Below are 115343 nucleotides of genomic sequence, written 5' to 3'. Positions count from 1 at the left end.
ACGTCGCTCGCTGTCCACTGCTCTGAGGCGATCCTCTCCGAAGCAGGTCGGTACAGGTCCTTCACCTCCGCGGCGGTGAAGTCGGCGCCGGCAGCGTCGACGAGGCGTTGCTGTGAGCCGAAGAGGTCTTGGAGGAAGGACGCGGCGGTCAACGACGGCCACATGCGTTCGACGATGCCGTCGATCTGCGAGGGAGGGATGCTCACTCGAGCGCGAGCCAACCGGTTGCGCTGGTCGTTGAGTCGATCGTTGGCAGTCGCCGTGACCCAATCGCGCAGGCCCTCCCGCCCTTGGCGGTACGTCTTGGCGCGCCGCTTCACCTGAGTCAGCTGCTTGCCCAGCTCGGTCGGCTCGAAGGTGACAGCGTCGGCTCCCCGGCCAATCACCAGCGCCTCAGGTGGAACGCGGATGCGACCCATCAAGCCGCGGCCCAGCAGTCGAGCCATGCGCGCCTCGCCCTTGAGGCGAGCCAGGTGGTCCGGCTCGGCACGATCCGAGCTGGCCAGGGGTCCCAGCGAGGCCAGGTCGCCGTGAACCACGCCGTCGTTGCCGAGCGAGGGAAGAACCTTCTGGATGTAGGCGGTAAAGGTGCGGGATGGACCGATGACGAGGAAGTCAGACGGCTTGAGCGTGTCGCGCTGGTCGAACAGGAGCCACGAGACGCGGTGGAGCGCGACGGCGGACTTCCCTGTGCCGGGCCCGCCCTGGATGACGAGCAGCTGCTCGAGCGGTCGCGAGATCAGGTCGTACTGGCTGTGGTGGATCGTCTGGACGATGTCGCGCATCTCGCCGTCGCGCGACGCCTCCAGGTCACGGAGCAGGACGTCATCAACGGGTTGGTTGAATCGCTGGGTGAGGTCGTCGACGCGTTCGCGAAGCTCGTTGAAGACGGTGTCCTCGAACAAGGTGATGGCGTTCAGCTCGGTGGAGAACTTCCGAACTCGTTCCAGCCCGCACGGGTCCTTGATGTTCGCCTTGTAGAAGACGGCGGCCGCCGGGGCCTGCCAGCCAACCACGAGCATGTCCTTGTTCTCGTCGGTGATGGCGTGCCGTCCCACGTAGAGCGGGTCGTCGGCGACCGGGTCGATCCGACCGAACGCCACCGCTTCGTCGCTGTCTCCGAGCTGCTCGAGCATCCGGGCAGCGTCCTTCTTGACCGCAACGGCCACCTTTTGGTTGCCACCAGCCGCCTCGTGAGCGTGCTCAAGGTTGACGCGCGTCCGCTCGCGGGCATCCCATGCACGATCGAAGTGCTTCTGGTCGAGTGCGATTTCTTCCGTCGTGCTCACTGCTGCCCTCCGGGGTGATGCGTCGTGATGCTCGCAGCCTATGTTGGGCAGAGGGCCAAGTCTCGAGTTTCAGCAGGGAGTCCAGGCCTGGTGTTGTCTGGCGCTTGCGCAAGGCGGCCGACCGAGGGCACCTCCACTAGCTCGATGGCACGACCTGCGAGAATCTGCGGTGGGCCGTCTGGCACCTACCGATGGCACCAGACGCAGAGGTGGCCTCAGCAAGATTAAAGTGTCGCCGCCAGCTCCCTCGTACCCATCCGAACGAAGGCCTAGACGACGCCGAGCCACCAGTGGAGGGGGCGAGGCAAGGACGGCGCGATCGTCGCCCGTAGGCAAAGAGAATTTCTCGGTCCAGGATTTGCGAGGTTCCGAGCCGCGGATTCTTCGAGCGGCGGACCTACCCCTCGTGCACCGTGGGTGGTGGCGCGATCTCTGGTGGACGACAGCAGACGACTCCGAGCGGCTTGCGCGGGCTGACCGAAAGCAAGCCAAGAATCTCCCGCGCCATCACGTCAGCGCGACTGCGACTCACGTTTGACACGACTCTCGTTCCGCGCTCCACGACGTGGCGCGACGTCTTGCCGGCGTAGCGGAGCACCACGTGGTCGCCTCGGTCGGCGACCTGGAGCGGCGCCGCGAGCCTGCCGCCGAAGCGGATCCGGAACGCGTCGCTCAGCAGCGCCGGATCACTCACCCCGACGGCACGCGCCAGCGCATCACCGTGTGCATGCTCGTGCGTCGGTGCCAGTGCCGCAGCCTGGTCCATCAACGAAGCCAGGCCACGCGCCACCCGGCGGATGCCGTCGTCGTACCGCTCCCTCGGTGGGGACGTGATGAGGTCACGCCGAACTTCGACCATGACGGCCTGCACCATCGAGTTACGTCCGTAGAGGTGCAGCGGCACGTAGCAGCCGGCGAAGGGGGTGTCGACGGCGACGTCTCCGTCGACTCCCACGGCCCAGAGGGCTCGGCGTGCCTCGTCGACGAGGGCGCGGGGCGTGTGGAAGGGGTCGGTGCCGAGGCAGATCTCCGGCCGATGACCGTCCCCGTGCAGCTCGTAGGGGAGCGCCTCGGCCGGGAACGAGTGGAGGTCGATGATCGTCACCGACCCGACGGTGTGGAGCCGGTCGTCGACCAGCCGCGCGAAGGCGTGGGCGTACGGGTCGAAGTAGGTCTCGAGCAGTCCGCGGGTCTCGTACCGCAGCGTCTCGCCATCGCTGGTGCGTGTGTAGACGGCGCCCATGCCGACGGCCTCCATCTCCTCCCTGTCGTCGGGGAAGCGCTCGGGATCGACGACGAGCCTCGACAACCGGTTGACGAAGAGCCAGGGGCGCAGATCGGAGGCGTCCGCCGCGTGGTCGGCCAGCAGGTCGGTTTAGGCGTCGGTCATGGCGTCGAGCTCGCGGTCGAGCTCGTCGTCGTCCAGGATGATCTCGGCCCACACGGGGACGGGGATCTCGCGCGAGGAGTGCGGCACGTGGATGATCACGGTCGACCGGGGGTCGCCGGGCACGATCTGGAAGCTCATCGCACCGTCACCGACCCGTCGATCCACACGATGCAGAGATCGTCTGGGCTGTTGAGGTGCACGCTCTCGACGAACCGGTCCGGGACGTAGTGCGGGTGCATGTTGCGCGTACCGAGGCGGTGCGCGACGCCGGCTCCTTCCAGAACGGCCGTGAGGGTGTTCCACGACCAGCCCGGGTAGTGGCGCTCGACGTACGCCTGGGTGATGCCCCGAAGGACGGGGATCCAGTGACCGTGGTGGAACAGCCTTCGCAGGTCGTCCGGGTCGAGGTGGTGCGCGTACGCAGCGAGATCGACGTCCATGGGCCCTCCTGAGGGTTCAGGGGCACCGCGAGTGCCCGCTTGACCGCACCGGACGGTGCAGCCCAGGTCTTCTCCGGAAGGCACCGTGTCGGGCGACGCGGTTGCCGGCCACCACTGTCCGAAGGCGTGGGTGGCTCTCTTGACCTGCCTCGACCGTAGCGGCCGCGGCCGACGGAAGTCGAGGTCCGACGTCGCGTTCACGCCGCCGACCCGTTCGTGCCGTCGGCGAACGACGTCGCGGCTTCGACGAGCAGCGTGGCGGGCTGCCAGTAGTCGCCGGAGAGATCGAGCCCGTCGACGTCGCACTCGGTGAAGAGGTCGTCGTACAGGCAGTCGTTCCACTCCGAGGCTGCGTCCGTGTAGAGGTCGAGCGCCTCGTCGAGGGCCGCGACCAGGCCGTCCTGGCAGCGCTGCTCCACCGTACCCACCCGGCGAGAGGACCGTGCGGCATCGCGGACGAGGTCGCCGTAGTCCTCCTCGTTCACCCCGACGTCGAGCACGGCGTCGATGTCCTGCACGGCGGCGAGGTAGTCGGCCGTGGCTGCCACGCACTCCTCCTGCGCCTGCTGCGCCGCGGCGATCTCGGCCCGGCGCTCACGCTCGGAGGCCCGCTCCTTCGCCGCCGCCGCCTCGACGCGCGCGACCTCGGCCCGGTGCTGCACGAACAGCACCGTTCCGGTGGCCACGAGTGCCACCACCAGCGTCGTGACGAGCACGGCGATCACCTTTCGCCTCATGCGGCTCTCCTCCTGCCCCTCGGGGCCGGTCTGCTCGGCGCTCACGAGCGCCTCCGGGAACGGCGACCACCATCGGCCGTCATGTTCTTGCTGATGAACTGCCGGTCGTCCGGCGCCATCGCCAGGAACAGCTCGGGCTCGGCCATCCGCTCGGCCTCCTGGGCCTCGCGGAGCAGCTCGGCGCGGAACGCCGCCGGCACCTTCGCCGCCGCCGAGTGCGCCAGCGTCGCCAGCTTCGCGAACTCGCGAGCCGCGCGGACGTCCTCGCCGCGGGCGAGCAGGGCCAGCGCCTTGCGCCGGCGCCGCAGCACGCGCTGCACGTACCACTCGCCCAGCACCTGGCGGTCCGAGCCCGCCTCGCGCTCGTCGGGCCGGCTCACGTGCGTCCACACCGTGGTGGACGTGTGCTGGTCGCTCAGGTCGTCCGCGAGCACGTAGTCGACGCGAAGCTTCCCGATCTTCCGCCGCCCCGGCCGGGTGGCCGGGTGCGGTGCGCACTCGACCACGAGCGAGCGGGTCTCGTCGACCCGCATGCTGCCGAGGTCGACCTGGATCCCACCGGGCACCGGCACCACGGGAAGGTCGTTGACCACGTCGAGGCCGCGGATGCCGGACGCAGCCGCGATGGTGAGGCGGACCGACAGGAACCGCTGGGCGGCCAGCTCCCCGCACTCCTCGCCGATCGCTGCTGCTGCGGCGTCGGCCTCGGCGGCGAAGTGCTCGTTGCCGGCACCGGCCCGGGCGATGGTCGAGAGCAGCGTCTCGTCGTACCCGAGCCCCACGCCGAGCGTGGACGTCGTGATGCCGCGTGCCCGCATGGCCCCGACGCGCCCCCCGAGCGCCTCGGGGTCCGTGACGCCGACGTTGGCGTGGCCGTCGCTGACCAGCAGCACCCGCACACCCGCACCGACGTCGATCCGGCGTGCCTCCTCCAGCCCCCGCACCAGCCCGGCGCCGAGGTCGGTGCTGCCGCCGGCGCGCACCCCTTCGATGTGCCGGATGACAGCGGCGGGGTCGGTGACCGGTCCGGCAGGCACCACCACCTCGACCCGGTTGTCGAAGGTGACGAGCCCGAACGAGTCGTCGGGGGAGAGCCGTCCGACCACGTCGACCAGCGCGCGCTTGGCGTGCTCGAGACGTCCGCCGGACATGGAACCGCTGCGGTCGAGCACCACCACCAGGTGCGACGCGGCGCGGTCGGTGGGGCGGACGGCGTATCCCTCGGGCAGGGTGCCGGCGACGCGGACGAGCATGACGGCGTGGTCGCGACGGCGCAGGGAGTCCTGCATCCAGTCGAAGCGATCGCGGCTCAGGTGTGTCGAGAGCTTCATGATCATCTCCTCTCAGGTAGGGTGTGCAATGAGCATAATGCAGACTGCAGACAGATTATGCAAGGAGCATCGAGATGTCGACGGATTCCTCGTTCGGACGAGTGCTGGCGGAGTTCCGCAAGCGGCAAGGCATGTCGCGGTCCCAGCTGGCCGAGAGGTCGGGGTTGTCCTACCCCTACGTGTCACAGCTGGAGACGGGCCTGCGCAAGCCGTCGCGCAAGGCCGCGGCGCAGCTGGCGGAGGCGCTCGGGATCGAGCCGATGGCCTTAGAGGCTGCGCTCCCGCCGGACGACATAAGTTCCCCGTCGTTCCAGCGTTCGCTGGCTGCTCAGGCCGCCCTACTGTCGGGAGAGTCGCCAGTGGTCGCGGCCCTCGAACCGACGTCCGACCTGCCCATGGCCAGCGGTCCACCGCCACGACGAGTGCCTCCTCGTTCCGGCCGTGAGGACCTCGTGGGCCAGGCCGTCGACCTCATCGAGGAGCTGCCGCCGGAGGAGCGTCTCGACGCTCTCGGCGAGGTGCAGAAGCTCGTGCTGAAGCGCATGCTGGAGGAGCACTCGCGCGAGGCCTGACCACTCGTCTATGCTCTCTGCATCGTGATTGTGTCGCTGGTCGCACCTATCGTCGACAACGTCGGCGCGGGTCCGACGCGACGGAGGTGGTGGCGATGAGTGGCTTCGAGGAGCGGGTGGTCGACCAGTGGGTCGACGGTGCCTGGATGGACTTCCGGCTGCGGCTGGCGGAGTGGCTGACAGACGCCGAGGACGCCGTGCTCCACCTCGACCCCGGCGTGGACGACCCCGAGGCGCCCACCCTGCGCGTGAGCGTGAACCGGACGACCCTGTACCTCGAGCTGCTCGCAGCAGGTGCCGAGCCGGGCTTCGGGAGCGTCGTCCTGCCCCCGCAGTACCGACTAGATCGCCATGGCGTGCGGCAGCTCGACCACCTCGGGTTCCTGATCGACCCGACGGGGGAGCCGTGCCTCGCTGTCGGCCGTCGAGAGGTCGATCGGCTGGCCCACGCGGTCGCCTTCGTCCTCCACGACCTCTGGGGCGTCGTGTCCCCGGCCTTCCTCGACGTCGAGACCCAGGGAGAGCTCGAGGCACACCTGCTGCCCGCCTCCCAGGACGATCCGCAGCAACCCCCGTCGGCCGTGGTCCCGCGCGTCGCCCACACGGCCACGGTCGAGGAGCTGCAGCGACTGGTCGAGGCCGTCATGCAGGAGGAGGTCGAGGCGCCGCTCAAGGTGGGCTCCGACGGATCGATACGCATGCGCGGCGTCGGTGGCCCGGTCGTGGTCAGGGTGCGTGGACACCATCTCGTCGAGGTCGTCACCGTGCTCGCCACGCGCGTACGGTTCAAGAAGGCTCACCGCGAGATCGACCGGCTGAGCCGGCGCCATCGCCACGTGCGCTTCTTCCTCCAGCGGGACACTCTCTTCGCCGTCATCGGGGTCGATGCGTCGCCACTCGTGGCCGAGCACCTGCACGCCGCCGTCTCCCGCCTGCTGTTCCTGCGCACCCGCGTCGTCGACCTCGACGAGGGTCTCAAGAAGCGTCGGCTCCCTGAGACCCTGAGCGAGGCCGACCACGTCCCGGACCCGTTGCTGTCGGTGATCGCGGCCGACGCCGGCCGCATGCAGGCCGAGGCTCTTGCCGAGGTCCTGCGGGTCACTCTCACCGACGAGAAGCAGTCGGCGGCGTGGCGGGCCGAGGCGCGGCGGGCCTGCTCGAGAGCACTGGCTGCCACGAGAGCTGCCGAGGGGCCGATGCAGAGGGTCCACCTCAACGACTGGCGACGCTGGCGCAAGGTCGTGACGGCGATCGAGGTCGTCCGCGGCGAGGTTCCGGCCGCGATCGACGAGGACACGCCGTGACCCGCGTCGAGCACGACCGCGTGAACGACCTCCGACCCCGGACCATCCCGTGGATGTCTTTCGCCGCATCCGTCGCAGCCACGGTGCGTCGTCTGCCCGACGACGGGACCTTCGTGCTCCACCGTGACGAGGGTGAGCTCGACGACTTCGGCCACCCGCACACGCCGAAGTACGCCCAGTTCTGCCGGTGGAGCTCCTCGATGCTGCGGTGCGAGGTCGTCTCGAACGCCTTCCTGCCAGAGGAGCACCATTGGAGTCCCGCGGAGGAGGTACGCCTCCTCGCCATGGGGTGGAAGTGCCCCGACCCGGACGAGCCGACCGCGTCGCCCAACTGGCACCTCGACGTCGCCCTGGTGTGGGCGGAGGTCGGTGTCGACGGCGTCGTGCAGGTGCTCCGCGACCTGTGGGGTGCTCGAGTGATGAGCGACGTCGTGCTCGACGCCAAGGACCTGCGTCGGTTCCGGTGGATCGACGTGCCGGAGGATCTGGACGATGACCCAGGACGCTGAAAGGATCCGACCCATGCCGTCGACTTCCCCCATGACCTGGCCGTCCGAGCCGTCGTTCGTCAACGCTTCGGAACGGCGGGTGTGGGCCGCCCTCGTCGCGCAGCTGGGGGAGCGCGACCTCATCATCGCCAACCAGCGCTTCACGGTCCGCGGCAACGACCACGAGCTCGACTTCGCCGTCGTCCTCGACGGGCACGGCGTGGTTGTGCTGGAGGTGAAGGGCAACCGTGTCTGGCACGACGGTGAGACGTGGTGGCAGGACTGGAACCCCGCGCCGAAGAAGATCCGCCCGGTCGAGCAGGCGATGAGCAACAAATACGTCCTGCAGGACTGGGTGGAGTCGTCGTCGGCGTGGGCCGGGCGCTCCCGCGTCCGCTGGGCCCACGCCATCGTGCTCCCGTCGAGCGAGGTCGACGCCCGCTTCAGCCACCCCGAGTGCGAACGCTCGATGGTCATCGACGCCAACGACCTCGCCGACATCGGCAACCGGTTGCGAACGCTCCTCGACGTGCAGGCCTCCACCAGGCGCGCGACGAACGCGGAGGACGCCCTCGCCATCCACGCGGCGCTCAGTGGGCGCTTCCTCCCGCAGCGCGAGGGTCAGCTCTCCATCGAGGCGCGGATCGCCGAGCGCGACGACGTCGTGGAGCGGCTCAGCGCCGAGCAGGGTCGGATCCTCGACGTCACGAGCCTCATCACGCGCGTGGAGGTGCGCGGGGGAGCCGGCAGCGGCAAGACGTGGCTGGCGGTGGAGCAGGCGCGTCGTCTTGCGCGGCAGGGCAAGCGCGTCGCCCTCATCTGCTACTCCCGGGGACTGTCCCAGTGGATGCAGCGGCGCGTGGCCACCTTCGACCACCGCGAGCAGCCCGCCTACGTCGGCACCTTCCACGGCATCGGTCAGGAGTGGGGCGCGCCCGAGGGAAGCGACGACGACTCGAACTTCTGGGAGGTCGAGCTGCCGGAGATCATGCTCGACCTGGCCGGCAAGCAGGCGACGGGGGACCTCTACGACGCGATCGTGATCGATGAGGCGCAGGATTTCGCCGACCTCTGGTGGCCGGTGGTCATGGAGGCGCTGAAGTACGAGGACGACGGGCTCTACGTCTTCTCCGACGAGGGCCAGCGGGTGTTCTCCCGCTTCGGCGGTCCGCCCGCCGACCTCGTGACTCTCGTGCTCGACCAGAACCTGCGCAACACCAAGCAGATCTCGTCGACGTTCTCGTCCATGGCGCCCAACAAGATGCGCATCTCGCAGCACGACGGTCCCGAGGTGCGGTTCGTCCCGTGTGACTGGGAGCAGGCCATCGAGCACGCCGACGACGTCGTCGAGCAGCTGCTCGAGGAGGGCTGGCAGCCCTCGGATCTCGCGCTCGTCGCCACCGGCCCGCGCCACCCCGAGCAGAAGGCACGGCAGGGGGACGGCTGGCAGGCCTACTGGGACTCCTTCTGGGACAAGGACCAGGTGTTCTACGGGCACGTCATGGGCTTCAAGGGACTCGAGCGCCCCGCCGTCGTGCTCGCGCTCAACGAGCAGCCCGACCGTGAGCGCGCCATGGAGCGGCTCTACGTCGGCCTGTCCCGCGCCCGCGACCTGCTCGTCGTGTGCGGGGACCCGGAGCACATCGAGGCGGTCGGGGGACCGGCGGTGCTGAAGAAGATCAAGGGAAACCCGTGATGCCGAACGAGGGACGAGCCATGAATGAAGATCTGCGTGCCGCTTTGAAGGACCAACGGATGGTCGTCTTCGGAGACACCTTGCCCCGCAAGGCTCGCAACCTCGGTCTGGAGCTGCTTCCCATCGATCGATCGGCGCAGTACGAGATTCAGGACGGCACTGCCTTGGCGAACGTCGTCTACGTGAGCCATCCCGTCCGCAAGGACGTACTGGTCGCCTTCGCTGACTACGACGAGCAGGTGGCTCGGGACAAGTTGCAGGAAGCTCTGCGAGTCCTGAACAGCCTGGGTGCAGCGGAAGTCGTCGCGCGCGAGGAGAGGACCGAGACGTCAGTGTCGTCCTTGAACGTCCCGATCAAGAAGTTGAACTTCGGGCTACGTCGCAGCTCGACCGTTCAGCGGAAGGTTGCGTACGAGCAGCGTGGCACCGGAAGCTCGCCCGTGGATCCCCGGCCCTTGCGCTATCCGGGTGAGCCCGGCTTCGAGTCAGCATGCGACGCGGTGCTGGTCAACGGTGCACGGACCATCCGGATCGAGATCATCCGCGAGTCCCAGTTCTCGCTCGACGGCGAGATCGCACTGGCGCTCAAGAAGGCCGGACTGAATCTGGGCGCCAGCGTGCAGAAGTCTGAGCTCCGAACCTTCCTGGTCGAGGCGGCCTTCAAGGGTGCAGCGCTGGAGAAGCAGGTCGAGAAGGACAGTCCGGAGCCCAGTAAGCCGAAGAGACAAGGCGCGAAACGTCTGGGCGGTCGATGAGGCGAATGCTCGTCGATCCCTATCCAACTCCGCATCCACCGGAAGGTCTCGATGATTCCGATGAGCCGTCATCGGTGGACCGAGTGGCACGCCACGTATGTGCGTCTTGACCATCCGATCCAGCCCGTTCGGCTAGTCCTTTCGAGCCACAGGAATCGCTGAAAGCACAGGCGGATCCGCCCTACGGTGACGACTCCACATCACCGAAGACGGGGGATCGACCATGTCCGAGACTCAGCACGAGCAGCAGAACCCGAAGGCCGCAGCCAAGGCGGCGAAGGCCTACGCGAAGGCCTCGCGGCCCTGGTACAAGAAGAAGCGCTGGATCGCTGCGATCGTCGTCGGCGTGATCATCGTGGCCGCGGCGCTCGGCAGCGGCGGTGAGGAAGGAGCCACCCGCGGTGGCGGGTCCGGCGGGTCGGACGACAGCGCGAAGGTGACGCAGGCCGACCCCGTGGCCATCGGCGAGTCGGTCGAGCTCGAGGGCACGACCTACACGGTCAACAGCGCAAAGACGCAGGGCAGCGTCGGTAGCGAGTTCTTCTCCGAGGAGGCCGGCGGCACCTACGTCATCGTCGAGATCACGATCGAGAACACGAAGGACGAGACGAAGACCTTCCTCGACTCCGCGGCGGTCTTCGTGGGATCCAACGGCAAGAAGTACTCGACGGACAGCGACGGCACCATCGCGGCGAGCGGTGACGACGGCGAGACCTTGATCTTCGAGGACATGCAGCCCGACGTCCCGAAGACCGGGATCCTCGTGTTCGACGTCCCTGAGGCCGCAGTCGAGGGTGGGCAGCTCGAGGTGAGTGACCTCTTCGGTCGCGGTGAAGCGTACGTCGACCTCGGACTCTGACCGAGTCAACCGTTCCGGCCACCCTTGTCACCTCTCGGTGGCAGGGTGGCCGGAACGACCGAGGGGAGCAGCCGTGGGTGCGGTGACGTTCGTCAAGACGCGTGAGGCTGCGCAGCACCTCGCTTCCCACCTGCTCGATGCGCGTCGCACCCATCCTGTGGTGGTCGTGTCCCACGGGGTCGGACGTGGCGACCAGCCGTGGATCGATGCCGAACAGGTCGCTGCCGGCGTCGGTGACTACGCCGAGGTCCACGTCGTGCCCACGGGGGAGGTCACCTGGGCGCTGAGCTCGTCGTTGCCGCCCGAGACACAGGTCTACGGTGACGCGGCGCGGGTCTACTCCACCGATCTCACGTGGGTGTCGCGACCTCGCTCGTCACGGCTCTACCTGTGCTTCGGCCCGGACCAGGGCGCACGGATCGAGGCTCTGCTCGAGGCCGACGCCATGCAGGCTGCGCTCGAGGCCGGTCTGCTCGAACGGCGGGCCGTGCAGCGCAGAACCGTCACGGGACGTGTCGTCGGGGTGCTGGCTGGTCGAGGCATCGTCGAGGGCGACTTCGGCCGAGCAGCGCTTCGCGAGGAGCTTGCAGTCCCTGGGGTTCCGATCGAACGGGTCGTGCGACCTGGTCAGGAGGTCACGGGCGAGTGGGTCACGGCCGACGGTCTGCTCGACGTGCGCAACCAGGTGCGCCCGGCCACCGAAGCGCTCGAGCACTACGCGCCTGGAGACGCAGTGCTGGTCCGTGTCGCTGACGTGGGGCGCGACCGCGCCGTCGTCGAGCCGTACCCGGGCATGCGCGTCGAGATCGGGGTCAGCGGCATCACGGGCAACCCGCTCGATGACCCGCGCGACCTGATGACCGTCGGCGAGGTGGTGGTGGCGCACGTGGTTCGCGCCGAAAGGTGGCTCCTCTCGCTCGTCGACGTCGACGACGACGAACCGGTGCGGGAGGTTCCGTCGCTGCTTCCGGGCGGTCCTGCGTGGCTCGCGGTCGAGGATTCCGCGCCTGCAGCTCGGCCGGAACCGGACGCACCCTGGTCGCCACCGCAGGTCGACGTCGAGCCGGTCGTCGCGCTCGAACCGGCAGGCACACCGCCACGGGCCATCGCAGAGGCGGCCGACGTGCCCACACCTGCTCGACCGTCCCCTCTCGATCTCGATCCTGGGCGGCGAGGCGCCGTCGATGTCACCCGTCCGCCGTCGACGTCGCCCGACGACGAGCCGGTGGCTGCCTCGTCCGCTCGGAAGGACCTGCACCTGGAACGGGCAGCGCGTGCTCATGCCCAGCGGCAAGTGGACGCCCTGAGGCAAGAGATGGCTCAGCTCGTCTCCCGTCTTCAACGGCTCGAGCACGAGCGGGACCGGGCGGTGGGGGAGGTGGAGCGCAAGAGGACGGAGACTCGTGACCTCCGCAAGAAACTGCAGCGTTCCAGGTCCGTGGCTCGGGGCGAGGCCAGCAGCGAGGAGCGCTTCATCGATGCGGAGTCGGCGTTCCGTCACGACGTGTACCTCGCGTGGGTCGAGGCGATACCGGCTGCCGAGAAGGCGCAGCGTCCGCTGCCGGACGACTGGACGCTCGGGCCCGACTTCCTCGCCTCCCTGGCGTCGGTCGACGGGGTGGCGCGATCGAAGGTCGCTGAGGTCGTGGTCCACGTGCTCACCGGACTCGCCGACTCGATGCCCGGCCGCGACATGCATCGTCTGAGGATGGGTCCCGGCGGTGACGACCCGTGGGTGGAGCGGCATCCGGGGGAGTACTGCTGGCGAGTGGCGCTGCAGCAGCACACCCCGAGTGCGCGGCGTCTGCACTTCTGGCGACGGGGCACCCAGGTGCAGCTGTCGAGGGTGGCGCTCCACGACGAGATGCGGCCATGATCGGTTCATGACCCGCGTCCGCGTCCACAACCTGTCCATCTCCCTCGACGGGTTCGCCGCGGGGGAGCCGCAGTCGCTCGAGTCGCCGATGGGGCATGCCAGTCAGCGGCTCCACGCGTGGATGATCGCCACGCGGTTCGGGGCGGCGCTGATGGGGCGCGAGTCCGGGACCACAGGCATCGACGACGACTTCGCGCAGCAGCATGAGCACGGTTTCGGCGCGGAGATCATGGGAGCCAACAAGTTCGGGCCGCCCGGCTGGCAGGACGACGCGGACTGGCGTGGGTGGTGGGGCGACAACCCGCCCTTCCACACGCCGGTCTACGTGCTCACGCACCGGCCTCGCGCCTTGATCGAGATGGACGGTGGGACGACGTTTCACTTCGTCGACGCATCTGCGGTCCAGTCACTCGCTCTTGCGAAGGAGGCGGCCGGCAACCTCGACGTCAGGATCGGTGGCGGTGCCGACGTGGTCCAGCAGTTTCTCGCCGCGCGACTCGTCGACCACATGCACGTGGTGCAGGTGCCGATCGTGCTCGGCCGCGGCGCGCACCTGTGGAGCGGCCTCGAGGGACTCGAGGACGACTACGACGTGGAGGTCGTGGCGTCGCCGAGCGGCGTCACGCACCTGACGTTCGAGAAGAAGACGCTCTGAGCTAGTCGCAGTTGTCGCAGATGCCTGTCGCAGGCAGCGCCATGAAGCAGGTGGGGCAGATCTTCGCGGGCCGGTCCTCCGGCTTCACGGCACGCTTGACCGTGGTGGTCGATCCGGACGCGGCGCGCGTGGTGCGGACGCGGGCCGGGCGGGCAGTGCCGCCGTCGGCGGGCAGATCGGTGGCCAGCGCCTGGTAACAGAGCAGGCGGTCCTCAGCAGCGCGCTGCTCGACGTCCTTCACGACGTCGCCGGTCGCGGCCAGCACGGCGCGACCGTAGACGTCGCCCACCGTGCCGTCGCGCTGGACGGCGAGCGACGTGAGCGGCGGGTCGCCCGCGCGGGCTGCTGCGAGGGCGGTGATCTCCATGAGGTCACCGAGCCAGGTGCGGCGCGACGTCGGGCTCTCGACCCGCGTGCGCTTGAGCACCTCGTCGGCGAGGTCGGAGACGGTGATCACGGCGCCGTAGCGCGATGCGGTCTCTCGCAGGACGTCGAGTGCTACGGGGGTCCACCGGGCGAACTGGGGGAGGATCTTGGCCACGTCTGCCGACGTTAGACGATCGGTCCTGACGGGTCGTCGGCTGGTGCCGGCAGGATGACTAGCCGCGCGCCTTTCGCACCCTGATTGGCCCCTTCGCGGTCGACGGATCGACGACGTGACCACCCTGCGTGATCTCGACCCTGCCCTCATCGACGAGTCGACGCACAGCACGTCGGGCCGGTTCCATGAGGTGGCGCCAGCCGTCGGGATCGACCTGCTTCGCGGCCTCGGACGGGCAGATCGTCGAGGTGGCCGCCCGCTGGTCGAGCAGCTCGATGATCGCGTCCTGCAACGCCTGGTCGGTCTTGGTCACCCCGCGCTTGCGGCAGGCGGTGGAGCAGTAGCGCACCTGGTCCCAGTCGCGCTCCCACTTCTTGCGCCACTCGATCGTCCGTCCGCAGGAGGCGCAGGTCTTCGGTTCGGGTGGCACCGTCCTAGTCTCCGTCGGCCGGAGCGGTCTCGCGCGTTCAGCGGGCGACGAGAACGGGTGCGGCTTCCTCGACCTCGAGCGACGTGGACTCGCCGGTCGCGGTCAGGGTCTGGCCCAGGGGAGCCCAGACACCGCCGTCGACCCGGTACCGGACCGAGTAGGTGGTGTCGACGCGCGGCCGGACCTCGTCGGCCACACGGCGGTACGTGTGGGTGACGTCCTTCGCCGGATAGGGGCGGCCGGGCTTGGTGGTGGTCTTCGAGGTCCCGTCGCCCGGGTGCCAGGTGTAGCGGGTGGGGGTGGCCTCGACCTCGATGTCGAAGCCCAGCAGCGTCACGCTCTCGCGCAGGGTCCGCGGGTCGGTGTGGAAGATCGTCGGGACGTTCACGAGGGTCCGCTCGCCTGGCTGCACCTGGATCTGCAGCGACGGCATCGGGATCTCGCTGACGGCGCGGCGGATGTCGCCCTCGGTGAGTTGAGGGGCGGCGGCGGGTTGGGCGTCGGTGGCGGTGATGCCGCGGGCGCCGCAGCGGTAGGTGCGCTCGTAGCGTCGCGAGTCTGAACCTCCGGCACGAGCGCCCGAAAAGAAGCACGGTGCAAGTCGTCGAGGCTTGCCCGCGTTGACGAAGCCACCTCGGCCAGCAGGGCGACGGTTGACCTCGCTCTTGTACCTCTCGGCCGATGCCCGAACCTTATTGTCTTTCGGAGACACCGTAGGTCCATCGGCCGAAGCATTCGAAACTGGCGCGAGAAGTAGGACAAGCATCGTGGCGATGAAGAGGGAGGCAGGTCTACTCATCGACAGCGAACTCCTTCATCAACCAAGTGCTGCCCACGCGTGCCACGCGATAGGCAACCTTTGTGGTGCTGCCCGCTACGTCTTTCGCAGCTGATTCGCGGGAGTCCTGGTACGTGCCCTTCGCGAGCGTCACTTTCGCGCGGACGACGACCTCGCGATCTGAAACCCGCTCAGTCGTCACCTCGCCGAAGTCTTGCTGCCCACCCGTGAACTTTCCGCCTTTGCGGTACGTCTCCTCGTAGAGCTCGATGTACTCAGAGCACGCTCCGCAGCTTTCTGCGGAGATCCGTGACAGTTCCTCCACGTTGCCCGTAAGCGAAGCAAAATCTGAAACTGAGACCCAGTAGTAGGCGAAGGTCGCAGCCCCAGACTCCGAGTCTTCACGCGCCTCGTCCGGCATGGTCGGAGGGCCCAGGGAAGAAGTCGGGGTGGTCGATGCGGTCGGGTCGGGTTCGAGGACCTCGGGTTGGCCTGAGCAGGCGGAGGCGAGGAGGACGGCCGCGATGGCGGCGGTTCTGGTGATGACTGACAACGTGGATCCCCCGATCTGACGGTCCGAACCTAGCGAAATCGCACGGGGACGTGAAGACCGTTGTCCCCAGCTCCGGTGGGACATCTGAGGTAGGTGACGCGCGCAATTCCTTGATGAGCGGTAGGTCTGCCGCGGATACGAGGCCGTAAAGCGCGGCTCACCTACCTCTGGGGCTCGGGTTCTGCGGGCTTCCTACCGCGACGGCCTATTCCGCGGGCCACCTACCTCTTGGGGGACGGGTGGGAGCGGGGTGTCCGGGTGGGCGGCTAGGTTCGGGGCGTGGCCTTGACGATCCATCGCGCGGAGCGAGCCGACGTGCTCGCGGGCGGGTTGGCGCGGCTGCTCGCGGAGCCGCCCGCGGACCCGTTCGAGCGCGACGTCGTCGTGGTCGCCGCCAACGGGGTGGAGCGGTGGCTCGCGCAGACCATCAGCCACTCGCTCGGGGCCAGTGACGGGCGCGACGACGGGATCTGCGCCGGTGTGGAGTTCGTCCGCCCCGTCCATCTGTTGTCCGAGCTCACCGAGAAGGACCGCGACGACCCCTGGGCCAGCGGCCGGCTCGCATGGACCGTGCTCGACGTCTTCGACGCGCACCTCGACGAGCCGTGGCTCGAGATCGTCGCCCGCCACGTGGGGCGGGGGATGGCGCCCGCCGACGAAGCTCTGCGCCGCAGCCGGCGCTATCCGACGGCGCGCCGGGTCGCGTCGTTCCTGCACGGCTATGCGGTCCAGCGCCCGTGGATGGTGCAGGCGTGGGGCGCGGGTGACGACGTGGACGGGCTCGGTGCACCACTGCGCCCCGAGAGCCGCTGGCAGGCCGAGGTGTGGCGGCGCGTCGCCGCCAGGCTCGACGGTCACCCCTCGCCTGACCGGCGCCTGGCCGACACCGCAGCCCGCCTGCGCGACGGCAGCCTCGACCCCGACCTGCCGCAGCGGCTCTCGTTCTTCGGCCACACTCGCATGCCGCACGCCGAGCTCGACGTCGTCGACGCGCTCGCCCAGGTGCGCGACGTGCACCTCTGGCTCCCGCACCCCTCGCGCGCCCGCTGGGACGCCGTCGCCGCCACCGCCGGCCGTACCCACGACGGTCACGCGCCCCGGCGCGACGAGGTCGAGACGCTCGAGACCGGCAGCACCTTCCTCACCGCCTGCGCACGTGACGTGAGCGAGCTGCAGCACGCCCTGCTCGCCCTGCCCGGCGACGCGGACATCGAGCACCTGCCCGCGCCCGAACGCCCCACCACCCTGCTCGGCGCACTCCAGCGCGACCTCGCCGCCGACCACGACGGACCCACCGGCGAGCCCACCGACGGAGGAGCGCGCACCCTCGACCCGCTCGACCGCTCCGTCCAGGTGCACGCCTGCCACGGACCCGCCCGCCAGGTCGACGTGCTGCGCGAGGTGGTCGTCGGCCTGCTCGCCGACGACCCCACCCTCGAGCCGCGCGACGTGCTCGTCATGTGCCCCGACGTCGAAAGCTTCGCCCCGCTCGTCGAGGCCGCCTTCGGGCTCGACGACGTGGCCGGCGTCGACCACCCCGGCCACCGCCTGCGGGTGCGGCTCGCCGACCGTGCCACCGGCGCCGTGAACCCCGTGGCCGAGGTGCTCCAGCGCGTCGTCGACATCGCCGCCGCCCGCCGCACCACTGCCACCGAGGTGCGTGACATGCTCGGCCTCGCTCCCGTGCGCCGGCGCTTCGGCCTCAGCGACGACGACCTCGAGCAGGTCGACACCTGGACCGCCCAGACCGCCATCCGCTGGGGCGTCGACGCCGACGCGCGCGGCGCCTGGAACCTCGCCGGTCTCGCTCAGAACACCTGGCGCTCCGGGCTCGACCGGCTGGCCCTCGGTGTGGCCACCGACGGTCAGCGGCACGACGGGCAGCCCGGCAACCGGCTCGGCGGCGTGCTTCCGCTCGACGACCTCGGCAGCACCGCCGTCGACCTGGTCGGACGCCTCGACGAGGCCGTCGCCCGGCTCGGCTCCGTCCTCGCCGACGCCGAGCCGCAGCCCATCGCCGACTGGTCCGACCTGCTCGCCCGCACCGTGCACATGCTCACCGACGTGCCCCCGCGCGACGCCTGGCAGAAGGAGCAGGTGCTGCGCATCCTCGCCGAGCTCGCCGCGCCGGCCGTCGGTGCCGCCGAGGTGGGAGGCGAGGACGGAACAGGCGGCACGCTCACCGTCGTCGAGGTCGGCGCCTTCCTGGCCGACGCGTTCGCGCCCCGCCCCACCCGCACGAGCTTCCGCACCGGGTCGCTGACCGTCTGCACGATGGTGCCCATGCGCTCGGTGCCGCACCGGGTCGTCTGCCTGCTGGGCGTCGACGCCGACGCCTTCCCGCGCACCCCCACGCCGCTGGGCGACGACGTGCTCGCCCGCACCCCGCTCGTCGGTGAGCGCGACGCCGCCGGTGAGGACCGTCAGCTCTTCCTCGACGCCGTGCTCTCGGCCACCGAGCACCTGGTCATCACCTACACCGGCGCCAGCGAGCACACCGGGCGCCCGCTCCCGCCCGCCACACCGGTCGGCGAGCTCCTCGACCAGCTCGACCGGACCGTCCCGAGCGCCGACGTCCGCGACCACGTGACCGTCCACCACCCCCTGCAGTCGTTCGACGTGCGGTCCTTCACGCCCGGCGCCCTGCTGCCCGGCACGGCGTTCAGCTTCGACGCCGCCGCCTACGCAGGTGCCCGCGCCACCACCCGCGAGCCAGAGCCGGCAGCGCTCTTCCTGCCCGAGAGCCTGCCCGAGCAGCGCGCCGACGTGGTCACCCTCGACCAGCTGCGCGAGCTCGTGCGCCACCCCGTCAAGGCCTTCGTCACCGGACGGCTCGACGTCCGCCTGCCCTACGAGGACGACCCGGTCGACGACGCGATCCCGCTCGACGTCGGCCACCTCGAGCAGTGGGGCGTCAGTCGTCGGGTGCTCGAGGCCGTGCTGGCCGGTGCCCCGGGCGAGGAGGCCGAGGCCGACGAGCTGCGTCGCGGCCTGCTCCCTCCCGGGCCGCTCGCCGCCTCCACCCTGCAGAAGAGCCGCAGGCTCGTGGGCGACCTCTTCGCCTTCGCCGCGCCGCTGCGCACCGAGGCCGCCCACAGCGTCGACGTCGACATCGAGCTGGCCGACGGACGTCGCGTGGTCGGCACCGTCGCCGACGTGCACCCCGTCCACGCGCTGAGGGTCACGCCCTCGACCGTGCAGGGACGCCAGCTGGTGGAGGCCTGGGTCGACGTGCTCGCGCTCGCCGCCGCCGGCCAGGGGCTGCCGATGCACCTCGTCGGCCGGGTGTCGGCCGGACGCGGCAAGGCGCCCGGTGTCGCCACCATCGCCCCGCCCACCGACGACGAGGCACGCGCGATCCTCGCCGAGGTCCTCGACCTCCACACCCTCGGCACGAAGCGCCCGCTGCCGCTCCCGGTCAAGACGTCGCAGGCCTACGCCGCCGGCATCCGTCGTGGCAAGCCGCAGATCGCCGAGGTCTTCGCCGAGCGGGAGTGGGTCGGCAGCCGCGACATCCCCGGTGAGGACGCCGACGCCTACCACCGGCTGGTCTACGGGCCCTCACTTCCGTTCTCCGCGCTCGTCACGCGCGGGCTCGACCAGCACGCCGTCACCCTCTGGACGCCGCTGCTCGACCGGTTGGACGGTGCCTGATGAGCGAGCGCCACCCTGCCGTCGTCGACGTCGCCGAGTTCGACATCACCGACCCGCTGCCCACCGGCACCACGCTGCTGGAGGCCAGCGCCGGCACCGGCAAGACCTGGGCCATCGCCGCGCTCGTCACCCGCCTGGTCGCCGAAGGTCACGCCGAGCTTGACGACCTCCTGGTCGTCACCTTCGGCCGAGCCGCAAGTGCCGAGCTGAAGGACCGCGTGCGCGAGCGCCTCGTGGAGGCCGACACCACGCTCACCACGGGCAGCGCGCCTGAGTCCGACGCGCTCCTGACCCTCCTGCTCGACGCGCCCGAGGCCGAGCGCGCCCAGCGCCGACGTCGGCTCCGGCGCGCCGTCGCACGCTTCGACGAGGCCACCATCACCACCACTCACGGCTTCTGCCACGCCGTGCTGCGCAGCCTCGGCACCACCGGCGACGTCGAGCCCGGGTCGGCGCTCATCGAGGACGACACCGAGATCGTCGACCAGGTCGTCGCGGACCTCTACCTGCGCGCCGTCGGCATGGGCGCCACGCCGCCGTTCGACCACGCCGAGGCCGGGCAGCTCGGTCGCCGCGCCGTGGAGGACCCGTCCGCCCACCTGCTGCCCACTGACGCACCGCAGGGCTCGCCGCCCGACCTGCGTCGGCGGTTCGCCGTTGCCGTCCGTGACGAGTCGGCACGACGTCGGCTCGCCGCCCGCACCCTGTCCTACGACGACCTGCTGCAGCGACTCGCCGAGGCCCTCGAGCCCGCGGCCTCACCCGCCCGCACCGTCATGCGCGACCGCTGGCGGTTCGTGCTCGTCGACGAGTTCCAGGACACCGATCCGGTGCAGTGGCAGATCCTGGAGCGGGCCTTCCTCGGCCACGCCACGATGGTGCTCGTCGGCGACCCCAAGCAGGCCATCTACGGCTTCCGCGGCGGCGACGTCGACACCTACCTGCGCGCCGCCGCCCAGGCCGACACCCGCCGCACCCTCGTCGAGAACCACCGCAGCGACGCACCGCTCGTGGCCGCCGTCGACACCGTGCTCCGCGGAGCAGCGCTGGGCGACCCCGAGATCCTCGTGCGCCCCGCCCGCGCCGCGCTCACCGGCTCACGCCTGCACGACCCCGAGCACGAGGCGCCGTTCCGGCTCCGTGCCCTGCTGCGCAGCGACGCCCAGCACGAGTCCGACGCGCCCCTCAAGATCGGCGACGTGCGCCCGCGGGTCGCCGCCGACGTGGCCGGCGACATCGCCGCCCTCCTGCGCAGCGGCGCCACCTACGACCACGGTGCGGGTTCGGTCCCGCTCACCGCGGGCGACGTCGCGATCCTCGTCGAGCGTCACCTCGAGGCCGACCTGCTGCACGAGGCCCTCGCCCGACTGGGTGTTCCCGCCGTGCGCAGCGGTGGCCCCGACGTGCTGCAGAGCGACGCCGGGCTGCAGTGGGTCACGCTGCTCACGGCGCTGGAGTCCCCGCACCGCAGCGGCTACGTGCGCGCCGCGGCCCTCGGACCGTTCCTCGGGCTCACCGCCGCCGACCTCGCCACCGGGGGAGCGGACCCCGACGGCGACGGCCTCACCGACCGCGTCTCCGCCCAGCTGCGCGACCTCGCCGACCTGCAGCGCGAGCGTGGCACCGCCGGCATGGTCGAGGCGCTCACCGGCGACCCGGCGGTCGTGGAGCGGCTGCTGCGCCACGAGGGCGGCCGACGTCAGCTCACCGACCTCGAGCACGTGGGCCACGTGCTCGCCGGCGCATCTCGTGAGCACGGCCTCGGCCTCTCGGGCCTGCTGCGCTGGCTGCTCGACCGACGCTCCGAGAGCGCGCCGTCGGCCGACCGCACCCGTCGGCTCGACACCGACGCCGACGCCGTGCAGATCGTCACCACCTTCGTGAGCAAGGGGCTGCAGTACCCCGTCGTCTACGTGCCGTTCCTGTTCGACCGCTACGTCCCGACGCCCACGATGGTGCGCCTGCACGACGCCGACGGCCGCCGCTGCCTCGACGTCGGCGGCGACGGACCCTCGTGGCGCACCCATGCCGCCCGCTCCGACGCCGAGCGGGCCGGCGAGGCCCTCCGCCTGCTCTACGTCGCCATGACCCGCGCGCAGTCCCGTCTGGTCATGCACTGGGCGCCCACGTTCAACGGCAAGCACGCCGCCCTGCACCGGGCCCTGTTCCGTCCCGACCCCGACGACCCGGTCGTGCCCGACACGCAACCGGTCCCGTCCGACCACGACGCCGTCGCGCGGCTGCGCGCCTGGCAGGACCGCGCAGGTCCGGTCGTGGAGCAGATGGTCACCCAGACGCTGCCGCTCGACCCCGCACCCGCCGACGGCACCGAGCTCGTGCTCCGCCGGCTCGGGCGCGAGGTCGACACCACCTGGACGCGCACCTCCTACACGTCGCTCGTGCGCCGCGACGACGGACGGTCGGTGGCCAGCGAGCCCGAGACCGTCGGCCCCGACGACGAGGTCGACGTGGTCGCCGACGTCGGGGTCGCGTCCACGCTCGGCCCGTCGCCCTGGGCCGACCTCGTGGGAGGCGCTGCGCTCGGCACCCTCGTGCACGGGGTGCTCGAGGACGTCGACGCCGACGTCATGGCCACCAGCACCGATGCCATGGAGCGCGAGGTGAGGCTCCGAGTCGAGGAGCAGCTGGCCCGCCGACCGATCGCGGTCGACGTCGAGGCACTCGTGCCCGCCCTCGTCGGCGCGCTGCGCACCCCGCTCGGCGCGCTCGCGGACGACCTGACCCTCGCCGAGGCGCTCGCCCGACGCCCGTTCCGCGAGATGGACTTCGAGCTGCCGCTCGCCGGCGGTGACCGTCGCGGTCGGGTGGATCGACCCGGCACCCTCGCCGACGTCGCCGACCTGATGGAGCAGCATCTCGCGGCGGCCGACCCGCTGCGGCCCTTCGCGGCCGAGCTGCGCGACGCGTCCTTGCGCGGCCGCACCCTGCGCGGCTACCTCACCGGGTCCATCGACCTGCTGCTGCGACTCGACGGCGACCGCTCGCTCGTGGTCGACCACAAGACCAACCGGCTCGAGGGCCCCGACCTCACCGAGGCCGGGGGAGGACTCGAGGCCTACGCCCCCGACCGTCTCGCCGGCGCGATGCTGCACACCACCTACCCGCTGCAGGCCCTGCTCTACGCCGTCGCGCAGCACCGGTTCCTGCGGTGGCGGCTGCGCGGGTACGACCCCGACGAGCACGTGGCGGGCGTCCTGTACCTCTTCGTGCGCGGCATGACCGGTCCCGACGTCCCGCGTGGCACCGACGGGGCGCCCTACGGCGTGTTCGCGTGGCGCCCGCCCACGTCGCTCGTGCTCGGGCTCAGCGACCTGCTCGACGGGAGGCTCGCACGATGAGCGAACAGCCGATCGTCGTGGGCGGCGACGCGCTCGACCCGTTCGACCGCCAGGTCGTCCAGGCGTCCGACGACGGCGTCCTGGCGGTGCTCAACCGCGCCGGGCTGCTCGCGGCGGCCGACGTGCACGTGGCCCGCACCGTCGGCCGTCTCGGCAGCGAGGACGACGATGCGGTGCTGCTGGCCGTCGCCCTGGCCGTGCGCGGCGTGCGTCTGGGGTCGTCGTGCATCGAGCTCGCGCCCGTGGTGGCCGACCTACGGGTCGAGGCGCCCGACCTGCCGTGGCCGTCCTTCGCCGACGACGTCCCCGCCTGGTGGGCGCGCATCGTGGCCAGTCCGCTGGCGACCGGCCGCGACCGGGTGCTCGTCGCGGAGGAGCCGCTGCTGCACCTCGCCCGCTACCACGCCCTCGAGGTCTCCCTCTGCGACCAGCTCGCCACCCGCCTGGCTCTGCCGGCTCCCGCGACGGACGACGAGGCGCTCGGCAGCGACCTCGACCGGTTGTTCGGTGAGCCCGGCTTCGACGAGCAGCGCGCGGCGGCCGAGCGTGCCGCGCGCTCCTGGACGAGCATCCTCACCGGTGGGCCGGGCACCGGCAAGACCACCACGATCGCCCGCCTGCTGGCCGCGCTCGCGGCCCAGCACGCGTCGGCCGGTCACGCCCGACCGTTGAACGTCGGCCTCGCCGCGCCCACCGGCAAGGCGGCGGCCCGCATGCGCGAGGCCATCGTCGGCGCCGCCTCCGGCACCGTGTTCACGGCCGACGAACGCACCTGGCTGGAGTCGTTGCGCGCCGTCACGCTGCACCGGCTCCTCGGCGCTCGACCCGACCACCGCACCGCCTTCCGCCACCACGCGGGCCAGAAGCTGCCCTACGACGTGGTCGTCGTCGACGAGACCTCCATGGTCTCGCTGCTCATGATGGAGCGGCTGGTCCAGGCCGTGCCCCCGACCTGCCGCCTGGTGCTCGTCGGCGACTCCGAGCAGCTCGCCTCCGTCGAGGCCGGCGCGGTGCTGCGCGACGTCGTCGACGGACTCGGGGGTCCTGGCCACTCGGCCGTCACCCACCTGACGCAGGGGCACCGCTTCGACGGGGGCATCGGCGACCTGGCTGCGGCCGTGGTCGAGGGCGACGCCGACGCCGCCCTCCACGTGCTCACCGGGGGAGTCGAGGGGCTGACCCTGCGCGCCCCCGACGAGATCGACGCCGTGGTGGCCGAACGACCGGCCGACCAGGCCCGCGTCGTCGCCCGGGCCGCGCTCGAGGGCGACGTCGACGGTGCCCTCGCGGCCCTGGCCGAGCATCGGCTGCTGTGCGCCCACCGCGACGGCCCGTTCGGGGTGAGCCACTGGAACGAACGGCTCGAGCGCGAGGTCCGCACCTTCCCCGACCCGTCGCGACCGTGGTTCGGCGGCCGTCCCGTTCTCGTCACGCGCAACGACCCCTCGCTGCGGGTCAACAACGGCGACGTCGGGGTGGTCGTCGACGACGGCCACCGGCTCGTCGTCCACCTCGACACGCAGGTCGAGGTGTCGTCGTCGCGGCTGTCGTCGGTGCAGAGCGCCTACGCGAGCACCGTCCACCGCAGCCAGGGCAGCGAGTTCGAGCACGTCACCCTCGTGCTCCCCGACGAGGACTCCCTCGTGCTCACCCGCGAGCTGCTCTACACCGCGGTCACCCGCGCCCGCACCAGCCTCACCGTCGTGGCCACGCCCGAGGTCGTGCGCGCGGCCGTCGAGCGCCGCACCGCGCGCGCCAGCGGCGTCGCCCGCCGGCTGGCTGCGCTCAGGAATTCTGGGTAGTTCGTCCGTTTCCACCCGTCCGCGCCGACGTTCGGGCACCCTCGTGCTGGGAGCACGAGGACGAGGGAGCGTTCGATGGGGAAGAACACGTCGTACCCGAGGAAGCAGTACCGCCAGCTGTTGCGGAGATGGCTCATGCGGAACAAGCGCGCGGTGGCCACGGTGGCGGCGATCTTCGCCGGGGTCGTGGCACTCGAGCTTGCGCTGCTGGGCTTGCTGCCGTCGCACGACTACACGACGACAGCCCTATGGGCGCTCCTGCCGGCGACCTTCGTCGTGTTCTGCTGGATCGTCCACACCGCCTTCTTGACCCACGAGGGCGGCGCCATCCACCAGCTCCGCGGTGCGTGGGGCGAGGACAACACGAGCACCGAGCTGCAGGCCGCGAAGCGTCAGGGACTCATCTGGCGCTCCGTCGACAGCATCGCGCTCGAGAACGGTGACATCGACCACCTCGTCGTCACCCGTCGCGGCGGCATTGTCGTGATCGACTCCAAGTGGTGCAGCGGTCTCGACGACGAGAAGCGTGCGATCTTTGCCTTCACAGCACGTCGGGCAGCGAAGCGAGGTCAGGCTCTGGTCAACACCGTCACCCAGCGCAGCCACGGTCGGCACAGCGCCCCTCGCAAGGCCCTGACGGTGACGCCGGTCGTGGTCGTGTGGGGTGCCGCGCAGTCGTCGGTGCGCGACGACGAGGTCGTCGACGGCGTGGCCATCGTCCGCGGATCGGGCTTCCGCACCTGGCTCGCCCGCCTCGAGGCCGAGACCATCTCGCAGAAGACCGCCACGGAGCTCGTGGCACGCATCGAGGGGTTCGACGAGAACCGACGCGCGGTGGTCCGCGAGCGGGAGCGCGAGCGTCAGAGCGTCGCGCCGGTGCGTACCTAGACCGTCCTCGAAGATGCAGGGTGAGGGTGTCCCTGACAGGCTGGCCGGGACCGATCAACGACCCGGGAGGACACCCCCATGAAGAAGCTCATCTACGCGACGGCCTTCGGCATCGGCTACGTGCTCGGCACCCGGGCCGGCCGTGAGCGGTACGAGCAGATCCGCCAGGCCGCCGAGAAGGTCCAGACCGACCCGCGCGTGCAGGACGCGGTCCGCAAGGCCGAGGGCATGGCGCAGGACGCGGTGACGCTGGCCCAGGACGACGAGCGCCTCGCCGACCTCGCGCACAGCGTGAAGGACTCGGCGCAGAAGGTGCGCGAGCAGGCCGTCGGCGTCGTCTCGTCGGTGCGCCAGAGCGTGGAGGACGACGACGTCGTGGGTGACGTTGTCGACACCGCCAAGGGTGCCGCGAAGGACGTCGCCGACAGCGCGAAGGACGCGGCCGACGGCGGCGGAGTGAAGGACGTCGTCGACACGGCCAAGCACGCGGCGAAGGACGTCGGCGAGAGCGTCAAGGACGCATCCGACGACAGTGCGATCGAGGACGCGGTCGGCACGGCCAAGGACGCAGGCGGCGACGCGAAGAAGGTCGCCGAGGAGTCGGCCTCGGAGGCGACGCGGAAGATCAAGGCGGCGGCCGACGAGGCGCGCGGCGAGTCCGGCGGCGCGGACGCCGACGGCGAGACCTGGCCCCCGCACCCCGACGAGCACATCGCCGAGCCCGAGGACGAGGTCGTCTTCACCACGGGACCCGACGACAAGAGCTGACCGCCGGCTTCACGCCGGGTCACACGGTCCCGGTCCGGCCCCGAGCCCCCATCGGTGGATCCTCAACCGCAGCGCGTCTGCTGCGGTTGAGGATCCACCGATGAGGGGGTTGTTCGACCACTGATGTCGAGGATCCACCGATGAGGGGGAGAGCGGCGGTCAGGCGCCGAGGCGGGAGCGGACCTGCTCGAGCACGCGCGGGGGGAACTCGTGGGTGCGTCGGCAGCGCTCCACCAGGTAGAGGATCTTGTTGAGCCGGGGGCCGGGCAGCTCCACGCCGCGGGCCTCCAGGGCCGGACGGAGCACGTTGCGGTCGAAGGCTCCGTCGCTGCGCTCGGGCTCGTCGCGCCACCGCGCGAACGCCTCCTTCAGCTGGGCGTGCGCGACGACTCCGTTGTCGGGAGAGATCGCCACGGCGATCGCCGCCACGAGCCAGGCGTCGTCGTGCTGCAGGGCGTCGACGTCGAGCTGCACCGTGCCGGTGCCCGACGGACGGAGCGTCGGGGGATCGAAGTCGACCACCAGCTCCAGGGTCTGGTCGGGGAAGCGCAGCGAGATGCGCGTGCCGGGGGCGGTGAGTGACATCCGCTGGCCGGGCACCGGCGTCGACGCGTCGCCGTCGGGGGTGACCACCTCCATGACCACGCCGTTCGCGCGCTGGCCGCGGTGGAGCACCGGATGGCCGGGCCCGGACTGCACCACCACGGCGGGGTCGCTCAGGTAGGGGAGCCGGACGAGCACGTACGCCGACCCCCCGATCTCCTCGACGGCCACCGGCCGCTGCTCCGGCAGCGTCATGCGCCGGGCGAGGACCAGCTTGCCGCCTGGCTCCACGACCGTGCTGCCGCCGACGTCGGGGCCGACGGACCAGGCGATGCGCAGCACGGGACGTCCTTCGCTGGGTCGATGGGTCTGAGTGGGTGAGGGGAGCGGCCGAGGAGGTCGGTCGAGGACGATCATGCCAAACCCGGAGGAGGACCCGACACGACCGAAGCATTGTGCACGATGTAATCGTGTGCAATGATCGACGAGGCGCGAGACGGCGCCGCACCCACGACTTCAGGAGGACGCATGGACGCGATCTACACGGCAGAGGCACTCGCCACCGGCGGAGGGCGCGACGGCGGTCACGTCGTCACCTCGGACGGCCAGCTCGACGTGCGCACGGCACTGCCGAAGACCATGGGCGGCAACGGCGAGGGCACCAACCCCGAGCAGCTGTTCGCCTCCGGCTACGCGGCCTGCTTCCACGGCGCCTTCCAGCTGGTCGCTCGCCAGGCCAAGGCCGACGTCAGCGACTCCACCGTCGGCGCGAAGGTCGACATCGGGCCGAACGGCCAGGGCGGCTTCGACCTCGCCGTGACCCTCGAGGTCACCGTCCCGACCCTGCCGCACGACGAGGCCCAGGTCCTCGCCGACAAGGCCCACCAGGTGTGCCCGTACTCCAACGCGACGCGCGGCAACATCGAGGTCACGATCGTCGTCACCGACGACTGAGAGCCCGCAGGCCGCGCTGTCGCTGGTGCGTCCTGCCTTGGGAGGAGCCGCGGTGGAACATGTTCCACCGCGGCTCGACTCTTTCGTGCCTCCGCGACGACGATGGCGAGCATGACCACCCTCGGCTCGCTCACCACCAACCTGTTGATCCTCGCCGCCTTCGTCGGCGTCGTCGTGGTCGCCCTGCGGGTCGCGCAGAGCATCTTCGGCACCGGCTCGAAGAAGGCCGCCGCCACCGAGGCGGCCGCCCGTCTGGTCGCCTACCCGACCGGTTCGGCCGCGGTGCTGCGCCGTCGCTTCGTGAAGGCGCTCACCAGCCAGCACGTGGTCATGCCGAGCGGTGACCGCGTGGCCTTCAGCGAGCTGGTCGTGCGGATCGCGCCCGAGGACCTCGAGCGCCTCGATCCCGACGGCGACACCGATCGGCTGGGTGACGACGCCGCCAAGCTCTACCGCACGCACGCCGAGCGCGAAGGATGGGCCGTTCCCGACCAGGTCGACGTCGAGGTCGAGGTCGACCCCGGTCTGCGGTCCGGCTGGGTCCCGCCGGCCCGCGGTAGCCGCTCTGGGTCCTCCCTGCGCCGACCGCTCGAGCAGGCGCCGAGCGCCGGCGGCTCCGACCGCGAGGAGCCCGACACCGGACTCGACTGGGACGTGCTGGTCGACCCGGCCCGTACGGCGTCCGACGGCCGCGCCGGGGGCTCGGGCTCGCGGCCCTCCCACCCCGCCGTCGCGAGCCAGGAGACCATGGCCTTCCCGGTCCTCGTGCCGCACGACCCCATGCCCACGGTCAACGTGGCCGGCGACCTGTTCCTGCACCGCGGTGGCGAGACGGTGCGGGTGCCCCGTGACGGCGTGACGACGCTCGGGCGCCTCCCCGACTCCCCGCTGCGCCTCGACGAGCCCGAGATCTCCTACCGTCACGCCGCCATCCGGCTCGACGGTGCCACCTGGCAGGTGATGGACGTGGGCAGCACGAACGGCACCACGGTCGACGGCGAACGCATCGGTGACACCTGGTCGCCCCTGCGGGACGGAGTGGTCCTGGCCCTGGCGGGCGTGCGCGTCACGGTCGGCTCGGACTCGCACGGGACCGTGGCGCTCGGTGGCGTTTCGCGGGCCACGTGACAATGGTGCCCATGGCTGATCAGCGGAGCCGTCGCCGACGGTGGACGAGCTGGTTCGTGCCGTCCGCCGAGGGGCACGCGCACGGGCACGTCCCGGGGCACGACCGCCCGCACGGGTCCAGCCACGGCCGCACGGTCCCGCGGGACGACGCCGTCACCGCCGAGGTCCCAGTCGTGGCGCCGGTGGTGCCGGCGCCGAACGGTCCCGTGTCGTCGTCACCGTCGTCGGGCACGGACGGCCGCGACACGGTGGAGCCCCAGGTGGACGCCGGCCGCTTCACGCTCCAGGGACGCATCGGGGCGGGGAACCACGGGGTCGTCTTCCGCGCCGTCGACCGCCACCTCGGCCGCCAGGTCGCGATCAAGCGGTTCTCGCACTTCCTCGCCGACGACCCCCGCGCCATGCGTCGCATCACCCGCGAGGTCGAGACGCTGGCGCGGGTGTCGCACCCGAACGTGGTCACCGTGCACGACCTGGTGCGCATGCCCGACGGCGACGGCGAGGTGGTCCCGCACCTGGTGATGGAGCTCGTCGAGGGCACCTCGCTGCGCGACCTCCTGGCCCAGCGCGGGCCGAGCCCGAGGTCCGTGGTCGTGGTCCTGGGCGTGCTCGACGGGCTCGCGGCCTGCCACCGAGCCGGCATCCTGCACCTCGACATCAAGCCGGCCAACGTGCTGGTCACCCCCGCCGGCGGCATCAAGATCGTCGACTTCGGCATCGCGCGGGCGGCCTCCGACGCGACGGCCACCGTGGCCGGCACGCCGCACTACATGGCGCCGGAGCAGTACGACGGCCGCGCGGACGAGCGCAGCGACGTCTACTCCGTCGGCTGCCTGCTGTTCGAGTGCCTGACGGGCCGGGCGCCGTTCGAGGGCACGATGGCCACCCAGCTGATGGCGCACCGCACGCAGGCCCGGCCCGACCCGCGTGCGAGTGCCCCCTGGGTGGGTGCCTCGCTGGCGGCGGTCGTCCAGAAGGCCATGGCGATCAACCCGGCCGACCGGTACGACGGGGTCGGTTCCATGGCGGCCGCGTTGTCGGCCGCGGCCGCGGACGTCGACACCGACGAAGCGGCTCGCTCCCTGGCCCAGCCCGTGGCCCAGCCCGCCGCGGTGCTGCCCACCGGCCCGGCATCGCGACCCGCCGCGGACCCCGTGGCCGAGCCGATGATCCGACCGTTGTCGCGTCCGGGTGAGCTGGGGGACCGGCGGCGTCCTCCGGAGCAGGAAGCCGCGCCGGAGGCGCTCGGGCACGCCGGACCGTCGGTCACGCGCTGGACCCGTCTCGTGTCGCTGCTGCTCGGTCTCGGCGCCAGTGCTGCGGTGCTGGCCGTGGTGCCGATGGTCGCGTGGGCGAGCCTCGACCTCGCCCCGTCGTCCACCCGGCCCCGCGCGATGGACGACCTCTCGGCCGACGCGTGGTGGATGATCTCGGTCGGCATCGCTCTCGTGCTCCTGGTCCTGAGGCGCAAGCGGTTCTTCCCCCGGCTCGCGGGCCCTCAGGTCGGAGCGCCGCTGCCCGACGGTCCACTCGCGCCGAGCGCTCGAGGTGGCATCGCGATGGCGTTCGGCGCGGCGGTGAAGGGCAGCCTCCCGCTGCTGCTTCCCTGGTACGTCCTCGGGCTGCTGGCCCTGCTGACCGCGAGCGGCTTCGGTGCGCCCGACGACCCCTACGCGGACGTCTGGACGACGCTGTGGGTGCTCGCGCCACTCGTCGCGGTCGTGCTCGGCGTGCGCAGCATCACGGGCATGCGGATGCGCCTGGGTGCCATCACGGTGTCGTTCCTGTGCCTGATGATCGCGGCCGGCGCGGCGGTCTACTTCGTGCTCGCCGCCACCTTCGTGGTCTGAGGGCTCGGACCTCAGCGTGCGAGCAGCCGCAGCGCGCCGGTGGCCCACCACCGGCCCGCGGTCGGGCCGCCCTGGCACGTGCCGTCGGACTCGCCCGGCCGCTTCACCCACAGGTACGCGTCGAGCCCGGACCGGTTGACGACGGCCGGAGCCCGCCCGATCCGAGCGGCCCGGGGATTGCAGAAGTCCCATGCGTCAGGAGGTGTCGTGGCACCGTTGCGGGACGTGTCGAGGACGTAGCGCTTCCCGGTCACGCCGCGCTTGCGCAGAGCGGTCAGCACCTGGGAGGCGTACGCGGCCTCGTCCTTCGTCGGTCGGAAGTTCGACACGTTGACGGCGAACCCGCGCGCGGTCCGGACGCCGGAGGAGACGAGGCGGTCGGCCATCACGTCGGGGGACTGCCAGCTGCTGTGCCCGGCGTCGAGGTACACCCACGCGCCGGCCGACGTCAGTCTCGAGACGGCGTGGCGCAGGAGTGCGGCCCGGTCGCCCTGACCGCTGCACGCGCCCATGAGGGCGACGGCGTCGGGCTCGAGCACGACCATGGCCTTGCGACCCTTCAGGCCGGCCGCCACCTGGGTGACCCAGGCCTTGTAGCGCGCGGGGCTCAGGCCACCTGCCGAGTGCTGGCCGCAGTCGCGGCCGGGGATCGCGTAGACGGCCACGAGCGGGGTGCGCCGGGCCTTGACCGCGCGCTTCGCGTAGGCCTCGACCTTCGACCGCACGGTCGACGCGGAGTACCCGTCGGTGACCCAGAACGCCTGGCCCCGCGAGCCGATCTTCGCGAAGCGCCTGTCCTTCGCCGCCGCCTTCGCGGCCGCGCCCGTCGGGTCCACGTAGACCGGGCGGGTGAGGCGTGGGTCGGCCTTGGCCGCGGACGCCGGAGTCCCGGCGACGAGCGTGGCCAGGACGGCGCACAGCAGCACCGCGAGCAGCCCGGACCGGGCGGTCGCGGGCAGCCTGAGACGTCGCGTGGCTCCCTCCACGGGCGAGATCCTACGGGTGGGTGACGGTCGGCGTGGTCGCTTTCGTGCACGATCCGCCGCGGGAGGCTCGCTGGGCGAAGGCACCCGCGCCGGTCAGGTCGTCGTGACCTCGGCGACCTGGGCGTCGAGGGCGGTCACGAGTGCGTCGGCGTCGACCCAGACGCTCCACCCGTGCTCGCCGGCGCCGAGGGCGATGCGCCGTCCGAGCACCGAGGCGTCGGCCACGACCGGCAGGGCGGAGGTGGTGCCGAGCGGCGTGATGGTCCCGCGTTCGTACCCGGTGGCGGCGAACGCGGCGTCGGCGTCGGGCATCCGCGCCCGGTTCACGCCGAGGGCGGTGCGCAGGAGCGGCCAGGAGATCTGTCGGTCGCCGGGCACGAGGACGAGCACGAACGCGTCGCCGTGCTGCACCACGAGCGTCTTGACGATGTCGCCGGGCGGCACACCGAGCAGGGCGGCGGCCTCCTCGAGGCTCCCGGCCGCAGGGCGCTCGACGAGCTCGACCTCCAGCCCACGGCGCTCCGCGTCGGCCAGCACCCGCTCTCGCCCCATGGGTTCATCGTGCCAGGGGCTTGCTAGCGTCGCGGCCGTGACCGAGCACGCCTATCCGGACCACGAGCGGGAGACCGTGCACCGGGTGATCGCCGAACGTCGGGACATGCGGCACTTCGCCGGGGGTGAGGTTCCTTCGGACGTGCTGGCCCGGCTGCTCGAGGCCGCGCACCGAGCCCCCAGCGTCGGGCTGATGCAGCCGTGGCGGTTCGTTCGGGTCACGGACCGCTCGTTGAGGCTGCGGCTGCACGCCCACGTCGAGACCGAGCGACGCCTCACCGCCGAGGCGATGGGGGAGCGCTCCGAGGAGTTCATGCGGCTCAAGGTCGAGGGCGTGCTCGACTGCGCGGAGCTGCTGGTGGTGGCCCTGACCGACGACCGTGACCGACACGTGTTCGGTCGACGCACGATGCCGCACATGGACCTCGCCTCCGCCTCCTGCGCGATCCAGAACCTCTGGCTGGCCGCGCGGGCCGAGGGCTACGGCATGGGCTGGGTCTCGCTGTTCGACCCGGAGGTCGTTGCCGCCGAGATCGGGATGCCCGTCGGTGCGGAGCCCATCGCGATCCTCTGCCTGGGCCCGGTCCAGGCCTTCTACGAGCGTCCGATGCTCGAGCAGGAGCACTGGACGTCGCCGCGGCCCCTCGTCGCGCTGCTGGGAGAAAACCGCTGGCCCGCCGACGAGGCATCGACGCCCGTCAACCCTTGACCTGTCGTTGACCTTCGGTTCTGATGGAGGGACGCTCGGGCACCTCACCGCCCGGGCGATGGGAGAACGACCTTCTCTCGGGATGGACGACGGGGCCGGATCACTTCCCCTGGGCCGGCTCCGTCGTTCCCCTCCCGGCTACAGCGTGGTGCCGTCCTCGAGCCGCAGGAACTCCAGGTGTCCCTCGTAGGCGTCGAGCACGTCGTCGATCAGCTGACCGTGCGTGTACCCCATGACGTCGTAGCCCTGGCCGCCGTGGCGCAGGTGCACCTCGAGCCGGGCGTAGTAGTCGTCGCCCTTCGGCACGAGCGAGGAGCTGTACACCGGGATGGGCACGTCGCGCCGGGTGACGCGGTAGCAGAACGGTGTCGTGCCGACGGCCACCTCCGCGAGCAGCTCGACGCCGGGCCTGCCGTCCTCGTCGACGCAGCGTCGCGTGGAGGCGTTCGCCCCGGACGTCGTGAGCTCGCTCGCGACCTCCTCGAGCGCCGGGGCCACGACTCGGTCGAGGAACTCGTCTGCCTTCGTCGCGCTGGGGAACGACATCACCCGGCGCAGGCGCGCCTTCCAGTGACCGCCCTGCGACCGGTCCGAGCTGCCGCTGCGCCCGGAGAGCACCCCGTGGAGGGCGCCGTCGCGGGAGTCGACGATCCAGGCCTCGGCCTGCAGTGCTCGGTGCAGACCGACCATCACCGCCACCATGACGAGCGCGAACGGGATGCCCATGATGATCGTCGCCGACTGCAGGGTGGCGATGCCGCCGACCGCCAGCAGGGCGATGGTGAGCGCTCCTGTGGCCACGGCCCAGAAGATGCGCAGCGGCGCGCCGGCGTCGGCGTGGACGTCGCGCATCCGCGACGACAGGTTGGCCATGATGAGTGCTCCCGAGTCGGCCGACGTCACGTAGAACAGCAGGCCGGTGAACGTCGCGATCGAGGCGAGGAACGTGAAGCCGGGGTACTCGGCGAGCATCGTGTAGAAGCCCTGCTCCGGCGTGTTCATGGTCAGCTCGCCGAACGTCTGGTTCCCCTGCCGCACCAGGTCGATCGATGCGTTCCCGAAGATCGAGATCCACATGAGGACGTAGAGGAACGGGATGATGAGCGTGCCGAGCACGAACTGACGGATGGTGCGCCCACGCGAGATGCGCGCCAGGAAGAGCCCCACGAACGACGCCCACGCGATCCACCACGCCCAGAAGAACAGCGTCCAGTCGGCCATCCACGACCCGGTGTCCTCGTGCGCGAAGGTCTGAAGGGTCATGTCGGGGAACAGGCGCACGAAGTCGCCCACGTTCAGCACGAGTGCGTTGAGGAGGTAGGCCGTGCGGCCGGTCACCAGGATCCACACGGCCAGGCCGACGGCGAGCAGGACGTTCGCCTGCGAGAGCCACTTGATGCCCTTGTCGACGCCCGAGACAGCCGACAGCGTCGCCATCGAGATCCCGACCACGATCAAGGTGATCTGCGCCGTGAGACCCATCGGCACGTCGAAGAGCATGTTCAGGCCGAAGTTCAGCTGCACGACCGCGATCCCGAGCGTGGTGGCGACGCCGAAGATCGTGCCGAGCACGGCGGCGAGGTCGACCGTGTCCCCCATCCAGCCCTCGGTGCGACGACCGATGAGCGGCTGCAGCGCCGAACGAACCGCGAGGGGCAGGTTCATCCGGTACGCGAAGTACCCGAGGGCCACGCCCATGAGGGCGTACATGCCCCAGCCGCTGAACCCGTAGTGGAAGAGCGTCCACACGGTGGCCTCGCGGGCGGCGTCGACGGTCTCGGGCTCGCCCGAGGGCGGCGCCAGGTACTGGGTGACCGGCTCGGCCACCGCGAAGAACATGAGGTCGGTCCCGATGCCGGCCGCGAACAGCATGGAGGCCCAGGCGAACGTGCTGAACTCCGGCTGCGCGTGCTCCGGTCCCAGCTTCGTGCGGCCGAACCGCGAGGTCGCGATGTAGACGACGAACACGAGGATGGCGGTGGCGAGCAGCACGTAGAACCAGCCGAACCAGTCAGTGGCCCACCCGACCAGGGTTGCGAGGCTTGCGTCAGCACTCGAGGGCGAGACGAGCGCCCATGCGGTGATGCCGACGATGACGACGGAGGCCCCGAGGAACACGGGGAGGTTGACGCGCGAGGCCGGCTCCTCTGTCGCACCGTCCGAGCCCGCGGTGCCGCGGTCCACGACGCTCATGCTGTCGCTCCGGCGTTGCGCCGCACCGTGCCGGGGGCGGCGTCGTTGCGCGGGTCGCCCTCGGGCCACAGGGGCATCCCGGTCCCGTGACGGTAGAACGGCACGTCCTCGGGCGCCAGGGGTGTGTTCCCCGCGATGAGGTCGGCGGCCTTCTCGGCCACCATCATCACCGGCGCGTAGATGTTGCCGTTCGTGACGTACGGGAAGACCGACGCGTCGACGACCCGCAGCCCCTCGGTGCCGTGCACCCGCATGGTGGCGGGATCGACGACGCTGAGGTCGTCGGTGCCCATCTTGGCCGTGCACGAGGGGTGCAGGGCGGTCTCGGCGTCCTTGGCGACCCAGTCGAGGATCTCCTGGTCGGTCTCCACGGACGGGCCGGGGGAGATCTCGCCGGCACTGAAGGCCGAGAACGCGGGCTGCTCGAGGATGTCGCGCGCGGCGCGGATCATCTCGATCCACTCGCGTCGGTCGTTCTCGGTGGACAGGTAGTTGAACCGCAGGGCGGGGTGCTCACGGGGATCGCGGCTCTTGATCTTGAGCGAGCCGCGCACGTCGGAGTACATGGGTCCGATGTGCACCTGGTACCCGTGCCCGCCGTGCTCCTCGCCACCCGCGGGCTTGGACCCGTCGTACCGGATGGCGATGGGCAGGAAGTGGAACATCAGGTTCGGGTACTCGACCTGGTCGTTGCTGCGGACGAAGCCGCCGGCCTCGAAGTGGTTGGAGGCGCCGACGCCGCGGCGCAGGAACATCCACTCGGCACCGATGCGCGGCTTGTGGCGGTGCTTGAGCCACGGCGCGATCGACACCGGCTGCTTGGAGGCGTGCTGGATGTAGACCTCGAGGTGGTCCTGCATGTTCTCGCCGACGCCGGGCAGGTCGACGACCGGGTCGATGCCCAGGGCGCGCAGCTCCTCGGCGTTGCCGATGCCGGCCAGCTGCAGCAGCTGGGGGGAGTTGAAGGCGCCGCCGCACAGGACGACCTCACCGGCCTGCACCGAGCGCTCGAGCCGTCCGCCGCGCACGTAGTCGACACCCGTCACGCGGTTCCCCTGCGTCCTCAGGCCCGTGACGAACGAGAGCGTGTGCACGGTCAGGTTCTTGCGGTGCTTGACCGGTGCCAGGTAGGCCTGGCTGGCGCTGAGTCGTCGTCCGCGGTGCACGTTGCGGTCGAACTTGGCGAAGCCCTCCTGGCGGTAGCCGTTCACGTCGTCGGTGAGAGGGTGGCCCGCCTGCTGGACGGCCTCGAAGAACGCCCCGAAGAGCGGGGACGTGGCGGGACCGCGCTCCAGGACGAGCGGACCGGAACCGCCGCGCCACGCGTCGGCACCGGCCAGGCAGGTCTCCATGCGCTTGAAGTACGGCAGGCAGTGGGCGTAGTCCCAGTGCTCGAGGCCTGGTTCACCGGCCCACCGCTCGTAGTCGAGCGGGTTGCCGCGCTGGAAGATCATGCCGTTGATGCTCGACGAGCCGCCGAGGACCTTGCCGCGGGCGTGGAAGACGCGGCGGCCACCCATGTGGGGCTCGGGCTCGGACTCGTAGCGCCAGTCGTAGAGCGGGTTCCCGATCGGGTACGGCAGGGCCGCAGGCATGTGGATGAACGGGTCCAGCTTGGTGTCGGGGCGCCCGGCCTCGAGCACCAGCACGCTCGTGGAGGGGTCGGCGCTCAGCCGGTTGGCCAGGGCGGAGCCGGCGGACCCGCCGCCGACGATGACGTAGTCGTAGCTCTTCACGCGTGCTCCTCGGTGCTGGGCTGGTCGGTGCTGGGCTGGTCGGTGCTGGGCTGGTCGCTGCTGGTCCCGTCGGACGGGGCGCCGAACCAGCCGGTCGGCGCAGGACGGGTGTTGTGCCAGACGTGCTTGGACTCTCGGTACTCGTCGAGCCCGGCGAGCCCCAGCTCGCGGCCGATGCCGCTCTGCTTGAAGCCGCCCCACTCGGCCTGGGGCACGTAGGGGTGGTAGTCGTTGATCCAGATGGTGCCGTGCCGCAGACGCGAGGCGACGCGCTCGGCGCGACCGGCGTCCTGGGTCCACACGGCCCCGGCCAGGCCGTAGATCGTGTCGTTCGCGATCGAGACCGCGGCCTCCTCGAGGCCGTCGGCGTCGGCGCCGGTGAACCGTTCCACCGTGAGGACGGGCCCGAAGCTCTCGTCCTGCACGCAGGACATGTCGGCCGAGCACTCGTCGAGGATGGTGGGGAGGTAGTAGAAGCCGTCGGCGAGCGCGGCGTCGTCGGGTCGGGCTCCGCCGACGCGCAGCACCGCACCCTCCTCGATACCGGCGGCCACGTAGGCCTCGACCTTCTCGCGGTGCGCGGCGCTGATGAGCGGACCGGTCTCGGCCTGCTCGTCGTCGGGCCCACCGAGCCGGATGCGGGCCGCACGCTCGACGAGCTCGTCGACGAACGCGTCGTGGATCGAGTCCTCGACGACGAGCCGGGTACCGGCGGAGCAGACCTGCCCGGAGTCCAGGAACACCGCGGTGAGGGCGTTGTCGATCGCCGCGTCCCAGTCGGCGTCGGCGAAGACGATGTTGGGGTTCTTGCCCCCGAGCTCGAGGGCGATCTTCTTCACGGTCGGGGCGGCGGACGCCATGATGCGACGGCCGGTGGCCAGCCCCCCGGTGAACGAGACGAGGTCGACCGCACGCGGCTCGGTGAGGGCCGGGCCGACGCGGTCGCCCGCGCCGAGCACCAGGTTCGCGACACCGTCGGGCAGCCCGAGGTCGGCCAAGGTGCGCACCAGCCAGATCGCGGTCGAGGGGGTGAGCTCGCTCGGCTTGAGCACGAACGTGCACCCGGCGGCCAGTGCAGGGGCGACCTTCCACGACGTCTGCAGCAGCGGGAAGTTCCACGGCGTGATGAGGGAGCACACGCCCACCGGCTCGTGGACGATCCGGCTCCTCACGGCCGGCATGCCGGCATCGACGACGCGGCCGGCGTCGGCCTGGGCCAGCCCGGCGAAGTGACGGAAGACGCCGATCACGTCGTCCATGTCGATGCGGGCCTCGACCATGCGCTTGCCGGTGTCGAGGGCCTCCAGGCGCGCGACGGTCTCCTTCTCGGCCTCGAGCCGGTCGGCGAGGCGGTGCAGGAGCGCGGCGCGCTCGGGGGAGGGCGTGCGGGGCCAGGGGCCGTCGTCGAACGCGGTGCGAGCAGCGGCGACGGCGTCGCGGGCGTCGTCGGCGGTCGCCTCGGCGACCGTGGTGACGTGGTGGCCGTCGGCGGGGCAGCGGATCTGGCGGGTCTCGCCGTCGCTCGCGTCGCGCCACCGGCCGTCGATGAACAGGGTGGTCACTCGGTTCCTCCTCGGTCGGGCAGTCCTTCGACCCAACCGGACCACGTAGAGCACGTCAAACCACGGGTGCCGCCGCGGCGTCATCGGCCGGCGGCACCCGCGGTCCGTTCCGTCAGGCCGTGTGGTGGACCTCCTGCAGCCCGTGGACGGGGGTCGGGATGCCCTCGTACCGGGCCTTCAGCTGCAGCGCCAGGTACAGCGAGTAGTGGCGCGACTGGTGCAGGTTGCCGCCGTGCATCCACAGGTTCTCGACCTGGGTGGGCTTCCACATGTTGCGCTGCTCGCCCTCCCACGGACCGGGGTCCTTGGTCGTCTCCGATCCGAGGCCCCAGCACTTGCCGACGCGGGCCGCGGTGTCCTGGTCGACGATGTCGGCCACCCAGCCGTTCATCGAGCCGTAGCCCGTGGCGTAGACCACGAGGTCGGCCTCGAGCTCGGTGCCGTCGGCCAGGACCACGGACGTCTCGGTCAGGTGGTCCACCTGGCCGTGCGCGAGCTTCACCCGCCCGTCCGCGACGAGCTCGGCCGCGCCGACGTCGATGTAGTAGCCCGACCCGCGGCGCAGGTACTTCATGAACAGGCCGGAGCCGTCGTCGCCCCAGTCGTGGTCGAAGCCCGCGGACTCCAGCCGCTGGTAGAAGTCCGCGTCCCGCTCGGCCATCTGCTCGTACAGCGGGATCTGGAACTCGTGCATGATCCGGTAGGGCAGCGAGGCGAAGATCATGTCGGCCTTCTCCGTGGTGACGCCTGCCTCGACGGCCCGCTCGGAGTAGAGATCGCCCAGGCCGATGTCCATGAGGGAGGCCGACTTCACGATGTGCGTGGAGGAGCGCTGCACCATCGTGACGTCCGCGTCGTTCTCCCACAGCGCCCCGCAGATGTCGAAGGCGGAGTTGTTCGAGCCGATCACCACGACCTTCTTGCCTGAGTAGGCCTCCGGGCCGGGGTGCTGGCTGGAGTGCTGCTGCTCGCCGGCGAAGACGTCCTGGCCCGGGAGCTCCGGGACGTTGGCCTTGCCCGACATGCCGGTCGCGAACACCAGCTGGGTGGGCCGCAGCTCGATGGACTCGCCGTCCCGCTCGACCGTCACGCTCCAGGTGCCGGCGGCCTCGTCGAACGTCGCCGACCTCACCGTGGAGCGCGACCAGTACGGCACCTCCATGACCCGGGTGTACATCTCGAGCCAGTCGCCCACCTTGTCCTTGGGTGCGAACACCGGCCAGTTCTTCGGGAACGGCAGGTAGGGCAGGTGGTCGTACCAGACCGGGTCGTGCAGGCAGAGGCTCTTGTAGCGCGAGCGCCACTGGTCGCCCGGCCGGTCGTGGCGGTCCACCACGAGGGCCGGGACACCGAGCTGGCGGAGCCGGGCGCCGAGCGCGATGCCGCCCTGTCCGCCGCCGATGACCAGCGCGTACGGCTGCGTGCCGTGCCCGAGGTCGGCCTCCTCGGCGTCCCGCTCCTCCTTCCAGGACGGCCTGCCCTTGGAGAGCTCGTGGCTGACGCCCTGGGGTCGGGTCTCGCCCTGGTTCTCCTCGTGGCCCTTCAGCTCGCGCAGCGACGTGAGCAGCGTCCACGCCCCCTCGTCGGTGAGGCGCAGGTGGCCCTTGCCGCGGCCGACGCCGGTCTCGAACGCGATCCAGGCCTCCACGACGCCGTCGGCCTCGGTGGCCGGCTCGGTGAGCGTGAAGGCGCTCGGGTCGACGCGGTCGAGCACGTCGTCAAGCAGCGTCTTGACGCCCGCCGGGTCCTCGACGGTGGTGATGTTCCAGGTGAAGGAGACGAGGTCGCGCCAGAAGCTGGTCGGCGCGAAGAGGGACGCCGCCCGCCCGGTGTCGCGTGCTGTCAGGGCGTCCTCGAAGTCGCGCAGCCAGGACTCGACGCGGGTCGAGGGGTCGGCGGGGTCGGTTGCGGTGGGCGGGTCCAGCAGCTCGGTCATGGTCTCTCCTCGGGTGTCCGTGGACCTGCAGGACACCGCCCCGCCGGGTGTCCCGGGAACCGTTGCACGATGTTGCAACGTGGCCGGGGTCACACTCGGGTCGGAGGTGGCGCCATGGCAGGCTTCGCGGCGGTCGGACCGGGGACCGACCTGGGTCGGCACGCGCAGGAGCTCGCCCGGGTCCGCGACGCCGTCCTCTCCGGGACGCGGTCGACGTCGCCCCTGCGTCCCGTGGTCGCACGGTCGTGGGCCCGCACCCTGAGCGCCGGCGTGCGGCCCGACGTCGCCAACGCCCGCGACCCGCTGAAGGTCGGCGAGGTGGAGCGCCGACGTCGGGACTCCCGCCTGCGTCTCGTCGTGGAGGAGCTGGCCTCGGTCGTCGAGCCCGTCGCGGAGGCCTCGCACTTCCTGCTCGTGCTCACGGACGCCGACGGCGTGATCCTGTGGCGGCGCGGTGCTGCTGCGGTGCGTCGCCAGGCCGACGCGCTCGGCTTCGAGGAGGGAGCGCTCTGGACGGAGGAGATGGTCGGCACCAACGCGATCGGCACCGCGCTGGCGGAGCAGGCGCCGGTGCAGCTGTTCTCGGCAGAGCACTTCGAGCAGCACCAGCACCCGTGGTACTGCACCGCCTCGCCGATCCACGACCCGGTCACGGGAGATCTCCTCGGCGTGGTCGACGTGAGCGGTCCGGCGATGACCCTCCACCCGGCGGTCGTCGCGCTGGTCGGGACGGCAGTGCGCCTGGCCCAGCTGGAGCTGCGTCGTCAGCACGAGTCGAGCCTCGCCAGGCTCAGGGACGCGACCGAGCCGCTGCTCACGGCCGCGGCGGGACCCCACCTCCTGGTCGACGAGCACGGGTGGGTGGCGCGCGCCGTCGGTGTCCGGGCCCCCGAACGGGTGGCCGCTCCGTGCGCCGGTCTGTCGCAGCGTGTGCTGGGCCTGGGTCTCTGCGTGCCCGAACGGCTGGGTGACGGGTGGGTCCTGAGGGCCCGGCCCGACGACGCCGTGGTGCGAGCCCGGCTGGTCGGCGGGGACCGTCCACTGCTGACGCTCGACCACGCGGGAGAGCCCTGGAGCGTGGGGCTCTCGGCCCGGCACGCGGAGGTGCTCCGGATCGTGGCGGCCGCCGGTCCCGCCGGCATCACCGCGGCGGGACTCGGCCGCGCTCTCTTCGGCGACGACGGCCACGAGGTCACCGCTCGCGCGGAGGTCTCGCGCCTTCGCCGTGTCGTCGGTGCGCTCGTGGAGTCCTCGCCCTACCGGCTGAGCGACGGGGTGGAGCTGCTGCACGGGTGAGGGGCGAGCGCGAGCGGGACCCCGCGCTCGTGTCGAGAATCGTTCCCGTTACTGTTCATGGGAATCGTTCTCGACTAGGGGAGTACCCATGCACTTGTTCCACCGATCCCGGCTGCGCGCGGCCGCCGTCGTGTCCGCCCTCGCCCTGGGTGCCGCCGCATGTGGCGGCGGGGGAGGTGACGACGACACCGCCGCCTCCGACGTCGGCCAGCAGCTCTCCGGCCCGCGCCTCGTCCTCACCACCGACGAGGGTCTGCTCGTGCTGGACCGCGACTCACTCGAGCCCGTGGCCACGCTCCCGTCCGAGGGCTTCCTGCGGGTGAACCCGGCAGGCGACGACCGGCACGTGTTCGTGTCCACCACCGAGGGCTTCCAGCTGCTCGACACCGGGGTCGAGGTCGAGGCGCACGGCGACCACTCGCACTACGCCGTGGCCGGCAAGCCGCGCCTCGGGGAGACCTTCGAGGCGCCCGAGCCCGGTCACGTGACGGTCCACGACGGCACCACGTTGCTCTTCAGCGACGGTGCCGGCACCATCCAGGAGCTCGACACCGACGACCCGACCACCGTCGTGGACACCGTGGAGCTGCCGACTCCGCACCACGGTGTCGCCGTGAACCTGGACGGCGACCTCCTGCACACCGAGGGCACGGCCGACGAGCGCTCGACCGTGGTGCTCCGTGGGGCCGACGGCACCGAGAAGGCCCGCACCGACGACTGCACGGGCGTGCACGGCGAGGCCACGGCAGCGGACGGCGTCGCCGTCGTCGGCTGCGAGGACGGCGTCGTGGTCGTGCGCGACGGCGAGATGACGAAGATCGACAGCCCGGACGCCTACGGCCGCATCGGCAACCAGGCCGGCAGCAGCAGCTCGCGCGTCGTGCTCGGCGACTACAAGGTCGACGCGGACGCCGAGCTCGAGCGCCCCGAGCGCATCAGCCTCGTCGACACCGAGTCCGACGAGATCCGCCTCGTCGACCTCGGGACCAGCTACTCGTTCCGGTCCCTCGGGCGCGGGGCGGCGGGCGAGGCACTCGTCCTCGGGACCGACGGGGCGCTGCACGTGCTCGACGCCGAGTCCGGTGACAGGCTCGACACGATCGACGTGCTCGAGCCGTGGCGCGAGCCGCTCGACTGGCAGAAGCCCCGGCCGACGCTGCACGTCGACGGTGACACCGCCTGGGTGACCGACCCGAGCACCAGGACGCTGCACGAGATCGACGTCGCGTCGGGTGCCGTCGTCGACTCGGTGACGCTGCCCGCCGTGCCGAACGAGATCGTCTCGGCCGGCTGAGGTCGGCGCAGACGTGGGGAGCGGTGGACGTCCGTACGACGCCCACCGCTCCCGGCGGACCCACCCTTGACGCGTGACGCGCGTCACTGTCACGCTCACCCTGCGCGACCGAGGGTGTCGCGCGATGGGGGAGTCGCCGATGTCCACGTCCATGCCCACGTCCTCGCCCGAGACCCGCACCGGATCGCCGCGTCCGCGCCGGTCACGGCGACCCAGGACACGCCTGGCCCTCGCCGCCGCCGCGGCCCTCGCGGGAGGGCTGGTCGCCGCGCCGCCGGCGTCCGCAGCCGACTTCTACACCCCGCCGGCCTCGGTGTCGGGCGCGCCCGGCACGGTCGTGCGCAGCGAGTCGTCGCAGTTCTACCTCGACCCGTTGAAGCTGCTGAAGGCCCCGGCCGACGTCACCCGCGTCATGTACGTGAGCGGCAACGCCGACGGACCCACGGTGGTCACCGGCACCGTCCTGCAGCCGCGCACCCGCTGGATCGGACGGGGAGAGCGGCCGGTCGTGGCCTACGCCGTGGGCACCCAGGGCATGGCCGACCGCTGCGCGCCGTCCCGGCAGCTGGCAGCCGGCACCGAGTACGAGGGTGCCTTCATCAAGGGCCTGCTCGCGCGTGGCTACACGGTCGCGGTCACCGACTACGAGGGTCTCGGCACGCCCGGTGTCCACCCCTACGTCGACCCGCGGTCCTTGGGGCGCAACGTCCTCGACTCGGTCCGCGCCGCGCAGAGGCTCGGCATCGTCACCTCCACCGCACCGGTGCTGGTCTCCGGCTACTCCGAGGGCGGCAACGCGGCCGCGGGCGCGCTGGAGCTCGCGGCCGGGTACGCGCCGGAGCTGAGGCTCAAGGGCGGCTACGCCGGGGCGGTCCCCGCCGACCTCGCCCGGGTGGCTCCGAAGCTCGACGGCTCGCCGTACGCGGCGTTCCTCGGCTACGCCGTCGCGGCGCTCGACGACGCCGAGCCGCAGCTGGGCATCCGCGACCTGCTCAACGCGCGCGGCCAGGACTTCCTCGACCGCGTGCAGGACAGCTGCACCATCGACGGGGTCGCCTCGTTCGCCTTCACCCGCACGAGCGACCTCACGGTCGACGGTCGACCGATCTCGGCGTTCCTCAGCCGTCCGGACATCGCCGCGGCCCTGGCCGAGCGACGTCTCGGCTCGGCGCGGCCCACGGTGCCGAGCCTCGTCGCGCACTCGGGCCTCGACGACGTCGTCGACTACGCGCAGGGCCGCGACATGGCGCGCTCCTGGTGCTCCAAGGGCGCGAAGGTGCGGTTCCAGACGCTCGTGACGCCGACGCACGTCGGGGGAGCGGTCGCCGGGTTCCCGAACGCCTTCGCGTTCCTCGAGGGTCGGGTGGCGGGGACGCCGTTCCTGTCCACGTGCGGCCTCTTCTAGCGAAGACCTCGCACGGCCTCGACGCCCCGGTCGACCACCAGGTCGAGCGGGGCGTCGACGTCGATGGCCACCCCCGGCTCGTCGGGCTCCAGCGGCTCGAGCGTGTCGAGCTGGCTGCGCAGGAGGGTCGCCGGCATGAAGTGCTCCCGACGGCGCATCCGGGCGTCGAGCACGTCCACGTCGGCCACGAGGTGCAGGAACGCCACGGAGCCGGGCGGCTGGTCACCACGCAGCAGGTCGCGGTAGGTCCGCCGCAGCGCCGAGCAGCCGAGCACCGTGGGGATCCCTCGTGCGGCGTGGTCGGCGAGGATGCCCGCCAGCTCCTCGAGCCACGGCCGCCGGTCGTCGTCCGTGAGGGGCGTGCCCGCCGACATCTTCGCGATGTTGGCGGCCGGGTGGTGGGCGTCGCCCTCGACGTAGGTCATGGAGAGCCGGTCAGCGACGCGGCTGCCCACCTCGCTCTTGCCGGTGCCGGAGACCCCCATCACGACCACCTGCAGTGCGCCGGTCATCGAGCTCCCTCCCACGCTCTAGAGTCAGCGCCATGGTGACGGCACACTCCGAGGTCCTGGCCGACCTGGGTCCGCGCGTCGTCGACGGCCGCCTGGCGCCCGGTGAGTCCCTGACCCTCGACTCGATCAGTGCCGACTACGCGGTCTCGCGCACCGTGGCCCGCGAGGTCGTGCAGGTGCTGGCGTCGATGGGCCTGGTGGAGAGCCGGCGTCGGACCGGGGTGACCGTGCTCCCGGAGGACCGCTGGGACCACTACGCGCCCGCGGTGCTCCGCTGGCGGCTGGCCGGACCGGGACGTGCCCACCTCCTGCGACAGCTGTCGCAGCTGCGCGCGGCCGTGGAGCCGCCGAGCGCCGAGCTCGCCGCGCACCACGCTTCCGACGAGGTGCGGTCGCAGCTGCTCGACCTGGCCGACGACCTCGAGCGCACCGGCGCCGGCGGCGATCTCCGGTCGTTCCTCGAGCTCGACGTGACGTTCCACCGGCTGCTGCTCCAGGCGTCCGGCAACGTGATGTTCCAGGCCCTCGGGGGCGTGGTCGAGGAGGTGCTCCGCGGGCGGACCGACCACCACCTCATGCCGTCCGAGCCCAAGCCCGAGGCGCGTCGCCTGCACGCGGCCGTCGCGCGTGCCGTCGCCGAGCGTGACGGCGAGGCGGCCCGATCGGCCATGCACGCGATCTGCGCCGAGGTCGTCGCCCAGATGCGCGACGACTGACCGCAGGTCGCTGTCGGACGTGGTCATCCGACGAGGGGGTAGAGGGCCGCGGCGACCGCGAAGGCCGACACGCCCAGCGTCGTCTCCATCACCGTCCACGTGCGCAGCGTCGTCTTCTCGTCCATGCCGAAGAACCGGCTGACCAGCCAGAAGCCCGAGTCGTTGACGTGCGAGAGCACGGTCGCGCCGGCTGCCACCGCGGTGACCAGGAGCGCCACCTGCACGTCGGACAGGTCCGTGGTCTGCGAGGCGATGAGTCCGGACGCCGTGGTCAGCGCGACCGTGGCCGAGCCCTGGGCGACGCGCAGCGCCGTCGCGAGCAGGAACGCCTGCAGCAGGAGCGGGATGCCGAGGTCGCCGAGCGAGTCGGTGAGCGCGTCGCCGATGCCGCTCGTGCGCAGCACGCCGCCGAGCATGCCGCCCGCGCCCGTGATGAGGATGACCGAGCAGACCGGCCCGAGCGAGGCGTCCAGCAGGCCCTGGGTCTCGGACAGCGTGCGACCGCGTCGGCCGATGGTCGCGATCGCGAGCATCAGCGTCAGGAGCAGGGCGACGGGCGTGTTGCCCAGCAGCACGAGGGTCTCGACCAAGGCGTTGCCCTCGGCCACCGTGCCGTTCGTGACGAGCGTCGTGAGCACCGTGTTGAGCCCGATGAGCACGAGCGGTACGAGCAGGATCGACAGCACGAGCGAGAACGGGGGCGGTGGGGCGGTGGATCCGGATCCGTCGTTCTGCTCGCCCATGAGAATGGTCGAGACCTCGACGTGGACGCGCTTGCCGACGTACCGGGAGAAGAGGTAGACGCCCACGTACCAGGCGACGACCGCGATCGGCAGGTTCACCAGCAGCACGACGCCGAGGTCGCCGCCCATGACCGTGCCGGCGGCGACGGGTCCCGGGTGCGGCGGCAGCAGGGCGTGCGTAGCGGCGAACGCGCCTGCAGCAGGGAGGGCGTACAGCAGGACGGAGCCACCGAAGCGACGCGCGACAGTCAGGATGATCGGGAGGAACACCACCAGGCCGGCGTCGAAGAAGATCGGCAGGCCGAAGAGGAACGCGGCGACGCCGAGCGCGAACGGGGCGCGCGCCTCGCCGAAGCGGTTGACCAGCGTGTCCGCGAGCACCTGGGCGCCTCCGGACGCCTCGAGCAGTCGGCCGATCATCACGCCGAAGCCGACCAGCAGGGCCACCGAGGCGAGCGTGGAGCCGAAGCCCGAGGTGAGCGCGAGAGGTACGTCGGCCAGCGGGATGCCGGCGGCCACGGCCGTCAGGAGGCTGACGAGCACCAGCGCGATGAACGCGTGCAGGCGCACGACGATGATGAGAACGAGGAGCACGGCGACCGCGACGGCCGCGATGAGCAGCAGGACGCCGGTGCTGTGCACGGGGGTGATGGGATCCATGAGGGTCTCCGAGGTCGGGAGCGGGGCGACCGGCGTGAGCCAGGTCACCCGAGTGTGCCGCAATGGTAGTACCAATGCAACGTCTCATTCGCGACACTCTCCGTCGCAGGCCCGTCCACGGGGACGAGGCAGCTGCTGTCGCCCTCAGCGGCGCAGGCGCACCAGGTCCCCGAGCTCGGCGTCCGTCAGCTCCGTGAGCGCGCCCTCGCCGGCGTTCACCACAGCGTCGGCCAGGGCCCGCTTGGAGGCGATGAGCTCGGCCACCGACTCCTCGATGGTTCCCTCGGCGATGATCCGGTGCACCTGGACCGGCTTGGTCTGACCGATGCGGTGCGCGCGGTCCGTGGCCTGGTCCTCGACGGCCGGGTTCCACCAGCGGTCGTAGTGGATCACGTGGTCGGCCCGTGTGAGGTTGAGCCCGGTGCCGCCGGCCTTGAGCGACAGCACGAACACCGGCACCTCGCCCGCCTGGAAGCGGGTGACCATCTGCTCGCGGACCGGGACCGGGGTGCCGCCGTGCAGGAACTGGGCGTCGATGCGACGTTCGGCGAGGTGTCGGGTGAGCAGGTGGCCCATCTGGGCGTACTGCGTGAACACCAGGACCGCGCCGTCCTCGGCGATGATCTCGTCGACCAGCTCGTCGAGCATCTCCAGCTTTCCGGAGCGGCCCGAGAGCGTGCTCCTCGGCTCGCGCAGCAGCTGGGCCGGGTGGTTGCACACCTGCTTGAGCTGGGTCAGCAGCCGCACGACCAGCCCGCGGCGCTGCATGCCGTCGCTCGCCTCGATCTGCGCCATCGCCTCGCGGACGATCGCCTCGTAGAGCCCGACCTGCTCGCGGGTCAGGTGCACCCGGTAGTCCGTCTCGGTCTTCGGCGGGAGCTCGGGAGCGATGCCGGGATCGCTCTTGCGGCGCCGCAGCACGAAGGGACGCACGAGCCTGGACAGCTCGCCCGCGCGGTCGCGGTCCTGCCCTCGCTCGATGGGCCGCGACCAGCGACGACGGAACTCCTCGAGCCCGCCCAGCAGCCCGGGCGTGGTCCAGTCGAGGATCGACCAGAGCTCGGTCAGCCCGTTCTCGACCGGGGTGCCCGTGAGAGCCAGGCGCACGGGTGAGGGGATCGCTCGCAGCGCCTTCGCGCCGGCCGAGCGCTGGTTCTTGACGTACTGGGCCTCGTCGGCGACCACGACGCCCCAGCCGCGCTCGAACGTGGCCAGCAGGCGGGCGTCGCGTCGCAGGGTGGCGTAGGTGGTGACCACGAAGCCGTTCTCCACGCCGTCGAGGCTGCGTCCGGCGCCGTGGTGCCGGCGGACCTCGACGCCGGGGGCGAAGCGTCGGATCTCGCGCTCCCAGTTGCCCACGACGGACGCCGGGCAGATGACGAGGGTGGGGGCGGGCTCGTCGCCGGCCTCGCGGGCGAGGTCCTCCAGGTGCAGGTGCAGCGCGATGAGCATGACCGTCTTGCCCAGGCCCATGTCGTCGGCGAGGATGCCGCCGAGCCCGAGGTCGACCAGCTGGGCCATCCACCGCAGCCCGTCGCGCTGGTACTCACGCAGGGTCCCTGCGAGCCGGGGCGACGGCTCGACCGGGTCGCGCGACCCCTGGTGCGCGAGGCGCTGACGTACGTCGTCCAGCCAGCCCTCGGTGTCGACCTGGGTGCGGACGTCGTCGACCTCGACCTCGCCCGTGACCGCGGCCCGCAGCGCCTCCAGTGCCGTGATCTCCTGGCTGCGGTGCTCGAGCATCGCCCGGGTGCGGGCAGGGTCGACGAGGACCCAGCGGTCGCGGAGCTGGACGAGCCCGTGCTGGGACTCGGCCAGCAGGTCGAGCTCGGCGGAGGTCAGCGTCTCGTCCCCGAGGGCGAGGTTCCAGTCGAAGCGGAAGACCTGCGCCCGGGCGAACGCCCGCGGGCGGTCGTGAGGCATCGCCTCGCCGACGCGGCGCACGGTGGGGCGGGCGTCGAGCTCGCGCACGAGGCCGTCGGGCCAGAGCACCTCCATGCGGTAGGCGCGCAGCAGGCTCGAGACACGGGTGCGTCCGAGCTCGCCGATCTCGGCCGCGGTCACGGGGACGGAGCCGGTGTCCAGACGGCCGAGCAGGCGCGTGAGGACCGGCCACGCCGCGGCCGCCGTGGTGATCAGGGTGCGCACGCCGGGCCGGGACCCCGGTCCGAAGTGGTGGTCCTCCTTGCGCCAGATCTCCGCCACGTCGACCGCGGCCCAGGCGGCGTCGAGCGGCTTGACGCGCAGTCGCACGTCCGCGACGGGTCGATCGGGATCGTCGGAGTCCTCGGCCGCACGGAAGGTCACGACGAGCTGGCCGCTGAAGTGGCGCGGCCGCACGGGCGCGCGCTCCACCAGGGGCGGAGGCGCGACGCCGTCGCGCGAGGTCGCCGAGGCGGAGCTCCCGGGGCGTCCGGGAGTGCCGGCACCGAGATCCTGCGGCTGGGTCGCGACGGCGGGCGCATCGACCGCCAGGGCGGACAGGAAGCCCCGCACCTTGGCCTGCGCCGAGGCCGGGTCGGGGCCGATCGCGCGGGCTGCGTCCTGCAGCTGGGAGGCCGCGGTCGAGTCGGGAGCGGCCAGCCGGCCGGAGGCCATGAGACGCAGGGCGAGGATGGCCGGCGTGGCCCAGGCGCGCACCGAGGCGTCCGCGTTCATGGTCCGGATGCCCTGACTGAGCGCGCCGATGGCCTCGGTCGCCGTGACCCGCTGCTCGCCGTCCGGAGCCCGGAACACGAAGCGCGAGTCGGCCGGGTCCTCGGCGACCTCGAAGTCGACCGGATGCCTCAGCAGCAGCCTGAGGTCGGTGGTCGTGGGCATCCGACCATTGTCCCTCACGGCCCCAGCGCGTCGTGCAGGGCGTCCATGGTGACCGTCGGGTCAGTCGATCTGCAGCTCGCCCATCGGTCCCCATCCGTCGACCGGGACCTGGTGGCTGATGATCTGGGGCGTCGAGACCAGCAGGGGGCGCATGGCCTCCAGGCCGGCCGCGAAGTGGTCGCTCGACACGTGCGCCTCGGCGGCGTCGTCCTCGAACCCCTCGACCAGCACGTAGGTGTGCTCGTCCTCGAGGCTGCGGGACCACTCGAAGAAGAGGTTCCCCGACTCGGCGCGCGTGGCCTCGGTGAACGGTCCGACCGCCTCGGGGAACGTCTCGGCGTGCTCGGGTCGCACGGCGAACTTCACGACGATGAGGATCATGGGGGTCCTTTCGGAGGAGGTGGGTCCGGATCGACCCTAGGTCGCGTCGGCGAGGTCCGCAGCCTGCGCGCTCCGGGGGTGCGGTGAGACAGTGGTCGAGTGCGCGCTGCCCTCGTCCTGCTCTCGTTGCTCGCGCTCGCGGGTGCCTGCACGACGGCGCCCGGCGACGACGACCGCCCGAGCGGAGGTACCTTGGGTGGCTCGCTGCCCACCCTCGCGCCGCCTCCCGAGGTCTGGCCCGCGGGGGAGTGGGACCGCGACGAGGCCGGCCGGTGGGACGAGCTCGACGCCGCCGCGGCATCGACCGGCAGCACCTGTGTCGCCGTGGTCGAGGACGGCACGCTCGTCCACCGGTGGACGGCGCCTGGCGCGACGGCGCGCACCGCTGGTCCGGTCTACTCGGTCACCAAGTCCGTCACGGCCCTGCTCGTCGGCATCGCCGTCGACGACGGGCTCCTCTCGCTCGACGACCGGGCGGCCGAGCACGTCCCGCAGTGGCGGGGCGGGCCGTCGGCCGACGTGACGGTCGAGCAGCTGCTGTCCATGACGTCGGGTCGGCGGTGGAGCTACGACGTCGACTACGGGCGGATGATCCGTCGCGAGCCCGACAAGACGGCGTTCTCGCTCGGTGTGGGGCAGGAGCACCCGCCCGGTGAGCACTGGGAGTACGACAACATGGCCGTCCAGGTGCTGGCGGCGGTCCTGTCCTCGGCGACGGGTGGAGACGTCGAGGGCTTCGCGCGGGAGCGACTGCTCGACCCGCTCGGGCTGCGTGACACGACGTGGGACCGCGACCCGTCGGGCGCCACCACCACGTACTCCGGCATCCGCTCGTCCTGCGACGACCTGGCGCGGATCGGCCTGCTCGTGGCCCGTGACGGCCGCTGGGACGGCGGACGGATCGTCTCGGCCGACCTGGTGCAGCGGCTGACGGGCACGTCCTCCAGCGACCTCAACGCCGCGTACGGCGGCCTTTGGTGGATCAACGCCGAGGGCCGGGTGCAGACGATCGAGCGGGCCGCCGGCTTCGGCGCCGACCGGCCGCCCACCACGGGCCGCCTGGCGCCGGACGTGCCGGCCGATGCCCGGTGGGCGATCGGCTACGGCAACCAGATCCTCGCCGTGGTGCCCTCGCGCGACGTCGTCGCGGTGCGCATCGGCGCCCGCCCGTCCTCGCCGGACGACCTCGGTGCAGCCGACCTCACGTCGCGGGTGCTGGCAGGTCTGGCGTGACCAGCCGGACGGGACTCAGTCCCGCAGCTCCTCGGGGACCTCGGGCTCCGCGGCCTGCGCCTCGGCGACCTGACGGTGCACGTCGTCCATGTCGAGGTCGCGCACGGCCTGGATCACCTGGTCCAGCGCGGGCGCCGGCAGGGCACCGGGCTGGCTGAAGACGAGGACGCCGTCGCGGAACGCCATGAGGGTGGGGATCGACGTGATGCCGGCGGCACCGGCGAGCTCCTGCTCGGCCTCGGTGTCGATCTTGCCGAACGTGACGTCCGGGTGCTGGTCGCTGGCGGCGTCGTAGACGGGAGCGAACTGGCGGCACGGGCCACACCAGGAGGCCCACCAGTCCACGAGGGTGATGCCGTCGGTCGTGACGGTCTCCTCGAAGCTCTTGGCGGTGAGGTCGACGGTCGGCATGGTGATCCTCTCGAAGGGTGCGGTACGTCGGTGTCAACAGCCGTGCCCGGGACGACATTCCCTGTGATCCTCGTCCTGTTGCGTCATGAACCTCCCGAAGGGTGCTCTCCCCACCTGTCGCCGCCAGCGGCGGACCAGAGAGGACCGTGGGGGACCAGTGAAGTACGACCGGCCGGTGTGGCAGCTCATGTACGAGTGCGCTGCCGCCATGCCCGATCCCTTCCGCTACGAGGACGTCCACCGCTGGTTCGCTCGTACCTACCCCGAGATCGGGCAGGCGACGATCCGCGCGCACCTGGTCGGCCTGTGCGAGGGGGGACGGCCCAAGCAGGCGCAGTTCGCGAGCCGGGCGCCGATCTTCCGCCGCGTGTCCCGGGGCATGTACGAGGTGATACCGGAGGGTGAGCGCAAGATCGACCCCGACCTGCCGGCCGACGGCGATCCGACGGGCGTGGCCCCGGGGCCGTCGGACGACACCTCGAGCGGGACGGACGATCCCGTGCACGACCGGTTCGTCGCCTCGGCCTTCGACGACGCGACCGTGGTGCGCGCCCCCCGCCCCGGGTCCGACGCGGAGCCTCCGGCCGACCGAGACACCGAGCCGGTCGGCCGAGCCGTCGGCTCGACCTTCGAGGACCTCATCGAGCGCTCAGGCCTGGCCGGTGAGCTGCAGGTGGTGCCCGACCCCACCGCCGAGTCGGCCGACGTGCTCCTGATCGCGAGCGACGGCGAGCGAGTCCTGGTGCCGGCGCCGTCACGCGAGATCTTCCGTTCCGAGGACTTCCAGTCCGCGCGTCTGCGGGCCCAGGCTCGCGGAGCGAGGTGGTACGTGCTGTCGGCCGAGCACGGGCTCCTGGACCCCGCGGAGTGGGTGTCGCCGGACTCACGGGCCCTCGGGGACCTGAGCCCGCAGTTCCGTCAGGTGTGGGCGGAGTGGGTGCTCGTCCGCCTCGAGTCGTTGGAGGGGGCGGTGGACGGACGACGGGTGCACGTCATCGCTCCGCACGCCTACGTCGGCCCCCTCGCGGCCGTGCTGCAGGACGCGGGCGCGGAGGTCAGCGTCGGTGGCCCGGAGCGCTCGGACGACCTGACCGCCGTCCGCGACCGTCCCCGCCCGCCGCTGGCGTCCCAGCCCGATCCGGTGCCGCAGCGAGCACGCGGCGGCTCCGACGCGATGCGTGTCCCCTCGACGACGGACGAGCCGGTTCGCGCGGAGCCGGTGCCGCTCGTGTCGGCAGCCGTCCCCGCCGACCAGGACGACCCACTGCTCGACGACGACGAGGTCTCCGTCGTCGTGCGGCACCTGGGCGACGGCGCCGGCGCCGTGGCGCCCGACCGCCTCGACGCCATCCAGGAGGTGCCGGGTCTCTTCGCCTGGCACGTCGACGCGGACGGGGCGCGGATGTTGAACCGCAGCCTCATGCTCCCGGTCGGTGCCGGCGTCCTGCACGTGGGACACGCGGGCGCGCTCGGGCGCTGGCCCGACGCGGTCCACAGCCTGCGGCACCTGGTCCAGGACGTCCAGCTGCAGGGGCGGTCGCGGAGCTCGATGTTCCGTGCCGGTCTGGCGATCGTCCTGAGCGAGCCCCTGGCGATGAGCTCGCTCGACGACCCGGCCCTCACCGACTGGATGCGTCGGCACCTGCGTGTGGTCACGTGGCCCACGGCCGAGCGCGACAGCATCCACGCCCTCGCGCACCGGGTGGTCGCCGCGCTCGAGCCGCCGCTCAACGTCGACCACCTGCGAGCGGGTGAGATGAGGCGCCGCCTCGCCGAGCTGCGCCGCCGGCACGGCTGAGTCAGTCGCGCGGGGTCCACGTCCGACCGTCGTCGAGCCGCCGAACACTACCTCTCGGTAGGGGTGCTGCTCGCGCAAACATGAGGATACCCTCATGAGATGGACGACACGATCTTCGACTACGAGACCACGGACGTCGCGGCCGGTCGCGCCCGCTTCCCGCGCCGACCCCTGCGCGCCACCACGGCCCACGACCGTCTCGACCTCGGCACGCGGGTGCGCCGCGACGCGACGGACTTCGCCTGCCACGCCTGGGACGAGTCCGGCCGACTCTGAGCACCGCCCCCGTCGAGGGGCCCCGGACGTGACACGGCCCCGCCGAGCCTTCGCTCGACGGGGCCGTGATGCGCCGTGATCAGTCCAGCGGGCGGATGTTGGCCGCCTGCAGACCCTTCTGGCCCTGCTCGACGTCGAACTCGACCTTCTGGTTCTCGTTGAGCGAGCGGTAGCCGCTCGTCTGGATCGCGCTGAAGTGTGCGAACACGTCCTCGCTGCCGTCGTCGGGGGCGATGAAGCCGAAGCCCTTGTCGGCGTTGAACCACTTGACCGTTCCTGTTGCCATTCTTCAACTACTCCTTCGGGTGCGTCCGCGACCGTCGCGGGCGCGTCGTCCGTCGTCTCACCCGCTGGGAGCAGCCCAGGGCACGAGGACCCCGAGGTGCCGGCACGGCCGGATCCAACGACAACGCATCCAGCCTAGGTCACGGAGCAGGGCGCGGCGAGGGTCCGTGTCGGCGCGTCGGTCAGCGGGGATTGCCGTACAGCGCGACGGCGTAGTAGCGGTCGTCGGCGTCCCGATAGGCGCCGATGCCGACGTAGCGGTGCCCTGACCCGATCTGGTTGCGCTGGTGGCCGGAGGAGCGGACCCAGGCGTTGACGGTGGCGGTGCCGGTCGGGTAGTTGCGCGCCAGGTTCTCGCCGATGCCGTCGAGGTTGCAGCGCTTCATGATCGTCGTGAGCTGCGACGAGGGCCGGTGCTGGAGGCTCTTCTTCTGGGTGGCCAGGTACTTCGCCCACGAGTTGGCGTAGGTGTCGAGGCAGGTCTGGAGCTTCAGGGCGACCCGGCCGTTGTCGGCGCGCACGGCGTTGGTGCGGTCGAGGACCTGCTTCTGGTAGGTCGGTGACCCGATGTACGCGTGGGCCGCGACGGTGGTGACGGCGAGCAGGACGGCCGTGAGGCCGCCCACGAGCAACGTGCGCATGCAAGGTTCCTGTCGGTCATGCCCCTGGAGACGGCGCGTCCGGCCGCACCCGCGCCACTCTGCCAGGTCCTTCGGACGCGTGTGCCCCTGTCTCACGGAGTGGCCCGAAAGAACTAGTTCGTTAGTACTAGGCGTCTCGAAAGTCAAGACTGCCGTTGCTCTCAGCAACCGCTTAGGTTGGTCGGCATCGTGCCTCGCCCGACCCATCCGGTCGGCGGGGCCTGTGGGCGGTCGATCGACTGCCCTCACCACACCATGTCCTAGGGGGGACCACGTGAAGCGTGTCACGTCAGGCATTCTGGGCCTCGGACTCGCGGCATCGCTCGGACTCACGTTCGCGGCGCCGACGAATGCGGCCCAAGCACCACCGACGGGGGGAGCGGACCGGATCCAGAAGGATCACGACCTGCCCAACCCCATCGAGGACAAGCGCCGCGAGCTGCGTGAGCAGGCCGTCAAGGCCGTGATCAACGGCGACGCCGAGCCCGTGGAGAAGAACGGCAGCACGGTCGTCAAGGTCGGCAAGGCCGCCAGCCCGGCCGACGCGGCCGCCATGAGGAACAAGAAGGCCTCGGCCAGGACCAAGGCGAAGGCGGCGAAGGGCAAGCAGAAGGACCAGTACGTCGAGCTCTCCCAGGAGCGCGCCGACAAGGTCTTCGTCATCCTCGCCGAGTTCGGCGACGAGCGTCACCCCGACTACCCCGACGGCGACACGGACCCGGACACCGCTGGTCCGGAGAAGTTCGACGGCCCCCTGCACAACCAGATCGAGGAGCCGGACCGCACGAAGGACAACTCGTCGGTCTGGCAGGAGGACTACGACCGCAAGCACTACCAGGACCTCTACTTCAAGACCGGGAAGAACGTCGAGTCGGTCAAGACGTACTACGAGAAGCAGTCCTCGGGTCGCTACACGGTCGACGGGACCGTCTCGGACTGGGTGAAGGTGAAGTACAACACCGCTCGCTACGGTCGCGACGACGCCTCGACGTGGAACCTCATCCAGGACGCGACGACCCAGTGGGTCGCCGACCAGAAGAAGGCCGGCAAGACCGCCGCGCAGATCAAGAAGCAGCTGGCGCAGTACGACGTCTACGACCGCTACGACTTCGACGGCGACGGCGACTTCAACGAGCCCGACGGCTACATCGACCACTTCCAGATCGTGCACGCGGGTGCAGGCGAGGAGGACGGCGACTCCACGCACGGCGAGGACGCGATCTGGTCGCACCGTTGGTACGCGTTCCTCACCGACCAGGGCGTCACCGGCCCGTCGCAGAACCAGCTCGGTGGAACCCAGATCGCCGACACCGGCCTCTGGATCGGTGACTACACCGTCCAGCCCGAGAACGGCGGGCTCTCGGTCTTCGTCCACGAGTACGGCCACGACCTGGGCCTGCCGGACGCCTACAGCACGGCCGGCGGCGACAACAGCAACGAGTTCTGGACGCTCATGGCTCAGTCCCGGCTCAACGCCAAGGGTGAGGCCCTCGGCGAGCGTGCCGGTGACCTCGGTGCGTGGGAGAAGCTGCAGCTCGGCTGGCTCGACCACGAGGTGATCGCCACCAAGGAGAAGCGCACGCTGGAGCTCGGGCCGCAGGAGTACAACTCGGCGAAGCCTCAGGGTGCCGTGGTGGTCCTGCCCAAGAAGGAGGTCACGCGCGAGCTCGGCGCACCGGCCTCGGGCTCGAAGCAGTTCTACTCCGGTTCCGGCGACGACCTGGCGAACGCGATGAGCACGGAGGTCTCCATCCCCGCCGGCAGCAGCAGTGCCGCGCTGAAGGCGAAGGTGCGCTACGAGATCGAGGAGGGCTACGACTACGCCTACGTGCAGGCCTCCACCGACGGTGGCTCCACCTGGACGGCCCTCGACGGCACCATCGGTGGGGCCCCGATCGGGGACGACACCTCCGGACGTCCCGGGATCGACGGGAAGCAGGAGAGCTGGGCCGACCTCGTCGTCCCGCTCGACGCCTACGTCGGCAAGACCGTGCAGCTGCGCGTGTTCTACAAGACGGACGGCGGCCTGGCGCTGCCCGGCCTGTTCGTCGACGACGTGTCGGTCACGGCCGGTGGCACCGAGCTGCTGAGCGACGACGCCGAGGACGGCGGCGAGGCCTGGACGTTCGACGGCTTCTCGATCGTGGGCGCCTCCACGACCGACGAGTACGACAACTACTACGTCATGGGCCACCGGTCGTACGTCTCGTACGACCGGTACCTCAAGACGGGGCCGTACAACTTCGGCTTCGCCACGACGAAGCCCGACTGGGTGGAGCACTACGCCTACCAGACGGGTCTGCTGATCTCGTACTGGGACACGTCGCAGGCCGACAACAACACCATCACCCACCCGGGTGAGGGGCGGAACCTGCCGATCGACGCGCGACCGCGCCCGATCACCGACATGTCCACCGGCAAGCCGTGGCGCGCCCGCGTCCAGGTCTACGACGCGCCGTTCTCGACGCGCAAGGCCGACTCCATGACCCTGCACACGAACGGCAAGCCCAGCTACATCCGTGGCCAGGCGGCGGCACCGCTGTTCGACGACACCAAGAAGTACTTCTACGAGGAGGCTCCGCAGCACGGCGTCAAGCTGCCGGCTGCTGGTGTCAAGGTGCGGGTGCTGTCCGAGAAGGGCACGTCCATGAAGGTCCGGTTCAACTGACGCGGCGCGTCAGCTGAGAGGTCGGAGCTTCCCCTGATCGGAAGGGGCGCGTACCAGGGGGGTGCGCGCCCCTTCCTCATGTCCGCAGGCGGTTGGGTCCTGCCTCCCGGGGATCACCTGGACCGCAGGACATCGTCCACGGCGCCGGGCGCTCCGCCGAACTCGTCGGCGACCTCTCCGGCGACCTCCTCGGGGTCGCCGGCCGGGTGGCCGTCCTCGTCGAGTCCGGCGTCGGCGTCGCGCAGGGCACGATGCGCGGTGGAGAGGACCAGGGCCGCGGCGAGCACGGCCACGGCGGCCACTGCGAACGGCACGTGCACCGAGGTGGCCGCGACGAGTCGGCCTGCGGCGAAGGGAGCGAGACCGCCGCCGATGAAGCGGACGAAGCCGTAGGCGGCGGAGGCCACCGGCCGCTCGACCGGCGAGATCGTCATGACGGCCTGCGTCATCAGGGTGTTGTTGATGCCGATGAAGATGCCCGCCGCCACCACGCAGCCGACCATGAGTCTCTGGTCGGTGGGGTCGACCGCCATCAGGGCCAGGTCGACCGCGAACAGCGTGAACGCCACGTAGAGCGAGACGGACGTGCCGAGGTGGCGCTGCAGCCACGGCGCCCCGACCACCGAGAAGAAGGCCACCAGCACGCCCCAGGCGAAGAACACCCATCCGAGCTGGGTGATCGAGAGTGCCATCGGGAAGGGGGCGTACCCGAGCATCGTGAAGAAGCCCCAGTTGTAGAGCAGGGCCGCGACGCTCATCGTGGCCAGCCCGCGGTGACGCAACGCCCTCAGCGGGGCCGATAGAGGTGTCGTGTGGTCGGGCCTGGGGGTGGAGGGCAGGAGCACGACGGTCGCGACGAGGGCGATCGACATGAGGACGGCCACGCCGTAGAACGGACCGCGCCAGCTGATGTTGCCGAGCGTCCCGCCGACGAGGGGGCCCGCGGCGATGCCGAGACCGAGCGCCGCCTCGTACAGGATGATCGCGCCGGCGAACCCACCCCGGGCACTCGAGACGATCGCGGCGAGCGACGTCGCGATGAAGAGCGCGTTGCCCAGGCCCCAACCGGCGCGGAAGGCGACGATGCCCTCGATGCTGCCGCTGGACCCCGCGAGGGCGGCGAACACGACGATGATGGCCAGGCCGACGACGAGCGTCCGCTTGGCGCCGAAGCGGCTCGACACGGCGTTCGTGACGAGCATGGCGACGGCGGTCACGACGAGGTAGCTGGTGAACAGGAGCGTCACCTGGCTCTCCGTGGCGTCGAGCTGCTCCTTGAGCGCGGGCAGGATGGGGTCCACCAGGCCGATCCCCATGAAGGAGATCACGCAGGCGAAGGCGACGGCGTACACGGCCTTCGGCTGGCCGAGCAGGCTCGATCGGGCTCCGTCGTGTCCGCTGGTGTCGGTGGCGCGGTCAGTGGGGCTGTTCATGGTCCTCCTGGGTGAGCTCGACGATCGCGTCGACGGCGGCATCGAGCGCCGCGAGCTGGTCGGGTGGGAGACGGGCGACCCGGGCGGCGACGATCGCGTCCTGCTGTCGACGGCGCTCCGCCAGGGCGTCACGCCCGGCGTCGGTGACCGCCACGAGCGTCGCTCGGCGGTCGCTGGGGTCGGACGTGCGGCTGACGAGGCCCGAGGCCTCGAGACGCTGGACGAGCCCGGTCATCGCCGGCTGGCCGACGGCCTCGAGCCGGGTCAGGTCCGAGATGCGGGACGGTCCGCGCCGTTCGAGCGCGGAGAGCGTCCCGGCGGCCGTGCGGCTGAGGCGGTGGGAGGCGGTCTCGCGGGAGACCACCGAGACCAGCTCGCGCAGGGCCTGGGCCAGTCGCGTGACATCCGGTTGCGTCATGCAACCAAATGTATCAGGGCCTGATATTCATCGGTCGCGGGAGGTCATCGCCGCGACACGCGTCCGGCGAGCAGGCCGACGAGCACCACAGCGAGGGTCCACAGGACCCCGGCGAGCGGCAGGGCCAGCACCAGCAGCAGGCACCCTGCGGCCCCGAGCCGCGCCAGCATCCGCAGGGCTGCGCGGCGTCGACGGCCGGGCGCTCCGGCCGGGAGCCCGTGACCGTCCAGGGTGAGGGCCGAGGCGTTGGTGAGCGCGTAGTAGACGAGCACGCACCCGCTCGAGGCGGCGACGGCCTCGACCGCACCGACGAACGGCAGCGCCGCCACGACGACGAGGCTCACCGCGACCTGGGCCGAGGCAGGGACGCCACGGGAGGACTCGCGCGCCAGACGCGCCGGTAGGTGGCGGTCGCGGGACATCGCGAGCACGGTCCGACTGACCCCGCCCAGCAGGGAGAGCAGGGCCCCGCCCGCGGCCACCACGGCGGTCGCGGCCACGACGGTGGAGAGCGCAGGATGGCCGAGCGTGTCGACGGCGTCGGCGAGGGCACGGTCGCTCGCGGAGGCGACGTCGGCGGGCAGCGTGCGCGAGACGGCCAGGGCGACGAGCAGGTAGAGCGCCGTGACCAGGACGAACGAGACCGCCACGGCGCGCGGGATGGTGCGCTCGGGGTCGCGGACCTCCTCGCCGAGGGTGGCCAGCCGGGCGTAGCCGGCGAAGGCGAAGAACAGCAGGGCGGCGGCCTGGACCACGTCGAGCCCGTCGGTGGGCGGGGCCGGCGCGACGACGGCGCCTCGTTCGAGGAGCAGCAGGACCGAGCCGCCGACCACGATCACGACCAGCGCCGCCGAGGCGGTCAGCGCGTCGGCGGACCGCCGGGCGCCGGCGAGGTCGACGAGCGTGAGGATCACGACGGCGAGGATCGCCGCCGACGTGGCGTGACCGGGCCAGAGGTGCGCGCCGACTGCCAGCGCCATGGCCGCGCACGAGGCGGTCTTGCCGACCACGAAGACCCAGCCGGCCAGGTGGCCCCAGGTGGGGCCGAGGCGCTCACGGGCGAACACGTAGGTGCCGCCGGCGGCGGGCATGCGCCGAGCCAGCCTGGCCGACGCGGTGGCGTTGAGCCCGGCGACCATCGCCGCGAGCAGCACGGCCGGCACGGCGGCGGCGCCCGCGCGCCCCACGACGGGTCCGACGGCCACGAAGATGCCGGCGCCCAGCATGGAGCCGGCGCCGAGGCCGGTCGCCCGGACAGGGCCGAGGACCCGCGCCAGCGCCACGGCTCAGACGTCGTAGTCGACGACGAGCGGCGCGTGGTCGGAGAACCGCTCCGCGTACGTGGGGGCCCGGTCGACCCGGGCGGCGACCGCGGTGGCGGCCAGCTCGGGCGTGGCCAGCTGGTAGTCGATGCGCCAGCCGGTGTCGTTGTCGAAGGCCTGGCCCCGCCACGACCACCAGGTGTACGGGCCGTCCACGTCGCCGGCGTGGGCGCGCGCCACGTCGACCCACCCGAGGTCGTCACGGACGCGGTCCAGGTAGGCGCGCTCCTCGGGCAGGAAGCCGGCCTTCTTGAGGTTGCCGCGCCAGTTCTTGATGTCCCGCTCCGTGTGCCCGACGTTGAAGTCGCCCGTCACGACCGCGTGGTCGGCGTGCTCGCGCAGCTCGGCGAGGCGCACCAGCAGCTGGTCGAGGAAGCGGTACTTGTCGTCCTGGCTCGGGGTGCCCACGCCACCGGAGTGCACGTAGGCCGAGACCACGGTGAGCAGGCTGCCGTCGTCGAGGACCACGTCGGACTCGATCCAGCGTCCGGCGTCGTCGAAGGACGGGTCGCCGTGCCCCACGCGGTGCGCCTTCGGCTCGGTGCGGCTGAGCACGGCCACGCCGGCGCGGCCCTTCGCGGCAGCCTCGGCGTGCACGACGTGGAAGCCGCTGTCGGCCATCAGGTCGTGGACGAGGGCGTCGGGCGCGCGGACCTCCTGCAGCGTGACGACGTCGGCCTCGACGGCGTCGAGCCAGGGACCCATGCCCCGGCGGAGAGCGGCACGGATGCCGTTGACGTTGACGGTGGCGATGCGGAGCACGCGAGCCACCCTACGAGTGGCCTCCGACGTCGGCGGAAGCCGGTGGAGTGCCGGTGCCGACGGGTGCGGTGGGCTCGTGCGGGGCGTCGACGGCGTCGATGATCCAGGCCAGCTCCCACGCACGCTCGTGCCACGCGGCGTAGCGTCCGCTCACCCCGCCGTGACCGGCGTGCATCTCGGTCTTGAGCAGGGGCGGCGTGCTGCCGGTGGAGAGCTCGCGCAGCCGCGCCACCCACTTGGCCGGCTCGACGTAGAGCACGCGGGTGTCGTTGAGGCTCGTGACCGCGAGGACCGGGGGATAGTCGGCGGCGCGCACGTTCTCGTAGGGCGAGTAGGACTTCATGTACGCGTACACGTCGGGGTCGTGCAGGGGATTGCCCCACTCGTCCCACTCGATCACGGTCAGCGGCAGGCTGGGGTCGAGGATGGTGGTGAGGGCGTCGACGAACGGCACCTCCGCGACGACCGCACCGAACGCGTCGGGTGCGAGGTTGAGCGCGGCGCCGACGAGCAGGCCACCGGCGCTGCCTCCTTCGGCCACGAGACGCTCGGCGCTGGTCCACCCCTCGGTCACGAGGTGGCGCGCCGCGGCGACGAAGTCGGAGAACGTGTTCTTCTTGTGCACCAGCTTGCCCTGGTCGTACCAGGCGCGGCCGAGCTCGCCGCCCCCGCGCACGTGCGCGATGGCGAAGACGAAGCCACGGTCGAGCAGCGACAGACGAGGGATCGACAGCCCCGGATCCATGCTGATCTCGTACGAGCCGTAGCCGTAGAGGAGGGCGGGCGCCGACCCGTCGCGAGGGGTGTCGGCCCGGGCCACGAGCGAGATCGGCACGCGCGTGCCGTCGTCGGCGACGGCCCAGGTGCGGTGCTGCACGTAGTCGGCCGGGTCGTAGCCCCCGAGGACGGTCTGCTGCTTGCGGACCACGAGCTCCCCGGTGTCGACCACGTAGTCGAGCACCGTGCTGGGGGTGACCAACGAGCCCATGCCCAACCGGATCACGGGCTGGTCCCACTCGGCGTTCCCGCCGACGCCGGCGGTGAACAGCTCCTCGCCGAAGTCGATCTCGGTGAGCTCCCCGACGCCGTCGGCACCGAGGGGGGCGACCGCCACGCGCGTCATGGCGGCGCGTCGGTAGGAGAGCACGAGGGTCTTCGCGAACACGTCGACCGCCTCGAGCCGGGTCCCCGGCGTGTGGGGGACGACCACGTCGGGCCGGCTCGTCGGGGCGTCGACGGGCACGGAGCCCAGCTCGAAGTCCTCGGCGTCGTCGTTGTGCAGCACGAGGAAGACGTCGTGGTCGCCCAGCACCGCGTGCTCGAGGGAGTACTCGACGCCGTCGCGGCGGGGGATCACCACGCGGAACTCGCCCGTGGGGTCGTCGGCCTCGAGCACGAGCACCTCGCTCGTGATCTTCGACGAGGCACCGATGACCAGGTAGCGCTCGGACTGCGTGCGTCCGACGCCGGTGAAGAACCGCTCGTCGGTCTCCTCGTGCACGAGCACGTCGGAGGCGTCGGTGCCGAGCCGGTGCCGCCACACCCGGTGGGGGCGCCACGCGTCGTCCACGGTCGTGTAGAAGAGGTGGCTCCCGTCGGCCGACCAGGTGACCCCGCCGCTCGTCCCGGGGATCTCGTCGGGCAGGACCTCACCGGTGCGCAGGTCCTTGACGCGGATCGTGTAGCGCTCGTCGCCGACCACGTCGACCGACCACGCGAGGAGGTTCTCGTCGTCGCTGAGCGAGAACCCGCCGAGGGAGAAGAACTCGTGCCCCTCCGCCTCGACGTTGGAGTCGAGCAGGACCTCCTCGCCCGGGACGGGGACCCCGGGGACCAGGACCGGCGGGTCCCAGTCGTCGGGGGACTCCACCCGGGTGCGGCAGCGGATCGCGTACTGGCTGCCCTCGGAGGTGCGTGAGTAGTACCACCACTGACCGTGCCGCACGGGCACCGAGAGGTCGGTCTCGAGGGTGCGGGTGCGGATCTCCTCGAACAGCCGCGCGCGCAGGTCGGCGAGGTGGGCCGTGCGAGCCTCGGCGTAGTCGTTCTCGGCCTCGAGGTGCGCGATCGTGCGCGGATCGTCCTTGTCGCGCAACCACTCGTAGTCGTCCTCGACGGAGTCGCCGTGGTGGCTGCGGGTGATCGGGTGCTTCGCGGCGACCGGGGGATGGGACGAGGAGGTCATGCGGTGACGCTATCGCCCGGTTCCACGGGAGGCACGGAGACGTGGTCGGGCAGGTCCGCCGCGACCTCCGCGTCCGCGAGCTCGTCGGGGCGACGCGGGCGGGTCGGCCCCTCGTGCCCGGGGGAGAGGTCGGGATCGTCGGCCGCGAAGGTGTGCACCGGCCCCGGTCCGGTGAGCCGGGTCTCGAACCGGACGGTGACCCGGCCCAGCCCGCCACCCCAGACCCATCCGTCGCCGTGGGTGCGGTGGTGGACGTCGTTGCCGGGGCTCCAGCTGACCGGTGGAGGCGGCGCGACGTCGGCGGCGTCGGGCTGCTCGGAGGGAGGGAGGTCGATCGGCTCGTCCTCCTCGAAGAGGTCGTCCTGCACCCAGTCGGCGAGGCCACTGATGCCGACGCCGACGAGCCGCAGCCCGCCGGAGAGGTCGGTGCTGGCGAGCAGTGCCAGTGCGCTGCGGGCCAGCAGGCCGGGGGAGTCGGTGGGCCCGGGAAGCGTCGTGGACCGGGTGTGGGTCTCGAAGTCGTGGTAGCGGATCTTGAGGGTGACGGTGCGCCCCGACAGGTGTCCGCGGCGGAGGCGGTCGGCCACGCGACGGGCCATCGTCTCGACGACACGTTCCAGCCGGGCGCGATCGGTGACGTCGTCGGGGAAGGTGTCCTCCACGCTGATCGACTTGGCCTCCCGCTCGGCCACCACGGGGCGGTCGTCGTCGGCCCACGAGAGTCGTGCGAGCGAGCGCCCCGAGGCCGAGCCGAGCAGACGGACCAGCTCGTCCTCGTCGCGCGACCGGAGCTCGTCGACCGTGGAGACGCCGGTGCGCCGCAGCCGCTCGGCGGTGGCCGGTCCGACGCCGGGGATGGCGGTGACCTGCATGGGTCCCAGCAGCTCCAGCTCGGTCCCCGGCGCCACGACGAAGAGGCCGTCGGGCTTGCGGATCTCGCTCGCGATCTTGGCCATCAGCTTCGAGGAGGCGACGCCCACCGAGGCGGTGAGCCCGTGCGTGAGGTCCTCGATGTCGGCCCGGAGCGCCTCGACCCGGGCGAGCAGGGCGTCGGGGTCGGGGTCGTGGTCGGGCCCGGCGGCGAGGTCGACGAAGGCCTCGTCGAGCGACAGCGGCTCGACGAGGGGCGACTCCTGCCGTAGGCGGGCCATGACGAGGGCGCTCGCCTCGCGGTAGGCGTCGAAGCGGCCGCTGAGGAAGGCTGCGTGCGGACAGCGCGACCGGGCCTCGGCCATGCGCATCGCCGACCGCACGCCGTGCACGCGCGCCTCGTAGGAGGCGGTCGAGACGACGCCCCGGTGCCCGATCCCGCCCACGATGACCGGCTTGCCGCGCAGCGACGGCTTGTCGCGCTGCTCCACCGAGGCGAAGAACGCGTCGAGGTCGAGGTGGAGCACCGAGGCCGTGGACCGCATCGGCCCATTGTGCGTGCCTTCGCCGACGGTCCGCGCGTCCACAGCCCGCGGCCCCGCCGGCGGCGGCTGTCCACAGGTCCGCCGCAGGCTCTGTCGGGCCGCGCGACGGAGCGTGAGTGTGGAGACATGACGACTGCACCCGTGTTCACGGCCCACGACGTGGGCGACCTGTTCAACCTGCTGCCGACCGTGTTCGGCTTCATGCCCGAGGAGTCGATCTGCGCGATCGCCACGTCCGGGCCACGCGAGCGGTTCGGCTTCCGCATGCGCGTCGACCTGCCCCACGACGCGGAGCACGTCCCCCAGCTGGCCCGCTTCGTGGCGGGCCACCTGCGCAACAACGGTGCCGAGGGCGCCATCGTGCTCGTCGTCTCGGGTCGACGCGAGGCCGCCGGCGAGGCGGCGTGGGCGGTCGAGCGGGCTCTCGGGACGGTTCGCCCCGTCGTCACGGCCTGGACCGACACGCAGCGGTACTGGACGACCTTCGACGACGATCCGAGGGAGGGGACCCCTCTGGAGCTGAGCGACCACCACCCGGGTGTCGTCAGTGCCGTCGTCGCGGGTCAGGAGATCCTTCCGGACCGGGCCACGCTGGAGCGGCGGTGGCTTCCCGCCGACGGGCCGCGGTGCGGTTGGCTGGCCTCGCAGGTGCTGGAGGTGGAACGCGACATCGTCCGGCAGTCGTGGACGCGCTCCGGGGCGCAAGTCGGCGACGCCGGCATCGACGAGGTCCTCCAGGTCGTCGGCCTCCTCGAGGACGGTGCGCGACCCGACGACCTGGCCCTCCTGCGCTCCTGCGTCTGGCTCACCCACCACGCGGTGCGCGACCGGCTCTGGCCGCTGTACTCCCGGGACGAGGCGGAACGGGTCCTGCCGGCGTGGCGCGAGCTCGCCCGCCAGGCGCCGTCGGCGTACGCCGCGGTCCCGTACACGGTGGCCGCCTACCTCGCCTACCTGGTGGGCGACGGCGCCCAGGCCATGATGGGCCTCGAGCACGCGCGCGCCGCCGACCCCTGCTTCGACATGGCCGAGAGCCTCCAGCGCGCCCTCGTCGCGGGCCTGCACCCGGACCGGTTGCACCACCTGGTGAGCGGTGCGGCCCTGGCCGAGCTGGCCGAGACGACACGTCCGCGGCCCGACGCGACCTGACCGTCGACCTCGCGACACCGGGACGGACACGTCCGCCTGGAGAGGCGTGCGTTCGGTGAGGCGCGCGACCTCCGCGACCCCTAGGGTTGCCCCATGGGGCAGGACGTCGACGACAGGTCCTTCACGCGCGAGGACCGGACCCGCTATCGAGCGAAGGTCCGTCGATGTCTCGACGTCTTCGCGCGCATGCTCTCCGAGCGAGACTTCTCGGTGGGGGAGCCGCAGATCGGTGTGGAGATCGAGTTCAACCTCGTCGACGAGGTGGGCGATCCCGCGATGAAGAACGCCGAGGCGCTCGAGGCGATCGCCGACGAGGCGTTCCAGACCGAGCTCGGGCTGTTCAACATCGAGATCAACGTCCCGCCGCAGCCGGCGAGCGGCGCGGGCTTCCGGACGCTGGAGGACACGGTCCGCCGTGACCTCAACGAGGCGCAGTCGAAGGCGGAGCGAGCGGGGGCGGGGCTGCTGATGGTGGGCGTGCTGCCCACGCTGCGCGAGCAGCACCTCGGCGCCGACTCGCTCTCGCCCAACCCGCGCTACCACCTGTTGTCGGACCAGATCCTGTCGGCGCGCGGCGAGGACATCGAGATCGTCATCGACGGTGTCGACCGGCTCGCCACGACGGCCGACACGATCATCCCCGAGGCCGCGTGCACAAGCACCCAGCTGCACCTGCAGGTCGAGCCCGACGAGTTCGCGGCGACCTGGAACGCAGCCCAGGCCGTTGCCGGGGTCCAGGTCGCGGTGGGCGCCAACTCGCCGTTCCTGCTCGGCCGTCAGCTGTGGCACGAGACGCGCATCCCGCTCTTCGAGCAGGCCACCGACACCCGCAGCGAGGAGCTCAAGACCCAGGGCGTCCGCCCCCGCGTGTTCTTCGGGGAGCGCTGGATCACCTCGGTGTTCGACCTGTTCGAGGAGAACGTGCGCTTCTTCCCGGCGCTGCTGCCGATCGTGGAGGACGAGGACCCGCTCGCGGAGCTCGAGGCGGGGCGCGTGCCGTCGCTGGCCGAGCTTCGGCTGCACAACGGCACCGTCTACCGGTGGAACCGGCCGATCTACGACGTGGCCGACGGACGTCCGCACCTGAGGGTCGAGAACCGGCTGCTGCCGGCCGGGCCGACCGTGGTCGACACCCTCGCGAACGCGGCGCTCTTCTACGGCCTGGTGCACGTGATGCGCCAGAGCGAGCGCCCGGTCTGGTCGCAGCTGTCGTTCAAGGCCGCCGAGGACAACTTCCACCAGGCGGCCCGGGTCGGCATCGAGACGGACCAGTACTGGCCGTCGGTCGGCACCGTGTCGGCGCGCGAGCTGGTGCTGCGCCACCTGCTGCCCCTGGCCCACGAGGGCCTCGCTCAGATGGGCGTCGACGAGCCGGTGGCCGGACGCCTGCTCGACGTCATCGAGCAGCGCTGCATCCGAGGCGTCAACGGGGCGACCTGGCTCATCGGCAGCTTCGAGCGCGAGCTCACGCGCGGCGGTGATCGGGTGAAGGCGCTGCAGGCCGTCACGCGGCGCTACGCCGAGCTCATGCACGCGAACGAGCCGGTCCACAGCTGGCCGACGGACTGAGTCCGGAGGGGTCGGGCGCCGGCATCCGTGGGGCGTGCGCCCCCGTCGGTGGGGGCTTGGGCGTGCGTGGCAGACTGGACCACGCAGAGGTTGACCGCAGGCCTCTTTGTTGCGCCCTCATACCGGTCAAGGAGGAGATTTGTTCGTGAGTTCCGTGCCCGGAGCGCGACCCCGTGTCGCACGTTCGGCCGCGCGAGTGGACTCGCCGAGCAGGTCTTGCCCCACGACCCGGCGCGAGCAGTACCGCCCAGCCCACCCGCGAGATCAGAAGAGCCCGTGACGAAGACTTCCAAGAAGCCCGCAGCCTCCTCGACCGCGAAGAAGGCTCCCGCCAAGAAGGCCCCGGCCAGCAAGGCCGCGCCCTCCACGCAGGCGAAGAAGGCGCCCGCCAAGAAGGCTCCGGCCAAGAAGACCGCCGCCAAGAAGACGGCCGAGAAGCCGGTCGACATCGCCGACGTCCTCGAGGTGCCCGCCGCAGGCGAGGCCGCCAAGGTCGACGCCCAGGGCAAGAAGATCCTGCCGGACATCCCCGACGAGGAGTTCGTCAAGGATCTCAAGAACGACCCGACGCTGAAGGAGGACGAGGAGTCCAGCTTCACGCTGTCGGCGGCCGACGAGTCCGACGAGCCCGTCCAGCAGGTCATGGTCGCCGGCGCCACGGCCGACCCGGTCAAGGACTACCTCAAGCAGATCGGCAAGGTCTCGCTGCTCACCGCCGGTGAGGAGGTCGAGCTCGCCAAGCGCATCGAGGCCGGCCTGTTCGCCGAGGAGAAGCTCGCCAAGGGCGGTCGCATCTCCGAGAAGGTCCGTGAGGAGCTCGACTGGATCGTCGTCGACGGTCGCCGGGCCAAGAACCACCTGCTCGAGGCCAACCTGCGCCTCGTGGTCTCGCTGGCCAAGCGCTACACCGGCCGCGGCATGCTCTTCCTCGACCTGATCCAGGAGGGCAACCTCGGTCTCATCCGTGCGGTCGAGAAGTTCGACTACACCAAGGGCTTCAAGTTCTCGACCTACGCCACCTGGTGGATCCGTCAGGCCATCACGCGCGCCATGGCCGACCAGGCCCGCACCATCCGCATCCCGGTGCACATGGTCGAGGTCATCAACAAGCTGGCTCGCGTGCAGCGCCAGATGCTCCAGGACCTGGGTCGCGAGCCCACCCCTGAGGAGCTGGCGCTCGAGCTGGACATGACGCCCGAGAAGGTCGTCGAGGTCCAGAAGTACGGCCGCGAGCCCATCAGCCTGCACACGCCCCTCGGCGAGGACGGCGACAGCGAGTTCGGCGACCTCATCGAGGACTCCGAGGCCATCGTCCCGGCCGACGCCGTGTCGTTCACGCTCCTGCAGGAGCAGCTGCACGCCGTCCTCGACACGCTCAGCGAGCGCGAGTCCGGCGTGGTCTCCATGCGCTTCGGCCTGACCGACGGCCAGCCGAAGACGCTCGACGAGATCGGCAAGGTCTACGGCGTCACGCGTGAGCGCATCCGCCAGATCGAGTCCAAGACGATGAGCAAGCTGCGCCACCCGTCCCGCTCGCAGGTCCTGCGCGACTACCTCGACTGAGTCGTGCCGCCCACGCGCTCGGATCTGACTGGAATCCCAGGAAGAATCGGAACGCGTGGGCGACGCGCCGGCACCGCGCGGCGCTCCTGGTCCAGATCAGTTCGAAGGCGGCGCCGAGACGGGCCTGGCCTACCGGGTCCACCGGCCTCGTCGCCGAGCGTGTGGCCATCGCGCCACACGGTGCGTGGGCGGGCAGCCTGTCGGCGGACTTCAGAGGGGCACCGCCAACCCTCCGCATCCCAGGCGCGTCAACCCTCGGCGTCGCAGGCGCGGCGTGCCTCCGACTCGAGCTGGTCGGTCGTGATCGCTCGAAGCGTCGCCGTGTCGGGCGACGGGTCAGCCATCACGTAGACGACACCCGGGCGCAGCTTCCCGGACCACCCCGGCGTGAGCCACACGGACATGGTCAACCGATCGTCACTCGACAGATCGATGAGGTAGCCGGCCCCGTCCTCGAGGTCGAGGTCGGGCTGAGGGCCCCACTCGCCTCCTGGCTCACCGAGCCTGATGGTCACCAACCCCGTCACGGGGCCGTCGTGGGTCGACAGGGCCTGGACCGGGTTCTCCTCCTCGTCGTCGAGTCCTTCGCGGTCGGAGACCACGCTCAACGTGTCGACGTCCGGTGCGCAGACGTACGAGACGATCTCGACCTCGTCGTCGGCCGTGAGGCGAACCCCGGTGATCCCGGCAGGCGGTGGGATGTAGCCGACGAGATTCCCGCATCCGGAGGAAGCAGCGGACACCGCCAACGCCAGGCCTGCCGCGAAAGTGGCTCTCACTGACGAATCGTCCCATGGCATCGAGCGACACGGCTCTTCCCGAGGTGTTGTCGACGTCGAGATCACCGAGGCCGGATCGTGACCATCTGCATCCCCCGCGACTCGTCGCGGGGGATGGTGCCTGTGGATGCGCCGCAGCGCTCGCCGTCCAGGCGTCGATACGCTTCGAGCGTGTCGGGAGCTGCCGAGAGCGCGGTGCGGCGATCGCTCCTGCGTGCGGAGATCTCGATCCCGCGTCTGTGGACCTACGCCCTGGTCCTGTACGTCCTGGCACTGATCGGCTGGGGACTCCTGCATCTCGCCGGGGTCGACACCCGCGGGTTCGACGGCCACCTCATCGGCGCCACGTTGATCGTGTGCATGGTCCTCGCAGCGACGAGGCTGTTGGTGCAGTTCCTCCTCGGCCTGACGGACCGCACGTGATCCTCGGGCCGACCGAGGTCGGGCAGCTCCGGACGTCGTCAGCGAAGCTCACGTTCCGCCGGGCGCGCCGGCGCCTCGCGTCCGACTGATCTCACCTGCGAGACCGCACGGTCGGACGGCTCCCACCCGGGTCCAGACATGACGACGGGCCGGGACGATCTCGAGGATCGTCCCGGCCCGTGTCGTGGTGCGTCGCGAGTGCCGATGCGCGGCTCAGCGCGGCGGGGGGACTTCCCCGCGTCGGTCGCGGCTGCGGCCGCTCAGGATCAGGGACACGATGAGACCCAGTGCCCCGACGGCGATGAGGATGTAGCCGACCATGGTGAGGTCGACCCCGTTGACGGCGTCCTGGACGGCGAACGCCAGGATGGCGCCTGCTGCCAGCAGGAAGAGCGAGCTGCCGATCTGCATGATGTCTCCTCGGTTCGACGTCGACCGTGGTGGCCGACTTCGCCGAGCGTGGCACGGACCGCCCCGGCCCGCACCTCGGCGCGCAGGACCTGGAAAGACGTCTTGCCCAGACGCGGGGTGACTCTGAGTTAGACTGTCGCGACCCACACGTCGATCTCGGGAGACACAGCGGTGCGTAGCTACGACCGAACGGGCCGACTCGTGCGTCGACTGGGGGTTGGCCTGCTCGGCTCGGCCGTCCTGGTCGGTGCCTTGAGCGCAGCCCCCACCTCCGCGGTGGAGACCCCCTCGCCCTCGCCGACCGCGGACGCGGCCGAGCCCACCAACGTCACGCCCGACCCGACCCCGGCACCCACCTCTGGCGACGTCAGCCCCCAGGCGGCGGAGACCACGGCCGCGCAGAGCCGCCCGTACGGCCCGGACTACGAGGTCAAGGTCGAGCCGAACTTCTCCCGGCCCAACGGCAGCTACATGAAGGCCAGCGACTACACGCTGCTCAACGACCTCGAGCGGCTGATCCGCGGCTCCTACGAGGACCCGAACACCGGCAAGCTGCGCTCGTCGGCCGTCCGCAGCGCCAACTACGTCTACATCTCGGTCTCGCGCATGGAGAACTCCAAGCGCGTCGGACGCGAGCTCATCAAGGCCGCGAAGGCCGGCGTCGACGTCTACATGATCCACGGCAAGGCCTCGCAGTCCAAGGAGTCGCGCGCGCTGCAGAAGAGCCTGACGTCGCTCAAGCACGGCCACTTCAAGATCTGCGCGAAGGGCAAGAGCCTCGCCTGTCTCTCCACCCTCAACGGCGCCATCATGCACTCGAAGGTGCTGCTGGTCGCCAACACCTTCGACCGCGACAAGAAGCAGGCGTGGGGCGCCTCCTGGTCCGGTTCGGCCAACCTCGGCGGGCCGAGCGGTGAGTACACCTTCAACAACGGGTGGACCACCTACAACGACAAGAAGATCTTCCTGCAGATGCGCGAGTTCTTCCAGGACATGTGGGCCGAGCGCAACATCGGCAAGACCTACAACTACGACTACCCGCGCTACATCGCCAAGAACTCGTCGCGCTACGGCTACAGCGGCGCCACGAGCGACGGCTACCGCACGGCGTTCGCGGTCAACGGGATGTTCTACTCCGAGCTCTCGAACACCACCTACTACCCGACGCCGATCTCGGCGTCGCCGGCCAACGGCCGCGACCCGGTGATCAACCTGCTCAACCGGGTCGTCCCCGACTCCACGTGCAAGATCCGCCTGCAGCACAACCGCTTCAAGTACCGCCGCATCGCGGTGGCGCAGAAGCTGACGCGGCTCACCGAGCGCGGCTGCCTCGTCGAGGCGATCTCGTTCCGCGACGAGATCAAGGCCAACCGGACGGCGCACTGCCAGCAGTACATCCGCATCTGCAAGCCGATCCTCGACGTGTTCCGCACCTCGGTCACGCGCATCCCGGCCGCCTACGCCAAGCCCCACGACAAGACGATGCTCGTCGAGGCGAAGCTGAAGTCGAACCCGTGGAACAAGGAGGAGCTGCTTCCCAACGGCGAGAACTTCTCCAAGTACCCCGACGGCACCTTCGTGCGCGTCGTCCAGGCCGGGTCCGCCGCCCTCACCGGGTCCAACCTGGTGGTGAGCGACGAGATCACGACCGAGACGACCGACCCGTCGGTCTACAAGGAGTACCTCGAGCACTGGTACGCCATCTGGCGCAGTTCCGGCGCTCGGAACTGGTCGTACTGACCAGCGCCCTCGTGGCACCACGAGAAAGGCCCCTCACCGCTCAGCGGTGAGGGGCCCTTCTCGTACGTTCGTGTTCGGTCAGACCTCGGGGTTCGAGGCCGCGGTGGGCTCGGATCCGAGGCGTCCGGTCTCGTCGTGGATCGACACGGCGACCTCACGCAGCTTGTCCTCGTGCTCACGGGCGTGGTGCGCGCAGAAGAGCAGCTCGGCACCGCCGGCCAGCTCGACGCGGACGTACGCCTGCGCACCGCAACGGTCACAGCGGTCGGTCGCGTTCAGACCGGGAAGCTCGGCGACTGCAGCCATCATGTTCTCTCTTCCTCAGCGTCGTCGTTCAGCGGGTACGTCTGACTCAACATCCAACCACGGGCTGTTGTTCCGCGCCGGAGTTGGTGACATACGACATAGATACTGCCGACCGTCGCCAAACCTGCGGAGGTGGGTCGGCGCGCCGCGTGTCAGACCGGTCACCGGGGACCTTCTGACTAGGCTGGCGAGGGGGTCGGCGATCGCCTGCACGCACGGTGTCCGACGCCGTCCGACCCGACGCGAAACCACCCGGTGGAGGCCACTGAGTTGTCGACCTACGACGCACGCAACCTGCTCGTCCTCGAAGGACTCGAGGCGGTCCGCAAGCGCCCCGGCATGTACATCGGCTCCACGGACACCCGTGGTCTCATGCACTGCCTGTGGGAGATCATCGACAACTCCGTCGACGAGGCGCTTGACGGCCACTGCGACCGCATCGACGTGGTGCTCCACGCCGACGGCTCGGTCGAGGTGCGCGACAACGGCCGCGGCGTCCCGGTGGACATCGAGCCCAAGACCGGGCTCACCGGCGTCGAGGTCGTGTACACGAAGCTCCACGCCGGCGGAAAGTTCGGCGGCGGCTCCTACAACGCCACCGGCGGCCTGCACGGCGTCGGCGCGTCGGTCGTCAACGCGCTGTCCTCCCGCCTCGACGTGCAGGTCGACAAGTCCGGTGCGACGTGGTCGATGTCGTTCCGGCGGGGTGAGCCGGGCGTCTTCGCCGGCGACGGACCCACCGCGGACTTCACCGCCGACAACACCCTGCACAAGGGCGGCCGGGTCAAGAAGACGGTCACCGGCACGCGGGTGCGCTACTGGGCCGACCCGCAGATCTTCATCAGGACCGCCACGTTCTCCTACGAGGAGCTCGTCACCCGCGCGCGGCAGACGTCGTTCCTCGTGCCAGGACTCGAGATCGTCATCCGCGACGAGCGCGGCGACGAGCCGGTCGAGGAGTCGTTCAAGCACGACGGCGGCATCACCGAGTACTGCGACTTCCTCGCCGCCGACGAGCCGGTGAGCGAGGTGCTGCGCCTGCAGGGCCACGGCGCCTTCACCGAGACCGTCCCGGTGCTCGACTCCAAGGGCCACATGACGCCCCAGGAGGTCGAGCGCGACCTCGGCGTCGACGTGGCGCTGCGCTGGGGCACCGGGTACGAGACCCAGGTCCGGTCCTTCGTCAACATCATCGCCACGCCCAAGGGCGGCACCCACGTCCAGGGCTTCGAGCGCGGCCTCACCAAGACCTTCAACGATACGCTGCGCACCACCCGGCTGCTCAAGTCCGGCGACGTCGACGTCATCAAGGACGACGTCCTCGAGGGCATGACCGCCGTGGTCACGGTGCGCCTCGCCGAGCCCCAGTTCGAGGGCCAGACGAAGGAGGTGCTCGGCACCCCGGCCGTCACCAAGATCGTCAACCAGGTCGTCTCGCGCGAGCTCAAGGCGTTCCTGACGTCCACCAAGACGGCGCAGAAGGCCAAGGCGCGCCTCGTCATGGAGAAGGTCGTCGCCGCGTCGCGCACCCGGCTCATGGCCCGCCAGCAGCGCGACAACCAGCGCCGCAAGAACGCCCTGGAGTCCAGCGCCCTGCCCGCCAAGCTGGCCGACTGCCGCGCCGCTGACGCCGACCGCACGGAGCTGTTCATCGTCGAGGGCGACTCCGCGCTCGGCACCGCGAAGTCCGCGCGCGACTCGGAGTTCCAGGCGCTGCTGCCCATCCGCGGCAAGATCCTGAACGTCCAGAAGGCCAGCGTCGGCGACATGCTCAAGAACCTGGAGTGCTCGTCGATCATCCAGGTCGTCGGCGCCGGCTCGGGCCGCACCTTCGACCTGGACCAGACGCGGTACGGCCGGATCATCTTCATGGCCGACGCCGACTCCGACGGCGCCCACATCCGGTGCCTGCTGGCCACGCTGTTCTTCCGGTACATGCGTCCGCTGGTGGAGGAGGGCCGCGTGTACACGGCCGTGCCGCCCCTGCACCGCATCGAGCTGGTCAACCCCAAGAAGGGGCAGGAGAAGTACCAGTACACCTACTCCGACGCCGAGCTGCAGCGCACCCTGGCCGACCTCAAGCGCCGCAACGTGCGCTGGAAGGACCCCATCCAGCGCTACAAGGGCCTGGGCGAGATGGACGCCGACCAGCTGGCCGAGACCACGATGGACCCCCGCCACCGCACGCTGCGCCGGCTCACGGTCGACGACGCCGAGCGCGCCGCCGGTGTGTTCGAGCTGCTGATGGGCAACGAGGTCGCTCCGCGCAAGGAGTTCATCGTGCAGAGCGCCTACGAGGTCGACTCCGACCTGATCGACGCGTGAGCCTGCTCCACGTCGCTACGATGCCGCCGTGAGCGACATCAGCGATCCCGGGGGAGCCGGACGCGGGGACCGGCGCACCGCTCGACGCGCCGTCGACGCCGCCTACGCGGCCGGGCGCATCTCGGCCGTGGACCGGTCGCTGCGGATGGAGCAGATCGACGCGGCCTCGACCCGAGGCGACCTGGCCATGGTGGTCCGCGACCTGACCGACCGTCCGGCCGATCCGCCGCCCTCTCGGCCCACCGCGTCGAGCGACGCGGCGCAGCCGTCGTTCCCGGCGTCGCCCGCGGCCGACCAGCCTGCCCCGTCGGCGGGCAGCAGCCCGTTCCCGGGGCCACCTGCCACGAGCCCCGGCGAGGCGCCGGGCCGTGCGTGGCCGCCGCCCGGGTTCGGTGGGACCCCGCAGGTGGGCGAGCGCACCTCCGGCACCAACCGCCGGACGATCGGCTGCATCGTCGCCGTGGTGGCGTTCTTCTTCCTGGCTCCCTGCCTGCTGGGTGCCGGCGGGCTCGTCCTGAGCCTCTTCTTCGGTGGCAGCGACTTCGACAGCAGTGACGTCGTCGCGGTCGAGCAGGTCGAGCAGTGGTGGGACGAGCGTGTGGACGACCTCGCCGCCGCCTCCGGGACCACCGTCGTCTCGGCGTACCGCGTCGGCGAGGACACCGGCACCGCCACGACCGACGAGCCGACGGCCTCGACCGACTGGACCTACTCGTCGAGCGTGTGGGTGGAGGGCATGACCCGCGCGGACCTCCCCGAGCGTCCCGTGGCCGACCTCGCCCGCATCGACGCCTCGGCCGTGCAGACCGCCGTCGACGACGCCCGGTTCGCGGTCGACACCGACGCCGACCCCACGATCATGATCAGGGTCAGACCGCAGATCGGGCAGGACCCCCTGCTCGAGGTCACCGTCGGGGACGGCGCAGCGGTGCAGAGCCGGACCTACGACTCCGACGGCCTGCTGCTCCAGGACTGAGCCTGGCTCAGACGACCTGCTGCAGCAGTCCGGTGTCGACGTCGTACAGGAAGCCGCCGACGTCGATCGAGTCCGGGATGAGCGGGTGCGAGGTCACGCGGTGCACGTCGGCCCGGAGCTGGCGCTGCTGGTCGTCGATCGGGCCGATGCTCATCCAGGTGGAGTCGGTGCCGGTGCTGCTGGAGACGCGCTCGTGGATCTGCTCCTCCGTGGAGGAGGCCATCGCGCACCGGGTGTGCTCGACCACGAGGACGCGCTTCACCTGGAGCAGGTGCACGCCCAGCACGAGGGCCACGAGCTCGTCGTCGTTCACCCGGCCGCCGGGGTTGCGCAGGATCTTCGCGTCACCGGGCTGGAGGCCGATCATGCCGAGCGGGTCGATGCGCGAGTCCATGCACGTCACCATGGCCACACCGGCACGGGCGATGCCGTCGAAGCCGGTGAGGGCGAAGGAGTCGGCGAAGGTTCGGTTGGCTGCGAGAAGGTCGTCGAAGTCCGTCACAGGGGCAGCGTAGTACCGCTGCTGCGCGTGCGGGTATGAGCAGGTTCACGTAGGAGCCAGAGCGACAGGCCCGCCGCGACGACCGCGCAGACGGCTGCCCCGAGGAACACGGCGTGCAGCTGCGCGATGCCGGCGTCGCGCACCGCGTCACGGTACGCCTGGCAGAGCTGGACCTCCCCGGTGCAGAGGTCCGCCGCCGCCGGGATCCGCGACGAGGCCGAGTAGAACGCCCGCAGCCCGATGGTCGTCAGCGCCGAGACGCCGATGAGCATGCCGACCATGCGGGCCACGATGAGCAGGGCGCTCGCGACGCCGTGGACGGCGTCGGCGGTGTGCTCGAGCAGCACGGCGTTGACCGGTGCGATCGCGAGCCCGAAGCCCAGTCCGGCCGCCACGAGCGAGAGCGTCTCCCACTCGCTGGCCAACGACTGCGCGTCCCACGTGGCCATGTGCCAGAACGCGGCCGCACTGACCAGCATGGCCACCGCGGTCAGCCACGACGCCGGTACGCGGCGCAGGAGCCAGCCGCCGAGGACCGCGCCCACCGGGAGTGCCACCAGGAAGCGCACGAGCACGAGGGCCGCGTCGAGCTGGGAGTCCCGGTGGACGGTGAGCCGGGCGAAGAAGGGGATGTCGACGAGAGCCGCGATCAGGGCTGCCCCGATGACGAAGGAGACGACGAGGGCGCCCCAGGCCGGCCGGGCCGACAGGGCGCCGCGCGGGACCAGGGGCTCGGTCGCCGTGCGCTGCCGGTACACGAACCCGACGGTCGCCAGGGCGGCGACGGGCAGGAGCCACGGGGCCTGGGGCGAGAGCGTGCCGGACTCCGGCTCGGCCGAGGCGAAGGTCACGATCACCGCGGCGAGGGCGATCGCGAGGAGTGCGGCCCCGACGAGGTCGGTGCTGCGCGCGATCTCGCCCCAGCTGCGCCACTGCACGAGCGGCCGGCGGGCGGTGGCCTGGCGCACCACGAACAGGGCGGCGACGACGTAGGTGCCGAGCGCGAGCGGGGTCAGCCAGCGGGAGTCGCCGGTGACCGGAAGGAACGCCAGCCCGGCGGTGACGCCGGTGACGAAGCGTTCGGGCTGCAGCATGACCAGCGAGAGGCCCGTCAGCGCGAGTGCCAGCAGGCCGAAGCCGGGCAGGTCGGGCCGACCGGGCGGGCGGTCGGGTGACGCGGCGGCGTGACCGCGCGGCGGGGCGGCGGGGGCGGCGCCACGCAGTCGCAGCATGACGGCGGCCAGGACCAACCCGACGGCAGCGTTGAGCCAGAAGATGTCCCGCCACGAGCCGAAGGCCAGCACGACCGCTCCGTACAGCGGCCCCAGCACGCTCCCGAGCTCCTGCACGGCGCCCACGACCCCGAGGGGGAGCCCGCGTCGGCGGGGCGGCCACAGGTCGGCGACGAGCGCCAGCGTGGGAGGGATGAGTCCGCCGCCGCCGACGCCCTGGAGCAGTCGCCCGGCGACGATCGTGCTCAGGTCGTAGGCGGCGGCGGTCACGAGGGAGCCCACCGCGAAGACGACGAGCGAGCCGAGGAGCACCGGGACGCGGCCGCGGAGGTCGGAGATCCTCCCGATGAGCGGCAGCACGCCCACGTAGCCCAGGAGGAAGCCCGAGATGATCGGGGCGGCACGCTGCAGCTCGTCGACGTCGAGCCCGCTGGCCGACATCATCTCGGGCAGGGCCAGCACGACCACGTACGTGTCGGCGGCCGCGAAGGCGATCGCCACCGCGGCGAGCCCGAGCAGCGTCCGTGACGCCAGCACGGGGCCCGACGACGACTCGGATCGGGCGTCGTCGACCTCGTCGGCCGAGCTGCCGGAGTCCCGCACGGGTCAGCTGCCGCCGGTGCGGGCCGGTGCCTCGATCTCGATCGGCTCGTCGGAGGTGGCCAGACGCACCGTGTACGTGACGTCCGTGCTGCCGCCGTAGAACGGGCCGGACATCGTGGCGTCGCGCAGCACGTCGTCGTCGGTGAGCCGGTACGTGACGTCGAAGCGTGCACCCTTGGTGGCCGAGGGGATGATCTGCGACACGACGGACCCGGGCAGGGTGCCCGTGACGGAGGTCAGGACGTCCTGGCCGTCGCGCGACTTCTTGCCCTCCTCGAGGTCGTCGGTCTGCACCAGGATCTGGGTGAGACCCGTGTCGGCGTCGATGAGCCCTGCGGGGTCCGGGGCCTTCAGGGACGCCGGGTCGATCGTGAGGTACACCGGGGTGATGTCGGTCTTGGCGTAGACCGTCCCGTCCACGGCGACCACCTCGGCCGACAGGGTCGCTCCGCCGGTGGAGACCTTCACGTCGCCGGTGAAGGCGGGGGAGTGGTTGCCCTTGCCCTTGGCCGAGAGCAGGCCCGAGACGCCGTCGGGCACCGAGGACGTCGCGAGCGAGACCTCGACCGTCTCGGCCTCGTCGATCGTCTTCTTGGCCGTGTCGAGCCGCTTCTGCAGGGCCGAGGTGTCGGTGCCGGGATCGGCGTCGTCACCGCCTCCGGTGCAGCCGACGAGCAGCGCGCCGGCGAGGGCGGTGGCGACGACGAGGAGGACGCGGGAGCGGGCGGGACGAGAGGTGGGACGCACGCGCTCAGTCTCGCACGGTCGGGAGTCCGGGGAGCAGACCTGCGGGCGAGGCGGCGGCGAGCACGGGCTGGGCGACCGCGACCCCGGAGCCGTCGCGCCTCGGGTCGATCTCGGGCAGGTCGACGGGGGACCCGCTGGTGGCGCACGCCACGGGGGTTCCGTCGCCGACCCAGCCGAGGATCAGGCCGTCCTCGCCCTTGAGCAGCCGGTGGCAGCGCACGCCGCCGGTGGCCCGGCCCTTGGCCGGGTAGGCCGAGAGCGGGCTGACCTTCGCGGCCCCGGTCTGCGTGCCCGGCAGCGCGTCGCCCGAGCCGGAGATCGTGAGCACGTGGGCGGACTCGACGTCGCGCACCACGCCGAAGCCGACCACCCGCTGACCTGCCGCCAGCTTGACGCCCGCCACACCGCCGCCGCCGCGACCCTGCGGACGGACCAGGCCGGCCTCGAAGCGCAGCAGCTGGGCGTCGGAGGTGACGAGGACGAGCTGCTCGTCGCCGGTGGCCAGCGGCGCGGCGCCCACCAGGGTGTCGCCGTCGGCGAGGCCGATGACCTCCCAGGAGTCACGCGACAGCACCTCGGGCTTGACCCGCTTGACCACACCGGCGCGGGTGGCCAGTGCAAGCCCGGGGCCCTCGGCCTCGAGCGACATGAGGCACAGCGCAGGTGCCGACGTCGCGAGCAGCTCACGCAGCGGCAGACCGCCCTGCAGGTGCGGGGCCTGCGCGGTGGCCGGCAAGGTCGGGATGTCGAGGACGTCGAGCCGGTGCACGGTGCCGTCGGCGGTGACCAGGCCCACCTGGCCTCGCGCCGTGGCCGCCACGGCCGAGACGACCACGTCGTGCTTGGAGCGTCGACCGACGTCGCCGAGCGGGGAGTCGTCGCTCGTGCGGGCCAGCAGCCCCGTGGCCGACAGCAGCACCCAGCACGGGTCGTCGGCGACCTCGAGCTGCGCCGCGGCCGTGACGGTCTGACCGGCGGACTCCAGCAGCACCGTGCGTCGGGGCGTCCCGAAGCGCTGGGCCGCTGCGTCGAGCTCGTCGGAGACGACCGCACGCAGCACGCCGTCGTCGCCGAGGATCTCCTCGAGCCGCTCGATCGCGGCGCGCAGCTCGTCGGCCTCCTTCTCGAGCTCGATCCTGGAGAACCGGGTGAGGCTGCCCAGCGTGCGGTCGAGGATGAAGTCGGCCTGGGCCTCGCTGAGGTCGAAGACCCCCATGAGGCGGCTGCGTGCCTCGCCGCGGTTGTCGCTGCTGCGGATCAGCTGGATGACCTCGTCGATGTCGAGGATCGCGACCAGCAGCCCCTCGACGAGGTGCAGCCGGGCGGCGGCCTTGGCGCGCCGGAACTCGCTGCGCCGACGGACCACCTGGAACCGGTGCGCCAGGAAGACCTCGAGCATCTCCTTGAGGCCAAGCGTGCGGGGCTGGCCGTCGACGAGGGCGACCGCGTTGATCGAGAACGACGACTCCATCGGCGTGTGCTTGTAGAGCTGCTCGAGGAGCACCTCGGGCACGATGCCGTTCTTGACCTCGATCACCAGCTGCAGGCCCTTGTGCCGGTCGGTCAGGTTCTTGATGTCGGAGATGCCCTGGAGCTTCTTGGCCTGGACCAGCTTCTTGATGGCCTCGACGACCTTCTCGGTGCCGACGTTGTAGGGCAGCTCGGTGACCACGATGCCCTTGCGGCGAGGGGTCACGTTCTCGACCCGCGTGGTGGCGCGCATCCGGAAGGAGCCGTTGCCCGTGGCGTACGCGTCGCGGACGCCGTCGAGCCCGACGATCTTGCCGCCGGTCGGCAGGTCGGGGCCGGGGATGAAGCGCATGAGGTCGTCGAGGTCGGCCCGCGGGTGCTCGATCAGGTGGCGCAGCGCCTGCACGACCTCCACGAGGTTGTGCGGGGCGATGTTCGTGGCCATGCCGACGGCGATGCCGGACGCGCCGTTGACCAGGAGGTTCGGCAGCGAGGCCGGCAGCACGCTCGGCTCCAGCTCACGACCGTCGTAGTTGGGCTTGAAGTCGACGGTGTCCTCGTCGATGGAGGCCGTCATGGCCTCGGCGGCCTCGTCCATGCGGCACTCGGTGTAGCGCATGGCCGCGGGCGGGTCGTCGGGCGAGCCGAAGTTGCCGTGGCCGTCCACCAGCGGGAGTCGCATGGACCACGGCTGGACGAGCCGGACGAGCGCGTCGTAGATGGCGCTGTCGCCGTGCGGGTGCAGCCGACCCATGACCTCGCCGACGACACGGGCGCTCTTGACGTGGCCGCGGTCGTTGCGCAGCCCCATGTCGTCCATCGTGAAGAGGGTGCGCCGCTGGACGGGCTTGAGCCCGTCGCGGGCGTCGGGGATGGCGCGGGAGTAGATCACCGAGTACGCGTACTCGATGTAGCTCGCACTCATCTCGTCCGTGATGTCGGTGTCGATGATGTGCTCGTCGAACTCCTCGGGGGGGTTCGGGGTGCTGCTGCGGGCCATGCATCCTCTCCTGGCTGACGACGTGCCACCCGATGGGCGACCTCTCGATTCTCCCGGTCCGGGGCCGTGCGCCCCAGCCGCCACGCCGCCCGAGGGACGCCCGGGCTCCTCCGCGCCCGGGACGGGCGCCCGTACGGGGTAGGTTTGGGCGCGTGACGCAGGACGCCTCGACGACGCCGGCCGACCGTGCCCGGATGTGGGAGGCGGACGTCCTGCTGAAGGACGGCCGCGTCGCCCAGGTCCGGCCCATCACCCCCGAGGACACCGAGGCCTTCGTCGCGTTCTACTCACGCGTCTCCGACGAGTCCAAGTACTACCGGTTCTTCGCCCCGTACCCCACGCTGTCCGAGCGCGACGTCGCACGCTTCACGCACGTCGACCTCGATCGCCGGGTCGCCTTCGTGCTGACGCTGCACGACACGATCATCGGCGTCGGGCGCTACGACGCGGTCAGCGACGACGTGGCCGAGGTGGCCTTCCTCGTGGAGGACGCCCACCAGGGTCGGGGCGTGGGCCAGCTCCTGCTCGAGCACCTCGCCCAGGCGGGCCGCGAACGAGGCCTCACCAAGTTCACCGCGGACGTGCTGCCGAGCAACCACCGCATGCTCCAGGTGTTCCGCGAGATGGGCTACTCCGTCGAGGGCGTGGTCGAGGACGGCGTCCAGCAGCTGTCGTTCCGGATCGATCCCACCGACTCGGCCGTGGGCGTCATGCGCTCGCGCGAGCAGCGCGCCGAGGCGGCGTCCATCGAGCGGATCTTCGCGGCGCGCAGCATCGCCGTCGTGGGAGCCAGCCGGCGCCAGCGGTCGATCGGCCAGACGGTGGTGCGCAACCTCGTCCTCGGCGACTACCAGGGCAGCGTCTACGCCGTGAACAGCCAGGCCGAGGCGGTCTCGGGGCTGCCCGCCTTCAAGAGCGTCAAGGACATCCCGCACGAGGTCGACCTGGCCATCGTGGCCGTGCCGGCCGACTCGGTGAACGACGTCGTCCGCGACTGCGCGGCGAAGGGCGTGCACGGGCTGGTGGTCATCTCGGCCGGGTTCGCCGAGGAGGGTGCCGAGGGCCGACAGCGCCAGCGGACGCTGCTCGACCTCTCTCGCACGTACGGCCTGCGCCTCGTCGGTCCCAACTGCCTCGGTGTCATCAACACCGCCCCCGGGGTCCAGCTGAACGCCTCCCTCTCCACGGCCATGCCGCCCCAGGGGCGCGTCGGGTTCTTCTGCCAGTCCGGTGCCCTCGGCACGGCGATCCTGGAGTCGGTGTCCCGACGTGGCCTCGGCCTCTCGACGTTCGTCTCGGCGGGCAACCGTGCCGACGTGTCCGGCAACGACCTCCTCCAGTACTGGCAGGAGGACGACGACACCGAGGTCGTCCTCCTCTACCTCGAGTCCATCGGCAACCCGCGCAAGTTCTCGCGCATCGCTCGCCGGGTCTCGGAGTCCAAGCCCATCGTCGCGGTGAAGTCGGGCCGCTCCACCCAGGGCGTGCCCGTGGGCCACGCGGTCAAGCGCAGCACGGCGCCGCAGGCTGCGGTCGACGCGATGTTCCGGCAGGCCGGCGTGGTCCAGGTCGACACGCTCGAGGAGATGTTCGACGTCGCGCAGCTCGTGGCCCACCAGCCGCTGCCGCGCGGCAACCGGATCTGCGTCGTGGGCAACTCCGACGCCATGGGCCTGCTCGTGGCCGACGCCGCGACCGCCACCGGTCTGCAGGTCGCGGACTCGGTGCCGCTGGGCGCCGACGCCGGCGCCGACGACTTCGAGGTCGCCATCGAGAACGCTCTGGCGTCCGACGACATCGACGCCCTGATGGTCGTCTACATCCCGCCGCTCAACACCTCCGGCGAGGAGGTCGCGAACGTGCTGGCCTCGATCGGCGAGCAGTCCGACAAGCCGATCGTCTCGACCTTCCTCGGCACCGAGGGCATCCCCGAGCTGCTCCGCGTGCCCGACGTCCAGGGTGGCTCCGCGGGCCGCGGCTCCGTGCCGTCGTACCCGGCACCGGAGTCGGCCGTGCGTGCCCTCGCCCGTGTGGTCACCTACGCGGAGTGGGCGGCTCGGGACCACGGCGAGTTCCGCGCCCACGACGACTTCCGCACCGGCGACGCCCGCGCCCTCGTGCGCGACGTGCTGGCGCACGCGCCGCGAGGCGCGATCCTCTCGACGGAGCAGGTGCACGCGCTCCTGGCCTGCTACGGGATCGACCTGTGGACGTGGATCAACGTCCACGACCCGGAGGAGGCCGTCGCCGCCGCGGAGCAGCTGGGCTGGGACGTCGTGCTCAAGGCCGGCAGCGAGCACCTGCGCGCCCGCCCCGACCTCGCGCACATCTGGCGCGGGATCCAGGACCGTGCCGACATGTTCGAGGCGTGGGACCAGCTGACGTCCTGGCCGGGCATGCGTGCCGACACCCGCTTCTTCGTCCAGCGTTCCGCCCCCGACGGCATCCCGCTGTCGTTCACGGTCACCGAGGACGCCCTGTTCGGACCGCTGGTCTCCTTCGGCCTCGCGGGCGCCTCGAGCGAGCTCCTGGGTGACCGCGCCTACGGCATCCCGCCCCTGACCGACGCCGATGCGGAGTCGATGATCCGCGACCTGCGGTCCGCGCCGCTGCTGTACGGCTACCGCGGGTCCGACCCGGTCGACACCCCGGCGATCCAGGACACCATCCTGCGGCTGGCGGCGCTGAAGGACGACCTGCCCGAGATCGCCGAGCTCGACCTGGAGCCCGTGCTGGTGCACGAGACCGGACTGACGGCGTTGAGCGCCCGCGCCAAGGTGGTGCCGGCCACGGACCGTCGCGAGGAGCGGTACGTGCGGCGTCTGAGCAGTCCGGTCAGGGATACGCTGGCGTGATGAGACGTGAGCGCCCCGTCGGGCCCGCCGCCGACGTGTTCCAGGAGATCGAGCGCAGCGGCTACTACCCCGAGATCGTGACGGCAGGCCTGCGTGACGCCCTGGCGGGCGAGGACGTCCTCGCGCACGTGGTCCACCACGAACCGACGTTCGAGCGCGACGAGATCCGTCGCCACATGACGGTGCTCGTGATGACGCCGTCGCGGGTCGTGCTCGTGCACACCGACGAGCACCCGCCCGACGACCTCCTGCCGCGGCCCTACACCTCCACGACGAGCGAGGCCGTGTCGATCCACCGGATCAGGTCGGTGGTCGTGACCCGGATGGTGGCCACCTCCGGCACCCTCGAGGAGGCCGTGGTCACCATCGGGTGGGGTGCCGTGTCGCACCTGGACCTCGAGCCCGCCCAGTGCAGCGACCCGGACTGCGAGGCCGACCACGGGTACACCGGCAACCTGACCGGCGACGACTTCTCGTTGCGCCTGAGCGCCGCGGCCGACGGCGGCGTGGCCGTCGAGCGCCTCCTGGTGTTCGCCCGTCAGCTGTCCGCCGCCACGACCGGAACGGCGTGACCGCGCCCGGCCCGCGGGGTCGGCACGGTCTGCACGAGGTCCTCACGTCGGCCGGAGCGGTCGCCGGCGGCGGACGCGCCGGTCTGGTCGACACCCTCGGGCTCCCCGCCGCTGCGCGCTACGTCGTGCTGCTGGTCGACGGCATGGGGGAGGAGCTCCTGCGCCAGCACGCCCACCTCGCACCCTTCCTGTCGTCACTGCCGTCCGTCCCCGACGTGGTGTGCGGGGTCCCGTCCACGACCGTCACGAGCCTCACGTCGCTCGGCACGGGACTTCGCGCCGGGGTGCACGGGGTCGTCGGATACACCTCGCGGGTGCCGGAGACCGGGCGACGCCTCAACGCCCTCGCGTGGGACCAGGACGTCGACGCGCTGCAGTGGCAGCGTCACCCCACCGTCCTGCAGCGGCTCCACGAGGCGGGCGTCAACGCCGGGAGCGTCAACGAGGCACGCTTCGAGGGCACGGGCCTGACGCTGTGCAGCCAGCGGGGCGCACCCTTCCACGGCGTCGGCTCCATCTGGGAGCGGCTCGACGTGGTGGCCGAGGTGGTCGAGGACGCCGCGAGCTCGGTGGTCTACGCCTACGAGTCCCGGCTCGACCACGCCGGTCACGCGCACGGCTGCACGTCGCAGGAGTGGCGCGACGTCCTGGCGACCGTCGACCGTGAGACCGCCCAGCTGCGCGACCTCCTCCCGCCCGACACGGTGCTCCTCGTGACCGCGGACCACGGGATGGTCGACCTCCCCGACGAGGGGCGTTTCGACGTCAGCACGACGCCCGAGCTGCTGGAGGGCGTGGACCTGCTGGCCGGCGAGGCACGCTTCCGGCACCTGTACACCGCCCGCCACGACCGAGAGGCCGTCGCGGCCCGGTGGCGGGACTTCTGCGGGGAGCGTGCCGACGTGCGCACCCGCGACGAGCTCGACGACTGGTTCGGTCCCCTCGACCCGGCGGTCGCGGGCCGCATCGGCGACGTGGTGGTCGCCGCCCTCGGCGACTTCGCCGTCTTCAGCACCGACGACTTCCCGCTCGAGATGCGCATGAAGGGCTTCCACGGATCGGTCAGCGAGGCCGAGCTTCGCGTCCCCGTCCTCCTCGCGACCTGAGCACGACGACGGGCACCGCCGCTGGCAGGATGGTCCCGTGGCCGAGCTGACCTTCTACTCCGGGACGATGGACTGCGGGAAGAGCACGCTCGCCCTGCAGCTCGACCACAACCACCGGGCCCGCGGACGGGTGGGGCGGGTGTTCACGTCGCACGACCGCGCCGGTCAGGCGACGCTCTCGAGCCGGCTCGGGCTGGCGGTCCCGGCGACGGAGGTCGACGACTCCCTGCACTTCTGGGAGCACGTCGTGACCGAGCTGACCCAGGGCGGGCGCATCGACTACCTCGTGTGCGACGAGGCGCAGTTCTACACGCGCGACCAGGTCGAGCAGCTGGCCAAGATCGCCGACGAGCTCGACATCGACGTCTTCTGCTTCGGCATCCTGACGGACTTCCGCACGCGCATGTTCGACGGATCGGCCCGACTCGTGGAGCTGGCCGACCGCATGCTGCCGCTCCAGGTCGAGGCACTCTGCTGGTGCGGTGAACGGGCGACGCACAACGCGCGCACCGAGGACGGGGAGATGGTCACCGAGGGTGAGGTGATCGTGGTCGGGGACGTCGACGACCCCCAGCGGCCCCGTCCCTCGGTGGGGTACGAGGTCCTGTGCCGGCGACACCATCGGCGCCGCATGACCGCGGAATCGGCGAAGGCTGCCGCACTTTCTCCGGACGTCCTGCCTTTCCCCTGAGATAAATAAAGGACTTTGGTCCTCACTATCGCGCGCACATGGCAGAAATGTCTGGGACCATCGACCAATGCGTACTGTTTCTCGGGCTCTCACGCTGATCCTCGTCGGCGGTGTGGTCGCCGCACTCCTCGTTCCCACGTCGGCCTCCGCCCGCGTCTCGATGACGAAGGCCAAGGTCGAGCAGTGGCTCGCCTCGACCTGCACGACCTTCGAGACGCAGGCCGCCTTCAAGACGCGCACGGCCCGGCTGCCCAACAAGATGCTGAACGCCGACGGCTACGACGTCACCCGCTTCACGAAGTACAACGTCTACACCTCCGACAGCTATCGGCTCAACGCGTGCCTGAGCCTCATCGAGAAGGCGAACAGCTTCAGCGGCAACCGCAAGAACCGCACGATCACCTTCGCGCCGGGCACCTTCAAGCTGTCGAACGCGATCTTCGTGCCGTCGGACACCACGGTCGTGCTGTCGTCGGGCACCACGATCAACAAGCTGATGACCACGGGCATCTCCGGCGTCCGGGCCTCGAGCTCGATGTTCCAGACGATCTCGCCGACCCGAGCCCTGCGCTCGAACGCGGTGAAGGGCTACGACGGCGAGCGCAACATCACCTTCCGCGGCCCGGGCGACGGCAGCGCCACGATCAACATGATGGGGACGGTCCACCCGGCCTTCGACAAGGTCTACGGCGTCGTGATCGGCCACGCCAGCAACGTGCGGGTCGAGGGGATCCGCTTCCGCAACAACCACCTCGGCCACTTCCTCGAGGTCAGCGCCTCTCAGGACACCGTCGTGAAGGGCAACGACTTCGTCAACGACATTCGCGGTGACGGCAAGGCGGCCACCAAGGCCAACCCCAACGCCGAGGCCATCAACGTGGACACGCCGGACAGCCGGACCAAGGGCGTGAACTACACGTGGGGCGCCATGGACCGGTACGGCAACAACCGCCTCACGATCGAGGACAACGACTTCCTGTACCAGAACCGGGCCGTCGGCACGCACGTCATGTCGGCCGTGGCCCGGGTGACGACGCCGCGCAAGCAGGAGGACTGGAGCCTGCGGTACCACACCGCGGTCGTGCTCAAGAACAACCGGATCGTCGACTCCCGGTTCGACGCGGTGAAGATGCTGAACTGGCGTTCGCCGGTGCTCGAGGGCAACCTGATCGACGGCATCACCACCCGGCGCAACGTCAGCAACAACCTGCCGGCCACCGCGGTCATCAGCCAGGGGGCGGAGAACCCGACGATCAGGAACAACCGGTTCGTCGACGTGCCCGAGCCGATGCTGGTGCGGACCTACGACTCGCCCCACTACTCGTTCACGAACGCGCGCGGGGTGACCGAGAAGCTTCGGTCCATCAACACGTACCCGACGCAGGGCACCCTGCAGGCGCACTGGTGCACGAACCAGGCGCAGGGCCCGGCCGACCGCGTCGCGCTCTTCTCGGCCGGCAAGGACGCCGCTACCGCGGAGCGGATTCTCGCCAAGGAGCCGTGGCGTCGGTTGACCGTCTACAAGAACACGTATCGCTCGGGCAGCTCGGTGGGCCAGATCGTGTCCGAGGTCCTCATGCCGTGGCGCTCGAGCGCGAGCGCCACGATCGACACGCCCTCGGAGTGCTCCACCCGCTGAGCCCTGGACGGAGGAGGGCCCCGACCGCTCGGCGGTCGGGGCCCTCGTCCGTTCGTCCTGGGTGGTCGGTGGTGCTCAGTCGTTGCGCCCGCCGAACATGATCTCGTCCCAGCTGGGCACCCGCCGACGCTCGGGGCGCTTCTTGCGCGGGGCGACGGTGTCGGGAACGGCCACGTGGCCCTCCTCCTCGTCCAGGTCCTCGTCGACCTGGTGGTGCGCCTCGGCGGGCTCCTGGTCGGCGTGGTCGGACATGTCCTGCTCCTGGGGGGCGATGTCCTCGGTGAGGGACAGCTGCTCCATCGCGCGACGGTCGCGGGCCTCCTTGAGGGAGTGCACCGGTGCGTGGAGCTCGGCGTCGACCTCGTGGCGAGGTGCGTCGTCGTTCGGCGCGACGGGCTCGGCGGAGCGGGTCTCGTCCGCGGCGGGCGTTGCAGGACGGTCCTCGTCGGGGCGCAGGGCGTCGGCGATGGCCATGTCGGAGGCCTCCGGCGGAGCGACGTCGCCCACGAGCCGGCGAGCGGTCTCGTCGTCGGGGACGACGTACCGGCTCTTGGCGTCGTAGCAGAAGGTGGCCGGCTCGAGCGCGCTGGGCGCGAGCACCTGGACGGTCCAGCGACCGTCCTCGCGGCGCCAGGCGTCCCAGCTGACGTCCTCGGGGACGCCGCCGTCGCCCGCCACGCTCTCGTCGACCGCGGACCCGAGCAGGACGCCCGGGCCGGTGGCGTGCCGACGGCGGATGGTGGTGGAGCGCGCCTGCTCGGCCACGTAGGCACGCTCGGCGAGCACCGGGGTGGCGAACCCCTCGATCTGCTCGGTCGGCACACCGGCCGACTCGGCGACCTGGTCGGGACTCTCCCCGCGCCGGATCCTGGCCTGGATGTCGCGGGGGCTGAGCGTGCTTTCCATCGTGATCTCCATCTGGCCGTGTGCGCGGCCGCGGGCACGGGGGGAGGCGTCGACGAGTGCGGCGAGCCGTCGATCGATCGGGACGCGGAACAGCTCGGGACGGCCGGCTTCGCGCAGGACGAGGAAACGTCCGTCGTCGCTGAGCCGATCGGGGCCGAGTTCGCGCATCGAGCGTCCTCCCACTGGTTGCTTCGTCATCCTAGGCTCCGTCCCCGGCCAAACCGTGGCGACACGCGTGCCCAGAGGACTGGGTCGACGACTGGGCAGCCGACCTGCCGCGGCGTGTCCTAGGGTCGATCCGTGCCTGACGTGTGGATCGTGACGCTCGACCTGGTGGGCATCGCCGTGTTCGCCTGCACCGGCGCCATCGTGGCGGTGCGCAAGGAGCTCGACGTGTTCGGCGCGTCGGTCCTCGGACTGGTCACCGGGCTCGGCGGCGGCGTGCTCCGCGACGTCCTCATCGGCGACGTCCCGCCGGCGGCCCTCCTGGACTGGCGCTACCTCGTCGTGCCCGCCGTGGCCTCCGTCGTGGTGTTCGCCTTCCACCCGGTGTTCGGGCGCCGCGAGTCGCAGATCGCCGTCCTCGACGCGGTGGGTGCGGCGCTGTTCTGCGTCGCGGGCGGCGTCAAGGCGGCCGAGGCCGGTCTCGGGGTGCTGCCCGCCGCGCTCCTGGGGATGGTCACGGCCATCGGAGGGGGCATCCTGCGCGACGTGCTCGCCGGACGGGTGCCCGTGATCTTCCGCGAGGAGCTCTACGCCACCCCGGCGTTCACCGGCGCGCTGGTGGCCGTGCTGGCCCATCGCGCCGACCTCGGGTGGTGGGCGTACGTGTCGGCCGGGGCCCTGTGCGTCGTGTGGCGGCTGCTCGCCCTCTGGCGTGGGTGGCGAGCGCCGCTGCCACCGGGCCTCGCTCGCGGCTGACGTCGGAGCTCGCCCGGATCAGTGGCGGGGCAGCACGCGGTCGAACGCCGGGTCGTGGTTGCCGAAGCGGTGCGTGGTGATGGTGACCGACTGCTCGCGCAGGAACGGCAGGAGCTCGACCCGTCCGGACCAGGTGACCTCGCCAGCGTGGACGGCGACGTCCGGATCGCCCTCGACGGCGGCGGCGAGCTCACGCGCGAGCGGGCCCAGCAGGCGCACCCGTCCGGGACGGTCCCGCGACATGCGGTCCAGCCAGTCGGCGTCGTCCTCGACGACGTGCCCGGGTGCGAGGTCGTCGGGCAGGGCCACCGGCGTGGACACCGTGACCGAGGCGCCGGCGCGGAGCCCGGCGAGGACGACCCGAGCGGTCGTGAGCAGGTCGCCGTCACCGCGCACGTGGACCGAGGTCGGTCGGTAGCGGAAGACGTTCCGCTCGACGCCGAGCCCGCTGACGTCCTTCTCGCGGCCGAACTCGCGCTGCCAGGCCAGCTCGTCGGAGCGGGCGGCCGCGGCGAGCTGCGCGGCGTCGGACTGGAGCAGGTGCGGCGTCACCGACGCGAGCGCGGAGGCCACCGGGGCCGAGAGCTCGACGTCGTCGGGGACGTGGCGCAGCGGTCGGCGCGTCCAGGTGCCCAGGTGGGTCAGGTAGTTGGGTCCGCCGGCCTTGCTGGAGGCGCCGACGCTCGACCGCTTCCAGCCGCCGAACGGCTGGCGCTGCACGATCGCGCCGGTGATCCCGCGGTTCACGTAGAGGTTGCCCGCCTCCACGGTGTCGATCCAGCGGTTGACCTCGTCGGGGTCGAGCGAGTGGATGCCGGCCGTGAGCCCGAAGTCGGTGGCGTTCTGCCAGGCGATCGCCTCGTCGAGGTCGGCGGCGTGCATGAGTCCGAGGACGGGGCCGAAGTACTCGGTGCGGTGGTAGGTGCTGCCGGGGGCCACGCCCACCTTCACCCCGGGGGACCAGAGTCGACCGGTGGGGTCGAGACGACGCGGCTGGACGATCCACTCCTCACCGTCGTCGAGGACCGTCAGCGCGTCGAGCAGCTTGCCCGAGGGCGCCTCGACGACCGGGCCGACCGAGACGTCGGGATCGTCGGGCCACCCGACCTTGAGCGAGGTCACGGCGTCGACGAGCTGGCGACGGAAGCGCTCGGAGGTGGCGACGGAGCCGACCAGGATGCCGAGGCTCGCCGCCGAGCACTTCTGCCCGGCGTGCCCGAAGGCGCTCTTCACGAGGTCGCCGACGGCCAGGTCGAGGTCGGCGCTGGGGGTGACGAGGAGGGCGTTCTTGCCACTCGTCTCGGCGAGGAGCGGCAGGTCGGGCCGCCACGAGCGGAACAGGGCCGCCGTCTCCCAGGAGCCGGTGAGGATCAACCGGTCGACCGCGGGGTGGGACACGAGGGACTTGCTCAGCTCGCCCTCGTCCATGCTCACGTAGCGCAGCACCTCGCGCGGCACGCCGCCCTGCCACAGCGCCTCCACCATGACGGCTGCGCACCGGGGGCTCTGCGGAGCGGGCTTGATCACCACCGCGCTGCCGGCGGCGAGGGCCGACAGCACCGAGCCGCACGGGATCGCGACGGGGAAGTTCCACGGCGGGGTGACGACCGTCAGGCCGACCGGGTGGAACGAGGCGCCGTCGACGACCTCGAGGCGACGCGCCGCCTCGGCGTAGTAGTGCGCGAAGTCGATGGCCTCGCTGACCTCGACGTCGGCCTCGGCGATCGTCTTGCCGGTCTCGGCGGCCATGACGGCGACCAGGTCGCCCCGTCGGGTCTCGAGCGCCCCGGCGGCCTGGTGGAGGATCCAGGCGCGGACCTCGGCCCCACGGGCGGACCAGGCGGTCGCGGCGGTCCGAGCGCCCCGCACGAGGGTCTCGAGGGACGCCGGGCCGTGGACGCGGCTCGACTCGATCGTGGAGATCCCGAGCTGGGTGTACGTCGACCGGGACAGCGCCTGACGGCCCCACACCCGGTTCCCGGCCGTGGACGGGTCCGTGTCGGGGGTGTTGGAGAAGCCGTCGGTGTGCGCGTGCACGTGGTGGTCGGTGGCGTCGGTGCGACGGTCCTGGACCCGGTGCGGAGGGGGCACGGTCTCGTCGAGCGCCTTCACGGAGGCGAGGAAGCGCCCTGCCTCGCGATCGAAGGCCGAGGGGTCGTCGGCCAGGTCGAACGCGGCCGACATGAAGTTCTCCGAGCTGGCGTTCTCCTCGAGCCGGCGGACCAGGTAGGAGATGGCGACGTCGAACTCGTCGGGGTGCACCACGGGCGTGTAGAGCAGGAGTGCGCCGACGTCGGCGCGCACCGACGCGACGGGACCGGAGTCCATGCCCAGCAGCATCTCGAAGTCGACGCCGTCGCGCACGGACCGCTCGCCGGCGAGCAGCCAGGCGTAGGCGACGTCGAAGAGGTTCTGCCCGGCCACGCCGATCCGCACGGCGTCGATCCGCTCGGGGGTGAGGGCCCACCGCAGGACGCGCTTGTAGTGCGTGTCGGTCTCCTGCTTGGAGGACCACGTCGCGAGGGGCCAGCCGTGGACGGTGGCGTCGACCCGCTCCATGGCGAGGTTGGCGCCCTTGACGAGGCGCACCTTCACGGACGCGCCGCCGGCCTCCCGGCGGGCGCGGGCCCACGCCTGGATGCGCTGCATCGCCGCGAGGGCGTCGGGGAGGTAGGCCTGCAGGACGATGCCGGCCTCGAGGTCGGGGTGCTCCTCCAGGACGCGTGTGAAGACCGCGATCGTGAGGTCGAGGTCGCGGTACTCCTCCATGTCGAGATTGATGAACGAGCCGCGTTCCGCGGCGATCTCGTACAGCGGGGCGAGGCGCTCGACCACGCGCTCCACGGTCTCGTCGAACGCCCACATGGACAGCTGGCTGGCGACGGCGGAGACCTTCACGGAGACGTAGTCGACGTCCTCGCGCCGCAGGAGCTCGAGGGTGCGGTCGCGTCGGCGCACGGCCTCGCCCTCGCCGAGCACGGCCTCGCCGAGCAGGTTGAGGTTGAGCCGGTCGCCGTTCTTGCGCAGGGTCGCGATCGTGCCGCCGAGCTTCTCGGGCCGTGCGTCGGCGATGAGGTGCCCCACCATGCGGCGCAGCGTGCGTCGAGCGGTGGCGACGACCAGTGCCGGGAAGAGCAGCGAGAAGAAGGCGCCGGTGCGCAGCAGGACCCGCTGGGTCCAGGGCAGGAAGGCCGGAAGAGAGCGGGTCAGGTCCCGCAGGTTGCGGGCCGCGACGTCGGAGTCCTCGGGGCGGACGACGCGGTCGACGAAGCCGATCGTGAAGTCGAGTCCGGCCGGGTCCTTGAGCAGCGTCGCGAGGCGGCGGGCGGCCGGGTCGGTCCGTCGGCCACGTCCCTGCTGGGCGGTCACCCAGTGCCGGACGAGCGCGACCGCGCGCTCCTCGAGGGGGGCGTCGGGCGGCGTCTCGGCGGTAGGGCTCATCTCGGTCGACAGCCTAGTGCGCCGAGGGCCCTGGCGGGGGTGCCGGGCTAGGGGCGGCGGAAGAGTCCGGCGGGGGTGCCGGGCTCGGGGCGGCGGATGCCTGCGGGCCGGTGGAGCGGTCCGGTCGCGGCGGCGGCCGGAAGGACCAGGCCACGACCGCGGCGAGGACACCGGCCACGAGGGGGACGGCGAAGCCCGCCGAGGCGCCGAACCGGTCCACGACGGCGCCGGCGACCGCGGCACCCGGGGCGACACCGATGGCCAGGCCGGTGCTCGTCCACGTGAGGGCCTCCGTGAGCCGCGTCGGCGGCACGTACTCCTCGACCACGCTGGTGGCGGCGATCATGGTCGGGGAGATCATGAAGCCGGTCACGAACATGCCGACGGCGAGCCAGGCGATGCTCGGCGCCAGGAGCAGCGGCGCGAACAGCAGGCCGAGGACCAGGACGGTCCAGCGCAGCCGCGCCACCGAGTCGGAGGGCGAGGGCAGCAGTCCGACCGCCACGCCGGCCAGGAGGCTCCCGGCCGCCCAGATGGCCAGCACCACCCCGGCCGCGCCCGCCGACCCCTCGGCCTCGGTGAACGCGACGACCAGCACCTCGGTCGAGCCGAAGAGCACGCCGATCCCCACCGCGGCCACCAGCACGGGGCCCAGGACGGCCCAGCCGAGCGGCGGGCGGGGTCCGTCCCCGTGCCGACCCGTCGGAGGCTCGGTGGACGTCTGGGCGGCGAGGAACCAGCTGCCCACGACCGCGGCTGCCGTGGCTGTCGCGAGGCCCGCGACGTCGGCGACCTGCAGGGTCAGGAAGGTCACGAGCACCGGGCCGACGATGAAGACGACCTCGTCGATGACGGCCTCGATCGCGAACGCGGTCGTGAGCCGCGGACGGTCGTCGCGCAGCAGGTGGGTCCACCGTGCGCGGACGAGCGACCCGGTCTGCGGCGTGAAGATCCCGCCCACCGCGGCGGCCAGGTGCGGCCAGGGTGCGTCCGCCTCGCGGGTCACGGCGAGGACCACGGCGATCATGCCGGCGGCGTAGCCGGCACCCGCGAGCACCAGGACGCGCCGCTGACCCCACCGGTCGCTGAGCCGTCCGTGCATCGGCGCGACGACGGCGGCGGCTGCCACGTAGGCGGCGGCGACCAGCCCGGCGGCGCCGTAGCTGCCCCCGTGCTCGCGGACGAGCAGGACGAGTCCGAGCGAGGCCATCGAGAGCGGGAGGCGCGACACCAGTCCGGTCAGGCTGAACAGAGCCGCGCCGGGCAGTGCGAGGACGTGCCCGTAGGTCGACCGCACCGTGTCACCTCCTCGTCGCCGCCGGCGGGTGCCGACGCCCCGTCATTCTCGGCGCAGGCAGGCTACCCCCGGCGGGCCGGGGGCCTGCATGGGACGATGACCTCATGGATGTACGCCCCTTCGACGCCCTGCTCTACGTCTCCTTCGGCGGGCCGGAGAAGCCCGACGACGTCGTCCCGTTCCTGGAGAACGTGACCGCCGGCAAGGGCATCCCGCGCGAGCGCCTGGAGGAGGTGGGCGAGCACTACTTCCTGTTCGGTGGTCGCAGCCCGATCAACGACCTGAACCGCGACGTGATCGCGGCGCTCGAGGGCGAGCTGGCCGATCGCGACGTCGACCTGCCGGTCTACTGGGGCAACCGCAACTGGACCCCGTACCTGCGCGAGGCGCTCGAGGCGATGGTCGCCGACGGGGTCCGCCACGCCGCCTACTTCCTGACGAGCGCGTACTCGTCGTACTCGGGCTGCCGCCAGTACCGCGAGAACCTCGCCGACGCGACCGAGGGCCTCGACATCGAGCTCAGCCGGCTCCGGCTGCCGTTCAACCACCCGGGATTCATCGGCCCCTTCGTGGAGCACACGGGCGCCGCCCTGGACGAGGCTCCCGACGGCACGCGGGTGGTGTTCGTGACCCACTCGATCCCTGACGCCATGAACGACGCGAGCGGCGGGCCGGGCGTGGGCGCGTACCGGTCCCAGCACCTCGAGGCGGGTCGGCTGGTCATGGAGGGTCTCGCGCCGCAGCACCGTGACGTGCCGTGGGACCTCGTGTACTGCTCCCGGTCCGGCTCGCCGCGGACCCCGTGGCTGGAGCCCGACGTCAACGACCACCTCGAGCAGCTGGCCGCCGACGGCGTCACGTCCGTCGTGGTCGTCCCGATCGGCTTCGTGTCCGACCACATGGAGGTCGTGTACGACCTCGACACCGAGGCGGCGGAGACCGCCGAGAAGCTCGGCATGAGGTTCGTCCGCGTGCCCACGCCGGGGACGCACCCCGGCTTCGTCGCGATGATCACCGACCTGCTGCAGGAGCGGGCCGCCGTCGACCGCGGCGAGTCGCCCACGCCGGCCACGCTCGGCCGGTGTGCTGCCAACCCGGTCGTGTGCGTGCCGGGCTGCTGCGCGAACCTGCGCGGCGACCGTCCCGCGCACCCGTGAGCCCGTCCGTCCCGCCCGCCCGTGAGCTGCTCCTGACGCTGGCGCACGACGTCGGGCTGGAGGCGGCGGCCCTGGTGCGCCGAGAGCGGCCGGAGGGCCGCGTGGCGGTCGCGGCGACCAAGTCGAGCCCCATCGACGTGGTCACCGAGGTCGACCGGGCCAGCGAGGACCTGATCCGCCACCGCATCCTCGACGCACGGCCCGACGACGGGTTCGTCGGCGAGGAAGGTGCCGACGTGGTCGGCACGAGCGGGGTCGACTGGGTGGTCGACCCGATCGACGGCACCGTGAACTTCGTATACGGGATTCCCGCGTACGCGGTGTCCATCGCCGCGCGGGTCACCGACGCGACCGGCGAGCGGGTCGTCGCGGGCTTCGTGGTGAACATCGCGTCGGGGGAGCGGTGGGGTGCCGTGCTCGAGGGCGGCGCCTGGCGCTGGGACGGCGAACGTCGGGTGCCGCTGCGTGCACCGGGACCGCCGCCGCTCTCCCAGGCCCTCGTCGGGACGGGCTTCAACTACGTGCGCGAGGTCCGCGAGCACCAGGCGGCGGCCGCGGCCCGCCTGCTGCCGCACGTCAGGGACATCCGGCGGATCGGCTCGGCGGCGCTCGACCTGTGCGCGCTCGCCGAGGGCCGTCTGGACGCCTACGTCGAGCAGGGGCTGCACCCGTGGGACCTCGCTGCGGGAGGACTGGTGGCTCGCGAGGCCGGTGTGCTCGTCGAGGGCCTCGACGGCCCGCCGGATCTGCGCCTCGTGATGGCGGCGCATCCTGCGCTTGCAGGGGAATACTTCGACCTCGTCCGGACTTGTGGGTTCTGACCGACGGCCGCTTGCAGCGGTGTGGAACAATCCCGTCGGTTGAACGCACACGACGGAGGGGTACATGGCTACCGACTACGACGCGCCTCGCAAGACTGACGAAGAGCAGTCCGAGGACAGCATCGAGGAGCTCAAGGCGCGTCGCCACGAGAAGAACTCGGGCAAGGTGGACGAGGACGAGGTCGAAGCGGCCGAGTCGTTCGAGCTGCCGGGTGCCGACCTCTCCCACGAGGAGCTGGCCGTCCAGGTGGTCCCGCGCAAGTCCGACGAGTTCACGTGCTCGTCGTGCTTCCTGGTGCACCACCGTTCCCAGCTCGCCGAGGAGAAGGGCGACCGGCTCATCTGCCGGGACTGCGCCTACTGACGCACCGTCCGAGCTCGCTCAGCGCGAGCGCCGACGACCAGGAGCCGGCTTCCGTGAGGAGGCCGGCTTCGCCGTTCCTCCAGCCGTCCGTGCCGCCGCCTGCGCTGCTCCGGCGACGCCACCCTTGGTGGCGCCCTTCAGGGGCTTCATGCCCGGAGGCAGGTCGCCCGTCGAGCGGACCCAGTACCCGGCCGCGCCGCGGCGCACGAGCAGCCTCACGACCTCGACGAGTGCACCTCCGATGACGGCCCAGGCGACGGCCTCGCGGGTCTCGACCTCGGGGTGTCGCCCCGCGGTCGGGGGCTTCTTGCCGGTCGCGGCCCGCCAGGCCAGCGTCGAGACCTGACGTGCCAGCAGACCCGCCGCGACGGTGGAGCCGCGGTCGAGCAGCTTCCACGTGCTGCGGCTCGAGCGCGACGGTCGCCTCGCGGGCGTGGCCGACTCGAGCGTGGGAGCGGACGTGCGGCGTCGGCGCTTGCGGGGCATGGTCGTCACCTCGGGTCGGTGCGGGGTTGGTCGGTGCTGGCTTGGTCGGTGCTGGGCTGGTGGGTGCCCTGGGTGCCGGCCTCGGGTCGGATCGGCCCGGCAGGACGGCCGAGGGTCTGGGCGATCGCGGACGGATCGCGGGTCGAGACCACCCAGTAGGGCGCGGGGTCGGCCGGATCGCGGACCTCCACCTGCACGGCGGTGGCGATGTACGGCCGGACGTGCAGCCAGGCGCGGGCGTCGGCGCCGGGACCGAGCAGGGTCCGTGCACCGGCCGCGTCGAGCGCCGTGACCGCGCCCACGTGCTCGTGCGTCAGGTGGGCGCGCCCCACACGGAGGCCGTCGGGTCCGGCCTCGAGCACCGTCGACCCGTACGACCACAGCAGGGCACCCGCCACGACGGCCACCGCCACGGCCACGGCGACCGCGGTCGGCGGTCCTGCGACGACGAACGCCACCCAGCCCCACGCGATCGCGAAGGCCGCGACGGCGATCCACCACGCGGGGGGAGCGAGGAGTCGCTCACGACGGGTTTGCACGCTCCCAGCCTGCCGCATCCGGGCGTGGTCGGCCCGAGTAGGGTCGCGAGCATGCTCGAGATCGCGGTGCGTCGCCTCGACCCGCGGCTCCCGGCCCCGACCTATGCGCACCCGGGTGACGCGGGTGCCGACCTGCACGCCGCCGAGGATGCGACCCTCGCGCCGGGCGAGCGCGTGCTCGTGCCCACGGGCATCGCCCTGGCCCTGCCCGACGGCTTCGCGGCCTTCGTCCACCCACGGTCCGGGCTGGCCCTGCGCCACGGACTCTCCGTGGTGAACACGCCCGGCACCATCGATGCCGGCTACCGGGGCGAGATCAAGGTCCTGCTGGTCAACCACGACCTGCACGAGACCGTCCGGATCGCCCGCGGCGACCGCATCGCGCAGCTCGTGGTGCAGCGGGTCGAGCACGTGACCTTCCGCGAGGTCGAGTCACTCGAGGACACCAGCCGAGGCGCCGGGGGCTACGGCTCCACCGGGGGCCACCGATCCATGGGGGAGGACGCATGATCCGTCGACGCCGAGAGCGTGACGACCAGGCAGTGCAGACCGACGAGACGGGCACGGAGCCCGACGTCGTGTCCACGACGCCCACCGAGGAGCCGTCCGGCCCCTGGGACTCGCGAGACTTCACCGGGGACGGCACGGGCTACATCGACCTCGGACCGCTGCGCATCCGCGGACGCATCGGCTTCCAGCTCCAGGTGCCCCAGGACGACGGCGGAAGCACCGGGTCCGTCGTGCTGGTCACGGAGGAGTCGGGGCTCGAGCTGCGGGTCTTCGCCGCGCCGCGCAGCGGTGGGCTGTGGGACGAGGTCCGTGGCGAGCTGCTCGCGGAGGTCGAGCGGCTCGAGGGCACGGCCGAGCAGGTCGACGGACCGTTCGGTCCCGAGCTTCGCGTCCAGGTCCCCGTGAAGCTCCCCGACGGCCAGGACGGCTTCCAGCCGTCACGGATCCTCGCGGTCGAGGGGCCGCGCTGGATGCTTCGTGCGACCTTCCTCGGGTCGGCTGCGCTCGAGCCCGACGAGGACGGACTGCTCGAGCGTGCGTTCCGTGAGGTCGTCGTCGTCCGAGGTGACGAGCCGCGCCTGGTGCGTGAGGCCCTGCTCATCGAGGTGCCCGAGGGTGCGGTGGCCGAGGAGCCACCCGGCCACGGCACCCAGGCCTGAGGTTCGCGGCCTAGGATCGAGACATGGCATCCCGACTGCGCCGCCCCATGCGCCGCGCGACCCTCGAGCAGCTCGAGGACCAGGAGCTGCAGCGCAGCGCCGACGCCGCGGGCTGCCGGTTGCTCACCGCCCAGGCCGAGAGGTCGGTCTGCTCGCTGCACGGTGAGCTGCGGTCCGTCACCACCCGCCCGGTCGCCGACGGTGCGAGCGCCCTCGAGGCGCAGCTCTACGACGGGTCCGGGCAGGTCACCCTCGTGTGGCTGGGCCGACGCCGGATCGAGGGCATCGAGCCCGGGCGACGTCTGACCGTGCACGGCCGCATCGGTCGCCGCGGCGACGCCTTCGTGCTCTACAACCCGCGCTACGAGCTGGACGCATGAGCGAGGCCGGCGCGAGCGTCGCCACCGTCGAGGAGCTGGTGCGGTCCAAGCTCTCCGAGGCGCTCGGCGGCGGGCGCGGCATCGTCGAGAGTGCCGTGCCCACGATCGTGTTCACGATCTGCTGGATCAGCACGCAGGACCTGCGGACCTCGCTCGTCGCGAGCGTCGGCGCGGCGGTCCTGCTGGTCGTGGTGCGGCTCGCCCAGCGCTCCACCGTGCAGTTCGTGCTGAACGCCCTCATCGGCATCGCCATCGCCGCCGTGTTCGCGTCGCGCAGCGGCGAGGCTCGTGACGTGTTCCTGCCCGGGATTCTCTACAACGGCGCCTACGCGGCGGTGTTCATCGTCTCGATCCTCGTGGGGTGGCCCCTCATCGGGTTCCTCATCGGCAGCCTCACCGGCGAGCCCACCGAGTGGCACGAGGACCGGCAGCTCGTCCGGCTGTGCTCCCTGCTGACCTGGCTCTTCGCCGCACCCTGCATCCTGCGGGTCGTGGTGCAGTACCCGCTGTGGGCCGGCGACCACGTGGCGCTGCTCGGCACCTCCAAGGTCGTGCTCGGCTGGCCCCTGCAGGTCGCGGCGTTCGCGGCGATGGCGTGGGTGCTCTCGCGCAACTCCACCCCGATCGAGGCCGAGGCCGAGCCGGAGCCGCCTGCTACTCGGTGACGCGCTGTTCGCTGCGGCGGGGCCTCGACCTGCGGCTGCGCTGCTCCGGGTGGGTCTCGACCTGCGGCTGCGTCGATGTGGCTGGGTCTCGACCTGCGGCTGCGTCGATGTGGCTGGGTCTCGACCTGCGGCTGCGTCGCTGTGGCTCGTCGTCGACCTGCGCTCCGAAAGGGCCTCGACCGGCGGAGGGGTCTGGGCCCGGTCGGGTTCTCGGAGCGTGGCTCGGGGGACGCAAGGTTCTGCGTTCGTGCGTGAGGGGTCGATGGATGCTGCGTTTGCTACGGGATCCCGTAGCAAACGCAGCATCGTTCGGATCGCTGTGCGCGAAGGCAGAATCATGCGTCCGACGGGGCCCTTCGTGCGTCGGGTGGGCAGGGGTTCTTCCTTTGCGTGGCACGGTCCACGCGAAGGAAGGATCGTGCGTGGATCCCGCGCCGATGGAGAATCGTGGCCGCGCCCCGCAGACCCAGCCGAGTCGAGACCCACCGTTCCGGTCGAGGCCTTTCGGAGACCACCCCGACGCGCAGCCACAGCGACGCAGCAGTGCGTGAACGCCCGGCCGGGCAACGTAGGCGCGAGCGAACGCCCAGCCGGCCGACACAGCAGCGAGCGAACGCCCAGCCGCCGACGCAGCCACGACGCCTCAGGACGAGCAGCGACTCACGACTTGGGGGAGAGCAGGGCGCCGATCTCGTCCTCCGCGTCCGGTGCGGTGACGAACAAGAGCTCGTCGCCCGCCTCGAGCGAGCGCTCCGGGTCGGGCGTCTCGATCGCGTTGTCGCGCAGGATGGCCACGAGGACCACGTCGCGTGGCCACGGGACGTCGCGCACGAGGCGCCCGGCGAAGGGGGAGTCCTCGGGCATCGTCAGCTCGACCAGGCTGGTGTTGCTCTGGCGGAAGGTGAACAGGCGCACGAGGTCGCCGACCGACACCGCCTCCTCCACCAGGGCCGACATGAGCCGCGGGGTCGAGACCGCCACGTCGACGCCCCAGGTCTCGCCGAACAGCCACTCGTTGCTCGGGTGGTTGACGCGACCGACGGTCCGGGGGACCGAGAACTCCGTCTTGGCCAGCAGCGAGACGACCAGGTTGACCTTGTCGTCGCCCGTCGCGGCGATGACCACGTCGCACGTCTGCAGCCCGGCCTCCTCGAGGGAGGACATCTCGCACGCATCGGCCAGAAGCCACTGCGCCTTCGGCACGAGGTCGGACCGGATGGACCCGGGGGACTTGTCGATCAGGAGCACCTGGTGCCCGTTCTCGGTGAGCTCGAGCGCGACGGAACGGCCGACGGCACCGGCTCCCGCGATGGCGACGCGCATCAGGCCTCCTCAGGTCCGGACTCGAGCACGCGGTGGGCCTGGTCGGCGTCGCCCTCACGCATGAAGACGGCGAGCAGGTCGCCCTCCTGCAGCACCGTGCGTCCGCTCGCGACCAGGCCGGACCCGAGGCGCGTCAGGTAGGCCACGCGGACTCCCGCGGCGTCCTCGAGGCTCGAGACCTCGTGACCGATCCACGGGAACGGGGCGTAGAGGGTGTCGAGTCGCAGCTGGCCGGACGGGTCGCGCCACGCGGGCTCCGACCCCGCCGGGACGAGCCGACGCAGGACCTGGTCGGCCGCCCACGGCACCGTGGCGACCGTGGGGACGCCGAGGCGCTCGTACACCTCGGCGCGGCCCGGGTCGTAGATGCGGGCCACGACGTTGTCGACGCCGAACTGCTCACGCGCGACCCGTGCCGAGATGATGTTGGAGTTGTCGCCGCTCGAGACCGCGGCGAAGCCGTCGGCGTGCTCGATGCCGGCCGCACGCAGGACCTCGCGGTCGAAGCCCATGCCGGTCACGGTGGTGCCGGTGAAGTCCGGCCCCAGGCGGCGGAAGGCGTCGGGGTTGGAGTCGATGACGGCCGTGGAGTGGCCGCGCTCCTCGAGGCTGCGCGTCAGCGTCGAGCCGACGCGTCCGCAGCCCATGATGACGATGTGCACGAGGCGACGCTACACCCGTCGGGACCGGCCCGGAGCCCGCATCCAGGGCGACCGGCGCAGCGATCCCGACAGGTCTACGATCGTCGCTCGTGGGCATGGTCGAGTCCGTCAAGCGGACGCTCGTCGGACGCAAGCTTCGCAGCACCCAGCTCGGGGAGACGCTGCTGCCGAAGCGCATCGCGCTGCCCGTCTTCGCCAGCGACGCCCTGTCGTCGGTGGCGTACGCGCCCGACGAGATCTTCCTGACCCTGTCGATGGGCGGCATCACGGCCTACGCGTTCAACTGGAAGATCGGCCTCGCCGTCGTCGTCGTGATGCTCACCGTCGTCGCGTCCTACCGCCAGAACGTGCGCGCCTACCCCAGCGGTGGAGGTGACTACGAGGTCGCCACCACGAACCTGGGGCCCAAGTCGGGCGTCACGGTGGCCAGCGCGCTGCTCGTCGACTACGTGCTCACCGTCGCGGTCTCGATCTCCTCGGGGGTGCAGAATGCGACGTCCGCGGTGCCGTGGCTCGTCGGCCACGAGGCCCTGGCCGCGTCGGCGCTCGTCCTCCTGCTCATGACGCTCAACCTGCGCGGCGCCAAGGAGTCCGGCCGCGCGTTCGCCGTGCCGACGTACCTGTTCATGCTGGCGATCGCCCTGATGGCCTGCTGGGGACTGGTCCGCTACCTCCTGGGTGACCTGCCCCAGGCCGAGAGCGCCCGGTACGAGATCGCCGCCGAGGCGCCCTACGACTCCGCGCTCACCGGCCTGGCCATGGCGTTCCTGCTCGCCCGGGCGTTCTCGTCCGGATGCGCCGCCCTCACCGGCGTGGAGGCGATCAGCAACGGCGTGCCCGCCTTCCGCAAGCCCAAGAGCGCCAACGCCGCCACCACGCTGCTGCTGCTCGGCACCATCTCGATCACGATGCTCATGAGCATCATCGTGCTGGCCGACGCCATGCACATCCGCTACGTCGAGGACCCGGCCCGCCAGCTGCTGCTCGACGGCCGACCGGTGGGTGACGGCTTCGAGCAGGACACCGTCATCGCGCAGCTCGCCAAGGCGCTCTACAGCGACGCGGCGCCACTGTTCTACTTCACGATCGCCTGCACCGGCATCATCCTCGTGCTGGCGGCGAACACCGCCTTCAACGGCTTCCCCGTCCTCGGTTCCATCCTCGCGCGCGACGGACACCTGCCGCGCCAGCTCGACACCCGCGGGGACCGGCTGGCCTTCAGCAACGGCATCGTCCTGCTCGCCGTCGCCGCGATCGCGCTGATCGTCGCCTTCGACGCCGAGGTCACGAAGCTCATCCAGCTCTACATCGTGGGCGTCTTCGTCTCGTTCAACCTCAGCCAGCTGGGCATGATCCGGCACTGGACCCGGCACCTCGCCGCCGAGACGGACCCCGCCGAACGGCGCCGGATGAAGCGCTCGCGGCTCGTCAACGGGTTCGGCCTGGCCATGACGGCCACCGTGCTCGTGATCGTCCTCATCACCAAGTTCCTCGCCGGAGCCTGGATCGCGATCCTCGCCATGACCATCGTCTTCTTCCTCATGGTGGGCATCAACCGGCACTACCAGCGGGTCAACGCGGAGCTCGAGATCGACGAGACCGACGTCGCCCTTCCCTCGCGCGTCCACGCCGTCGTCCTCGTGGGCCGGCTCCACAAGCCGACCCTGCGGGCCATCGCCTACGCCCGAGTGGCGCGGCCGAGCAGCCTCGAGGGTCTCTACGTGGAGCTCGACCCGCACGACACCCAGGTGCTGCGCCAGCGGTGGGACGACCTGCAGATCCCCGTCCCGCTCACCGTCGTGTCGTCGCCCTACCGCGAGCTCGTGCGCCCCGTGGTCAAGTACGTCAAGGAGGTGCGCCGGGCGAGCCCCCGCGACATCGTCAGCGTCTACATCCCCGAGTACGTCGTCGGGCACTGGTGGGAGCAGCTGCTGCACAACCAGACCGCGCTGCGCCTCAAGGGACGCCTGCTCTTCATGCCCGGCGTCATGGTGACCAGCGTCCCGTACCAGCTGAGCTCCGCCTCCCGCGTCGACCCCCGCAGCACCATCGGCAGCGCACCCGGCGACGTGCGCCGCGGCATCGGGGACCGGCCCGGCCCGGACGGACCCGCATGAGCGCGGTCCTCCCGATCGTCCAGGTGGGGCCCGTCGCCCACGGTGCTGGTTCGGTGTGCTCCGAGCCCCGGGGAGGTGGGTTCGCGTGACGTCCGAGGGTCTTCCCGTGGTCGAGGTGGGGCCCGTCGCCCACGGTGCGACTTCGGTGGGCTCCGGACCCCGTGGGACAGTTCTCGCGTGACGTCCGAGGCTCTTCCCGTGGTCGAGGTGGGGCCCGTCGCCCACGGGGGCTCCTGCGTGGCGCGGCTGGACGGGCAGGTCGTGTTCGTGAGGCACGCGCTGCCGGGGGAGCGGGTCAGCATTCGCGTCACCGACCGCACCAAGCGGTACCTGCGCGCCGACGCCGTGGAGGTGCTCGAGGCGTCCCCCGACCGGGTGGCCCCGCCGTGCGACCTCGCGGGGGTCTGCGGAGGCTGCGACTTCCAGCACGTCGCCCCCGAGGCCCAGCTGCGGCTGCTCGGGTCGGTCGTGTCCGAGCAGCTGCAGCGCCTCGCCGGCATCGAGCGGGAGGTGCGGGTCGAGGCCGTCGGTCCCTCCCTCGGCTGGCGCACCCGCGTGACGTGGTCGACCACCCCCGACGGACGCGCAGGACTGCGCCGCCACCGCTCCCACGAGGTCGTCCCGGTCGGGCACTGTCCGATCGCCCACCCCGGCCTGCCCGACGTCCTGTCGCACCGCTGGGACGCCCCCCAGGTCGAGGCGATCGTCTCCTCCACGGACCAGCAGCTCCTCGTCACCGACGCGACGGTGCCCAAGGACCTCCACGTCGACGGAGTCGCAGGCACCGACGGCACGCGGCGCGCAGGTCGCACGCGGCTCACCGAGCGCGTCGAGGGCCACGACTTCACCGTGACCGGCTCCGGCTTCTGGCAGGTGCACCCGGAAGCAGCGCGCACCCTGGTCGACGCCGTCCTCGAGGCCGCCGAGGCCCGACCCGGGGATCGGGTCGCCGACCTCTACGCCGGGGTCGGGCTGTTCACCGCGTTCCTCGCCGACCGCGTGGGGCCCCAGGGCACGGTGGTCAGCGTGGAGGCCGACACCCAGGCCGCGCGCGACGCCCGCCGGTCGCTGCACCGGCACGCCCAGGTCCGCCTGGTCTCCGCCACCACCGAGCAGGCGCTCCGTCACGACGCCGACCTCCGTCGGGGCGTCGACCTGGTGGTCCTCGACCCGCCACGGACCGGGGCCCGACGCGCCGTTCCCGACGTGGCGCGGCTCGGTGCCCGTCGCGTCGTCTACGTGGCGTGCGATCCCGCGGCCCTGGCCCGTGACGTCGCGACGTTCGCCGAGCACGGCTACCGGCTGGGGGACCTGCGGGCGTTCGCCCTGTTCCCCATGACCCACCACGTGGAGTGCGTCGCGGTGCTCGACCGGATTCCCGACGTCGACTGAGAACGCGGCGCACCCGACCGGCGTAACCCCTGGTGACCACCGATCGGTGGTCACGTGACCAGGAGGATCGCCATGAGAACGTCCCACGTCCAGCCCCGCTCCCGCCGCCGCGCCGCTGCCGCTGCTGCTGCCGCCGTCGCGCTCGTCGCCACCGCCGGCCTCGTCGTCTCCGCCGACGCCGCCGTGGTGGAGCCGTCGGGCAAGGCCCTCGGCCTCGCCGGCGACGGCAAGGTGCTGCACCGGCTGAACCTCGACCAGCCCTCCCGCCTCACCACCCTCGGTCCCGTGAAGGGCCTGACCGGCGAGGACGAGCGACTGGTCGGCATCGACTTCCGGGTCCAGAACGGCCGCTACTACGGCGTGGGCAACGCCGGCGGCATCTACACCGTGAACTCGGGCAACGGCCAGGCGGTCAAGGTCTCACAGCTCAGCGTGGCCCTCGAGGGCCGCGACTTCGGCGTCGACTTCAACCCGGCGGCCGATCGCCTGCGCATCGTGAGCGACACGGGCCAGAACCTGCGCCACGACGTGAACCAGCCGACGCCGACCACCGCCGTCGACACGCCGCTCTCCTACGGCGACGGTGCCGCCCAGGGCGTCACCGCCGTCGCGTACACGAACAACGACACGAGCGCGAAGACCGGCACGTTCCTCTACGACATCGACACGTCGCTCGACCAGCTGGCGGTCCAGGTCCCGGCGAACGCGGGCACCCTCGCGCTGGCCGGCCCGCTGGGCACCAACGCCGTCGGCGTGGCCGGCTTCGACATCGTGACCGTGCTGGACGACGGCGTGGCGGTCGACAACGTCGGCTTCGCCGTCCTGCGTCCTGCGCGCTCGAACACCTCCTCGGTCCTCTACGAGATCGAGCTGCAGAGCGGCGCCGCCACCCGCGTGGGCAACTTCCCCCGCTCCGTGGGCGACATCGCCATCCAGGTGCCGTGAGGTCGGTCCACGACGTCCGGTGAGCTCCGCGGGCCATCTCGACCGACCGGTCGGGGTGGCCCGCGGCGCGCTTGCTTGTGCGCGGGGTCCTGCACGGGCAGGGTGGGGCGCATGACACTCGGTCTGCGGTGCGCGGCGTCCCCGGCGGGCCCACGTCTCGGACCCGGACGTGGGTTCGAGCGACCGGGGCGAGCCCCACGATGAGCGGGCCGGACACCCACGAGCCCCACGCGCCCGACGGCGACGCCCTCGGGGACGACCGTCAGGACGGGTCCGAGCACCGGTCGGTCGCGGACCTGCGGCGCTCGGCCCTCGCGCAGGACGCCCTGCTGTTCTGCGTGGCGTTCACGGCGGGCGCGTCGGTCGTGCTGCTCGCCAGGCTGCTCGGCGGTGCGGCCGATCCCGACCTCTGGACCGTCGGGCGGTCCGACGACCTGCTCCTCGGCGGGCTGGTGGCGGGGGAGCTCTTCCTCGTCTGGAACAACGGCTGGCGCCAGGGCGTGCGGGGGCACAGCATCGGCAAGCACCGCGAAGGACTGCTCGTGGTCCGCCCCGGGACCGCACGGCCCACCGGTGCGCCCCGCGGCCTCCTGCGCGGCCTGACCGCAGCACTCCTGCTGGACCTGGCGGTCGCCGCGATCCCGATCGGGCTGCCGACCGTGTTGCGCCGGTTCACGCCCGAGGCGTGGCACGTCGGTGCCGCCGCCTACGTCGCGGTCCTGCTGCTGCTCGTGCCGCTCCTGGTGGGACTGCGTCGAGGCGTCCTCGACCGGGTGGCCGGCACCGAGGTCGTCAGGGCCGTGGGCGCCGACGCCGTCACCTCCGACCCTCGTCGACGTGCGCTCGTGGTGCTCGACCTGGTCGGACTCGCCGGCGTGCTGGCCGTCTGCGCCGCTCACCTGTCCTTCGTGTGGCCGCTGATCTGGCGCTGGCCGGGCCTGCTCTGAACCATCCGAGCGGGGTTCGCTCGATTTCCTCTTGACATCATGTATCTTGACATCAAGAGACTTATCCGACCGCCGGGCCGCCCGTCGCACTCCCACTCCGGATCGACTTAGGCCCACCTGACATGGCGAGCGCGCCGTGTGGTCGGCAGGATGGAACACGACGCGAAGGAGACACTCATGGTCGACAGCTTCAATGCCGAGCAGACGCTCGAGGTGGGCGACGCCAGCTACACGTACTTCAAGCTCGACGCGGTCAAGGGCGATGGGCTCGACGTCGCGTCGTTGCCGTTCAGCCTGAAGGTGCTGCTCGAGGCGCTGCTGCGCACCGAGGACGGCGCCGACATCACGAAGGCCGACATCGAGGCCCTCGCCGGCTGGGACGCGAACGCCGATCCCAGCAAGGAGATCCAGTTCACGCCCGCCCGCGTGATCATGCAGGACTTCACCGGCGTCCCCTGTGTCGTCGACCTCGCCACGATGCGCGAGGCCATGGCCGACCTGGGCGGCGACGCCACGAAGATCAACCCGCTCGCGCCGGCCGAGATGGTCATCGACCACTCCGTCATCGCCGACGTCTTCGGCACCCCCGAGGCCTTCGAGCGCAACGTCGAGATCGAGTACGAGCGCAACCGTGAGCGCTACCAGTTCCTCCGCTGGGGCCAGGGCGCCTTCGACGACTTCAAGGTCGTCCCCCCGGGCACCGGCATCGTGCACCAGGTCAACATCGAGAAGCTCGCGCGCGTCGTGTTCGACAAGAACGGCGTCGTCTACCCCGACTCCTGCGTCGGCACCGACTCGCACACCACCATGGTCAACGGCCTCGGTGTCGTGGGCTGGGGCGTCGGCGGCATCGAGGCCGAGGCCGCGATGCTGGGCCAGCCGATCAGCATGCTGATCCCGCGGGTCGTCGGCTTCAAGCTCTCGGGTGAGCTGCCGCAGGGCGCCACCGCGACCGACCTGGTGCTCGTCATCACCGAGATGCTGCGCAAGCACGGCGTCGTCGGCAAGTTCGTCGAGTTCTACGGCTCGGGCGTCGGCGCGGTGCCGCTGGCCAACCGCGCCACGATCGGCAACATGAGCCCCGAGTACGGCTCGACCATCGCGGTCTTCCCGATCGACGACGAGACCACCAAGTACCTGCGCCTGACGGGTCGCGACGAGGAGCAGATCGCGCTCGTCGAGGCCTACGCCAAGGCCCAGGGTCTGTGGCACGACCCGGACCACGAGCCGCGCTTCTCCGAGTACCTGGAGCTCGACCTCGGCGACGTCGTCCCGTCGATCGCCGGTCCCAAGCGTCCGCAGGACCGTGTCTCGCTCACCGAGAGCAAGGGTTCGTTCCGCACCGCGCTCGCCGACTACACCGAGCAGGACGTCAACGGGTACGACGAGGCCGTTGCCGAGTCCTTCCCGGCGTCCGACGCGCCGAGCAGCAGCGACGACGGCACCAACGGCGACAAGCCGAACGCACCGGCGCCCTCGGGCGCGGGTCGTCCGAGCAACCCGCAGCACGTGCGGCTCGAGGACGGCACCGAGTTCGAGCTCGACCACGGCGCGGTGACGATCGCCGCGATCACGTCGTGCACCAACACGTCGAACCCGTCGGTCATGATCGGCGCCGGCCTTCTGGCCAAGAAGGCGGTCGAGAAGGGTCTGCAGCGCAAGCCGTGGGTCAAGACGACGCTGGCGCCCGGCTCGAAGGTCGTCACCGACTACTACGCCAAGTCCGGTCTCGACGTGTACCTCGACAAGCTGGGCTTCAACCTGGTCGGCTACGGCTGCACGACGTGCATCGGCAACTCCGGACCGCTGATCCCCGAGGTCAGCGCCGCGGTGAACGAGGGCGACCTCGCGGTCACCGCCGTGCTGTCGGGCAACCGCAACTTCGAGGGGCGGATCAACCCCGACATCAAGATGAACTACCTGGCGTCGCCGCCGCTGGTCATCGCCTACGCGCTGGCCGGCTCGATGGACGTCGACCTGTTCAACGAGCCGCTGGGCACCGACGCCGACGGCAACGACGTGTTCATGAAGGACATCTGGCCGTCGGCGAGCGAGGTCGAGGACGTCATCGCGTCGTCGATCTCGTCCGACACGTTCAGCAAGGAGTACGCCGACGTGTTCGCCGGCGACGAGCGCTGGCAGAACCTGCCGACGCCCGACGGCGACGTGTTCGAGTGGGACCCCGAGTCGACCTACGTCCGCAAGGCGCCGTACTTCGACGGCATGGACCGTGAGCCCTCGCCGGTGGAGGAGGTCAGCGGTGCACGTGTGCTGCTCAAGCTGGGCGACTCCGTGACCACGGACCACATCAGCCCTGCCGGTGCGATCAAGAAGGACAGCCCGGCCGGTGCGTACCTGTCGGAGCACGGCATCGAGCCGCGCGACTTCAACTCCTACGGCTCGCGTCGCGGCAACCACGAGGTCATGATCCGCGGCACGTTCGCGAACATCCGCCTGCGCAACCAGATGGCGCCGGGCACCGAGGGCGGCTACACGCGCAACCTGATCGCCGACGGTGAGGTCACCAGCGTGTTCGAGGCGTCCGAGGCCTATCAGGAGGCCGGCGTCCCGCTGGTCGTCCTGGCGGGCAAGGAGTACGGCTCGGGCTCGTCGCGCGACTGGGCCGCCAAGGGCACGGCGCTGCTGGGCGTCAAGGTCGTCATCGCCGAGTCCTACGAGCGCATCCACCGCTCGAACCTGATCGGCATGGGCGTGCTCCCGCTGCAGTACCCGGAGGGCGAGAACGCCGAGTCGCTCGGGCTGACGGGGGAGGAGACGTTCGACTTCACCGGCATCACGAAGCTCAACGACGGCGAGACGCCGCGCACGGTGCACGTCAAGGCGGGGGACGTGGAGTTCGACGCGGTCGTCCGCATCGACACCCCCGGCGAGGCGAACTACTACCGCAACGGCGGCATCATGCCGTACGTGCTGCGCAGCCTGCTCGACTGAGCCCGACCGCCCGACCCACGAGACGCCGTCCCCTCGGGGGCGGCGTCTCGCTGTGCGGGGACGGTGGCAGGGGACCTTCGTCCCGATTCGTTGTTCGCGACACGAAATTGTCGCCAGGTGCTGGACGTGACCCCCATCACGCGATAGGTTCACGCAAACAACAATTGCGTCCCGGTGACGGCTTTATGTCGTTCCCGTGTCGCCAGAGACCAACAAGGAGGCGGTTCGTATGAAGCGAACGCGCAATCTGGTGCTTGCCGGCCTCATGGGTGCCACGCTCATGCTCAGCGCCTGTGGCAGCGACTCGGGGAACGACGGCGGAGACAGCTCCGACGACGCGGGGAAGATCGGGGTGATCCTGCCCGACACGAAGTCGTCGGTCCGCTGGGAGAGCGCCGACCGTCCTGCGCTGGAGGCGGCGTTCAAGGACGCCGGCGTGGAGTACGAGATCCAGAACGCCGAGGGTGACGCCGACAAGATGGCCACCATCGCCGACGGCATGATCGCCGACGGCGTGACCGTCCTCGCGATCGTCAACCTCGACTCCGACTCCGGAGCCTCGATCCAGGAGAAGGCCGCGCAGCAGGGCGTCAAGACGATCGACTACGACCGTCTGACCCTCGGTGGCTCGGCCGACTACTACGTCTCGTTCGACAACACCAAGGTCGGCGAGCTGCAGGGCGAGGGCCTCGCCACGTGCCTCGGCGACGAGGACGCCAACGTCATCTACCTCAACGGCTCGCCCACCGACAACAACGCGACGCTGTTCTCGAAGGGCGCGCACAGCGTGCTCGACAAGACCACGTCGTACAAGAACGTCGGCGAGCAGGCCGTCCCGGACTGGGACAACGAGCAGGCCGTGACGATCTTCGAGCAGCTCTACACGAAGGTCGACGGCGACGTCCAGGGCGTCTACGCGGCCAACGACGGTCTGGCCGGTTCGGTCATCTCGATCCTGCAGAAGAACGGCAAGGCGGGCGACGTCCCGGTCACCGGCCAGGACGCCACGGTCGAGGGCCTGCAGAACATCCTCAAGGGTGAGCAGTGCATGTCGGTCTACAAGTCGGCCAAGCAGGAGGCGGGCGAGCTCGCCAAGGCCGCCATCGCGCTGGCCAAGGGCGAGAAGGCCGAGACGAACGGCACGACGGAGGACAGCGAGGGTGGCCGCGAGGTCCCGTCGATCCTCCTCACGCCTCAGTCCATCACGAAGGACAACGTGAAGGACGTCGTCGACGACGGCGGCGTCACGAAGGACGACCTCTGCGCGAACGACTTCGCGGAGCTCTGCACGGACGCCGGCATCAGCTGACGTCCACCCGTCGTCCCGTGGGGGCGGTCCTGCCGGACCGCCCCCACGGGGCACACCCTCGCTGTCCCGAGACCGACCGACCACCTCCTCGCACGCACCTGGAGACCACATGAGCACCACCCCGCTGCTGGAGCTGCGCGGCATCAACAAGAGCTTCGGCGCCGTCCACGTCCTCCACGACGTCGACCTCGCCGTCCACCCCGGGCAGGTCACCGCCCTCGTCGGCGACAACGGCGCCGGCAAGTCCACGCTCGTCAAGACCATCGCCGGCATCTACTCCGCCGACTCGGGCCAGCGCTACTTCGAGGGCGAGCCCGTCGACATCCACGGCCCCCGCGACGCCTCGGCCCTCGGCATCGAGGTCGTCTACCAGGACCTCGCCCTCTGCGACAACCTCGACATCGTCGAGAACCTCTTCCTCGGCCGCGAGCTCATGAAGGGTCCGGCCCTCGACGAGGCGACCATGGAGGCTCGGGCCCGCGAGACCCTCGCGTCGCTCTCGGTGCGCACCGTCAAGTCGGTGCGCCAGAGCGTCGCCAGCCTCTCGGGCGGCCAGCGCCAGACCGTCGCCATCGCGAAGTCGGTGCTCTGGAACTCCAAGGTCGTGCTGCTCGACGAGCCGACGGCCGCCCTCGGCGTCGCGCAGACCCGTCAGGTCCTCGACCTCGTGCGCCGCCTGGCCGACCAGGGCCTCGGCGTCGTCCTCATCTCGCACAACATGGTCGACGTCTTCGAGGTCGCCGACCGCATCACCGCCCTGTACCTGGGCCGTGTGGCCGCCGACGTGGCCACGAAGGACGTCACCAACACCCAGGTCGTCGAGCTCATCACCGCAGGTCGCTCGGGCGACCTCGGTCTCACGTCCGTCGGAGAGGCATCATGACCACCACCCCCACCGATCCGTCCTCGAAGGGCGGCAGCGGTCTGGCCGAGACCGACTTCGCGATCGACGCCCGCCAGGCGGCCACGCTCGGCGACGCCTGGCAGGCCTACCTCAACCGCCTGCGCGGCGGCGAGATGGGCGCCCTGCCGGCGGCCCTCGGGCTCATCATCCTGTTCATCGTCTTCAGCGCCGCCAGCGACACCTTCCTGACGGCCCTGAACATCGCCAACCTCATCACCCAGTCGGGTGCCATCTGCGTGCTCGCGATGGGGCTGGTGCCCGTGCTGCTGCTCGGCGACATCGACCTGTCCGCCGGTGTCGCCGGCGGCGCCGGTGCCGCGATCGCGGCGCTCGCCATCGTCGACCACGGGCTCCCGTGGTACCTGGCGGTCGTCGGCGGACTGGTCTTCGGTGCCGTGCTCGGCACCCTGATCGGCGCCCTCGTGGCCAAGCTGGGCATCCCCAGCTTCGTCGTGACCCTGGCGTTCTTCCTGGCGCTGCAGGGCCTGACCCTCAAGCTCATCGGCCAGGGCGGGTCGGTGCGCGTCGCCGACCCCGTCCTGCGCGGCCTGACCATCAAGAACATGCCGGTGGTCGCCGGGTGGACGATCGCGGTCATCGCGGTCCTCGCCTTCGCCGCGCTCACGCTGCTGCGCTACCGCACCCAGGTGAGCCGCGGTCTCGCGCACCAGCCGCTGAGCCTGCTGCTCGTCAAGATCGCCGGCATGGGCGTCGTGGTGCTCGGTCTCACAGCGCTGCTGAGCCTGAACCGCAGCCGCAACCCCAACTTCCCGATCCAGGGCGTGCCCTACGTGCTGCTGCTCGTCGGCGTGCTGCTGGTGATCTTCACCTTCGTGCTGAGCCGCACGCGCTACGGGCGCCACGTCTACGCGGTGGGCGGCAACCGCGAGGCGGCCCGACGGGCCGGCATCGACGTCGACAAGATCCGCATCTCCGTCTTCGTCCTCTGCACGTCGACCGCCGTGATCAGCGGCATCCTCGCCGCGTCCTACGCCGGCAAGGTGTCGCCCTCCTCCGGTGCGGGCAACACGCTGCTCTACGCCGTGGGTGCGGCCGTCATCGGTGGCACCAGCCTGTTCGGCGGCAAGGGCAAGGCCCGCGACGGGGTCATCGGCGGCGTGGTCATCGCGACGATCATCAACGGACTGGGCCTGCTCAACCAGGCCAGCTGGATCAACTACGTCGTCACCGGCGCGGTGCTCCTGCTCGCCGCAGCGGTCGACGCGGTGTCCCGCCGGCGCCGCTCGGCGTCCGGCGTGAGCTGAGCCGGTCGTGCAGACGAGCGCGCGGTCCGGGGCGGGCACCAACCAGGAGGCCGTCCGGCGCCACAACCTGGGCACGCTCCTGGGCCACGTGCACCTGCTGGGCCGGGTCTCCCGGTCCGACCTGACGTCCGCGATGGGGCTCAACCGGAGCACCATCGCCGGGCTGGTCACCGAGCTCCAGGGGCTCGGACTGGCCGAGCAGGTCAGGTCGGAGGCGGTGCGCAGCAGCGCCGGGCGCCCGTCGCCGGACGTCGTGCCGACCCAGGACGGCGCGCACGTGCTCGCGGTCGACGTCCGCGTCGACGGACTCACCGTCGCGCGGGTCGGCCTGGGCGGCGCGATCCTGGCCAGGGCCACGGGTCCGATCCCCGCGTCGCGCGACCCGCACGCGGTGGCCGACGCGGTCATGGCCATGCTGCGGCTGGTCGTGCGCGACGCCTCACCGGGCAGTGCGCTGGTCGGCGTCGGGATGGCCGTGCCGGGCGTCGTGCGACGCTCGGACGGTCTCGTCCGGCTGGCCCCGAACCTCGGCTGGCGTGACGTGCCCTTCAGCGCGATCATGTCGGACCGGCTGGGCGGCATCGCTCCGGTGGAGCTCGGCAACGACGCCGACCTCGGGGCGTTCTCCGAGCACCTGCGGGGTGCCGGGGTCGACGTCGCCGACCTCGTCTACCTGTCCGGCGAGGTCGGCGTCGGTGCGGGCGTCATCGTCGACGGCCATCGACTGGTGGGTGC

The 115343-nt window shown here is 71.4% G+C and carries 98 protein-coding genes and 1 riboswitch (2 of these 99 only partly in view); of the genes, 54 read left to right on the top strand and 44 right to left on the bottom strand.

Annotated elements, in window-relative coordinates; genetic code table 11:
- The 6 genes from NBW76_RS11885 to NBW76_RS11860 form a co-directional block, all read right to left on the bottom strand.
- Positions 1-1289, bottom strand: the 5' portion of a protein-coding gene (locus tag NBW76_RS11885) for a UvrD-helicase domain-containing protein (RefSeq protein WP_056554334.1). It extends 994 nt beyond the left edge of the window; 1289 of the gene's 2283 nt are visible here — the first part of the coding sequence; it begins with the start codon at positions 1287-1289; its stop codon lies beyond the left edge, outside the window.
- Positions 1290-1686: 397 nt separating this feature from the next.
- A complete protein-coding gene (locus NBW76_RS11880) occupies positions 1687-2655 on the bottom strand; it encodes an N-formylglutamate amidohydrolase (protein WP_304438620.1) in 969 nt (322 codons plus the stop codon).
- A 9-nt stretch (positions 2656-2664) separates the two neighbouring features.
- Entirely contained in the window at positions 2665-2817 is a 153-nt protein-coding gene (locus NBW76_RS11875; protein ID WP_200932661.1) for a hypothetical protein, read from the bottom strand.
- Positions 2814-3119 (bottom strand): hypothetical protein, encoded by a 306-nt coding sequence (locus NBW76_RS11870; RefSeq protein ID WP_056554337.1) that lies wholly within the window; start codon positions 3117-3119, stop codon positions 2814-2816. The genes NBW76_RS11875 and NBW76_RS11870 overlap by 4 nt, the downstream gene beginning before the upstream one ends.
- Positions 3120-3149: 30 nt before the next feature.
- Positions 3150-3264, bottom strand: a riboswitch (SAM riboswitch).
- A 52-nt stretch (positions 3265-3316) separates the two neighbouring features.
- On the bottom strand, positions 3317-3856 hold the full coding sequence (locus NBW76_RS11865) for a hypothetical protein (protein ID WP_156364769.1): 540 nt from the start codon (positions 3854-3856) through the stop codon (positions 3317-3319).
- A 41-nt stretch (positions 3857-3897) separates the two neighbouring features.
- A complete protein-coding gene (locus tag NBW76_RS11860; RefSeq protein WP_162239213.1) occupies positions 3898-5187 on the bottom strand; it encodes a VWA domain-containing protein in 1290 nt (429 codons plus the stop codon).
- Between the two features lie 74 nt (positions 5188-5261).
- Here NBW76_RS11860 and NBW76_RS16895 point away from each other — a divergent pair, with 74 nt between their 5' ends.
- The 8 genes from NBW76_RS16895 to NBW76_RS11820 all read left to right on the top strand — a co-directional run bounded on the left by NBW76_RS16895 (position 5262) and on the right by NBW76_RS11820 (position 13392).
- The gene (locus NBW76_RS16895; protein WP_056554346.1) at positions 5262-5759 is read left to right on the top strand and encodes a helix-turn-helix domain-containing protein; all 498 of its coding nucleotides are present in this window, start codon (positions 5262-5264) and stop codon (positions 5757-5759) included.
- 95 nt (positions 5760-5854) lie between these two features.
- The gene (locus tag NBW76_RS11850) at positions 5855-7063 is read left to right on the top strand and encodes a hypothetical protein (protein WP_056554349.1); all 1209 of its coding nucleotides are present in this window, start codon (positions 5855-5857) and stop codon (positions 7061-7063) included.
- Between the two features lie 53 nt (positions 7064-7116).
- Entirely contained in the window at positions 7117-7572 is a 456-nt protein-coding gene (locus NBW76_RS11845; protein WP_156364770.1) for a hypothetical protein, read from the top strand.
- 31 nt (positions 7573-7603) lie between these two features.
- Complete coding sequence (locus tag NBW76_RS11840) at positions 7604-9247, top strand: NERD domain-containing protein (RefSeq protein WP_056554355.1); 1644 nt, start codon at positions 7604-7606, stop codon at positions 9245-9247.
- 20 nt (positions 9248-9267) lie between these two features.
- Positions 9268-10002 carry a hypothetical protein gene (locus NBW76_RS11835; protein WP_156364771.1) on the top strand — a complete coding sequence of 245 codons (735 nt, stop codon included), beginning with the start codon at positions 9268-9270 and terminating at the stop codon, positions 10000-10002.
- Between the two features lie 223 nt (positions 10003-10225).
- Positions 10226-10861, top strand: coding sequence for a DUF4352 domain-containing protein (locus tag NBW76_RS11830; protein ID WP_056554360.1), 636 nt, complete (start codon positions 10226-10228; stop codon positions 10859-10861).
- Between the two features lie 73 nt (positions 10862-10934).
- Complete coding sequence (locus tag NBW76_RS11825; protein ID WP_056554363.1) at positions 10935-12737, top strand: hypothetical protein; 1803 nt, start codon at positions 10935-10937, stop codon at positions 12735-12737.
- Positions 12738-12744: 7 nt separating this feature from the next.
- Positions 12745-13392 carry a dihydrofolate reductase family protein gene (locus NBW76_RS11820; protein WP_056554366.1) on the top strand — a complete coding sequence of 216 codons (648 nt, stop codon included), beginning with the start codon at positions 12745-12747 and terminating at the stop codon, positions 13390-13392.
- Position 13393: 1 nt separating this feature from the next.
- Here the strand turns inward: NBW76_RS11820 and NBW76_RS11815 are convergent, their stop codons facing one another.
- From NBW76_RS11815 to NBW76_RS11800, 4 genes are all read right to left on the bottom strand, one after another.
- Positions 13394-13933, bottom strand: coding sequence for a hypothetical protein (locus tag NBW76_RS11815; RefSeq protein ID WP_250246799.1), 540 nt, complete (start codon positions 13931-13933; stop codon positions 13394-13396).
- Positions 13934-13991: 58 nt separating this feature from the next.
- The gene (locus NBW76_RS11810) at positions 13992-14363 is read right to left on the bottom strand and encodes a DUF2256 and DUF3253 domain-containing protein (RefSeq protein WP_056554373.1); all 372 of its coding nucleotides are present in this window, start codon (positions 14361-14363) and stop codon (positions 13992-13994) included.
- Positions 14364-14400: 37 nt separating this feature from the next.
- Positions 14401-14796 (bottom strand): hypothetical protein, encoded by a 396-nt coding sequence (locus tag NBW76_RS11805; RefSeq protein WP_056554376.1) that lies wholly within the window; start codon positions 14794-14796, stop codon positions 14401-14403.
- 358 nt (positions 14797-15154) lie between these two features.
- The gene (locus NBW76_RS11800) at positions 15155-15694 is read right to left on the bottom strand and encodes a DUF6318 family protein (RefSeq protein ID WP_156364775.1); all 540 of its coding nucleotides are present in this window, start codon (positions 15692-15694) and stop codon (positions 15155-15157) included.
- A gap of 279 nt (positions 15695-15973) precedes the next feature.
- Between NBW76_RS11800 and recC the strand changes: the two genes are divergently transcribed.
- From recC to NBW76_RS11775, 5 genes are all read left to right on the top strand, one after another.
- Complete coding sequence (gene recC / locus NBW76_RS11795; protein ID WP_082481903.1) at positions 15974-19348, top strand: exodeoxyribonuclease V subunit gamma; 3375 nt, start codon at positions 15974-15976, stop codon at positions 19346-19348.
- On the top strand, positions 19348-22707 hold the full coding sequence (locus NBW76_RS11790; RefSeq protein ID WP_056554386.1) for a UvrD-helicase domain-containing protein: 3360 nt from the start codon (positions 19348-19350) through the stop codon (positions 22705-22707). Before recC ends, NBW76_RS11790 begins: the two co-directional genes overlap by 1 nt.
- A complete protein-coding gene (gene recD / locus NBW76_RS11785) occupies positions 22704-24509 on the top strand; it encodes an exodeoxyribonuclease V subunit alpha (RefSeq protein WP_200932662.1) in 1806 nt (601 codons plus the stop codon). Before NBW76_RS11790 ends, recD begins: the two co-directional genes overlap by 4 nt.
- A gap of 135 nt (positions 24510-24644) precedes the next feature.
- Positions 24645-25397, top strand: a complete 753-nt coding sequence (locus NBW76_RS11780; protein ID WP_056554389.1) for a nuclease-related domain-containing protein — start codon at positions 24645-24647, stop codon at positions 25395-25397.
- A 78-nt stretch (positions 25398-25475) separates the two neighbouring features.
- The gene (locus NBW76_RS11775) at positions 25476-26165 is read left to right on the top strand and encodes a hypothetical protein (RefSeq protein WP_056554392.1); all 690 of its coding nucleotides are present in this window, start codon (positions 25476-25478) and stop codon (positions 26163-26165) included.
- A gap of 159 nt (positions 26166-26324) precedes the next feature.
- Here NBW76_RS11775 and NBW76_RS11770 read toward each other — a convergent pair whose 3' ends face one another.
- Positions 26325-27050, bottom strand: coding sequence for a hypothetical protein (locus tag NBW76_RS11770; protein WP_055967725.1), 726 nt, complete (start codon positions 27048-27050; stop codon positions 26325-26327).
- A 186-nt stretch (positions 27051-27236) separates the two neighbouring features.
- Between NBW76_RS11770 and NBW76_RS11765 the strand changes: the two genes are divergently transcribed.
- From NBW76_RS11765 to NBW76_RS11755, 3 genes are all read left to right on the top strand, one after another.
- Entirely contained in the window at positions 27237-27662 is a 426-nt protein-coding gene (locus NBW76_RS11765; protein WP_056554395.1) for an organic hydroperoxide resistance protein, read from the top strand.
- 111 nt (positions 27663-27773) lie between these two features.
- Positions 27774-28790 carry an FhaA domain-containing protein gene (locus tag NBW76_RS11760; protein ID WP_162239214.1) on the top strand — a complete coding sequence of 339 codons (1017 nt, stop codon included), beginning with the start codon at positions 27774-27776 and terminating at the stop codon, positions 28788-28790.
- Positions 28791-28801: 11 nt separating this feature from the next.
- Positions 28802-30640, top strand: coding sequence for a serine/threonine-protein kinase (locus NBW76_RS11755; protein ID WP_162239215.1), 1839 nt, complete (start codon positions 28802-28804; stop codon positions 30638-30640).
- An 11-nt stretch (positions 30641-30651) separates the two neighbouring features.
- On the opposite strand, the gene NBW76_RS11750 is transcribed toward NBW76_RS11755, so the two are convergent.
- A complete protein-coding gene (locus tag NBW76_RS11750; protein WP_056554404.1) occupies positions 30652-31626 on the bottom strand; it encodes a glycoside hydrolase family 6 protein in 975 nt (324 codons plus the stop codon).
- A 93-nt stretch (positions 31627-31719) separates the two neighbouring features.
- Entirely contained in the window at positions 31720-32178 is a 459-nt protein-coding gene (locus NBW76_RS11745; RefSeq protein ID WP_056554407.1) for an aminoacyl-tRNA deacylase, read from the bottom strand.
- A 37-nt stretch (positions 32179-32215) separates the two neighbouring features.
- Between NBW76_RS11745 and bluB the strand changes: the two genes are divergently transcribed.
- Positions 32216-32887: a 5,6-dimethylbenzimidazole synthase gene (gene bluB, locus NBW76_RS11740; RefSeq protein ID WP_056554410.1), complete on the top strand. Its 672-nt coding sequence runs from the start codon at positions 32216-32218 to the stop codon at positions 32885-32887.
- Positions 32888-33025: 138 nt separating this feature from the next.
- Here bluB and betT read toward each other — a convergent pair whose 3' ends face one another.
- The 4 genes from betT to NBW76_RS11720 all read right to left on the bottom strand — a co-directional run bounded on the left by betT (position 33026) and on the right by NBW76_RS11720 (position 40314).
- Entirely contained in the window at positions 33026-35080 is a 2055-nt protein-coding gene (betT, locus tag NBW76_RS11735) for a choline BCCT transporter BetT (protein WP_056554413.1), read from the bottom strand.
- A complete protein-coding gene (betA, locus tag NBW76_RS11730) occupies positions 35077-36816 on the bottom strand; it encodes a choline dehydrogenase (protein WP_056554415.1) in 1740 nt (579 codons plus the stop codon). Before betA ends, betT begins: the two co-directional genes overlap by 4 nt.
- Complete coding sequence (locus NBW76_RS11725) at positions 36813-38378, bottom strand: aldehyde dehydrogenase family protein (RefSeq protein ID WP_056554418.1); 1566 nt, start codon at positions 38376-38378, stop codon at positions 36813-36815. Before NBW76_RS11725 ends, betA begins: the two co-directional genes overlap by 4 nt.
- 112 nt (positions 38379-38490) lie before the next feature.
- A complete protein-coding gene (locus tag NBW76_RS11720; RefSeq protein WP_056554421.1) occupies positions 38491-40314 on the bottom strand; it encodes an NAD(P)/FAD-dependent oxidoreductase in 1824 nt (607 codons plus the stop codon).
- Positions 40315-40428: 114 nt separating this feature from the next.
- Here NBW76_RS11720 and NBW76_RS11715 point away from each other — a divergent pair, with 114 nt between their 5' ends.
- The 3 genes from NBW76_RS11715 (at position 40429) to NBW76_RS11705 (ending at position 44309) form a co-directional block, all read left to right on the top strand.
- Entirely contained in the window at positions 40429-41610 is a 1182-nt protein-coding gene (locus tag NBW76_RS11715; protein WP_056554425.1) for a GAF domain-containing protein, read from the top strand.
- Between the two features lie 88 nt (positions 41611-41698).
- A complete protein-coding gene (locus NBW76_RS11710) occupies positions 41699-42904 on the top strand; it encodes a hypothetical protein (protein ID WP_056554428.1) in 1206 nt (401 codons plus the stop codon).
- A 73-nt stretch (positions 42905-42977) separates the two neighbouring features.
- On the top strand, positions 42978-44309 hold the full coding sequence (locus tag NBW76_RS11705; RefSeq protein WP_200932663.1) for a lipase family protein: 1332 nt from the start codon (positions 42978-42980) through the stop codon (positions 44307-44309).
- Here the strand turns inward: NBW76_RS11705 and NBW76_RS11700 are convergent.
- Positions 44306-44821: a gluconokinase gene (locus NBW76_RS11700; protein ID WP_055967763.1), complete on the bottom strand. Its 516-nt coding sequence runs from the start codon at positions 44819-44821 to the stop codon at positions 44306-44308. The two genes, NBW76_RS11705 and NBW76_RS11700, sit on opposite strands and share 4 nt — an antisense overlap.
- 32 nt (positions 44822-44853) lie before the next feature.
- Between NBW76_RS11700 and NBW76_RS11695 the strand changes: the two genes are divergently transcribed.
- The gene (locus NBW76_RS11695) at positions 44854-45537 is read left to right on the top strand and encodes a FadR/GntR family transcriptional regulator (protein ID WP_055967765.1); all 684 of its coding nucleotides are present in this window, start codon (positions 44854-44856) and stop codon (positions 45535-45537) included.
- A 23-nt stretch (positions 45538-45560) separates the two neighbouring features.
- Here the strand turns inward: NBW76_RS11695 and NBW76_RS11690 are convergent, their stop codons facing one another.
- The 3 genes from NBW76_RS11690 to NBW76_RS11680 all read right to left on the bottom strand — a co-directional run bounded on the left by NBW76_RS11690 (position 45561) and on the right by NBW76_RS11680 (position 50141).
- Positions 45561-46940 (bottom strand): GntP family permease, encoded by a 1380-nt coding sequence (locus NBW76_RS11690; RefSeq protein ID WP_056554902.1) that lies wholly within the window; start codon positions 46938-46940, stop codon positions 45561-45563.
- Between the two features lie 144 nt (positions 46941-47084).
- Positions 47085-49760 (bottom strand): DEAD/DEAH box helicase, encoded by a 2676-nt coding sequence (locus NBW76_RS11685; protein ID WP_082481907.1) that lies wholly within the window; start codon positions 49758-49760, stop codon positions 47085-47087.
- 60 nt (positions 49761-49820) lie between these two features.
- Positions 49821-50141, bottom strand: coding sequence for a putative quinol monooxygenase (locus tag NBW76_RS11680; RefSeq protein WP_055967767.1), 321 nt, complete (start codon positions 50139-50141; stop codon positions 49821-49823).
- A gap of 99 nt (positions 50142-50240) precedes the next feature.
- Here NBW76_RS11680 and NBW76_RS11675 point away from each other — a divergent pair, with 99 nt between their 5' ends.
- Entirely contained in the window at positions 50241-51374 is a 1134-nt protein-coding gene (locus tag NBW76_RS11675) for a serine hydrolase (RefSeq protein WP_055967771.1), read from the top strand.
- Between the two features lie 15 nt (positions 51375-51389).
- Here the strand turns inward: NBW76_RS11675 and NBW76_RS11670 are convergent, their stop codons facing one another.
- Positions 51390-51785: a co-chaperone YbbN gene (locus NBW76_RS11670; protein ID WP_055967775.1), complete on the bottom strand. Its 396-nt coding sequence runs from the start codon at positions 51783-51785 to the stop codon at positions 51390-51392.
- Between the two features lie 208 nt (positions 51786-51993).
- Between NBW76_RS11670 and NBW76_RS11665 the strand changes: the two genes are divergently transcribed.
- Together NBW76_RS11665 and NBW76_RS11660 are read left to right on the top strand one after the other, a co-directional pair.
- Entirely contained in the window at positions 51994-53583 is a 1590-nt protein-coding gene (locus NBW76_RS11665; RefSeq protein WP_156364777.1) for a DUF6884 domain-containing protein, read from the top strand.
- 99 nt (positions 53584-53682) lie between these two features.
- A complete protein-coding gene (locus NBW76_RS11660) occupies positions 53683-53859 on the top strand; it encodes a hypothetical protein (RefSeq protein WP_156364778.1) in 177 nt (58 codons plus the stop codon).
- 79 nt (positions 53860-53938) lie between these two features.
- Here NBW76_RS11660 and NBW76_RS11655 read toward each other — a convergent pair whose 3' ends face one another.
- Both NBW76_RS11655 and NBW76_RS11650 read right to left on the bottom strand, forming a co-directional pair.
- A complete protein-coding gene (locus tag NBW76_RS11655; protein WP_055967782.1) occupies positions 53939-54145 on the bottom strand; it encodes a cold-shock protein in 207 nt (68 codons plus the stop codon).
- 181 nt (positions 54146-54326) lie between these two features.
- Positions 54327-54785, bottom strand: coding sequence for a CAP domain-containing protein (locus tag NBW76_RS11650; protein WP_055967785.1), 459 nt, complete (start codon positions 54783-54785; stop codon positions 54327-54329).
- 274 nt (positions 54786-55059) lie between these two features.
- Between NBW76_RS11650 and NBW76_RS11645 the strand changes: the two genes are divergently transcribed.
- The gene (locus tag NBW76_RS11645) at positions 55060-57453 is read left to right on the top strand and encodes an immune inhibitor A domain-containing protein (RefSeq protein WP_055967788.1); all 2394 of its coding nucleotides are present in this window, start codon (positions 55060-55062) and stop codon (positions 57451-57453) included.
- A 113-nt stretch (positions 57454-57566) separates the two neighbouring features.
- On the opposite strand, the gene NBW76_RS11640 is transcribed toward NBW76_RS11645, so the two are convergent.
- Genes NBW76_RS11640 through NBW76_RS11615 form a run of 6 tightly spaced genes read right to left on the bottom strand, consistent with a single transcriptional unit; the run spans position 57567 to position 64988 of the window.
- Positions 57567-58886: an MFS transporter gene (locus NBW76_RS11640; RefSeq protein WP_055967791.1), complete on the bottom strand. Its 1320-nt coding sequence runs from the start codon at positions 58884-58886 to the stop codon at positions 57567-57569.
- Positions 58870-59304 (bottom strand): MarR family winged helix-turn-helix transcriptional regulator, encoded by a 435-nt coding sequence (locus NBW76_RS11635; RefSeq protein WP_056554434.1) that lies wholly within the window; start codon positions 59302-59304, stop codon positions 58870-58872. The genes NBW76_RS11640 and NBW76_RS11635 overlap by 17 nt, the downstream gene beginning before the upstream one ends.
- 44 nt (positions 59305-59348) lie before the next feature.
- On the bottom strand, positions 59349-60587 hold the full coding sequence (locus NBW76_RS11630) for an APC family permease (RefSeq protein ID WP_235492956.1): 1239 nt from the start codon (positions 60585-60587) through the stop codon (positions 59349-59351).
- Between the two features lie 3 nt (positions 60588-60590).
- The gene (locus tag NBW76_RS11625) at positions 60591-61388 is read right to left on the bottom strand and encodes an exodeoxyribonuclease III (protein ID WP_200914541.1); all 798 of its coding nucleotides are present in this window, start codon (positions 61386-61388) and stop codon (positions 60591-60593) included.
- 10 nt (positions 61389-61398) lie between these two features.
- Complete coding sequence (locus tag NBW76_RS11620; protein WP_082481908.1) at positions 61399-63573, bottom strand: S9 family peptidase; 2175 nt, start codon at positions 63571-63573, stop codon at positions 61399-61401.
- A complete protein-coding gene (locus NBW76_RS11615; RefSeq protein WP_082480813.1) occupies positions 63570-64988 on the bottom strand; it encodes a DNA polymerase IV in 1419 nt (472 codons plus the stop codon). Before NBW76_RS11615 ends, NBW76_RS11620 begins: the two co-directional genes overlap by 4 nt.
- Positions 64989-65114: 126 nt before the next feature.
- Here NBW76_RS11615 and NBW76_RS11610 point away from each other — a divergent pair, with 126 nt between their 5' ends.
- The 3 genes from NBW76_RS11610 (at position 65115) to NBW76_RS11600 (ending at position 69269) form a co-directional block, all read left to right on the top strand.
- Positions 65115-66137: a DUF4192 domain-containing protein gene (locus tag NBW76_RS11610; protein ID WP_082481909.1), complete on the top strand. Its 1023-nt coding sequence runs from the start codon at positions 65115-65117 to the stop codon at positions 66135-66137.
- A 93-nt stretch (positions 66138-66230) separates the two neighbouring features.
- Positions 66231-67706, top strand: coding sequence for a hypothetical protein (locus tag NBW76_RS11605; RefSeq protein ID WP_055967803.1), 1476 nt, complete (start codon positions 66231-66233; stop codon positions 67704-67706).
- Positions 67707-67922: 216 nt separating this feature from the next.
- Entirely contained in the window at positions 67923-69269 is a 1347-nt protein-coding gene (locus NBW76_RS11600) for an RNA polymerase sigma factor (protein WP_082481910.1), read from the top strand.
- Between the two features lie 248 nt (positions 69270-69517).
- Here the strand turns inward: NBW76_RS11600 and NBW76_RS11595 are convergent, their stop codons facing one another.
- Positions 69518-70114, bottom strand: a complete 597-nt coding sequence (locus NBW76_RS11595) for a hypothetical protein (protein ID WP_156364779.1) — start codon at positions 70112-70114, stop codon at positions 69518-69520.
- Between the two features lie 105 nt (positions 70115-70219).
- Between NBW76_RS11595 and NBW76_RS11590 the strand changes: the two genes are divergently transcribed.
- On the top strand, positions 70220-70471 hold the full coding sequence (locus NBW76_RS11590) for a hypothetical protein (RefSeq protein ID WP_056554442.1): 252 nt from the start codon (positions 70220-70222) through the stop codon (positions 70469-70471).
- Between the two features lie 213 nt (positions 70472-70684).
- Here NBW76_RS11590 and NBW76_RS11585 read toward each other — a convergent pair whose 3' ends face one another.
- Entirely contained in the window at positions 70685-70882 is a 198-nt protein-coding gene (locus NBW76_RS11585) for a DUF6458 family protein (protein ID WP_056554445.1), read from the bottom strand.
- 252 nt (positions 70883-71134) lie between these two features.
- On the opposite strand from NBW76_RS11585, the gene NBW76_RS11580 reads away from it, so the two are divergent.
- Positions 71135-72622, top strand: coding sequence for a phospholipase D-like domain-containing protein (locus NBW76_RS11580; RefSeq protein WP_156364780.1), 1488 nt, complete (start codon positions 71135-71137; stop codon positions 72620-72622).
- A gap of 78 nt (positions 72623-72700) precedes the next feature.
- Here NBW76_RS11580 and NBW76_RS11575 read toward each other — a convergent pair whose 3' ends face one another.
- Complete coding sequence (locus NBW76_RS11575; protein WP_055967819.1) at positions 72701-72931, bottom strand: hypothetical protein; 231 nt, start codon at positions 72929-72931, stop codon at positions 72701-72703.
- A gap of 267 nt (positions 72932-73198) precedes the next feature.
- Here NBW76_RS11575 and NBW76_RS11570 point away from each other — a divergent pair, with 267 nt between their 5' ends.
- On the top strand, positions 73199-75253 hold the full coding sequence (locus tag NBW76_RS11570) for a type IIA DNA topoisomerase subunit B (protein WP_369814991.1): 2055 nt from the start codon (positions 73199-73201) through the stop codon (positions 75251-75253).
- Positions 75254-75281: 28 nt separating this feature from the next.
- On the top strand, positions 75282-76229 hold the full coding sequence (locus tag NBW76_RS11565) for a DUF1707 domain-containing protein (protein ID WP_056554451.1): 948 nt from the start codon (positions 75282-75284) through the stop codon (positions 76227-76229).
- A gap of 7 nt (positions 76230-76236) precedes the next feature.
- Here NBW76_RS11565 and NBW76_RS11560 read toward each other — a convergent pair whose 3' ends face one another.
- From NBW76_RS11560 to NBW76_RS11545, 4 genes are read right to left on the bottom strand one after another with little or no spacing between them, the layout of a single operon-like run.
- A complete protein-coding gene (locus tag NBW76_RS11560) occupies positions 76237-76731 on the bottom strand; it encodes a carbonic anhydrase (protein ID WP_055967828.1) in 495 nt (164 codons plus the stop codon).
- Positions 76728-78566 (bottom strand): MFS transporter, encoded by a 1839-nt coding sequence (locus NBW76_RS11555; protein WP_369814992.1) that lies wholly within the window; start codon positions 78564-78566, stop codon positions 76728-76730. The genes NBW76_RS11560 and NBW76_RS11555 overlap by 4 nt, the downstream gene beginning before the upstream one ends.
- A gap of 3 nt (positions 78567-78569) precedes the next feature.
- Complete coding sequence (locus NBW76_RS11550; RefSeq protein WP_055967840.1) at positions 78570-79313, bottom strand: LppX_LprAFG lipoprotein; 744 nt, start codon at positions 79311-79313, stop codon at positions 78570-78572.
- A 4-nt stretch (positions 79314-79317) separates the two neighbouring features.
- Complete coding sequence (locus NBW76_RS11545) at positions 79318-81783, bottom strand: DNA topoisomerase (ATP-hydrolyzing) subunit A (RefSeq protein WP_055967843.1); 2466 nt, start codon at positions 81781-81783, stop codon at positions 79318-79320.
- Between the two features lie 152 nt (positions 81784-81935).
- On the opposite strand from NBW76_RS11545, the gene NBW76_RS11540 reads away from it, so the two are divergent.
- From NBW76_RS11540 to NBW76_RS11520, 5 genes are all read left to right on the top strand, one after another.
- Entirely contained in the window at positions 81936-84638 is a 2703-nt protein-coding gene (locus tag NBW76_RS11540; RefSeq protein WP_235492957.1) for a bifunctional GNAT family N-acetyltransferase/acetate--CoA ligase family protein, read from the top strand.
- Entirely contained in the window at positions 84638-85210 is a 573-nt protein-coding gene (locus NBW76_RS11535; protein ID WP_055967845.1) for a DUF5998 family protein, read from the top strand. Before NBW76_RS11540 ends, NBW76_RS11535 begins: the two co-directional genes overlap by 1 nt.
- Positions 85207-86316 carry an alkaline phosphatase family protein gene (locus NBW76_RS11530; RefSeq protein WP_056554455.1) on the top strand — a complete coding sequence of 370 codons (1110 nt, stop codon included), beginning with the start codon at positions 85207-85209 and terminating at the stop codon, positions 86314-86316. Before NBW76_RS11535 ends, NBW76_RS11530 begins: the two co-directional genes overlap by 4 nt.
- A gap of 37 nt (positions 86317-86353) precedes the next feature.
- A complete protein-coding gene (locus tag NBW76_RS11525) occupies positions 86354-87007 on the top strand; it encodes a thymidine kinase (protein WP_056554458.1) in 654 nt (217 codons plus the stop codon).
- A 67-nt stretch (positions 87008-87074) separates the two neighbouring features.
- A complete protein-coding gene (locus tag NBW76_RS11520; RefSeq protein WP_156364781.1) occupies positions 87075-88646 on the top strand; it encodes a hypothetical protein in 1572 nt (523 codons plus the stop codon).
- A 75-nt stretch (positions 88647-88721) separates the two neighbouring features.
- Here NBW76_RS11520 and sepH read toward each other — a convergent pair whose 3' ends face one another.
- Positions 88722-89720 (bottom strand): septation protein SepH, encoded by a 999-nt coding sequence (gene sepH, locus NBW76_RS11515; RefSeq protein WP_250246798.1) that lies wholly within the window; start codon positions 89718-89720, stop codon positions 88722-88724.
- A 132-nt stretch (positions 89721-89852) separates the two neighbouring features.
- On the opposite strand from sepH, the gene NBW76_RS11510 reads away from it, so the two are divergent.
- The gene (locus NBW76_RS11510) at positions 89853-90473 is read left to right on the top strand and encodes a trimeric intracellular cation channel family protein (RefSeq protein ID WP_156364782.1); all 621 of its coding nucleotides are present in this window, start codon (positions 89853-89855) and stop codon (positions 90471-90473) included.
- A gap of 18 nt (positions 90474-90491) precedes the next feature.
- Here the strand turns inward: NBW76_RS11510 and NBW76_RS11505 are convergent, their stop codons facing one another.
- Together NBW76_RS11505 and NBW76_RS11500 are read right to left on the bottom strand one after the other, a co-directional pair.
- Positions 90492-93914: a bifunctional proline dehydrogenase/L-glutamate gamma-semialdehyde dehydrogenase gene (locus NBW76_RS11505; RefSeq protein WP_056554467.1), complete on the bottom strand. Its 3423-nt coding sequence runs from the start codon at positions 93912-93914 to the stop codon at positions 90492-90494.
- Positions 93915-93927: 13 nt separating this feature from the next.
- A complete protein-coding gene (locus NBW76_RS11500) occupies positions 93928-95211 on the bottom strand; it encodes an MFS transporter (RefSeq protein WP_056554470.1) in 1284 nt (427 codons plus the stop codon).
- 104 nt (positions 95212-95315) lie between these two features.
- Here NBW76_RS11500 and NBW76_RS11495 point away from each other — a divergent pair, with 104 nt between their 5' ends.
- From NBW76_RS11495 to NBW76_RS11485, 3 genes are all read left to right on the top strand, one after another.
- A complete protein-coding gene (locus NBW76_RS11495) occupies positions 95316-96368 on the top strand; it encodes a ferrochelatase (protein ID WP_056554473.1) in 1053 nt (350 codons plus the stop codon).
- Positions 96365-97189, top strand: coding sequence for an inositol monophosphatase family protein (locus NBW76_RS11490; protein ID WP_056554912.1), 825 nt, complete (start codon positions 96365-96367; stop codon positions 97187-97189). Before NBW76_RS11495 ends, NBW76_RS11490 begins: the two co-directional genes overlap by 4 nt.
- 64 nt (positions 97190-97253) lie before the next feature.
- Entirely contained in the window at positions 97254-97553 is a 300-nt protein-coding gene (locus tag NBW76_RS11485) for a DUF4193 domain-containing protein (RefSeq protein ID WP_055967866.1), read from the top strand.
- An 18-nt stretch (positions 97554-97571) separates the two neighbouring features.
- On the opposite strand, the gene NBW76_RS11480 is transcribed toward NBW76_RS11485, so the two are convergent.
- Positions 97572-98039, bottom strand: a complete 468-nt coding sequence (locus NBW76_RS11480; protein WP_156364783.1) for a DUF4235 domain-containing protein — start codon at positions 98037-98039, stop codon at positions 97572-97574.
- Between the two features lie 5 nt (positions 98040-98044).
- The gene (locus NBW76_RS11475; RefSeq protein ID WP_162239217.1) at positions 98045-98578 is read right to left on the bottom strand and encodes a DUF3093 domain-containing protein; all 534 of its coding nucleotides are present in this window, start codon (positions 98576-98578) and stop codon (positions 98045-98047) included.
- 51 nt (positions 98579-98629) lie between these two features.
- Between NBW76_RS11475 and dut the strand changes: the two genes are divergently transcribed.
- From dut to NBW76_RS11455, 4 genes are read left to right on the top strand one after another with little or no spacing between them, the layout of a single operon-like run.
- Positions 98630-99088, top strand: a complete 459-nt coding sequence (dut, locus tag NBW76_RS11470; RefSeq protein WP_055967875.1) for a dUTP diphosphatase — start codon at positions 98630-98632, stop codon at positions 99086-99088.
- Positions 99085-99747: a DUF3710 domain-containing protein gene (locus NBW76_RS11465; protein WP_056554482.1), complete on the top strand. Its 663-nt coding sequence runs from the start codon at positions 99085-99087 to the stop codon at positions 99745-99747. Before dut ends, NBW76_RS11465 begins: the two co-directional genes overlap by 4 nt.
- 23 nt (positions 99748-99770) lie before the next feature.
- Entirely contained in the window at positions 99771-100127 is a 357-nt protein-coding gene (locus tag NBW76_RS11460) for an OB-fold nucleic acid binding domain-containing protein (RefSeq protein WP_055967880.1), read from the top strand.
- On the top strand, positions 100124-100792 hold the full coding sequence (locus NBW76_RS11455; protein WP_056554484.1) for a DUF3159 domain-containing protein: 669 nt from the start codon (positions 100124-100126) through the stop codon (positions 100790-100792). Before NBW76_RS11460 ends, NBW76_RS11455 begins: the two co-directional genes overlap by 4 nt.
- A 660-nt stretch (positions 100793-101452) precedes the next feature.
- On the opposite strand, the gene NBW76_RS11450 is transcribed toward NBW76_RS11455, so the two are convergent.
- On the bottom strand, positions 101453-102115 hold the full coding sequence (locus NBW76_RS11450) for a TrkA family potassium uptake protein (protein ID WP_055967886.1): 663 nt from the start codon (positions 102113-102115) through the stop codon (positions 101453-101455).
- On the bottom strand, positions 102115-102762 hold the full coding sequence (locus tag NBW76_RS11445) for a TrkA family potassium uptake protein (RefSeq protein ID WP_369797016.1): 648 nt from the start codon (positions 102760-102762) through the stop codon (positions 102115-102117). The genes NBW76_RS11450 and NBW76_RS11445 overlap by 1 nt, the downstream gene beginning before the upstream one ends.
- Before the next feature lie 110 nt (positions 102763-102872).
- Between NBW76_RS11445 and NBW76_RS11440 the strand changes: the two genes are divergently transcribed.
- The 9 genes from NBW76_RS11440 to NBW76_RS11400 form a co-directional block, all read left to right on the top strand.
- Positions 102873-104894: an APC family permease gene (locus NBW76_RS11440; protein WP_055967892.1), complete on the top strand. Its 2022-nt coding sequence runs from the start codon at positions 102873-102875 to the stop codon at positions 104892-104894.
- A gap of 177 nt (positions 104895-105071) precedes the next feature.
- Entirely contained in the window at positions 105072-106286 is a 1215-nt protein-coding gene (locus tag NBW76_RS11435) for a class I SAM-dependent RNA methyltransferase (protein WP_056554488.1), read from the top strand.
- Between the two features lie 72 nt (positions 106287-106358).
- A complete protein-coding gene (locus tag NBW76_RS11430) occupies positions 106359-107231 on the top strand; it encodes a DUF4394 domain-containing protein (RefSeq protein WP_055967898.1) in 873 nt (290 codons plus the stop codon).
- 200 nt (positions 107232-107431) lie between these two features.
- Positions 107432-108178 (top strand): hypothetical protein, encoded by a 747-nt coding sequence (locus NBW76_RS11425; RefSeq protein WP_055967901.1) that lies wholly within the window; start codon positions 107432-107434, stop codon positions 108176-108178.
- Between the two features lie 177 nt (positions 108179-108355).
- Positions 108356-111130 (top strand): aconitate hydratase, encoded by a 2775-nt coding sequence (locus NBW76_RS11420; protein ID WP_156364784.1) that lies wholly within the window; start codon positions 108356-108358, stop codon positions 111128-111130.
- Positions 111131-111359: 229 nt separating this feature from the next.
- Entirely contained in the window at positions 111360-112439 is a 1080-nt protein-coding gene (locus NBW76_RS11415; protein WP_055967907.1) for a sugar ABC transporter substrate-binding protein, read from the top strand.
- A gap of 109 nt (positions 112440-112548) precedes the next feature.
- The gene (locus NBW76_RS11410) at positions 112549-113322 is read left to right on the top strand and encodes an ATP-binding cassette domain-containing protein (protein ID WP_055967910.1); all 774 of its coding nucleotides are present in this window, start codon (positions 112549-112551) and stop codon (positions 113320-113322) included.
- Positions 113319-114608, top strand: a complete 1290-nt coding sequence (locus NBW76_RS11405) for a sugar ABC transporter permease (protein WP_055967913.1) — start codon at positions 113319-113321, stop codon at positions 114606-114608. The genes NBW76_RS11410 and NBW76_RS11405 overlap by 4 nt, the downstream gene beginning before the upstream one ends.
- Before the next feature lie 7 nt (positions 114609-114615).
- Positions 114616-115343, top strand: the 5' portion of a protein-coding gene (locus tag NBW76_RS11400; RefSeq protein ID WP_056554490.1) for an ROK family protein. The gene runs 502 nt beyond the window's last position; 728 of the gene's 1230 nt are visible here — the first part of the coding sequence; the start codon lies at positions 114616-114618; its stop codon lies beyond the right edge, outside the window.

Origin of the sequence: Aeromicrobium sp. Leaf245 (assembly GCF_942548115.1) — a bacterium.
Lineage (GTDB): Bacteria > Actinomycetota > Actinomycetes > Propionibacteriales > Nocardioidaceae > Aeromicrobium.
The sequence above is the reverse complement of the archived record's forward strand: the minus strand, read 5'-3'. Positions and strand labels throughout refer to the sequence as shown.

What these genes read in the sequence shown, in the direction of transcription:
- NBW76_RS11615 (WP_082480813.1), bottom strand. Translation starts at nt 64,988, where the DNA reads ATGCGGTCCACGGCCTCGGTGCTCCACCTCGACCTCGACGCGTTCTTC.
- NBW76_RS11410 (WP_055967910.1), top strand. Translation starts at nt 112,549, where the DNA reads ATGAGCACCACCCCGCTGCTGGAGCTGCGCGGCATCAACAAGAGCTTC.
- NBW76_RS11845 (WP_156364770.1), top strand. Translation starts at nt 7,117, where the DNA reads ATGTCTTTCGCCGCATCCGTCGCAGCCACGGTGCGTCGTCTGCCCGAC.
- NBW76_RS11775 (WP_056554392.1), top strand. Translation starts at nt 25,476, where the DNA reads ATGAAGAAGCTCATCTACGCGACGGCCTTCGGCATCGGCTACGTGCTC.
- NBW76_RS11745 (WP_056554407.1), bottom strand. Translation starts at nt 32,178, where the DNA reads ATGGGGCGAGAGCGGGTGCTGGCCGACGCGGAGCGCCGTGGGCTGGAG.
- recD (WP_200932662.1), top strand. Translation starts at nt 22,704, where the DNA reads ATGAGCGAACAGCCGATCGTCGTGGGCGGCGACGCGCTCGACCCGTTC.
- sepH (WP_250246798.1), bottom strand. Translation starts at nt 89,720, where the DNA reads ATGCGCGAACTCGGCCCCGATCGGCTCAGCGACGACGGACGTTTCCTC.
- NBW76_RS11680 (WP_055967767.1), bottom strand. Translation starts at nt 50,141, where the DNA reads ATGATCCTCATCGTCGTGAAGTTCGCCGTGCGACCCGAGCACGCCGAG.
- NBW76_RS16895 (WP_056554346.1), top strand. Translation starts at nt 5,262, where the DNA reads ATGTCGACGGATTCCTCGTTCGGACGAGTGCTGGCGGAGTTCCGCAAG.
- NBW76_RS11820 (WP_056554366.1), top strand. Translation starts at nt 12,745, where the DNA reads ATGACCCGCGTCCGCGTCCACAACCTGTCCATCTCCCTCGACGGGTTC.
- NBW76_RS11430 (WP_055967898.1), top strand. Translation starts at nt 106,359, where the DNA reads ATGAGAACGTCCCACGTCCAGCCCCGCTCCCGCCGCCGCGCCGCTGCC.
- NBW76_RS11650 (WP_055967785.1), bottom strand. Translation starts at nt 54,785, where the DNA reads ATGCGCACGTTGCTCGTGGGCGGCCTCACGGCCGTCCTGCTCGCCGTC.
- NBW76_RS11445 (WP_369797016.1), bottom strand. Translation starts at nt 102,762, where the DNA reads ATGGGCTGCGGACGCGTCGGCTCGACGCTGACGCGCAGCCTCGAGGAG.
- NBW76_RS11480 (WP_156364783.1), bottom strand. Translation starts at nt 98,039, where the DNA reads ATGCCCCGCAAGCGCCGACGCCGCACGTCCGCTCCCACGCTCGAGTCG.
- NBW76_RS11690 (WP_056554902.1), bottom strand. Translation starts at nt 46,940, where the DNA reads ATGGATCCCATCACCCCCGTGCACAGCACCGGCGTCCTGCTGCTCATC.
- NBW76_RS11585 (WP_056554445.1), bottom strand. Translation starts at nt 70,882, where the DNA reads ATGCAGATCGGCAGCTCGCTCTTCCTGCTGGCAGCAGGCGCCATCCTG.
- NBW76_RS11875 (WP_200932661.1), bottom strand. Translation starts at nt 2,817, where the DNA reads ATGAGCTTCCAGATCGTGCCCGGCGACCCCCGGTCGACCGTGATCATC.
- NBW76_RS11835 (WP_156364771.1), top strand. Translation starts at nt 9,268, where the DNA reads ATGAATGAAGATCTGCGTGCCGCTTTGAAGGACCAACGGATGGTCGTC.
- NBW76_RS11505 (WP_056554467.1), bottom strand. Translation starts at nt 93,914, where the DNA reads ATGAGCCCTACCGCCGAGACGCCGCCCGACGCCCCCCTCGAGGAGCGC.
- NBW76_RS11700 (WP_055967763.1), bottom strand. Translation starts at nt 44,821, where the DNA reads ATGACCGGCGCACTGCAGGTGGTCGTGATGGGGGTCTCCGGCACCGGC.
- NBW76_RS11640 (WP_055967791.1), bottom strand. Translation starts at nt 58,886, where the DNA reads ATGAACAGCCCCACTGACCGCGCCACCGACACCAGCGGACACGACGGA.
- NBW76_RS11415 (WP_055967907.1), top strand. Translation starts at nt 111,360, where the DNA reads ATGAAGCGAACGCGCAATCTGGTGCTTGCCGGCCTCATGGGTGCCACG.
- NBW76_RS11465 (WP_056554482.1), top strand. Translation starts at nt 99,085, where the DNA reads ATGATCCGTCGACGCCGAGAGCGTGACGACCAGGCAGTGCAGACCGAC.
- NBW76_RS11850 (WP_056554349.1), top strand. Translation starts at nt 5,855, where the DNA reads ATGAGTGGCTTCGAGGAGCGGGTGGTCGACCAGTGGGTCGACGGTGCC.
- NBW76_RS11860 (WP_162239213.1), bottom strand. Translation starts at nt 5,187, where the DNA reads ATGAAGCTCTCGACACACCTGAGCCGCGATCGCTTCGACTGGATGCAG.
- NBW76_RS11805 (WP_056554376.1), bottom strand. Translation starts at nt 14,796, where the DNA reads ATGCCGTCGCTGCAGATCCAGGTGCAGCCAGGCGAGCGGACCCTCGTG.
- NBW76_RS11605 (WP_055967803.1), top strand. Translation starts at nt 66,231, where the DNA reads ATGGGGCAGGACGTCGACGACAGGTCCTTCACGCGCGAGGACCGGACC.
- NBW76_RS11420 (WP_156364784.1), top strand. Translation starts at nt 108,356, where the DNA reads ATGGTCGACAGCTTCAATGCCGAGCAGACGCTCGAGGTGGGCGACGCC.
- NBW76_RS11840 (WP_056554355.1), top strand. Translation starts at nt 7,604, where the DNA reads ATGACCTGGCCGTCCGAGCCGTCGTTCGTCAACGCTTCGGAACGGCGG.
- NBW76_RS11635 (WP_056554434.1), bottom strand. Translation starts at nt 59,304, where the DNA reads ATGACGCAACCGGATGTCACGCGACTGGCCCAGGCCCTGCGCGAGCTG.
- NBW76_RS11485 (WP_055967866.1), top strand. Translation starts at nt 97,254, where the DNA reads ATGGCTACCGACTACGACGCGCCTCGCAAGACTGACGAAGAGCAGTCC.
- NBW76_RS11455 (WP_056554484.1), top strand. Translation starts at nt 100,124, where the DNA reads ATGAGCGAGGCCGGCGCGAGCGTCGCCACCGTCGAGGAGCTGGTGCGG.
- NBW76_RS11535 (WP_055967845.1), top strand. Translation starts at nt 84,638, where the DNA reads ATGAGACGTGAGCGCCCCGTCGGGCCCGCCGCCGACGTGTTCCAGGAG.
- NBW76_RS11765 (WP_056554395.1), top strand. Translation starts at nt 27,237, where the DNA reads ATGGACGCGATCTACACGGCAGAGGCACTCGCCACCGGCGGAGGGCGC.
- NBW76_RS11460 (WP_055967880.1), top strand. Translation starts at nt 99,771, where the DNA reads ATGGCATCCCGACTGCGCCGCCCCATGCGCCGCGCGACCCTCGAGCAG.
- NBW76_RS11520 (WP_156364781.1), top strand. Translation starts at nt 87,075, where the DNA reads ATGCGTACTGTTTCTCGGGCTCTCACGCTGATCCTCGTCGGCGGTGTG.
- NBW76_RS11425 (WP_055967901.1), top strand. Translation starts at nt 107,432, where the DNA reads ATGAGCGGGCCGGACACCCACGAGCCCCACGCGCCCGACGGCGACGCC.
- NBW76_RS11440 (WP_055967892.1), top strand. Translation starts at nt 102,873, where the DNA reads ATGGTCGAGTCCGTCAAGCGGACGCTCGTCGGACGCAAGCTTCGCAGC.
- NBW76_RS11670 (WP_055967775.1), bottom strand. Translation starts at nt 51,785, where the DNA reads ATGCCGACCGTCGACCTCACCGCCAAGAGCTTCGAGGAGACCGTCACG.
- NBW76_RS11575 (WP_055967819.1), bottom strand. Translation starts at nt 72,931, where the DNA reads ATGATGGCTGCAGTCGCCGAGCTTCCCGGTCTGAACGCGACCGACCGC.
- NBW76_RS11655 (WP_055967782.1), bottom strand. Translation starts at nt 54,145, where the DNA reads ATGGCAACAGGAACGGTCAAGTGGTTCAACGCCGACAAGGGCTTCGGC.
- NBW76_RS11710 (WP_056554428.1), top strand. Translation starts at nt 41,699, where the DNA reads ATGCACTTGTTCCACCGATCCCGGCTGCGCGCGGCCGCCGTCGTGTCC.
- NBW76_RS11760 (WP_162239214.1), top strand. Translation starts at nt 27,774, where the DNA reads ATGACCACCCTCGGCTCGCTCACCACCAACCTGTTGATCCTCGCCGCC.
- NBW76_RS11620 (WP_082481908.1), bottom strand. Translation starts at nt 63,573, where the DNA reads ATGACCTCCTCGTCCCATCCCCCGGTCGCCGCGAAGCACCCGATCACC.
- NBW76_RS11830 (WP_056554360.1), top strand. Translation starts at nt 10,226, where the DNA reads ATGTCCGAGACTCAGCACGAGCAGCAGAACCCGAAGGCCGCAGCCAAG.
- NBW76_RS11865 (WP_156364769.1), bottom strand. Translation starts at nt 3,856, where the DNA reads ATGAGGCGAAAGGTGATCGCCGTGCTCGTCACGACGCTGGTGGTGGCA.
- NBW76_RS11450 (WP_055967886.1), bottom strand. Translation starts at nt 102,115, where the DNA reads ATGCGCGTCGCCATCGCGGGAGCCGGTGCCGTCGGCCGTTCCGTCGCG.
- NBW76_RS11495 (WP_056554473.1), top strand. Translation starts at nt 95,316, where the DNA reads ATGGATGTACGCCCCTTCGACGCCCTGCTCTACGTCTCCTTCGGCGGG.
- NBW76_RS11660 (WP_156364778.1), top strand. Translation starts at nt 53,683, where the DNA reads ATGGACGACACGATCTTCGACTACGAGACCACGGACGTCGCGGCCGGT.
- NBW76_RS11790 (WP_056554386.1), top strand. Translation starts at nt 19,348, where the DNA reads ATGAGCGAGCGCCACCCTGCCGTCGTCGACGTCGCCGAGTTCGACATC.
- NBW76_RS11610 (WP_082481909.1), top strand. Translation starts at nt 65,115, where the DNA reads ATGACGACTGCACCCGTGTTCACGGCCCACGACGTGGGCGACCTGTTC.
- NBW76_RS11695 (WP_055967765.1), top strand. Translation starts at nt 44,854, where the DNA reads ATGGTGACGGCACACTCCGAGGTCCTGGCCGACCTGGGTCCGCGCGTC.
- NBW76_RS11755 (WP_162239215.1), top strand. Translation starts at nt 28,802, where the DNA reads ATGGCTGATCAGCGGAGCCGTCGCCGACGGTGGACGAGCTGGTTCGTG.
- NBW76_RS11405 (WP_055967913.1), top strand. Translation starts at nt 113,319, where the DNA reads ATGACCACCACCCCCACCGATCCGTCCTCGAAGGGCGGCAGCGGTCTG.
- NBW76_RS11720 (WP_056554421.1), bottom strand. Translation starts at nt 40,314, where the DNA reads ATGACCGAGCTGCTGGACCCGCCCACCGCAACCGACCCCGCCGACCCC.
- NBW76_RS11780 (WP_056554389.1), top strand. Translation starts at nt 24,645, where the DNA reads ATGCGGAACAAGCGCGCGGTGGCCACGGTGGCGGCGATCTTCGCCGGG.
- NBW76_RS11665 (WP_156364777.1), top strand. Translation starts at nt 51,994, where the DNA reads ATGCCCGATCCCTTCCGCTACGAGGACGTCCACCGCTGGTTCGCTCGT.
- dut (WP_055967875.1), top strand. Translation starts at nt 98,630, where the DNA reads ATGCTCGAGATCGCGGTGCGTCGCCTCGACCCGCGGCTCCCGGCCCCG.
- betT (WP_056554413.1), bottom strand. Translation starts at nt 35,080, where the DNA reads ATGAGCGTCGTGGACCGCGGCACCGCGGGCTCGGACGGTGCGACAGAG.
- NBW76_RS11870 (WP_056554337.1), bottom strand. Translation starts at nt 3,119, where the DNA reads ATGGACGTCGATCTCGCTGCGTACGCGCACCACCTCGACCCGGACGAC.
- NBW76_RS11545 (WP_055967843.1), bottom strand. Translation starts at nt 81,783, where the DNA reads ATGGCCCGCAGCAGCACCCCGAACCCCCCCGAGGAGTTCGACGAGCAC.
- NBW76_RS11715 (WP_056554425.1), top strand. Translation starts at nt 40,429, where the DNA reads ATGGCAGGCTTCGCGGCGGTCGGACCGGGGACCGACCTGGGTCGGCAC.
- NBW76_RS11685 (WP_082481907.1), bottom strand. Translation starts at nt 49,760, where the DNA reads ATGCCCACGACCACCGACCTCAGGCTGCTGCTGAGGCATCCGGTCGAC.